At 68.8% G+C, this 109,816-nt stretch carries 105 protein-coding genes and 1 riboswitch (1 of these 106 running past the window's edge); of the genes, 41 read left to right on the top strand and 64 right to left on the bottom strand.

Going from position 1 to position 109,816, the window contains the following annotated elements:
* The first annotated feature begins 94 nt into the window (after nt 1–94).
* On the top strand, nt 95–1,444 hold the full coding sequence (locus ACFQQC_RS05840) for an alpha/beta hydrolase family protein (protein WP_376860571.1): 1,350 nt from the start codon (nt 95–97) through the stop codon (nt 1,442–1,444).
* A 187-nt stretch (nt 1,445–1,631) separates the two neighbouring features.
* Here ACFQQC_RS05840 and ACFQQC_RS05845 read toward each other — a convergent pair whose 3' ends face one another.
* Nucleotides 1,632–2,561 (bottom strand): pirin family protein, encoded by a 930-nt coding sequence (locus ACFQQC_RS05845; protein ID WP_376860573.1) that lies wholly within the window; start codon nt 2,559–2,561, stop codon nt 1,632–1,634.
* 37 nt (nt 2,562–2,598) lie between these two features.
* The gene (locus ACFQQC_RS05850; protein WP_376860575.1) at nt 2,599–3,087 is read right to left on the bottom strand and encodes an Lrp/AsnC family transcriptional regulator; all 489 of its coding nucleotides are present in this window, start codon (nt 3,085–3,087) and stop codon (nt 2,599–2,601) included.
* A gap of 147 nt (nt 3,088–3,234) precedes the next feature.
* On the opposite strand from ACFQQC_RS05850, the gene ACFQQC_RS05855 reads away from it, so the two are divergent.
* The 6 genes from ACFQQC_RS05855 to ACFQQC_RS05880 all read left to right on the top strand — a co-directional run bounded on the left by ACFQQC_RS05855 (nt 3,235) and on the right by ACFQQC_RS05880 (nt 10,506).
* Nucleotides 3,235–4,470: a 3-methyl-2-oxobutanoate dehydrogenase (2-methylpropanoyl-transferring) subunit alpha gene (locus ACFQQC_RS05855; RefSeq protein WP_376860577.1), complete on the top strand. Its 1,236-nt coding sequence runs from the start codon at nt 3,235–3,237 to the stop codon at nt 4,468–4,470.
* A gap of 128 nt (nt 4,471–4,598) precedes the next feature.
* Nucleotides 4,599–5,609, top strand: a complete 1,011-nt coding sequence (locus tag ACFQQC_RS05860) for an alpha-ketoacid dehydrogenase subunit beta (RefSeq protein WP_376860866.1) — start codon at nt 4,599–4,601, stop codon at nt 5,607–5,609.
* A gap of 1 nt (nt 5,610) precedes the next feature.
* Entirely contained in the window at nt 5,611–7,230 is a 1,620-nt protein-coding gene (locus ACFQQC_RS05865; RefSeq protein WP_376860578.1) for a 2-oxo acid dehydrogenase subunit E2, read from the top strand.
* Nucleotides 7,231–7,380: 150 nt separating this feature from the next.
* Nucleotides 7,381–8,775 (top strand): dihydrolipoyl dehydrogenase, encoded by a 1,395-nt coding sequence (gene lpdA, locus ACFQQC_RS05870; RefSeq protein WP_376860580.1) that lies wholly within the window; start codon nt 7,381–7,383, stop codon nt 8,773–8,775.
* A gap of 172 nt (nt 8,776–8,947) precedes the next feature.
* On the top strand, nt 8,948–10,018 hold the full coding sequence (locus tag ACFQQC_RS05875; RefSeq protein WP_376860582.1) for a substrate-binding domain-containing protein: 1,071 nt from the start codon (nt 8,948–8,950) through the stop codon (nt 10,016–10,018).
* Nucleotides 10,019–10,140: 122 nt separating this feature from the next.
* Nucleotides 10,141–10,506: a hypothetical protein gene (locus ACFQQC_RS05880; protein ID WP_376860584.1), complete on the top strand. Its 366-nt coding sequence runs from the start codon at nt 10,141–10,143 to the stop codon at nt 10,504–10,506.
* Here ACFQQC_RS05880 and ACFQQC_RS05885 read toward each other — a convergent pair.
* Nucleotides 10,503–11,588 carry a glycosyltransferase family 4 protein gene (locus ACFQQC_RS05885; protein ID WP_376860586.1) on the bottom strand — a complete coding sequence of 362 codons (1,086 nt, stop codon included), beginning with the start codon at nt 11,586–11,588 and terminating at the stop codon, nt 10,503–10,505. The two genes, ACFQQC_RS05880 and ACFQQC_RS05885, sit on opposite strands and share 4 nt — an antisense overlap.
* Before the next feature lie 547 nt (nt 11,589–12,135).
* Nucleotides 12,136–12,597 (bottom strand): Lrp/AsnC ligand binding domain-containing protein, encoded by a 462-nt coding sequence (locus ACFQQC_RS05890; RefSeq protein ID WP_376860588.1) that lies wholly within the window; start codon nt 12,595–12,597, stop codon nt 12,136–12,138.
* A gap of 109 nt (nt 12,598–12,706) precedes the next feature.
* Between ACFQQC_RS05890 and putA the strand changes: the two genes are divergently transcribed.
* Complete coding sequence (gene putA / locus ACFQQC_RS05895; protein ID WP_376860590.1) at nt 12,707–15,832, top strand: bifunctional proline dehydrogenase/L-glutamate gamma-semialdehyde dehydrogenase PutA; 3,126 nt, start codon at nt 12,707–12,709, stop codon at nt 15,830–15,832.
* On the opposite strand, the gene map is transcribed toward putA, so the two are convergent.
* The 7 genes from map to ACFQQC_RS05930 form a co-directional block, all read right to left on the bottom strand.
* Nucleotides 15,829–16,596, bottom strand: coding sequence for a type I methionyl aminopeptidase (gene map / locus ACFQQC_RS05900; protein ID WP_376860592.1), 768 nt, complete (start codon nt 16,594–16,596; stop codon nt 15,829–15,831). The two genes, putA and map, sit on opposite strands and share 4 nt — an antisense overlap.
* On the bottom strand, nt 16,593–16,805 hold the full coding sequence (locus ACFQQC_RS05905) for a ParD-like family protein (RefSeq protein WP_376860594.1): 213 nt from the start codon (nt 16,803–16,805) through the stop codon (nt 16,593–16,595). The genes map and ACFQQC_RS05905 overlap by 4 nt, the downstream gene beginning before the upstream one ends.
* A 69-nt stretch (nt 16,806–16,874) precedes the next feature.
* On the bottom strand, nt 16,875–17,285 hold the full coding sequence (locus tag ACFQQC_RS05910; RefSeq protein WP_376860596.1) for a hypothetical protein: 411 nt from the start codon (nt 17,283–17,285) through the stop codon (nt 16,875–16,877).
* Between the two features lie 84 nt (nt 17,286–17,369).
* Nucleotides 17,370–17,951, bottom strand: coding sequence for a fatty acid desaturase CarF family protein (locus tag ACFQQC_RS05915; RefSeq protein ID WP_376860598.1), 582 nt, complete (start codon nt 17,949–17,951; stop codon nt 17,370–17,372).
* Nucleotides 17,952–18,061: 110 nt separating this feature from the next.
* Nucleotides 18,062–18,298, bottom strand: coding sequence for a hypothetical protein (locus tag ACFQQC_RS05920; protein ID WP_376860600.1), 237 nt, complete (start codon nt 18,296–18,298; stop codon nt 18,062–18,064).
* Between the two features lie 67 nt (nt 18,299–18,365).
* On the bottom strand, nt 18,366–19,283 hold the full coding sequence (locus tag ACFQQC_RS05925; protein WP_376860602.1) for a hydroxymethylglutaryl-CoA lyase: 918 nt from the start codon (nt 19,281–19,283) through the stop codon (nt 18,366–18,368).
* Nucleotides 19,280–20,980: an ArnT family glycosyltransferase gene (locus ACFQQC_RS05930; RefSeq protein ID WP_376860604.1), complete on the bottom strand. Its 1,701-nt coding sequence runs from the start codon at nt 20,978–20,980 to the stop codon at nt 19,280–19,282. The genes ACFQQC_RS05925 and ACFQQC_RS05930 overlap by 4 nt, the downstream gene beginning before the upstream one ends.
* An 89-nt stretch (nt 20,981–21,069) precedes the next feature.
* Between ACFQQC_RS05930 and ACFQQC_RS05935 the strand changes: the two genes are divergently transcribed.
* Complete coding sequence (locus ACFQQC_RS05935) at nt 21,070–21,798, top strand: glycosyltransferase family 2 protein (protein WP_376860606.1); 729 nt, start codon at nt 21,070–21,072, stop codon at nt 21,796–21,798.
* A 104-nt stretch (nt 21,799–21,902) separates the two neighbouring features.
* Nucleotides 21,903–22,343: a hypothetical protein gene (locus ACFQQC_RS05940; RefSeq protein ID WP_376860608.1), complete on the top strand. Its 441-nt coding sequence runs from the start codon at nt 21,903–21,905 to the stop codon at nt 22,341–22,343.
* A 307-nt stretch (nt 22,344–22,650) separates the two neighbouring features.
* Here the strand turns inward: ACFQQC_RS05940 and ACFQQC_RS05945 are convergent, their stop codons facing one another.
* From ACFQQC_RS05945 to ACFQQC_RS05955, 3 genes are read right to left on the bottom strand one after another with little or no spacing between them, the layout of a single operon-like run.
* The gene (locus ACFQQC_RS05945) at nt 22,651–22,998 is read right to left on the bottom strand and encodes a hypothetical protein (protein WP_376860610.1); all 348 of its coding nucleotides are present in this window, start codon (nt 22,996–22,998) and stop codon (nt 22,651–22,653) included.
* Nucleotides 22,995–23,591, bottom strand: coding sequence for a polyhydroxyalkanoate synthesis repressor PhaR (phaR, locus tag ACFQQC_RS05950; RefSeq protein WP_376860612.1), 597 nt, complete (start codon nt 23,589–23,591; stop codon nt 22,995–22,997). Before phaR ends, ACFQQC_RS05945 begins: the two co-directional genes overlap by 4 nt.
* 56 nt (nt 23,592–23,647) lie before the next feature.
* The gene (locus tag ACFQQC_RS05955) at nt 23,648–24,367 is read right to left on the bottom strand and encodes a hemolysin III family protein (RefSeq protein ID WP_376860868.1); all 720 of its coding nucleotides are present in this window, start codon (nt 24,365–24,367) and stop codon (nt 23,648–23,650) included.
* 149 nt (nt 24,368–24,516) lie between these two features.
* Between ACFQQC_RS05955 and ACFQQC_RS05960 the strand changes: the two genes are divergently transcribed.
* Complete coding sequence (locus ACFQQC_RS05960) at nt 24,517–25,692, top strand: acetyl-CoA C-acetyltransferase (protein ID WP_376860614.1); 1,176 nt, start codon at nt 24,517–24,519, stop codon at nt 25,690–25,692.
* Nucleotides 25,693–25,778: 86 nt separating this feature from the next.
* Here the strand turns inward: ACFQQC_RS05960 and ACFQQC_RS05965 are convergent, their stop codons facing one another.
* Both ACFQQC_RS05965 and ACFQQC_RS05970 read right to left on the bottom strand, forming a co-directional pair.
* Nucleotides 25,779–25,964 carry a hypothetical protein gene (locus ACFQQC_RS05965; RefSeq protein ID WP_376860616.1) on the bottom strand — a complete coding sequence of 62 codons (186 nt, stop codon included), beginning with the start codon at nt 25,962–25,964 and terminating at the stop codon, nt 25,779–25,781.
* Nucleotides 25,965–26,144: 180 nt separating this feature from the next.
* A complete protein-coding gene (locus ACFQQC_RS05970) occupies nt 26,145–26,933 on the bottom strand; it encodes a DUF2461 domain-containing protein (RefSeq protein ID WP_376860617.1) in 789 nt (262 codons plus the stop codon).
* An 80-nt stretch (nt 26,934–27,013) separates the two neighbouring features.
* On the opposite strand from ACFQQC_RS05970, the gene ACFQQC_RS05975 reads away from it, so the two are divergent.
* Nucleotides 27,014–27,685: a DsbA family oxidoreductase gene (locus ACFQQC_RS05975; RefSeq protein WP_376860619.1), complete on the top strand. Its 672-nt coding sequence runs from the start codon at nt 27,014–27,016 to the stop codon at nt 27,683–27,685.
* A 215-nt stretch (nt 27,686–27,900) separates the two neighbouring features.
* Here the strand turns inward: ACFQQC_RS05975 and ACFQQC_RS05980 are convergent, their stop codons facing one another.
* Nucleotides 27,901–28,422, bottom strand: a complete 522-nt coding sequence (locus tag ACFQQC_RS05980) for a hypothetical protein (RefSeq protein WP_376860621.1) — start codon at nt 28,420–28,422, stop codon at nt 27,901–27,903.
* Nucleotides 28,423–28,568: 146 nt separating this feature from the next.
* Nucleotides 28,569–28,820 carry a hypothetical protein gene (locus ACFQQC_RS05985; RefSeq protein WP_376860623.1) on the bottom strand — a complete coding sequence of 84 codons (252 nt, stop codon included), beginning with the start codon at nt 28,818–28,820 and terminating at the stop codon, nt 28,569–28,571.
* 50 nt (nt 28,821–28,870) lie between these two features.
* Here ACFQQC_RS05985 and ACFQQC_RS05990 point away from each other — a divergent pair, with 50 nt between their 5' ends.
* On the top strand, nt 28,871–29,212 hold the full coding sequence (locus ACFQQC_RS05990) for an endonuclease domain-containing protein (RefSeq protein WP_376860624.1): 342 nt from the start codon (nt 28,871–28,873) through the stop codon (nt 29,210–29,212).
* Between the two features lie 178 nt (nt 29,213–29,390).
* Here ACFQQC_RS05990 and ACFQQC_RS05995 read toward each other — a convergent pair whose 3' ends face one another.
* Entirely contained in the window at nt 29,391–29,531 is a 141-nt protein-coding gene (locus ACFQQC_RS05995) for a hypothetical protein (protein ID WP_376860626.1), read from the bottom strand.
* 70 nt (nt 29,532–29,601) lie between these two features.
* Between ACFQQC_RS05995 and ACFQQC_RS06000 the strand changes: the two genes are divergently transcribed.
* On the top strand, nt 29,602–31,401 hold the full coding sequence (locus ACFQQC_RS06000; protein WP_376860628.1) for an ATP-dependent endonuclease: 1,800 nt from the start codon (nt 29,602–29,604) through the stop codon (nt 31,399–31,401).
* Here ACFQQC_RS06000 and thiC read toward each other — a convergent pair.
* Nucleotides 31,398–33,311, bottom strand: coding sequence for a phosphomethylpyrimidine synthase ThiC (thiC, locus tag ACFQQC_RS06005; RefSeq protein WP_376860630.1), 1,914 nt, complete (start codon nt 33,309–33,311; stop codon nt 31,398–31,400). The genes ACFQQC_RS06000 and thiC overlap by 4 nt on opposite strands.
* 64 nt (nt 33,312–33,375) lie before the next feature.
* Nucleotides 33,376–33,485: riboswitch (TPP riboswitch) on the bottom strand.
* A gap of 53 nt (nt 33,486–33,538) precedes the next feature.
* Here thiC and ACFQQC_RS06010 point away from each other — a divergent pair.
* Nucleotides 33,539–33,982 carry a GNAT family N-acetyltransferase gene (locus ACFQQC_RS06010; RefSeq protein ID WP_376860631.1) on the top strand — a complete coding sequence of 148 codons (444 nt, stop codon included), beginning with the start codon at nt 33,539–33,541 and terminating at the stop codon, nt 33,980–33,982.
* Here the strand turns inward: ACFQQC_RS06010 and ACFQQC_RS06015 are convergent, their stop codons facing one another.
* Nucleotides 33,983–34,594: a TetR/AcrR family transcriptional regulator gene (locus ACFQQC_RS06015; protein WP_376860633.1), complete on the bottom strand. Its 612-nt coding sequence runs from the start codon at nt 34,592–34,594 to the stop codon at nt 33,983–33,985.
* 352 nt (nt 34,595–34,946) lie between these two features.
* Between ACFQQC_RS06015 and ACFQQC_RS06020 the strand changes: the two genes are divergently transcribed.
* The gene (locus ACFQQC_RS06020; RefSeq protein WP_376860635.1) at nt 34,947–35,945 is read left to right on the top strand and encodes a D-cysteine desulfhydrase; all 999 of its coding nucleotides are present in this window, start codon (nt 34,947–34,949) and stop codon (nt 35,943–35,945) included.
* Nucleotides 35,946–36,083: 138 nt separating this feature from the next.
* Here ACFQQC_RS06020 and ACFQQC_RS06025 read toward each other — a convergent pair whose 3' ends face one another.
* Nucleotides 36,084–36,551: a type II toxin-antitoxin system PemK/MazF family toxin gene (locus ACFQQC_RS06025; protein ID WP_376860637.1), complete on the bottom strand. Its 468-nt coding sequence runs from the start codon at nt 36,549–36,551 to the stop codon at nt 36,084–36,086.
* Nucleotides 36,552–36,666: 115 nt separating this feature from the next.
* Here ACFQQC_RS06025 and ACFQQC_RS06030 point away from each other — a divergent pair, with 115 nt between their 5' ends.
* Nucleotides 36,667–37,344: an aspartate/glutamate racemase family protein gene (locus tag ACFQQC_RS06030; protein ID WP_376860639.1), complete on the top strand. Its 678-nt coding sequence runs from the start codon at nt 36,667–36,669 to the stop codon at nt 37,342–37,344.
* Here ACFQQC_RS06030 and ACFQQC_RS06035 read toward each other — a convergent pair.
* Nucleotides 37,327–38,091 carry a hypothetical protein gene (locus ACFQQC_RS06035; protein ID WP_376860641.1) on the bottom strand — a complete coding sequence of 255 codons (765 nt, stop codon included), beginning with the start codon at nt 38,089–38,091 and terminating at the stop codon, nt 37,327–37,329. The two genes, ACFQQC_RS06030 and ACFQQC_RS06035, sit on opposite strands and share 18 nt — an antisense overlap.
* A gap of 74 nt (nt 38,092–38,165) precedes the next feature.
* On the opposite strand from ACFQQC_RS06035, the gene ACFQQC_RS06040 reads away from it, so the two are divergent.
* Together ACFQQC_RS06040 and ACFQQC_RS06045 are read left to right on the top strand one after the other, a co-directional pair.
* Nucleotides 38,166–39,182, top strand: a complete 1,017-nt coding sequence (locus ACFQQC_RS06040) for a nucleoside hydrolase (RefSeq protein ID WP_376860643.1) — start codon at nt 38,166–38,168, stop codon at nt 39,180–39,182.
* A 106-nt stretch (nt 39,183–39,288) separates the two neighbouring features.
* Complete coding sequence (locus tag ACFQQC_RS06045; protein WP_376860645.1) at nt 39,289–40,134, top strand: ribokinase; 846 nt, start codon at nt 39,289–39,291, stop codon at nt 40,132–40,134.
* Here ACFQQC_RS06045 and ACFQQC_RS06050 read toward each other — a convergent pair.
* Nucleotides 40,131–40,829 carry a Crp/Fnr family transcriptional regulator gene (locus ACFQQC_RS06050; protein WP_376860646.1) on the bottom strand — a complete coding sequence of 233 codons (699 nt, stop codon included), beginning with the start codon at nt 40,827–40,829 and terminating at the stop codon, nt 40,131–40,133. The genes ACFQQC_RS06045 and ACFQQC_RS06050 overlap by 4 nt on opposite strands.
* A gap of 92 nt (nt 40,830–40,921) precedes the next feature.
* Nucleotides 40,922–41,575: a Crp/Fnr family transcriptional regulator gene (locus ACFQQC_RS06055; RefSeq protein WP_376860648.1), complete on the bottom strand. Its 654-nt coding sequence runs from the start codon at nt 41,573–41,575 to the stop codon at nt 40,922–40,924.
* Nucleotides 41,576–41,845: 270 nt separating this feature from the next.
* Here ACFQQC_RS06055 and ACFQQC_RS06060 point away from each other — a divergent pair, with 270 nt between their 5' ends.
* Nucleotides 41,846–44,689, top strand: coding sequence for a M16 family metallopeptidase (locus tag ACFQQC_RS06060; protein ID WP_376860650.1), 2,844 nt, complete (start codon nt 41,846–41,848; stop codon nt 44,687–44,689).
* A 141-nt stretch (nt 44,690–44,830) separates the two neighbouring features.
* On the opposite strand, the gene ACFQQC_RS06065 is transcribed toward ACFQQC_RS06060, so the two are convergent.
* Both ACFQQC_RS06065 and ACFQQC_RS06070 read right to left on the bottom strand, forming a co-directional pair.
* A complete protein-coding gene (locus ACFQQC_RS06065; RefSeq protein WP_376860652.1) occupies nt 44,831–45,505 on the bottom strand; it encodes a bifunctional 4-hydroxy-2-oxoglutarate aldolase/2-dehydro-3-deoxy-phosphogluconate aldolase in 675 nt (224 codons plus the stop codon).
* A gap of 85 nt (nt 45,506–45,590) precedes the next feature.
* Nucleotides 45,591–46,403 (bottom strand): alpha/beta hydrolase, encoded by an 813-nt coding sequence (locus ACFQQC_RS06070; RefSeq protein WP_376860654.1) that lies wholly within the window; start codon nt 46,401–46,403, stop codon nt 45,591–45,593.
* Nucleotides 46,404–46,449: 46 nt separating this feature from the next.
* Here ACFQQC_RS06070 and ACFQQC_RS06075 point away from each other — a divergent pair, with 46 nt between their 5' ends.
* Nucleotides 46,450–46,707, top strand: a complete 258-nt coding sequence (locus ACFQQC_RS06075; protein ID WP_141625748.1) for an Lrp/AsnC ligand binding domain-containing protein — start codon at nt 46,450–46,452, stop codon at nt 46,705–46,707.
* Nucleotides 46,704–47,624 (top strand): 2-hydroxyacid dehydrogenase, encoded by a 921-nt coding sequence (locus tag ACFQQC_RS06080; protein WP_376860656.1) that lies wholly within the window; start codon nt 46,704–46,706, stop codon nt 47,622–47,624. The genes ACFQQC_RS06075 and ACFQQC_RS06080 overlap by 4 nt, the downstream gene beginning before the upstream one ends.
* Here ACFQQC_RS06080 and ACFQQC_RS06085 read toward each other — a convergent pair.
* A complete protein-coding gene (locus tag ACFQQC_RS06085; RefSeq protein WP_376860658.1) occupies nt 47,621–48,148 on the bottom strand; it encodes a GNAT family acetyltransferase in 528 nt (175 codons plus the stop codon). The two genes, ACFQQC_RS06080 and ACFQQC_RS06085, sit on opposite strands and share 4 nt — an antisense overlap.
* A gap of 118 nt (nt 48,149–48,266) precedes the next feature.
* Between ACFQQC_RS06085 and ACFQQC_RS06090 the strand changes: the two genes are divergently transcribed.
* The 5 genes from ACFQQC_RS06090 to ACFQQC_RS06110 all read left to right on the top strand — a co-directional run bounded on the left by ACFQQC_RS06090 (nt 48,267) and on the right by ACFQQC_RS06110 (nt 52,933).
* Nucleotides 48,267–49,451: an acyl-CoA dehydrogenase family protein gene (locus ACFQQC_RS06090; protein ID WP_376860660.1), complete on the top strand. Its 1,185-nt coding sequence runs from the start codon at nt 48,267–48,269 to the stop codon at nt 49,449–49,451.
* 5 nt (nt 49,452–49,456) lie between these two features.
* On the top strand, nt 49,457–50,578 hold the full coding sequence (locus tag ACFQQC_RS06095) for an acyl-CoA dehydrogenase family protein (protein WP_376860662.1): 1,122 nt from the start codon (nt 49,457–49,459) through the stop codon (nt 50,576–50,578).
* A gap of 246 nt (nt 50,579–50,824) precedes the next feature.
* Nucleotides 50,825–51,187, top strand: a complete 363-nt coding sequence (locus tag ACFQQC_RS06100; protein ID WP_376860664.1) for a TonB family protein — start codon at nt 50,825–50,827, stop codon at nt 51,185–51,187.
* Nucleotides 51,188–51,245: 58 nt separating this feature from the next.
* A complete protein-coding gene (gene hmgA, locus ACFQQC_RS06105) occupies nt 51,246–52,544 on the top strand; it encodes a homogentisate 1,2-dioxygenase (RefSeq protein WP_376860666.1) in 1,299 nt (432 codons plus the stop codon).
* Entirely contained in the window at nt 52,541–52,933 is a 393-nt protein-coding gene (locus ACFQQC_RS06110; protein WP_376860668.1) for a hypothetical protein, read from the top strand. The genes hmgA and ACFQQC_RS06110 overlap by 4 nt, the downstream gene beginning before the upstream one ends.
* 79 nt (nt 52,934–53,012) lie before the next feature.
* On the opposite strand, the gene ACFQQC_RS06115 is transcribed toward ACFQQC_RS06110, so the two are convergent.
* The 6 genes from ACFQQC_RS06115 to ACFQQC_RS06140 form a co-directional block, all read right to left on the bottom strand.
* On the bottom strand, nt 53,013–53,306 hold the full coding sequence (locus ACFQQC_RS06115; protein ID WP_376860670.1) for a hypothetical protein: 294 nt from the start codon (nt 53,304–53,306) through the stop codon (nt 53,013–53,015).
* 98 nt (nt 53,307–53,404) lie between these two features.
* Nucleotides 53,405–54,379: a glucokinase gene (gene glk, locus ACFQQC_RS06120; protein ID WP_376860672.1), complete on the bottom strand. Its 975-nt coding sequence runs from the start codon at nt 54,377–54,379 to the stop codon at nt 53,405–53,407.
* Nucleotides 54,380–54,430: 51 nt separating this feature from the next.
* Nucleotides 54,431–56,323 carry a phosphogluconate dehydratase gene (gene edd, locus ACFQQC_RS06125; RefSeq protein WP_376860674.1) on the bottom strand — a complete coding sequence of 631 codons (1,893 nt, stop codon included), beginning with the start codon at nt 56,321–56,323 and terminating at the stop codon, nt 54,431–54,433.
* Entirely contained in the window at nt 56,323–57,060 is a 738-nt protein-coding gene (gene pgl, locus ACFQQC_RS06130) for a 6-phosphogluconolactonase (RefSeq protein WP_376860676.1), read from the bottom strand. The genes edd and pgl overlap by 1 nt, the downstream gene beginning before the upstream one ends.
* Nucleotides 57,053–58,513 (bottom strand): glucose-6-phosphate dehydrogenase, encoded by a 1,461-nt coding sequence (gene zwf, locus ACFQQC_RS06135; RefSeq protein ID WP_376860678.1) that lies wholly within the window; start codon nt 58,511–58,513, stop codon nt 57,053–57,055. Before zwf ends, pgl begins: the two co-directional genes overlap by 8 nt.
* 176 nt (nt 58,514–58,689) lie before the next feature.
* A complete protein-coding gene (locus tag ACFQQC_RS06140; RefSeq protein ID WP_376860680.1) occupies nt 58,690–59,574 on the bottom strand; it encodes a peptidase in 885 nt (294 codons plus the stop codon).
* 117 nt (nt 59,575–59,691) lie between these two features.
* Between ACFQQC_RS06140 and ACFQQC_RS06145 the strand changes: the two genes are divergently transcribed.
* Nucleotides 59,692–60,900, top strand: coding sequence for an NAD(P)/FAD-dependent oxidoreductase (locus ACFQQC_RS06145; protein WP_376860682.1), 1,209 nt, complete (start codon nt 59,692–59,694; stop codon nt 60,898–60,900).
* A 5-nt stretch (nt 60,901–60,905) separates the two neighbouring features.
* On the opposite strand, the gene ACFQQC_RS06150 is transcribed toward ACFQQC_RS06145, so the two are convergent.
* A complete protein-coding gene (locus ACFQQC_RS06150) occupies nt 60,906–62,420 on the bottom strand; it encodes a putative bifunctional diguanylate cyclase/phosphodiesterase (protein ID WP_376860684.1) in 1,515 nt (504 codons plus the stop codon).
* A gap of 289 nt (nt 62,421–62,709) precedes the next feature.
* Between ACFQQC_RS06150 and ACFQQC_RS06155 the strand changes: the two genes are divergently transcribed.
* Nucleotides 62,710–65,013, top strand: a complete 2,304-nt coding sequence (locus ACFQQC_RS06155; protein WP_376860686.1) for a TonB-dependent receptor — start codon at nt 62,710–62,712, stop codon at nt 65,011–65,013.
* A gap of 114 nt (nt 65,014–65,127) precedes the next feature.
* Nucleotides 65,128–65,805 carry a Fe2+-dependent dioxygenase gene (locus tag ACFQQC_RS06160; protein ID WP_376860688.1) on the top strand — a complete coding sequence of 226 codons (678 nt, stop codon included), beginning with the start codon at nt 65,128–65,130 and terminating at the stop codon, nt 65,803–65,805.
* Nucleotides 65,806–66,018: 213 nt separating this feature from the next.
* Here the strand turns inward: ACFQQC_RS06160 and ACFQQC_RS06165 are convergent, their stop codons facing one another.
* From ACFQQC_RS06165 to murC, 8 genes are all read right to left on the bottom strand, one after another.
* A complete protein-coding gene (locus ACFQQC_RS06165; protein WP_376860690.1) occupies nt 66,019–67,380 on the bottom strand; it encodes a sulfite reductase subunit alpha in 1,362 nt (453 codons plus the stop codon).
* Complete coding sequence (locus tag ACFQQC_RS06170) at nt 67,377–68,393, bottom strand: FAD:protein FMN transferase (RefSeq protein ID WP_376860692.1); 1,017 nt, start codon at nt 68,391–68,393, stop codon at nt 67,377–67,379. Before ACFQQC_RS06170 ends, ACFQQC_RS06165 begins: the two co-directional genes overlap by 4 nt.
* 86 nt (nt 68,394–68,479) lie before the next feature.
* A complete protein-coding gene (locus ACFQQC_RS06175) occupies nt 68,480–69,280 on the bottom strand; it encodes a DUF4198 domain-containing protein (protein ID WP_376860694.1) in 801 nt (266 codons plus the stop codon).
* A gap of 12 nt (nt 69,281–69,292) precedes the next feature.
* The gene (locus tag ACFQQC_RS06180) at nt 69,293–69,799 is read right to left on the bottom strand and encodes a DUF2271 domain-containing protein (RefSeq protein ID WP_376860695.1); all 507 of its coding nucleotides are present in this window, start codon (nt 69,797–69,799) and stop codon (nt 69,293–69,295) included.
* A gap of 18 nt (nt 69,800–69,817) precedes the next feature.
* Entirely contained in the window at nt 69,818–70,471 is a 654-nt protein-coding gene (locus ACFQQC_RS06185; protein WP_376860697.1) for a PepSY-associated TM helix domain-containing protein, read from the bottom strand.
* A 57-nt stretch (nt 70,472–70,528) separates the two neighbouring features.
* Nucleotides 70,529–72,550 carry a TonB-dependent receptor gene (locus ACFQQC_RS06190; RefSeq protein ID WP_376860699.1) on the bottom strand — a complete coding sequence of 674 codons (2,022 nt, stop codon included), beginning with the start codon at nt 72,548–72,550 and terminating at the stop codon, nt 70,529–70,531.
* Between the two features lie 41 nt (nt 72,551–72,591).
* A complete protein-coding gene (locus ACFQQC_RS06195) occupies nt 72,592–74,199 on the bottom strand; it encodes an ATP-binding protein (RefSeq protein ID WP_376860701.1) in 1,608 nt (535 codons plus the stop codon).
* A 108-nt stretch (nt 74,200–74,307) separates the two neighbouring features.
* Nucleotides 74,308–75,696, bottom strand: a complete 1,389-nt coding sequence (gene murC, locus ACFQQC_RS06200) for a UDP-N-acetylmuramate--L-alanine ligase (RefSeq protein WP_376860703.1) — start codon at nt 75,694–75,696, stop codon at nt 74,308–74,310.
* Between the two features lie 65 nt (nt 75,697–75,761).
* Between murC and ACFQQC_RS06205 the strand changes: the two genes are divergently transcribed.
* Together ACFQQC_RS06205 and ACFQQC_RS06210 are read left to right on the top strand one after the other, a co-directional pair.
* Nucleotides 75,762–76,613, top strand: coding sequence for an LD-carboxypeptidase (locus ACFQQC_RS06205; protein ID WP_376860705.1), 852 nt, complete (start codon nt 75,762–75,764; stop codon nt 76,611–76,613).
* A 252-nt stretch (nt 76,614–76,865) separates the two neighbouring features.
* Nucleotides 76,866–77,819: an aspartyl protease family protein gene (locus ACFQQC_RS06210; RefSeq protein WP_376860870.1), complete on the top strand. Its 954-nt coding sequence runs from the start codon at nt 76,866–76,868 to the stop codon at nt 77,817–77,819.
* Between the two features lie 5 nt (nt 77,820–77,824).
* On the opposite strand, the gene ACFQQC_RS06215 is transcribed toward ACFQQC_RS06210, so the two are convergent.
* The 4 genes from ACFQQC_RS06215 to ACFQQC_RS06230 all read right to left on the bottom strand — a co-directional run bounded on the left by ACFQQC_RS06215 (nt 77,825) and on the right by ACFQQC_RS06230 (nt 81,610).
* On the bottom strand, nt 77,825–79,084 hold the full coding sequence (locus ACFQQC_RS06215; RefSeq protein ID WP_376860707.1) for a glutamate-5-semialdehyde dehydrogenase: 1,260 nt from the start codon (nt 79,082–79,084) through the stop codon (nt 77,825–77,827).
* Nucleotides 79,081–80,214 (bottom strand): glutamate 5-kinase, encoded by a 1,134-nt coding sequence (proB, locus tag ACFQQC_RS06220; protein WP_376860709.1) that lies wholly within the window; start codon nt 80,212–80,214, stop codon nt 79,081–79,083. The genes ACFQQC_RS06215 and proB overlap by 4 nt, the downstream gene beginning before the upstream one ends.
* A 62-nt stretch (nt 80,215–80,276) precedes the next feature.
* On the bottom strand, nt 80,277–81,128 hold the full coding sequence (locus ACFQQC_RS06225; RefSeq protein WP_376860711.1) for a neutral zinc metallopeptidase: 852 nt from the start codon (nt 81,126–81,128) through the stop codon (nt 80,277–80,279).
* A gap of 77 nt (nt 81,129–81,205) precedes the next feature.
* Nucleotides 81,206–81,610: a hypothetical protein gene (locus ACFQQC_RS06230; RefSeq protein ID WP_376860713.1), complete on the bottom strand. Its 405-nt coding sequence runs from the start codon at nt 81,608–81,610 to the stop codon at nt 81,206–81,208.
* Nucleotides 81,611–81,712: 102 nt separating this feature from the next.
* On the opposite strand from ACFQQC_RS06230, the gene ACFQQC_RS06235 reads away from it, so the two are divergent.
* The gene (locus tag ACFQQC_RS06235; protein WP_376860715.1) at nt 81,713–81,913 is read left to right on the top strand and encodes a hypothetical protein; all 201 of its coding nucleotides are present in this window, start codon (nt 81,713–81,715) and stop codon (nt 81,911–81,913) included.
* Here the strand turns inward: ACFQQC_RS06235 and ACFQQC_RS06240 are convergent.
* The gene (locus ACFQQC_RS06240; RefSeq protein ID WP_376860716.1) at nt 81,874–82,524 is read right to left on the bottom strand and encodes a class I SAM-dependent methyltransferase; all 651 of its coding nucleotides are present in this window, start codon (nt 82,522–82,524) and stop codon (nt 81,874–81,876) included. The genes ACFQQC_RS06235 and ACFQQC_RS06240 overlap by 40 nt on opposite strands.
* Nucleotides 82,525–82,557: 33 nt before the next feature.
* Nucleotides 82,558–83,076, bottom strand: coding sequence for a hypothetical protein (locus ACFQQC_RS06245; RefSeq protein WP_376860718.1), 519 nt, complete (start codon nt 83,074–83,076; stop codon nt 82,558–82,560).
* Between the two features lie 118 nt (nt 83,077–83,194).
* Between ACFQQC_RS06245 and ACFQQC_RS06250 the strand changes: the two genes are divergently transcribed.
* Nucleotides 83,195–83,368 (top strand): DUF1328 domain-containing protein, encoded by a 174-nt coding sequence (locus ACFQQC_RS06250; RefSeq protein WP_376860720.1) that lies wholly within the window; start codon nt 83,195–83,197, stop codon nt 83,366–83,368.
* On the opposite strand, the gene ACFQQC_RS06255 is transcribed toward ACFQQC_RS06250, so the two are convergent.
* Nucleotides 83,361–84,320 carry a fatty acid desaturase family protein gene (locus tag ACFQQC_RS06255; RefSeq protein ID WP_376860722.1) on the bottom strand — a complete coding sequence of 320 codons (960 nt, stop codon included), beginning with the start codon at nt 84,318–84,320 and terminating at the stop codon, nt 83,361–83,363. The two genes, ACFQQC_RS06250 and ACFQQC_RS06255, sit on opposite strands and share 8 nt — an antisense overlap.
* A gap of 133 nt (nt 84,321–84,453) precedes the next feature.
* Here ACFQQC_RS06255 and ACFQQC_RS06260 point away from each other — a divergent pair, with 133 nt between their 5' ends.
* The 3 genes from ACFQQC_RS06260 to ACFQQC_RS06270 are packed head-to-tail and all read left to right on the top strand — an operon-like array spanning nt 84,454 to nt 86,034.
* The gene (locus ACFQQC_RS06260; protein WP_376860724.1) at nt 84,454–84,861 is read left to right on the top strand and encodes a hypothetical protein; all 408 of its coding nucleotides are present in this window, start codon (nt 84,454–84,456) and stop codon (nt 84,859–84,861) included.
* Nucleotides 84,861–85,058: a helix-turn-helix transcriptional regulator gene (locus ACFQQC_RS06265; RefSeq protein WP_376860726.1), complete on the top strand. Its 198-nt coding sequence runs from the start codon at nt 84,861–84,863 to the stop codon at nt 85,056–85,058. Before ACFQQC_RS06260 ends, ACFQQC_RS06265 begins: the two co-directional genes overlap by 1 nt.
* A gap of 37 nt (nt 85,059–85,095) precedes the next feature.
* A complete protein-coding gene (locus tag ACFQQC_RS06270) occupies nt 85,096–86,034 on the top strand; it encodes an alpha/beta fold hydrolase (protein WP_376860727.1) in 939 nt (312 codons plus the stop codon).
* 21 nt (nt 86,035–86,055) lie between these two features.
* Here ACFQQC_RS06270 and ACFQQC_RS06275 read toward each other — a convergent pair whose 3' ends face one another.
* The 3 genes from ACFQQC_RS06275 to ACFQQC_RS06285 all read right to left on the bottom strand — a co-directional run bounded on the left by ACFQQC_RS06275 (nt 86,056) and on the right by ACFQQC_RS06285 (nt 89,417).
* A complete protein-coding gene (locus ACFQQC_RS06275) occupies nt 86,056–86,898 on the bottom strand; it encodes a PdaC/SigV domain-containing protein (protein ID WP_376860729.1) in 843 nt (280 codons plus the stop codon).
* 11 nt (nt 86,899–86,909) lie between these two features.
* Nucleotides 86,910–87,917: a UbiA family prenyltransferase gene (locus ACFQQC_RS06280; protein ID WP_376860731.1), complete on the bottom strand. Its 1,008-nt coding sequence runs from the start codon at nt 87,915–87,917 to the stop codon at nt 86,910–86,912.
* Nucleotides 87,918–88,100: 183 nt separating this feature from the next.
* Complete coding sequence (locus tag ACFQQC_RS06285) at nt 88,101–89,417, bottom strand: ammonium transporter (RefSeq protein WP_376860733.1); 1,317 nt, start codon at nt 89,415–89,417, stop codon at nt 88,101–88,103.
* A 325-nt stretch (nt 89,418–89,742) separates the two neighbouring features.
* Between ACFQQC_RS06285 and ACFQQC_RS06290 the strand changes: the two genes are divergently transcribed.
* Nucleotides 89,743–92,541, top strand: a complete 2,799-nt coding sequence (locus ACFQQC_RS06290; protein ID WP_376860735.1) for a M16 family metallopeptidase — start codon at nt 89,743–89,745, stop codon at nt 92,539–92,541.
* A gap of 76 nt (nt 92,542–92,617) precedes the next feature.
* Here ACFQQC_RS06290 and ACFQQC_RS06295 read toward each other — a convergent pair whose 3' ends face one another.
* Nucleotides 92,618–93,637: an NAD-dependent epimerase gene (locus ACFQQC_RS06295; RefSeq protein WP_376860737.1), complete on the bottom strand. Its 1,020-nt coding sequence runs from the start codon at nt 93,635–93,637 to the stop codon at nt 92,618–92,620.
* 20 nt (nt 93,638–93,657) lie between these two features.
* The gene (locus ACFQQC_RS06300) at nt 93,658–95,325 is read right to left on the bottom strand and encodes an alpha-amylase family glycosyl hydrolase (RefSeq protein WP_376860739.1); all 1,668 of its coding nucleotides are present in this window, start codon (nt 95,323–95,325) and stop codon (nt 93,658–93,660) included.
* Nucleotides 95,326–95,473: 148 nt separating this feature from the next.
* Here ACFQQC_RS06300 and ACFQQC_RS06305 point away from each other — a divergent pair, with 148 nt between their 5' ends.
* Nucleotides 95,474–97,009 carry a glucose/galactose MFS transporter gene (locus tag ACFQQC_RS06305; protein ID WP_376860741.1) on the top strand — a complete coding sequence of 512 codons (1,536 nt, stop codon included), beginning with the start codon at nt 95,474–95,476 and terminating at the stop codon, nt 97,007–97,009.
* 271 nt (nt 97,010–97,280) lie between these two features.
* Here the strand turns inward: ACFQQC_RS06305 and ACFQQC_RS06310 are convergent, their stop codons facing one another.
* The 5 genes from ACFQQC_RS06310 to ACFQQC_RS06330 all read right to left on the bottom strand — a co-directional run bounded on the left by ACFQQC_RS06310 (nt 97,281) and on the right by ACFQQC_RS06330 (nt 102,918).
* Complete coding sequence (locus ACFQQC_RS06310; RefSeq protein ID WP_376860743.1) at nt 97,281–98,633, bottom strand: O-antigen ligase family protein; 1,353 nt, start codon at nt 98,631–98,633, stop codon at nt 97,281–97,283.
* Nucleotides 98,634–98,673: 40 nt separating this feature from the next.
* Nucleotides 98,674–98,898 (bottom strand): hypothetical protein, encoded by a 225-nt coding sequence (locus tag ACFQQC_RS06315; RefSeq protein WP_376860745.1) that lies wholly within the window; start codon nt 98,896–98,898, stop codon nt 98,674–98,676.
* 145 nt (nt 98,899–99,043) lie between these two features.
* On the bottom strand, nt 99,044–100,297 hold the full coding sequence (locus ACFQQC_RS06320; RefSeq protein ID WP_376860747.1) for a hypothetical protein: 1,254 nt from the start codon (nt 100,295–100,297) through the stop codon (nt 99,044–99,046).
* On the bottom strand, nt 100,294–102,570 hold the full coding sequence (locus ACFQQC_RS06325; protein WP_376860749.1) for a GumC family protein: 2,277 nt from the start codon (nt 102,568–102,570) through the stop codon (nt 100,294–100,296). The genes ACFQQC_RS06320 and ACFQQC_RS06325 overlap by 4 nt, the downstream gene beginning before the upstream one ends.
* A gap of 156 nt (nt 102,571–102,726) precedes the next feature.
* The gene (locus ACFQQC_RS06330; RefSeq protein ID WP_376860751.1) at nt 102,727–102,918 is read right to left on the bottom strand and encodes a hypothetical protein; all 192 of its coding nucleotides are present in this window, start codon (nt 102,916–102,918) and stop codon (nt 102,727–102,729) included.
* A gap of 35 nt (nt 102,919–102,953) precedes the next feature.
* Here ACFQQC_RS06330 and ACFQQC_RS06335 point away from each other — a divergent pair, with 35 nt between their 5' ends.
* Nucleotides 102,954–103,361, top strand: coding sequence for a hypothetical protein (locus tag ACFQQC_RS06335; RefSeq protein ID WP_376860753.1), 408 nt, complete (start codon nt 102,954–102,956; stop codon nt 103,359–103,361).
* Here ACFQQC_RS06335 and ACFQQC_RS06340 read toward each other — a convergent pair.
* From ACFQQC_RS06340 to ACFQQC_RS06355, 4 genes are all read right to left on the bottom strand, one after another.
* On the bottom strand, nt 103,351–104,358 hold the full coding sequence (locus tag ACFQQC_RS06340; protein ID WP_376860755.1) for a PDZ domain-containing protein: 1,008 nt from the start codon (nt 104,356–104,358) through the stop codon (nt 103,351–103,353). The genes ACFQQC_RS06335 and ACFQQC_RS06340 overlap by 11 nt on opposite strands.
* A 6-nt stretch (nt 104,359–104,364) precedes the next feature.
* Nucleotides 104,365–105,060 (bottom strand): polysaccharide biosynthesis/export family protein, encoded by a 696-nt coding sequence (locus ACFQQC_RS06345; RefSeq protein ID WP_376860757.1) that lies wholly within the window; start codon nt 105,058–105,060, stop codon nt 104,365–104,367.
* Between the two features lie 18 nt (nt 105,061–105,078).
* Entirely contained in the window at nt 105,079–105,873 is a 795-nt protein-coding gene (locus ACFQQC_RS06350; RefSeq protein ID WP_376860759.1) for a tyrosine-protein phosphatase, read from the bottom strand.
* Nucleotides 105,874–105,977: 104 nt separating this feature from the next.
* Nucleotides 105,978–108,176, bottom strand: a complete 2,199-nt coding sequence (locus tag ACFQQC_RS06355) for an AGE family epimerase/isomerase (RefSeq protein ID WP_376860761.1) — start codon at nt 108,174–108,176, stop codon at nt 105,978–105,980.
* Nucleotides 108,177–108,631: 455 nt separating this feature from the next.
* Between ACFQQC_RS06355 and ACFQQC_RS06360 the strand changes: the two genes are divergently transcribed.
* A protein-coding gene (locus ACFQQC_RS06360) for a polysaccharide biosynthesis protein (protein ID WP_376860763.1) crosses the window boundary here: on the top strand, nt 108,632–109,816 show its 5' portion. The gene runs 711 nt beyond the window's last position; the window shows 1,185 of its 1,896 coding nt (coding positions 1–1,185); its start codon is at nt 108,632–108,634; its stop codon lies beyond the right edge, outside the window.

A 109,816-nucleotide genomic window follows, 5' to 3' on the forward strand; every position in this document is an offset into this window, starting at 1 on the left:
CGGGCATTCAAGTCCTGCGCGGTTGCGGATTGCGGCGCTGTACCGCCTTGGCTGTGGAGGTCTCGCCGCCTAGGTTGAAATTACGGAGGGCCCCATGACCATTCTTTCGCCGATCCTCGCTGTCGCCGTGGCCGTCGCGCCTGCTCAGGCTGCGCCTGACATCAGCGGCGCCTGGGAAGGGCGCATCACGGTCGGAGGCCAGTCGATCCGCATCGTCTTCAACGTCGCCGCCGACGGGACGACCACGATGGACAGTCCCGATCAGGGCGCGCGGGGCATCGCCGCCACCTCGGCGGTCGAGGGACGCACGGTGCGCTTCATCGTGCCGGTCATCGGCGGTCGCTTCGAGGGGCAGCTGTCCGAGGATCGCCGCAGCCTGACCGGCGCCCTGGCGCAGGGGGGCATGACCGCGCCGCTGGTGATGGAACGGGGCGAGATCGCCGCCGGTCCCGTCCGGCCCCAGACGCCTCAACCGCCCTTCGCCTATCGCAGCGAGGAGGTGGCGTTCGACAACCCCGCCGCGCCGGGCGTCCGTCTGGCCGGGACCCTGACCCTGCCACAGGGCGAGGGGCCGTTCCCGGTCGCGGTGCTGATCACCGGCTCGGGGCCGCAGGACCGCGACGAGACCATTCTGGACCACAAGCCCTTCGCGGTCTGGGCCGACGCCCTGACGAAGCGGGGCGTGGCGGTCCTGCGCTATGATGACCGGGGCGTGGCCGGATCGACGGGCAGCTTCGCCGCCGCGACCAGCGCCGACTTCGCCACCGACGTTCGCGCCGCCGTGGACTACCTCGCCTCCCGACCGGACATCGACCGGAGCCGCATCGGCCTGATCGGCCACAGCGAGGGCGGCATCGTCGCCCCTCTGGCGGCGCAGGAGGGTGCGCCCGTCGCCTGGATCGTGACGCTGGCCGGCCCGACCGTGCCGGGCGGCGCCGTCGTCGAGGAACAGGTCCGCCTGATGGGGCTGGCCTCGGGCCTCCCGGCCGAACAGGTCGCCGCCGGGGGTGTCGTCCAGGCCGCCCTGATGCGCGCCGTCGCCGACAATGCGGAAGATCCCGCCGCCGTCGCCCGCGAGGTCGAGGCCATTCTGGTCGGGGTGGGCCAGCCGCAGCGGCAGGCCGCCGCCGCCGGGGCGCAGATGAGCACGGCCTGGTATCGCTGGCTGGTCGTGCACAATCCGGCGGATTCGCTGCGCGCCGTGCGCGTGCCGATGCTGGCGGTTTACGGGAGCAAGGATCTGCAGGTGTCGCCGGACCAGAACGTCCCGCCCCTGCGGACCTTCAGGCCGGAGGCGGAGATCGTCATCCTGCCCGGGCTGAACCACCTGCTCCAGCCGGCGCAGACGGGCTCCGTGCAGGAGTACGCCGCCATCGAGACCACCCTGGCGCCCGAGGCGATCTCGACCGTGGTCGACTGGGTGGCGGCGAAGAACGGGCTCTGAGCCCTGCCGTCGTCATCCTCCGGCAAGCCGCGGAGCGGCGCGACCGGGGGACCCAGCGGCGCCGCGACGGCGGCGAAAAGCTAAAGAACGACGTTTGAGCGCCAGTGCTCCCGGCAGCTTCGCGCTCACGCGCGCCGCTGGGTCCCCCGGTCTCGCTGCGCTCGCCGGAGGATGACGAAAGCGAAATCTACACCGGGTGCGTCGGTTCCGGCTTCGGGGCCGGCTCCGGTGTGGCGGGAACGTCGGGCAGGGGGATGAACTCCAGATCGTCCTCGGCCGGCAGGGCCATGCGTCCGGCCTTCCAGTCGGCCTTGGCCTGATCGATCCGTTCCTGCGACGAGGAGACGAAATTCCACCAGATAACCCGGGGGCCGACCGGCTCGCCGCCCAGCACCATGACCGACGAGGGGCGAATGGCCTTGATGGTCGGCTCGGCCGTCGGCTCCAGCACGATCATCTGGCCTTCATGGAAGGTCCGGTCGCCGACCTCGATCTCGCCCTTCACCACATAGAGGGCGCGCTCCGAGTAACCGCCGGGGCCCTTGCCCGCGGGCGGGGCGGTGCGGACGCCCTCAGCCAGTTCCCAGTGAACGTAAAACAGCGGCGACGACACAGGAGCCGAGGCCCTGGCGCCATAGGCCTCGCCGGCCACCAGGCGGGCGAACAGGCCGCCGTTCTCATAGGCGGGCTGACCGTCCTCGCCGAAGTGATGGAAGGCCGGCGCGGTCTCTTCGAGCTCGGTCGGCAGGGCGACCCAGGCCTGCATGCCGTGCATGGCCCCGCCCTGGCTCTTCTTCAGCGGATCGGTGCGCTCGGAGTGGACGATGCCGCTGCCGGCGGTCATCCAGTTCACCTCGCCCGGGCGGATGGCCTGGGTCGCCCCGGTGTTGTCCCGGTGCATGATCTCGCCCTCGAACAGATAGGTCAGGGTCGACAGGCCGATGTGCGGGTGCGGCCGCACATTGATGGCCTCGGCCCCCGGCGCGAACTCGGCCGGGCCCATCTGGTCCAGGAAGATGAAGGGGCCCACCATCCGGCGCGAATGGAAGGGCAGCACGCGGCCGACCTCGAACCCGCCCAGGTCCTTGCGGCGCGCGTCGATCACCAGTTCGATCATGTCAGTGTCCCCCGGCCAGCCTTCGGGCCGGCCGCCACTATCCGACGTGCGGGGTCACGATGCCAAGGGGGAGGGCGGTCACATTCTTCACACCCCGGGTGACGATGTGGCTTTCGCAGTCCGAGACGATGTTCAGGCTGAGCAGCTTTTCACGCAGGAATTTGTCGAAGGCGTGCATGTCCGACGTGATGATCCGCAGCACATAGTCCTCGCGGCCGGTGATGGTGGCGCACTGCACCACCTCGGGCCAGTGGGCGACGGCGGCCTCGAAGGTGTCCAGGTTCTCGCTCGACGGCAGGCTCAGCTTGACGATGGCGTAGACCTCGAAGTCCAGGCCCAGCTTGTCGGCGTCTAGCAGGGTCACCCGCTTGCGGATGAAGCCCGTATCCTCCAGCCTCTTGATCCGGCGCCAGCACGGCGAGGCGCTCAGGCCCACGCGGTCGGCGACCTCGGCAACCGACAGGCCGGCATCCTGTTGGAGGATGTCAAGAATTCGGGCGTCGACGGGATCCAGCTCTTCGGCCAATGCGTTTCTCCACTTATTATTATGGCGCAATAAAATACCCGCGATCAGCACAAGGCAAGGTCAAAATCGAGCGAGCCTTGGCGCCGGGGTCGTGCTAGATCGCTGACTGAGGAAAACGCGCTCGGATCAACCGGACGGCAGGACGGAATGAAGAAGCCCAATACGCCCCAATTGTCTCTGCGCGTGCCCGAGCCTTCGGGCCGTCCGGGCGACGCCCCCGACTTCAGCCACCTGCGCTTTGACGCGGCGGGGGCGGTGGATCGCCCGGATGTGGCCTCCACGCCCTACGAAATGCGCGACCACGCCTTCCAGCTGGTTCGCGTGCTGGACGATGACGGCAAGGCCGTCGGGCCGTGGAATCCGAATCTGGACCCGGAGACCCTGCGTCAGGGCCTGAAGGCCATGATCCTGACCCGCGCCTTCGACGACCGGATGCACCGCGCCCACCGTCAGGGGAAGACCAGCTTCTATATGAAGTGCACGGGCGAGGAGGCCATCGCGGTCGCGCAGGGGATGATCCTGCGTCGCGAGGACATGGGCTTCCCGACCTACCGCCAGCAGGGCCTGCTGATCTCGCGCGGCTATCCGCTGGTCGAGATGATGAACCAGATCTACTCGAACGCCGCCGACCCGATCAAAGGCCGCCAGCTGCCGATCATGTACTCGTCCAAGGAGTACGGCTTCTTCACCATCTCGGGGAACCTCGGGACGCAGGTGCCGCAGGCCGTCGGCTGGGCCATGGCCAGCGCCTACAAGGGTGACGACAAGATCGCCATCAGCTGGATCGGCGACGGGGCCACGGCGGAAGGCGACTTCCACAACGCCCTGACCTTCGCCGCAGTCTACCGCGCGCCGGTGATCCTGAACGTCGTCAACAACCAGTGGGCCATCTCGTCCTTCATGGGCATCGCGGGCGGTCTGGAGACCACCTTCGCGTCCAAGGCCATCGGCTACGGCCTTCCGGCCCTGCGCGTGGACGGCAACGACTTCCTCGCCGTCTGGGCCGCCACCAAGTGGGCCGAGGAGCGGGCGCGCACCAATCAGGGCGCGACGGTCATCGAGCTGTTCACCTACCGCGGCGCCCCGCACTCGACCTCGGACGACCCCAGCCGCTACCGCCCGGGCGACGAGCATGAGAAATGGCCGCTCGGTGATCCGGTGGACCGCCTGAAGCAGCACCTGATCGCGCTGGGCGAATGGTCGGACGCGCAGCAGGAAGAGGCCGAGAAGGACGCGGTCGAACAGGTCCGCGCCGCCGGTAAGGAATCCGAAGCCATCGGCACGCTCGGCCAGTCGCGCCCCAGCGTGAAGACCATGTTCGAGGAGGTCTTCGCCACCGAGGACTGGCGCCTTGTGGAACAACGTCGCGAGGTGGGAGTCTGAGCATGACCGAGCAAACCACCTTCACCGAGGCTGACCGCACCGACGGCGTCGAGCCGGACATGGTCGATCAGAAGAACGCGCCGAAGTCGGTCGCCCCGACCTCCGGCGTGCAGCCCCAAGTCTTGGCGATGAACATGATCCAGGCCCTGAACTCGGCCCTGGACGTCAAGATGGCCGAGGACGGCAACGTCCTGTCGTTCGGCGAGGACGCCGGCTATTTCGGCGGCGTCTTCCGCGTCACCGACCACCTGCAGCAGAAGCATGGCCTGACCCGCAGCTTCGACGCCCCGATCAGCGAATGCGGCATCGTCGCCGCCGCCATCGGCATGGGCGCCTACGGCCTGCGCCCGGTCGTGGAGATCCAGTTCGCCGACTACATCTACCCGGCCTACGACCAAATCGTCTCCGAGGCGGCCAAGCTGCGCTACCGCTCGGGCGGGCAGTTCACCTCGCCGATCACCGTCCGCAGCCCCTATGGCGGCGGCATCTTCGGCGGCCAGACACACAGCCAGTCGCCGGAAAGCCTGTTCACCCACATCGCCGGCCTGAAGGTCGTGGTGCCGTCCAACCCCTATGACGCCAAGGGCCTGCTGACGGCCTGCATCGAGGACGACGACCCCACCATCTTCTTCGAGCCCAAGCGCCTCTACAACGGCCCGTTCGACGGCTGGCACGAGAAGCCGGTGTCGCCCTGGAAGACGCAGGAATTCGCCCAGGTCCCGACCGGCAAATACGTCGAGCCGATCGGCAAGGCGCGTGTCATGCGCGAGGGCAATGACGTCACCATCCTGGCCTGGGGCACCATGGTCTGGGTGTCGCTGGCGGGCGCCGAGCATGCGGGCGTGGACGCCGAGGTCATCGACCTGCGCACCCTCGTGCCGCTGGACATTGAGACCATCGAGGCCTCGGTGAAAAAGACCGGCCGCTGCGTGATCGTGCACGAGGCGCCCAAGACCTCGGGTTACGGCGCCGAGCTTTCGGCGCTGGTGCAGGAGCGTTGCTTCTATCATCTGGAAGCCCCCATCGCCCGCGTCTGTGGCTGGGACACGCCCTATCCGCACGCCTTCGAGTGGGAATACTTCCCCGGCCCGCAACGCGTGGCCGACGCCCTGAAAGCCACCATGAGCGGGGGACGCTGAGATGGGTCGTTTCGTCTTCAAACTGCCCGACGTGGGCGAAGGCACCGCCGAGGCTGAACTGGTCGGCTGGCACGTAAAGGTCGGCGACGTGGTCGCCGAGGACCAGATCGTCGCCGACGTCATGACCGACAAGGCCACCGTCGAAATCACCGCCCCGGTCTCGGGCAAGGTCATCGCCATCCACGGCGAGCCCGGTCAGATGGTCCCGGTTCGTGGGCCGCTGGTGGAGTTCGAGGTCGAGGGCGCGGGCAATGCATCCGACGAACCGGCTCCGGCGCCCAAGGCCGAAGCCGCTCCGGCTCCTGTCGAGGCTCCCAAGGCCGCCGCTCCGGCTCCGGCCGCGCAGCCCGTCTCCGGCACCAACTACGTCTTCAAGCTGCCCGATGTGGGCGAAGGCACGGCCGAGGCCGAACTGGTCGGCTGGCACGTGAAGGTCGGCGACACGGTGTCGGAGGACCAGATCCTCGCTGACATCATGACCGACAAGGCCACGGTGGAGATCACCGCCCCGGTGTCCGGCGTGGTCGTCGCCCTGCACGGCGAAGCCGGTCAGCAGGTGCCCGTCGGGGGGCCGCTGGTCAGCTTCCAGGTCGAGGGCAAGGGCAATGTCGCCGCTGCTCCGGCCGCCGCACCGGCTCCGAAAGCCGAGGCCGCTCCGGCGCCGGTCGCCAAGGCTGCGCCGAAGCCCGTCCCCGCGCCGGTCGCCGCCGACAGCAAGCCGCGCACCCTGTCGGACCGCAACCAGCGCCCGCTGGCCTCGCCCGCCGTGCGCAACCGCGCCCGCGATCTGGGTGTCGAGCTGCAGTTCGTGCCGGGCTCCGGCCCCGCGGGCCGCATCGAACACGCCGACCTCGACGCCTTCGTCGCCGGTGGTTCGAAGTCGTCCGTCTCCGGATCGTCGGCCTCGACCTACGCCAAGGCCGAAGGGACGACCGAGGTCCGCATCATCGGCCTGCGCCGCAAGATCGCTGAGAAGATGGCCGAGAGCGTCCGTCGCATTCCGCACATCACCTATGTCGAGGAGATCGATGTCACGGCGCTGGAGGAGCTGCGCGCTCACCTGAACGCCGAGGCCAAGAAGACCGGCAAGGGCAAGCTGAACGTCCTGCCCTTCATCGCCCGCGCCATCGTGGTGGCCCTGCGCGACCAGCCGCAGATCAACGCCACCTATGACGACGAGGCCGGCGTCCTGACCCAGCACGCCGCCGTGCACCTGGGCATCGCCGCCCAGACGCCGAACGGCCTGATGGTGCCGGTGGTCCGCCACGCCGAGGCCCGCGATCCCTACGACACGGCGGCGGAAATCGCCCGCGTCTCGGGTGCGGCCAAGGACGGTTCGGCCAAGCGCGAGGAGCTGTCGGGCTCGACCATCACCATCACCTCGCTGGGCACGCTGGGCGGGGTGGTTCACACCCCGATCATCAACCACCCGGAAGTCGCCATCGTCGGTCCGAACAAGATCATCGAACGCGTCGTGGTGAAGGACGGCCAGATGGTCGTCCGCAAGATGATGAACCTGTCCTCGTCCTTCGATCACCGCATCGTCGACGGCCACGACGCGGCCGTCTTCGTCCAACGCATCAAGGGGCTTCTGGAGCATCCCGCGACGTTGTGGATGTGATCCCCCTTTCGCTCATCCCGGCGAAAGCCGGGACCCAGTGCTTTGGGGGATGGAGCGGGTGGAGATTTTATGAGGCGAAAGGCCTGAGGCTTCGGCGTCAGGCTGGACGGAACTGGGTCCCGGCTTTCGCCGGGATGAGCGGGTAGAGAGATGCAGCAGATCAAAACCAAAGTCCTCATCATCGGCGCCGGCACCGGCGGCTATGTCGCGGGCATCCGTTGCGGCCAGCTGGGCCTGGACACCGTGCTGGTGGACGGCGGCGACGGGCTGGGCGGGACCTGTCTGAACGTCGGATGCATTCCGTCCAAGGCCATCATCCACGCGGCCAACAAGTTCGAGACGGTGGCCAAGGCCGCTGACGGCGGCACCCTGGGCATCACGGCGACCGCTCCGGCCGTTGATCTGTCCAGGACGGTCGAGTGGAAGGACGGCATCGTCCGCAAGCTGAACAACGGCGTCGCGGCCCTGCTGAAGAAGGCCAAGGTCAAGGTCATCAAGGGCTGGGCGACCTTCGCCGACGCCAAGACCTGCACGGTCAAGACGGATGATGGCGACATCACCATCACCGCCGAGCACGTCATCCTGGCCACCGGCTCCGAGCCCGTCGAACTGCCCTTCCTGCCGTTCGGCGGCGACGTGATCTCGTCCACCGAAGCCCTGTCCCTGCCGGACGTGCCGAAGAAGCTGGTCGTTGTCGGCGGCGGCTATATCGGGCTGGAGCTGGGCATCGCCTTCCGCAAGCTGGGCGCGGAAGTCGCCATCGTCGAAATGGCCGACCGCCTGCTGCCGCTCTACGACAAGGCCCTGACCGAGCCGGTCGCCAAATGGCTGCAGAAGCACGGCGTCGAGCTGCACCTCGGCGCCAAGGCCGGTTCCTTCGAGAACGGGGCGCTGAACGTCACCGGCGCCGATGGTCAGGCTCTGAAGATCAAGGCCGACAAGGTGCTGGTCACCGTCGGCCGCCGCCCGCGCACCAAGGGCTGGGGGCTGGAGAACATGGGCGTGGCCATGGCCGGACCGTTCGTGAAGATCGACGACCGCTGCGCCACCTCGATGAAGAACGTCTGGGCCATCGGCGACCTGACCGGTGAACCCATGCTGGCCCACAAGGGCAGCGCGCAGGGCGAGGTGGTCGCCGAGATCATCGCCGGCCAAGACAAGCGCTTTGATCCTGTCACCATCGCCGCCGTCTGCTTCACCGAGCCGGAAATCGTCTCGGCGGGCCTCGGGCCGCAGGACGTGGCGGGCCGTGACGATGTCATTCAGGCGGTCTTCCCCCTGATGGCCATCGGCCGCGCCCTGGCCATCGAGGCGGGCGAGGACGGCGGCTTCGTGCGGGTTCTGGCGTCGAAGACCGATCACCGCCTGCTGGGCGTGCAGGCCGTCGGCCAGCACGTCTCGGAACTGTCCAACAGCTTCGCTCAGATGCTGGAAATGGGCGCGGTGCTGGAAGACGTGGCCGGAACCATCCACGTCCACCCGACGCTGGGCGAGGCCTTCCACGAGGCGTCCCTGCGCGCGCTGGGGCATGCGATCCATATCTGAGGGAGGTTCTAGGCTCCCGGGATCAGGTTTTAGGGGGCTTCCCGCGTCGAAAGTCCCGCTCCCTGGAACCTGATCCCTGGAGCCTGGCCCCTCTTCCTTCGCCCAACCGTCACAATCCTCTGGTCTAAGCGGCGCTGACTGGCTGTTCCGATCCAATGTCCGGAGACTGACGATGACCCGCACCCTGCTCGCCGCCGCCTCGGCGGTGGCTCTTCTGGCCCTCGGCGCCTGTGGCGACAATGCCGGCGCGCCCGGCTCGCAAGCGGCCCGCTCGGGCATCTGGGCGGCCGGTTCGTCGACCGTCTTCCCCTTCGCCACCCGCGTCGCCGAAAACTTCCAGCGCACCACCGGCGGCAGCGCCCCGCGCGTCGAGGCCCTGGGCACCGGCGGCGGCATCCAGGCCTTCTGCCAAGGCATAGGCCCCTCGACCCCGGACATCGCCAACGCCTCGCGTCCGATGAAGAAGTCCGAGTTCGAGCTGTGCCAGAAGAACGGCGTCACCGACATCGTCGAGATCAAGATCGGCTATGACGGCATCGTCGTCGCCACCGCCCGTACCGGCAGCAGCTTCAACCTGCGCCTCCAGGACCTGTATCTGGGTCTGGGCAAGGAAGTTCCGGGCGCGAACGGCGCCTTCGTCGCCAACCCGGCCACCACCTGGAACCAGGTGAACCCGGCCCTGCCGAACCAGCGCATCCAGGTCTATGGCCCGCCGCCCACCTCGGGCACCCGTGACGCCTTCCTGGAGCTGGGCATGGCGCCCGGCGCCAAGCTGATCCCGGCCCTCGCCGCCCTCGACGAAGCCGACGGCGACCGCTTCGAGACCATCGCCCACACCGTGCGCGAGGATCAGATGTGGATCGACTCGGGCGAGAACGACAACGCCATCGTCCAGACCCTGACCCGCACCCCGGGGTCGCTCGGCGTGTTCGGCTTCTCCTTCCTCGAGCAGAACATGGACACGGTGAAGGCCGAGACCATCGACGGCATCGCCCCCTCGGTCGAGACCATCGCCGACGGCACCTATCCGCTGGCCCGCAGCCTCTACATCTACGTCAAGAAGCAGCACGTGGGCGTGACCCCGGGCCTGGAGCAGTTCGTCATGGAGTTCATGTCGGAGGCCTCGGCCGGTCGCGGCGGCTATCTGCAGGACCGCGGTCTGGTGCCGCTGCCGGAAACCGAACTGGCCGGCCAACGCGCCATCGCCCAGGCCCTGACGGTGATGACGGCTCCGGCCAACTGATCCTTCTGTCCGTCTGAAACCAGAAAGGCCCCGGAGCGATCCGGGGCCTTTTTCTTTTCAGTCCCAAGGGTTTGGTATGGCGCCCGGGCGGTTTATCGGCATGATCGGCGACGGAGGAACCCATGTTCGCTGAACTTGCATTCGCCGTCGCCCTGATCCAGCAGTCGCCGCCCCAGTCCTATTCGGCCGGGCCGCACACCTGGACAGCGGTGCACACGGCCGGCCAGCTGCCCTGGAAGACGCCGCCGGGCATTCAGTACCCGGACCAGGCGCGGGACCGGGACATTTACCGGGGTGACGTGACGATCGGGTGCGAAGTCCGGCTTGATACAGGTCGGCTTGAGAACTGCCGCGTCCTGGCAGAGACCCCGGAAGGCGTGGGGTTTGGCCGCCGCGCGGTGGTCGGCCTGGGTCAGAGCTATCTCGACACGACGCGGTGGTCCGAGCCGCTCGTCGCTGTCCGTGTCGGTTTTGTCGGAAACTTCTAGGCCGCCGCCTTGCGCCGCAGCCGCGCGATCCGGCGCAGGCGGCGCCAGAAGCGGCCGCGGTCCGGCTCCGGATAGGGCTGCAGGTTCTCGATGAACTGCTCGGCCGAGGCGCGCCAGCTGAACTTCTCGGCATAGGCGCGCACGGTGGCCCGGTCGCACTTCAGCGCTTCCAGACAGGCGGTCCGCAGGTCCTTGTCGATGGCCCCGGCGTTCGAGCCGGGGATGATGTCGATCGGGCCGTGGGCCGGATAGGCGGCGACCGGGGTGCCGGTGGCCATGGCCTCCAGGATCACCAGCCCGAAGGTGTCGGTCCAGCTGGGGAAGACGAAGACGTCGGCGTCGCGGAAGCAGCGCGCCAGCTCCTCGCCGAAGCGGGCGCCGAGGAATTTCGCTTCCGGATATTTGGCCTGCAGCTCCTCGCGGGCCGGACCGTCGCCGACCACGATCTTGGTGCCCGGCAGATCCTGTTCGAGGAAGGCCTCGATGTTCTTCTCCACCGCCACGCGGCCGACGTTCAGGAAGAAGGGGCGCGGCCAGTCGGCGCCGCCCATCTCGTCATAGATGCGTTCGAGGTTCGGGTTGAACTGTTCGGTGTCCACGCCCCGCGTCCACGGCGAGACGTTGCGGAAGCCGTGCGCGGTCAGCTCGTCGCGCAGGGTCGGGGTGGCGACCATCAGCCGTCCCGACGGCTTGTGGAACCACTTCATATAGGCGTAGCCGACCTGCACCGGGATCGGGAACCGGGCCGAGACATACTCGGGGAATTTGGTGTGGTAGCTGGTCGTGAACGGCAGCTTCCATTCCACGCAGATGCGGCGCGTCGCGATGCCGATGGGCCCTTCGGTGGCGATGTGCACCGCCTCCGGCTCGAAGGCGCGCAGGCGTTCGCGGATCTCTTCCTCGGCCCCCAGCGCCAGCCGGATTTCCGGATAGGTGGGGCAGGGGATGGTCTTGAACTGGCTCGGCTCGATCACCTCCACCTCATGGCCCATCGCGCGGCATTCCGCGGTGATACGGCTCAGGGTGCGGACGACGCCGTTGACCTGGGGCTCCCAGGCGTCGGTGGCCAGAACGATTCTCATAAGGGCCGGAAGGCTCCGCCGTTGATCGGATGAATGGTCTAGCGCTTCGCGATGACGTTGGCGAGACGGAGGTTAGATTGCGACTGCGACACTACTCGTCAGCGCACATCACCCTGAGCGCGGTGCATATCCGTTCAGCGCCGCCGACGCCGCAGACACTGCCTTGGGCATATCGGTTCACACTGAGGCGACCGTAGTAGTTGCCTGATCTATCGACGAGAGCGGGAGCGTTCTGGCCGTACTGGTTACAGGCAGAGGTGACAGCGTACCGGCTCGCGTGTTGGCCGTAGCGGTTCCATGTCCCGTACCGGTTCTGCCAACCATGTCGGGAGTGCTGGTTCCACACCGAGTTTCCATCGTACTCGCTGCAAGTCAGGCACCCAAGAAATTCGTCTTGGTTGTTTCCGCCCATGATCAGAATTTCTTGGTTCTGCGCGCCCGAAACTCCTCCGGTGAGAAGTGTCACGGCCGTAGCTATGGCGAGTGTTCTCATGTTGATTTCCCCCTGAGCGGGAGACTAGGCGGTGTGAAAACTTAGGCAAGGTGCCTACAGCGGCAACGCCGTCGTCGCCTTCACCTCTTCGAGAACGGCATAGGTTCGGGTCTCGCGGACGCCCGGCATCTTCACCAGCACATCGCCCAGGAAGGCGCGGTAGGCGTCCATGTCGCCGACGCGGGCCTTGATCAGATAGTCGAAGCCGCCGGCCACCATATGGCACTCCAGCACCTCGGGCTGGCGGCGCACGGCCTCGGCGAAGGCCTCGAACATGTCGCCGGTGGTGCGGTCCAGCAGGACCTCGACGAAAATCATCAGCCCCCGTCCCACCTTGGCCGGGTCGATCATCGCCGCGTAGCCGGTGATCACCTTCTTCTCGCGCAGACGGCGGACCCGCTCGAAACAGGCGGCGGGCGACAGATTGCACCGCCGGGCCAGTTCCGCGTTGGAGATACGGCCGTCCTCCTGCAGCGCCCGGAGCAGGCGGCGGTCCACGGCGTCCAGATTTTCCATCGGTTCAGAACCTGTGTGGCCGAACGTTCTTCGGCTGTGCGGCCTATCATACGATGCACATTCGGAGTTGTCCGCCATATATGGCCGATCACACAGGATATCCGCGCCCATGAGCACCGCCGTCTTCACCCCTTCGAGCGTCGCCGGCTGGGATACGCTGGATCACGGCAAATTCGCCGATGAGACCGCAACCGTCCGCGGCCTGCTGGACCGCACCCCGCTGGACGCCGCCGAGCGCGCCGCCGTCCTGGCCTCGGCCACCGACCTGGTCGAGCGCGCCCGCCGCAGCGTGAAGAAGCAGGGCGTGGTCGAAAGCTTCCTGCAGGAGTTCAGTCTCGGCACCCGCGAGGGTCTGGCCCTGATGTGCCTGGCCGAAGCCCTGCTGCGCACGCCGGACGAGGAAACCCGCGACCGCCTGATCGCCGAGAAGATCGGCTCGGCCGACTGGGCCAGCCACCTCGGCCAATCCGACAGCCTGTTCGTCAACGCCTCGACCTGGGGCCTGATGCTGACCGGCAAGCTGGTCGATGTCGATGAGGAGGCCAAGACCGACCTGCCGGGCTTCCTGAAGCGCATCGTCGGCCGTCTGGGCGAGCCGGTGATCCGCGAGGCCGTGGCCGCCGCCGTCCGCATCATGGGCGAACAGTTCGTGGTTGGCCGCACCATCGAGGCGGCGCTGAAGCGCTCGAACAAGGAAGGCTGGCTCTGCTCGTTCGACATGCTGGGCGAGGGCGCCCGCACCGCCCACGACGCCGAGCGCTATGAGAAGATCTACGCCGACGCCATCGAGGCCGTGGGCAAGACCGCGAAAGGGCAGGGGCCGGAAGTCGGCCACGGCGTCTCGGTCAAGCTCTCCGCCCTGTCGCCCCGCTATGAGGCGGTGCATGAGGACCGCGTCTGGTCGGAGCTGTATCCGCGCGTGAAGCGCCTGGCCCTGATCGCGGCCAAGTACGACATCAACTTCACCATGGACGCGGAGGAGGCCGACCGCCTCGCCCTGTCGCTGAAGCTGCTGGACCGCCTCGCCAACGAAGCCGACTTGGGCGAGTGGAAGGGCCTCGGCCTGGCTGTTCAGGCCTATCAGAAGCGCTGCCCGGAGGTGATCCGCCGCGTGGCCGAGCTGGCGAAGACCTCGGGCCGTCGCCTGATGGTCCGTCTGGTCAAGGGCGCCTACTGGGACACCGAGATCAAGCGCGCCCAGCAGTTCGGCCGCACCGACTATCCGGTCTTCACCACCAAGGCCGCGACCGATCTGAACTATCTGGTCTGCGCCCGCCTGATGATCGAGGCCGCGCCGCACATCTACAGCCAGTTCGCGACCCACAACGCCCACTCGCTGGCCGCCGTCTACAAGATGGCGTCGGAGCGCGGGGTGAAGATCGAGTTCCAGCGCCTGCACGGCATGGGCGAGGCCCTGTACGACGCCGCCCGCGACGCCTTCGGCCCCGTCACCGTGCGCGCCTACGCCCCGGTCGGCGGGCATGAGGACCTGCTGCCCTATCTGGTGCGCCGCCTGCTGGAGAACGGCGCCAACTCAAGCTTCGTCCACGCTCTGCTGGACGAGCGCGTCCCCGCCGCGGCCGTCGCCGCCGACCCCATCTCGACCGTCGAAGCCCACCCCGACCGTCACGCCAAGATCCCCGTTCCGAAGGATATGTACATGGACCGCCAGAACTCGCTCGGCCGCGACTACTCCCAGCTCGCCGACCGCGAGCGGCACGCCCTGGCCCTTGAAAAGGTGGACAGCGAGAAGCTGACCTCCGGCCCGATCATCGGCGGCAAGCTGAAGGCCGGGACGAACGCGCAGGACGTCACCAATCCCTTCGACACGACGCAGGTGCTGGGCCACGTCTCGGAAGCGACGGCGGAAGACATCGACGCCGCCGTCGACGCCGCCGCCCGCGCCCAGATCGTCTGGGACCGCAAGGGCGGCGCGGGCCGCGCCCCGGTGCTGCGCGCCATGGCCGACGCGCTGGAAGCCGACATGGACCGTCTGGTCGCCCTGCTGTCGCGGGAAGCCGGCAAGACCCTGAACGACGGCGTCGCCGAGGTGCGCGAAGCCGCCGACTTCTGCCGCTACTACGCCATGCTGGCCGAGCGTGACTTCGGCGGGGCGCAGGAGCTGAAGGGCCCGGTGGGCGAGATCAACTCGCTGGTCCTGCATGGCCGGGGCATCTTCGCCTGCATCAGCCCGTGGAACTTCCCGCTGGCCATCTTCACCGGCCAGATCGCCGCCGCCCTGGCCGCCGGCAACGCCGTGCTGGCCAAGCCCGCCGAACAGACCCCGCTGATCGCCGCCGAGGCCGTGCGCCTGTATTACAAGGCCGGTCTGGACGCGAACCTGCTGGCGCTGGTCCCCGGTCGCGGCGAGACCGTCGGCTCGGCTCTGGTCTCGCACCCGGGCATCGACGGCGTCGCCTTCACCGGCGGCACGGACACGGCGACCGCGATCAACAAGGCGCTGGCGGCGCGTCCGGGCGCCATCATCCCCTTCATCGCCGAGACCGGCGGCCTGAACGGCATGTTCGTGGACACCACGGCGCTGAAGGAACAGGTCATCGACGACGTCATCCTGTCGGCCTTCGGCTCGTCGGGTCAGCGCTGCTCGGCCCTGCGCCTGCTCTACGTCCCGAACGAGGCGGCGGACGCCCTGATCGAAGGCCTGAAGGGCGCGTTGGCGGCCCAGGTCGTGGGTGACCCGACCGACCCGTCCACCGATATCGGCCCGGTCATCGACGCCGACGCCAAGGCCATGCTGGAGGCCCACCTGACCCGCCTCGGCGGTGATGCGAAGATCATCGCCCGGGCCGAACTGCCGGCGGGCGCCGAGAAGGGCCACCTGTTCGCCCCGACCATCGCCGAGATCCCGACCGCCGACTATCTGGAGCGCGAGGTCTTCGGCCCGATCCTGCACATCTGCCGCTATGAACCGTCGAAGCTGAAGGAGACGGCGGCGAAGCTGGCGCAGCGCGGCTACGGCCTGACGCTGGGCGTGCACAGCCGCATCGAGGCCTTCGCCGAGGAGGTCACGCGTCTGGTCCCGGCCGGCAATGTCTACATCAACCGCTCGATCATCGGCGCGGTGGTCGGCGTGCAGCCGTTCGGCGGCGAGGGCCTGTCGGGCACCGGCCCCAAGGCCGGCGGCCCCTACAGCCTGATCCGCTACGCCTCGGAAAAGGCCATCAGCAACAACATCTCCGCCCAGGGCGGCGACCCGGCGCTGCTGAACCTCTAGGCCGCCGCCTTTTCGTCGGCCCGGAGCGTCAGCACGCGCACGCCGTCCTTCGTGACCGCGACCGTGTGCTCGAACTGGGCCGACAGTTTTCCGTCGATGGTGGTCACCGTCCAGCCGTCGTCGCCGGTCTCGACGCCCGCGCGGCCCTGATTGATCATCGGCTCGATGGTGAAGGTCATGCCTTCGCGCAGGGTCAGGCCCTTGCCCGGCTTGCCGAAATGCAGGACCTGCGGGTCCTCGTGCATCTCGCGCCCGATGCCGTGGCCGCAGTAGTCGCGCACGACCGAGTATCCGGCCTTCTTCGCGTGGGTCTCGATGGCGTGGCCGATGTCGCCCAGGGTCGCGCCCGGCTTCACCGCCCGGATGCCCTTCCACATCGCCTCATAGGTGGTCCGCACCAGCCGCCGCGCCGCCGCCGGCACCTCGCCGATCATATAGGTCTTGGACGAGTCGGCGATGAAGCCGTTCTTCTCCAGGGTGATGTCCAGATTGACGATGTCGCCGTCCTTCAGGATCTCCTCCGTTGACGGCACCCCGTGGCAGACCACGGCGTTGATCGAGCAATTCAGCACAAAGCCGTAGCCGTACTGGCCCTTGGACGCCGGTCGCGACTTCAGGTCGTTGACGATGAAAGCCTCGACCTTGTCGTTGACCTCCATGGTGCTCATCCCCGCCAGCGACAGGGTGTCGATGTAGGCGAAGACCGAGGCCAGCAGACGCCCGGACTCGGCCATCAGCTCGATCTCCTGCGGCGTCTTGGTCATGCCGCGACTCCTGCCGTCGGCGCGGCGTCCACGCCTGCCGCCTTCAGCTCGCGCGCGGCCAGCTCCTGAAAGGTCAGGCCGGGGTTCAGCTCGCCCAGCATGCCGATCCGCATCCAGAAGGCGGCCTGGCCGTTGATCGACCGGCGCGAGGCCTTGCTGGCCCGACGCAGCTGCTCGTGCAGCTCGTCCTCGATGTTGACGATGCCCATGGGGCGAACTCCGCATATACGTTTCGTATATGCGCCATATAGGGTCGCTCGGACCGGTTCAAGGCGCCGTCAGCGCCGGATCAGGCTGGCGTCGCCGATCCGCATGCTGCCGAAGGGCAGGCCGGGAAGGTTCATTCTCGTCTCGCCGGTGAAGCCCCCACTTCCCCGCCTGTTCAGCGTATGGACCATGCGTGCGTCATCGATCCGCACGGTAATGACCAGCCGGCCCCGGTTCAGCCGACAGTCCGCCGCCTCGCCATCGACCACGCAGGCGATAGCTGACCCACCGCGCGCCGAGACGACCACGGGCATCTCCATCCGCCCGCCGTCCATCTTGACGGTGACGCCTTCCGACGGGGTCATGCGCAATGTCCAGTTTCCCAGCACCTCCTGCCGCTGCAGCGCCTGCGCCGATGCGGCGCTCGCCGCCAAAGACGCCGCGAGCGCCGCCGCCAGACCGATGATCCGATATCCCGTCATGCCCGCTCCTGCCGCCTTCGGTTGAAGCTAGGGCGCGCGGTCGGGTTGTGGCCAGTTAACTCGCGGACAGGTGGCGGGCAGGGCTCAGGACGGTGTCGGCGTGATGTAGGTGGGGTTCGGGCGCACATAGGATTGGGGCCTGAGCCCGAACCACGAAAGGAATGTTTCGCCTCGTCGCCATAGCTCCATCCGATCAACCACAGGGTTCACCCAATTGGTGATCAGGCAATAGCAGGCAGTCGGCGAAGGACCGTGGTGGCGACCGTGGTGCCGTGGGGACTGAAACAAGCCAATCCTCTGGAGAAAGCGGATGAGAGCCGCGAACCGTTTCGGTCGTCGATGCGACCATGCATGGATCTGGTTTGCCCCCGCGCCGAAGATGAAGGCCGTGACGGTGAGTGTGTTCAGCCAACCGAGGACAGCGAAAGCCAGGAAAAGGCTACCGACGAGGATGACGAAGCCTGCGTTGTTTCGGACAGGCGATAGCTGGAACATCGCATGCGGCTGTTCGTGGTGCTGATGGATGAGACCCACGAAATGACGTCCGATCAGCGGTGCGTCGCCGGGTATGTAACGGTCGATCACCCAATGGATCAGGCCTGAGGCGAAGTCGGCGAGCAGGACGCCCGCGAGGATCGAAGCTGCGGTCTGAAGAGTATCGGACATGTGGCCTCCGGTTGAGCCACGCTGCGCCTTCTCCCGACGCGTCGGCAATGCGACATCACGCGTCGCTACCGTATGTCGCACGCTGTTCGGTGGAGCGCTTGCGAAACAGCCTAGCTGCGAGGCGCGAAGCTCTTCTCTTCCGCCAGCGGGGCGATGAACAACCGGTCGCAGCGGTCATCCTCGTCCGTCAGCGGAATAACCTCATAGCCTGCGGCCGACGCCTCGACCTCTTCGGCGAGGGCGCGAAACGCCGCCTCATGGCCTTCGCGGCCGTACAGCAGGAAGCCGTCCTTGGCGTCGATCACGCCATACGATGGACCGCCTTCGAGGAGGGTGTCGATGTCCATGGTCATCAAACCGGAAAGCGGGAACCCCCATCCGGTTTCAAATGGCCAAGGTGATTAACCCTCCGGATCAGGTCCGGGGCCAGCCACCCGCGCGGCTGAGGGCGCTGGGGGCGGGGCGGCCGATCTTCTCGCCGATCCAGCGGGCGCTTTCGATCAGCCGGTCGAGGTCATAGCCGGTTTCGAACCCGGCTCGCTCCAGCATGTAGACCAGATCCTCGGTGGCGATGTTTCCGGTGGCGCCCGGCGCGAAGGGGCAGCCGCCGATGCCGCCGACGGAGGCGTCGAGGATGTCGACGCCCGCCTCGACGCCCGCATAGGCGTTGGCCAGACCGGTGTTGCGGGTGTCGTGGAAATGCAGGCGCAGGGCGGCGTCAGGCGCGGCCTTTCGGGCGGCCTCGACCTTGCGCGTCACGGCCCATGGATCGCCGACGCCGATGGTGTCGGCCAGGGCGATCTCCTGAACGCCCAGCGCGGCGATGCGGCCCACCAGATCGGCGACCTGATCGACCCCGACCTCGCCGTCGAAGGGACAGCCCCAGACGCAGGACAGGGTGGCTGACAGGGACGGCGCGGCGCCGGAGGCCGCACCCGAGTTGGCGCGCCCGGCGATGATCCCGGCCAGCATCTCGACCTGCTGGTCCACGGTCAGCCCCTGGTTCTTCAGGCCGAAGCCGTCGGTGGCGGACATGGCGACATTCACCTCGTCCACCGCCGTGCCCAGCGCCCGGTCATAGCCCTTGCCGTTCAGGACCAGCCCGATGCGGCTGCGGCCTTCTGCATGAGGCAGGGCGGCCATGACCTCTTCGGCCCCGGCCATCTGGGGCACGTATTTGGGATGGACGAAGCTGACCGCCTCGATCCGGCGCGCCCCGGCGGCTTCCAGGCGTCGCACGAAGTCGGCGCGGACGGTGGGCTCCAGCACCGCCGCCTCGTTCTGCAGGCCGTCGCGGGGACCGACCTCGACGATGGTGATCCGGCGGCTCATCGGGCGGCGCTCCGGGGCGCGGCCGGCGCGGCCTCGTCGTCGCGCGGGGCGTAGATGAACAGGTCCACATCATCGCCCTGGGAGTAGTTGTGGCCACGCACCTCGGCGACCGTCCGACCGGTCACGCCGAGGCGGGCGACGGCGGCGTGGAAGGCCTCGGCCTCACGCTCTTCGACGATGGCAGGACGGCCCTCGGCTAAGGCGCGGGCGGCGCCGTCGGCGTCGGTCAGCTCGGTGTCGCGCCCCGTCAGGAAGACGAAGCTGGGCTCATGATAGCCGGCGATGGCGACCGGTCCGGGGCGGCCCTGACGCGGATGCAGGTCATTGGCGACCAGCGCCCGGTCCAGCTGCGGCGAGACCGACAGCGGGCGCAGTTGGCGCAGGGTGCCGGCCAGGGCGCCGTGGGCGACGACGCCCAGGCACAGGCTGACCAGAACCGCGGTGACCGCCGCCCGGTGCATCAGCAGGAAGGCCCCGATCAGGCCGGCCAGAACGGCGAAGACGATGGTGATCGTGGCCCAGGTCTGGGCGGTCGACCGGCCGAACTCGGTCAGGCCGTAGACGACCAGCGCCGCCAGCAGTACGCCGACGAAGACCGCCAGACCGGCGCCGGCCCAGCGCGAGATCTTGCCGATGGGCCGGGTCAGGGCCGCCGCCGCCAGCAGGGACAGGGCGCCGAAGACCGGCAGGTTGTAGTGGATCAGCTTGGTCGGGGTCAGTTCGAAGATCAGCCAGGCCGGGACCAGCCAGCAGACGAGGAAGCGGATCGCCGGCTCGGCCCGACGGCTCCAGCCGGTCGAGACGGCGGCCGGCAGCATCAGGGTGGCCGGGAAGAAGGTGATCAGGGCGGCGATCAGATAGTAGCCGGGAGGGGCGCCATGACTTTCATGGCCGCCCGCGATCTTGGGCGCCAGGTCGCCCGCGATGGCCTCGCGCCAGAAGCCGCCGTCGGTGGCGATGGTGATGGCGATGGCCCAGGGCCCGACCAGCAGGGCCACCAGCGGCAGGCCCCAGCCCCAGCCGAGACGCTTCAGCCAGCGGAAGTCGCGGTCCCACAGGGAGACCAACAGCATGGCCGGGGCGATGACGATCAGGCCGATCGGCCCCTTGATCAGGATGGACAGGCCCAGCCCGAACCAGAACATCAGCTTGTGCGGCCTCTGTGGCGTCTCTCCGGCCTTGGACGCCAGATAAATGCGGGCCAGCCCGGCCATGGCCAGGGTGACGGCGCCACACAGCATGGCGTCGGTCTTGGCGATCCCGGCTTCGGTGGACAGCAGGAAGGACGCGCCCATGATGGCACCGGCCAGGAAGCCCGCCCGCGCGCCGAACATGGCCTGTCCGACCCAGGCGACAGCGGCGGCGGCCATCATGGCGCCGAGGATGGAGGGGATGCGGTAGGGCTGGATGTCCCGGTTCTCGACCTCGGAGGTCGCGGCTACCGCGGCCGCCTGCATCCAGTAGATGCCGACCGGCTTCTTCCAGCGCGGATCGTCCTGGAAGCGGATGTCGACATAGTCGCCCGTCTCCAGCATCTGCGACGTCGCCTGGGCGTAGCGGCTCTCGTCGCGGTCCAGCGGCGGCAGCAGGGCCAGCGTGGGCAGGCCCGCGAACAGGGCGATCAGCGCCGCCAGCAGCGGACCTCGCCAGCCGAGGATGTATTTGTCGAGATCGGGGCGCGTGATCGGAAGCGTCATGCGAGCGTCTTATCACGCCGGTTCCGCCGCCGTCATGCGTGTGCGGAGCATGTCTCCCGCGCGGCGGCAAAACCGGCTAGAGAGCGGTCATGACCGAAGCCGTTCCCGACATCTCCGTCGTCGTTCCCGTCCATAACGAGGAGGGCGCCGCCGCCCCTCTGGCCCGCGAGATCGCCGCCGCCTTTGCCGGGCGCGCGTTCGAGATGGTGTTCGTCAACGACGCCTCGAAGGACCGGACGCTGGACGAGCTGCGGGCCCTGCAGGCCGAACTGCCCATGCTGCGGGTGCTGAGCCATGGCTCGAACGCCGGCCAGAGCCGCGCGGTGCGGACCGGGGTGCTGGCGGCCCGGGCGCCGATCGTGGTGACCCTGGACGGCGACGGCCAGAACCCGCCTGCCGATGCTCCCAAGCTGGCCGATCTGCTGGCGTCCTCGCCGCCGAACGTGGCGCTGGTCGGGGGCGTGCGGGCCAAGCGGCAGGACTCGGAAGCCAAGCGCTGGGCCTCGCGCTGGGCCAACCGCATCCGCAAGACGCTGCTGTCGGATGATGCGGACGATACCGGCTGCGGGCTGAAGGCCTTCCGTCGGGACGTCTTCCTGCGCCTCCCGTACTTCGACCACATCCACCGCTATCTGCCGGCCCTGATGATCCGCGAGGGGTATGAGAACCGCTATCTGGACGTGGATCACCGCCACCGCGAGACCGGTCAGTCGAAATACACGAACTGGGGCCGGCTGATGGCCTCGTTCTCGGACCTGCTGGGCGTGATGTGGCTGAAGTCGCGCTCGCGCAAACCGGGCGCGATCAGCGAGTTCTGAGGCCGGTTCGCCTGCCGGGGGAGCGGGCGTAGCCGTATGGAGCGATCCGGGGTATCTATCGTTAACAAGCGCGGCCGTGAGCGGTCGTGGATGGAGCCTCGCCCATGCTGGTCGCCCTGCCGCTGCTGCTGATCCCGGTGGTCCTGTACAACATCGTGGTGTTGTCCAACGTCGTCTCGGGCGGGGACGTGAATCTGGCTGCCGGCGGCGCCGACGCCATCCTGCGCGACCCGATCTTCTCGATCCCGATGGCCTCGGGCACCAGCTGGAACGTGGGCGTGGGCGACCTGATCCTGCTGCTGTCGCTGATCCTGCTGTTCTTCGAGCTGCTGAAGTCGACCTCCAGCCAGAAGGTCGCCATCGTCAATCACGCCCTGTCGATGATCCTGTTCGTCGTGGTGCTGGTCGAGTTCCTGCTGATCAAGGGCTTCGCGACCTCGACCTTCTTCCTGATCGTGACCATGGTCATGCTCGACGTGCTGGCCGGCTTCATCGTGACCATCATCTCGGCCCGGAAGGATCTCGACTTCGGCGGCGGGGCCTGACGGCTTTCCTTTGTGGCGCTAACGCTCGCGACGCGGTCGCTCGCTGCTTGAGCGCGGATCGTGACGGAGCGCTCGGCGGGCGCCCCTCCACCACGCTACGCGCGGTCCCCCTCCACCCTGGGGGAGGAATGGCGTGCCCGGCCTCAAGCAGCCCGGCTCCGCGAGCCGGGCGTTAGGCCCCTTAAGAGAACACCACGAAGATCAGGGCGACGACGGTAACGTCGAAGGTGCGGGTCAGGATGTTGAGCATGGCAGGGTCCGAAACGGGGCGATCTGACCCGTGTTCAGCAAGGACCGTGCCGGAGCCCTAGATGTCGGTGTCTTCCGTGCGACCGGGCTTGGGGCGGCGGTCAACCGTGCCGGAATACTCCGTGCCGAGGTAGGCGCTGCGGGCCGCGTCGAGGACCGGCTGGCCGCCCTTGAGGCCGCGCCGCTGGCCGGTCTGGCCCATCATCTGGGCGGCGAAGATGGCCGCCGATCCGTCCGAGGGCGGGGTCGGGGCAGGTCTTGCCGGGGGCTCGGCGTCTTCTGCCGGAAGCTCGAGCGGGACAAGGGCGCGCGAGGCGGAGGCCGCCCGGCGCTCGGCCATGCGGCGATCCGCGGCCCGGCGATCCCGCCCCTCGACGGGGCCTATGCCGCGGACCTCGTCGGTCATCCCTTGGACAGCTTGTCCAGCTGGGCGCGCATCTCGTCCATCTGGCGACGCATCTCGTCCAGAGGGTCGGGGCCCGCGTCGGCGGGCGGCGCCTCGGTCGGGGCGGGGGCGGCCTGGCGGGTGACGCCGGCGCCGAAGCCGGGCCACATCTTCATCGCCTCGGCGAACATGGCCATGTTCCGCTTCACCGCCTCGTCCATCAGGCCGGCGCCGGGCGCGCCGCCGAAGGCCTTGGAGAACTGGCCGCGGATCTGCTCCTGCTGGCGGGTGAAGTTGTCCAGCGACATCTCCAGATAGGAGGGCAGGACGCCCTGCATCTGGCCGCCGTAGTAGCCGATCAGCTGACGCAGGAACTGGACGGGCAGCAGGGCCTCGCCGCGACTCTCTTCCTCGAAGATGATCTGGGTCAGGATCTGACGGGTCAGATCCTCATTGGTCTTGGCGTCATAGACGACGAATTCGGTCCCCTCGCGGACCATCCGCGCCAGGTCTTCCAGTGTGACGTAGGCCGAAGTCGCCGTGTTGTAGAGCCGCCGGTTGGCGTACTTCTTGATGACGACGTTTTCTCCCGCACCGGACTTCTTGTCAGCCACGCGCTGTCCCCGTTCCTGTTGCAACGCCACAGTGTCCGCGTTGCGCGTGCGAAAGTCTAGCCAGCCCCGACGGTTGCGGGTGCGAGGACGACGCCGACCAGCACGGCGGCCCAGTGGACGGTGGCGCCGGTGACCACGAAGCCGTGCCAGATGGCCCGGCGGAACTTCACCTTCGGGCTGATGAAGACGAAGACGCCGGCGGTATAGATCAGGCCGCCGATGACCAGCAGGGTCAGGGCCGCCGGGTGGACCGTCTCGACCATGGGCTTCAGGGCGATGACCGCCAGCCAGCCGAAGGCGACGTAGACGCAGCTCCAGAAGACATCGGACAGGCGCGGCAACAGCACCTTGGCGAAGGCGCCGGACAGGCCGACCGCCCAGACCAGAAGGGTGAAGCCGATGGCCCAGGCCCCCTCGAACCGCTGGGTGGTGAAGGGGGTGTAGCTGCCCGCGATCATCAGGAAGATGGCGGCCTCATCCAGCCGACGCAGCACCGGCCGGGCGGCGCAGGGGCGGATCTGGTTGTAGATGGTCGAGGCGGTCAGCATGGCGACGAGGCAGAGGGCATAGATCGCGATGGCGACCGCGGCGCCGACGCCCACGTAGATGGCCGCCAGAACGGCCAGCAGGCCGCCGCCGACGACGGCGAGGGTCAGGCCGACGACGTGGACAACCAGATCGGCGGTCTTTTCGGCGGGCGACAGATAGTGCTCGATCATGTCGAGCTCGTCCGGGGTGCAGACGTGGCGGAGGAGGCGTTTCAGGCTCATCAGCATGGCTCCTTGAAGGAACGGACGCATGACTTCGTTCCCGTGGAATATGGCCGCAGCAGGGTGACGATCCGGTGAACGGCGCGTTCGGGGCTGACGAACGTGCTGCAATGCGGCACAAGCGCCACAAAGTTATTCCCCGTGGAGTGAATTACATGACTGAGGTTGTCATCGTTTCGGCCGCCCGCACGCCCGTCGGCAGCTTCCTGGGCGCCCTGTCCAGCCTGTCGGCGGCCCAGCTGGGCTCGGTCGCCATCAAGGCCGCGCTGGAGCGCGCCGGCATCGCCCCCACCGACGTGGACGAGGTGGTGCTGGGCCACGTCCTGCAGGCGGCGAACGGGCAGGGCCCGGGCCGTCAGGCCTCGATGGGCGCGGGCCTGCCCAAGGAGACCCCGGCCTGGACCCTGAACCAGATCTGCGGCTCGGGCCTGCGCGCGGTGGCCGTGGGCGCCCAGCAGATCGCCACGGGCGATGCGAAGATCGTGGTCGCCGGCGGTCAGGAGAGCATGAGCCAGGCGGTGCACGCCCAGCAGCTTCGTGGCGGCCAGAAGATGGGCGACGTGACCCTGGTCGACACCATGATCAAGGATGGCCTGTGGGACGCCTTCAACGGCTATCACATGGGCCAGACCGCCGAGAACATCGCCACGAAGTTCGACATCGCCCGCGAGGCGCAGGACCAGTTTGCGCTGGCGAGCCAGCACAAGGCGGAAGCGGCGCAGGCGGCGGGCCGGTTCGATGACGAGATCACGCCGGTGGTGATCGCCTCGAAGAAGGGCGAGACCGTCGTCGACAAGGACGAATACATCCGCCACGGCGCGACCATCGAGGCGATGGAGAAGCTGCGTCCGGCCTTCACCAAGGACGGCAGCGTGACCGCGGCCAACGCCTCGGGCCTGAACGACGGCGCGGCGGCGCTGGTGCTGATGAGCGCGGACGAGGCGAAGGCGCGCGGGCTGATCCCGCTGGCGCGCATCAAGTCGTCGGCCACGGCGGGCGTCGATCCGGCGGTGATGGGCACCGGCCCGATCCCGGCGTCGAAAAAGGCGCTGGAGAAGGCCGGCTGGACCGTCGCCGACCTGGACCTGATCGAATCCAACGAAGCCTTCGCCGCCCAGAGCCTGTGCGTGGTGAAGGAACTGGGCCTCGACCCGGAGAAGGTGAACGTCAACGGCGGCGCCATCGCCATCGGTCACCCGATCGGCGCATCCGGCGCGCGCATCCTGACCACCCTGCTGTTCGAGATGCAGCGTCGCGACGCCAAGAAGGGTCTGGCGACCCTGTGCATCGGCGGCGGCATGGGCGTGGCCATGTGCGTCGAGCGCGACTGAGGCTGGAGTGTCAAAGACCGGGTCCCGAAAGGGGCCCGGTCATTAGAGCACGCCCGTGCGTCAAAAACGGTCGTGCGGGGCCGGGCTCAGTCCCGCGAGAAGACGTGCAGGGCCTCGCCGCCGCGGTGCAGCTCGACCTGGCTGTAGTCGCGGGTCAGCAGAAGGCGGACGCGGGCCAGTTCGCGGGCCTCGGCCTCGTCCATGGCGTCCAGGGGCTCGACCTTGGGATCGACGCCCGAGCTGTGGTGCAGGCGCAAAGTATAGGTGGACATGGCTGTCTCCCGAAGTCTGGAGCGGGAGTGTTCGAACGACCCCATTTTTCAGGCGGGGCGGACCAATATCTCTCAGCCGCGACGCGCTCGAAGTGAAGCCGGGCTCGCGGTACGCTTAAGATAGTCCGGATCGCGGAAAATTGCGAGGTAATTCTGATATGTCCGCAACCGGACTGACTGTCAGGGGGCGATCCGATCCAGCGCTGACCAGCCGAAATCCAGCAAGGGTCTGACGGATAAGGCGAAGTCGGCGAGCGCAGCCGGTAGGGCGGGGGAGGCGACCTCGGCGCCGGTCAGCGACCGGGAGACCAGCCAACGGGTGCGTTTCAGCGCGGGCTCCAGATCGGTCCCGGCCTGATCCTCGAACCCCTTGGGCATGCGCTTGACCGGGGCGCCGGGGTCGAGCGTCAGCCCGGCCTTCGACAGGGCGGCCTCGACGGCGGCCCAGCGGGCGGGCTGGTCGACGATCAGGCGGCGCACGGCGTCGATGTGCGGCCGCTCGTCCAGATAGAAGCCGCAGGCGACGAAGGGACCGTGGCCGAAGGGGCCGTCGTCGGCCTTCGCCGCCGCCTCGGACGGATGGGTGGACGGGTCCAGGGGGTCGATGCTGTCGGGATCGAAGCCGGGCCGCGAGCCGCCCTCGGGCTCGATGTGGATGTACATCATGCCCGGGCTCATCTTCTGGCCATCACGGGTCAGGGTGCAGGAGACGTGGGTCTTGTAGGGCCGCTTGTCCTTCGAGAACCGGGGGTCGCGGTGGATGCGGAAGACGCTGCGCTTCGGATCGCCCGACAGGGGCAGGTCGCGGGCGGCGCAGGCGGTGGATGTGTCGGCGATCAGGGCGGCCAGGGCGGGCTTCAGCCCATCGTCATAGGCGGCGCGATGGGCGGCGAACCAGTCGCGGTCGTTGTTCGCAGCCAGTCCGGTGAGGAAGGCCAGGTCGGCGGGGGCGAAGCCGGAAAAGGTCATGGCGTCAGCAATATCCGGGACGGCGTTGCGGGTGAAGCGGCGCTTCCCATATGCGCCTGAAGCAGTTGCGGATGGCGAAGATGAGCAAGCCCCTGAAGATCGATTTCGTGTCGGACGTCGTCTGTCCGTGGTGCGTGGTGGGCCTGGGCGGCCTGGAGACCGCGCTGGACAGGCTGAAGGGCGAGGGCATCGAGGCGGAAGTCGCCTTCAGGCCGTTCGAGCTGAACCCGCAGATGGCACCCGAGGGCGAGAACATCGTCGAGCATATCGGCCGGAAGTACGGATCGACGCCGGAGCAGTCGGCCCAGAATCGGGCGATGATCACCGAGCGGGCCAACTCGGTGGGCTTTGACATGCGGATGACGGCGGACAGCCGGATCTGGAACACCTTTGACGCCCACCGCCTGCTGCACTGGGCCGGGGAGACGGCGCCGGACAAACAGGGGGCGCTGAAGAAGGCCCTGTTCCGCATCCACTTCACCGAGGGCCGCAACCTGACCGACGCGGGCGAGCTGACCGCGGCCGCCGAGGCCGTGGGCCTGAACCGCGCCGAGGCCGCCGAGGTGCTTGCGTCGGGCCGGTACGTGCAGGCGGTGCGCTCGGAAGAGGCCCTGTGGCAGTCGCGCGGCATCAGCTCGGTCCCCGCCGTGGTGGTCGAGGGCAAATACCTGATCTCGGGCGGCCAGCCGCCGGAGGTGTTCGAACAGGCCCTGCGGAACATTGCGAAGGAAGAGGGTGCGGCTTCGGCATAGCCCCTCCATCGCTATCGTCATCCCGGGGGCGCGAAGCGAACCCCGGGACCCAGCGGCGCGCGGGAGCGCGAAGCTGTCGGGAGCGCCGGTGTGTCCGCGTCCTTGTCCGGTGTTTCGCCGCCGTCGCGGCGCCGCTGGGTCCCGGATCGCGCGCCCGCTTCGCGAACGCTTGTCCGGGATGACGACAGCAGTTGAGGTGGAGGCGGGCGGCGCGCTCACGCCGTCCTCGCCCCAGATTCCCGCGCCGGAAAAACACCGTCCAATTCGTCCAGATTGACCAGATCGACCAGTTCGCGGGCGGCGGCGGAGGCCTCGGGGACGTCGCGGCGGAGGAGGTAGAGCTCGCGGTTCAGCTCCTCATCCTCAGCCTCCATCGCCATGCGGACGCGCCGCCAGCGCAGGGCCTCGGCGGCGTCGCCCTTCAGCACCGCCCTCATCATCCGCCGGATCGCTACCCAGGCCAGTTCGGTCAGCGCGATCTGGTCCAGATCGCCGTCGACCTCGGCGGCCAGCGCCGCGCCCTCGTCGTCAGGCTCCAGCGCCGGGGGCGGGGTCCAGGGCTGATCGGCCTTTCGCCAGCCCTGCTCGGTCGCGCGCCGCCGGATGTTGCTGACCCCGACGCCGTGGCGCCGGCTGCACTCCGACGCGGAATATCCGGCCAGATAGTCCTCGCGCACCTGATCCCAGACATGGGGCGGGGCGCGTCGATAGCGGGGATGGAAGGGTTCGTCGTTCATGGGAGCCTCCGGGTCTGGAGGCATTATGGAACGGCGGTACGTCGTTTTTGGACGTATGGGGGGAGGGAGGTTTCAGGCGTTAGGTTTCAGGTTCTGGGGGCAGGGCTCCGGCGGGGGGCAGACGCTGCATCCCTGAAACCTGGAACCTAGAACCTGGAACCTCTCTCGATCTTCCCGATCCTCAACACCCCCACGCTCAGCTCATCGACGTGCAGCCGGCGCACGCGCGCCTTGCCGATCCTGAGCGCCCCGATGGCCAGGGCGCCGATGGCGACGGCCCCGATCGCCAGCATCCCGGCCCCCAACGCCCCGACCGTCGCGGCCCCGACGGCGGAGGCGCCCGTGGCGCTGGCCTTGCGGGCGACGGCGGGGCGGAGGGGGAGGGGGTGATGGGGCATGGGGTCAGATTAGGTTTTCCGGCGGTGGGAGAACAGTGCAATCTGGGGTCATGTCCCGCGCCCGCGATCTGCGTCAGTCCGCCGGCCTCGCCGAGCAGCGGGTCTGGTCGCGCCTGCGCGGCGGCGGCGTGGAGGGCTTCAAGGTCCGCCGGCGGCATGACATCGGCCGCTGGACCGTCGACTTCGCCTGCGTGCCGCTGCGGCTGGTCATCGAGATCGACGGCGGCGTGCATGAACGCGACGACGTCGTCCTGCGCGACCATCTGCGCCAGACCGATATCGAGGCGCTGGGCTGGACCGTGGTCCGGTTCACCAATGAGATCGCCCTGGGCGAGCCCTGGCGCATCGACGACGCCATCCGCGATCAGGCGAAGGTTCTGGGGCTGTTGTGATCCCTCTCCCGGCGGGAGAGGGTTTGAGGCTCGCAGAGCGAAGCGATGCGCCAGCCGAAAGGGTGAGGGGCATCTGTTGAAGTCGGCGCAAGCCGCTCCCGTGCGACGGCTCACGCCGAATGATGCGCCAGCCCCTCACCCTTTCGCGCAATCCTGATCGGCTGCGCCTCTCAGGCGCTCAAGCCCTCTCCCGCCGGGAGAGGGAGGCCGCGTCCGGATTGACGAACTGGAACGCCTCTGCGCGTTCGCGCAGGAAGTTGATGATGAAGGTAGTCTTCCCGGCACCGTTAGGCCCGGCGAGGAGGACGAAGGTGGGCATGTCGGAAATCAACCCAACGTGGAGAATCGCTTATAGCTGAGCCAATTCGCGAGCAGACCACGGTTCATCGATGCTTCGTTACACACGTGTGGAATTCCACCGATTCAAGGCTTTCGACAGTTTCAGTCTGAGCCTCAAGCAATTCAACATCGTTGTTGGCCCGAACAACGCAGGCAAATCAACAATTTTGGCGGCTTTCAGAATCCTTGCTGCAGGACTTCGCAAGGCAAATAGCAGAAAGCCGTCGTTTGTACGATTTAAAGGGGCCACGGTCAGGGGCTACGACGTCGATCTCGCCTCAATATCCGTTGCCGAAGAAAATCTGTTCTTCAACTATGACGACGAAGAATCGGCATGGGTAAGGTTCACGCTTTCGAATAAAAGTACTCTGACTCTTTATTTCCCTGAGAGGGAGGTTTGCTATCTAATCCCCGAGGGAGCCGAGAGGGTTATCGAGCATCCTTCGGCATTCAAGAAATATTTCGACTGTCCAATCGGGTTTGTGCCTATACTCGGTCCTGTGGATCATCATGAGCCGCTTTTCGAGCGCGAAGCGGCCCGTCTAGCTTTGTTTAACTATCGAGCTGCACGAAATTTTAGAAACATCTGGTATCACTATCCTGAAAAGTTTCAAGAATTTCGGGATCTTCTGCGGCAGACTTGGCCCGGAATGGATGTTGAGTTCCCCGAAATCGATACGTCTCACAGACGTGCCTTGCTCCACATGTATTGCCCCGAAAAGCGAATTCCGCGCGAGATATTTTGGGCCGGATTCGGGTTCCAAGTTTGGTGTCAGATGCTCACGCATATCATCCAAGGAAAGGATTCTTCTATCTTCTTGATAGACGAGCCGGACATATACTTGCACTCGGAGTTGCAGCGGCAATTATTGACCATTCTGCGATCTATGGGGCCTGATATTCTGGTTGCTACCCATTCAACGGAGATCGTCACGGAAGCGGAGGCAAACGAGCTTGTTTTGGTTTCTAAGGCCAACTCGTCGGCCAAGCGTTTACGAGATCCGACGCAAATCGCTGGAGTGCTAAAGGCGTTGGGATCCAGCGTTAATCCGGTCCTGACGCAACTTGCTAAGACCAGACGAGCAGTATTTGTGGAAGGAAAGGATTTTCAGATTATTGGGAGATTTGCGCTCCGTCTTTCTGAGCCTGGTGTAGGTAACAGGCGAGATTTTGCGGTGATCCCAACTGAAGGATTTAACCCCGAGCGCGTGAAGAATCTAATCTCTGGAATCGAAGCGACGCTAGGGCTCCCGATCCGATCAGCCATCATTTTGGATGGCGATTTCAGGTGTGCGGAGGAGCGAGCATCGCTGCAGGCAGCTGGAAGCTCCTTCTCTGCGTACTCCGTCATTCATCAGCGAAACGAAATCGAAAATTTCCTACTGGTACCCGCTGCTATCGATCGCGCACTTCAACGACGATTAGAGGATCGAGAGCGACGAACGGGCTCGGCGGTCAGTTTCCAGCCGCTCGCCTCCGCCTGTCTTGCCAGATTTGCTGAAAGTTGCCGCATCGAAGTTCAGTCCCGAATGATAGCGGAACGCAAGCAGTTCGAGAAAGGCAACAATCCCAAGCTGTCAGAAGCGTCGGTAAATGCTGCCGCACTCCAAGATTTCGAGTCCCGGTGGGAGGATGAAGAATCTCGTCTCAGGGTGATTCCAGGAAAAGAAGCGCTGGCTGCTTTGAACCAAGAAGCACAGGCGACTTATGCCGTCAGCATCACTCCTCTCGCCATTATCGACGCGATGGCGATTGATGACGTTCCTGAAGAGATGAAATCCTTGGTGGCAATGTTGAAGGCGCTTTCAAGCGATGAACCGCCAGAGATCGAAGCAGCCCGACACCACTAAGGTGTCGGGACATAAAGGCTTCCGCTTCCGCTCCGAAACCGATCACTCATCTCCGCCATGCCGGCCTCGGCCGCCTCCAGCGAATCCCCCGCATCGTTCTGCCCGCGCGCCGCGTCCCGGATGTCCTGGCTGATCTTCATCGAGCAGAATTTCGGGCCGCACATGGAGCAGAAGTGGGCGGTCTTGTGGGCCTCCTTGGGCAGGGTCTCGTCGTGGTATTTGCGGGCCGTTTCGGGGTCGAGGCCGAGGTTGAACTGGTCCTCCCAGCGGAACTCGAAACGGGCGCGGCTGAGGGCGTCGTCGTGGAGGCGGGCGGCCGGGTGGCCCTTGGCCAGGTCGGCGGCGTGGGCGGCGATCTTGTAGGTGATGACGCCGTCCTTGACGTCCTGACGGTCGGGCAGGCCCAGGTGCTCCTTGGGCGTGACGTAGCAGAGCATGGCCGTGCCGAACCAGCCGATCATGGCCGCGCCGATGGCGCTGGTGATGTGGTCGTAGCCGGGGGCGATGTCGGTGGTCAGCGGCCCGAGGGTGTAGAAGGGCGCCTCGTGGCAGTGCTTCAGCTGCTCATCCATATTGGCCTTGATCTTGTGCATCGGCACGTGGCCGGGGCCTTCGATCATGACCTGACAGCCCTTGGCCCAGGCGATCTTGGTCAGTTCGCCCAGGGTGCGGAGTTCGGCGAACTGGGCCTCGTCATTGGCGTCGGCGATGGAGCCGGGACGCAGGCCGTCGCCGAGGCTGAACGACACGTCGTAGGCCCGCATGATGTCGCAGATGTCCTCGAAATGCTCGTAGAGGAAGGACTCCTTGTGGTGGGCCAGGCACCACTTGGCCATGATCGAGCCGCCGCGGCTGACGATGCCGGTGACGCGTTTGGCGGTCAGGGGCACGAAGGGCAGGCGGACGCCCGCGTGGATGGTGAAATAGTCGACGCCCTGTTCGGCCTGTTCGATCAGGGTGTCGCGGAACACCTCCCAGGTCAGGTCCTCGGCGATGCCGTTCACCTTCTCCAGCGCCTGATAGATGGGCACGGTGCCGATGGGGACCGAGCTGTTGCGGATGATCCAGTCGCGGATGTTGTGGATGTTGCGGCCGGTCGACAGGTCCATGACATTGTCGGCGCCCCAGCGGGTGGCCCAGACCAGTTTGTCCACCTCGTCGTCCACCGAGGACAGCACCGCCGAGTTGCCGATGTTGGCGTTGATCTTCACCAGGAAGTTGCGGCCGATGATCATCGGCTCGACCTCGGGGTGGTTGATGTTGTGCGGGATGATGGCGCGGCCCCGCGCGATCTCCTGACGGACGAACTCGGGCGTGACGAAGTCGGGGATGGCGGCGCCGAAGTCCTCGCCGTCGCGGATGCAGGGGGCGGTCTGCTCACGGCGCAGGTTCTCGCGGATGGCGACGTATTCCATCTCGGGCGTGATGATGCCCGCTTTCGCGTATTCGTACTGGGTGACCGGACGGCCCTCGACGCCCTTGAACACCTGATGGTTCGAGACGTCGAAGCGCGGGGCCAGGTGTTTGCCGCTGGCGTGGCCGTTGTCCTCGGGCTTGACCTCGCGGGGGTGCTCGACGCGGGCGATGTCGCCGCGGTCCAGCTGCCAGCTGGACTTCACCTTGGGCAGGCCGCGCTTGATGTCGATGGTCACCGACGGATCGGTGTAGGGGCCGGAGGAATCGTACATCGTCACCGGCGGCTCATTGGCCGAGGGGTGGACGGCGACCTCGCGGAAGGGGACGCGGATTTCCGGGTAGAGCTCGCCGGCCACATAGACCTTCACGCCGCCGGCGCGGGGGCCGGTGGGGATGCGGCCGGTTTCCTTCTCGACGGCCTTGCGGGCTTCCGCCAGCGGCAGCTCGACGTTGGGTTCTTCCGGCAGGGCGGGGGGGATAACCTGGATGTTCATTGGCGGCCTCAAAACGTTTGAGGTCCGCCGACGTCGGGCGTGCGGGTTCTGTGGCGTGAGGCCGTGACCCGAAGCGTACTCATCCCTTCGCCGGCATGACCCGGATCAGGTTCGACGGGTCAGAGGAGAAACCTCTATCTCAGCCGCTCGATTGCGACCCCCCGGAGAACGGGCGGAAACTGGACCGGTCGGCTTGGCGGGTCAAGCGGGACGGGTCAGGGTGGGGCATGGATATCGCCCGCCCTTATGAGACCGCCGACCGCGAGGCCTGTCTGGCCCTGTTCGACAGCAATGTTCCGCGTTTCTTCGACGGGACGGAGCGGGAGGGCTATGCGGCGTTCCTGGACGAGCTGCGCTGGCCTTATCAGGTGATCGAGAGAGACGGGCGCGTCGTCGCCTGCGGCGGGCATGCGGTGGAGCCGGACGGGCGCACCGTCTCGCTGTGCTGGGGCATGGTCGAGCAGGGGCTGCACGGTCAGGGGCTGGGGCGGGCGCTGACCGAGGCGCGGCTGGCGGCGGCGCGGGCCGAGCCGAGGGTGACGGCGGTGCGGCTGGACACGGGCCAGCACACAACCGGCTTCTATGAGCGGTTCGGCTTCGTGATCGAGCGGGTGGTGAAGGACGGCTATGCGCCCGGCAGCGACAGCCACGAGATGCGGCTGACGCTCTAGCTATTCCGGGAAGGCGACCAGCAGGCGGTCCAGCGCCGCCTCGATGCGGGTCCAGCCGGCGTCGTCCAGGGCCACGCCGCCGACGCCCGGGCGGGCGCCCGCCGACAGGGCCAGATGCTGGACGGCGGCGAGCAGGACGGCGTTGAGCGCGGCGGGATCACCCTCGGGCGGGACGCGCAGGCGGGGGCGGCGCTCGCGCATCCAGCCGTGCAGCACGGCGGCGCGTTCGTCCTCGATGCGGTTCAGCAGGGGCGAGCTTTCGACCAGAGCCCAGGCCATGAGGCGCAGGGTCAGGGGACTGGCGCGCAGGGCGGCGACCCAGGCCGAGAGGCTGAGGCGGGCGAAGGCGCGCAAGGACTCGGTCTCGGTAGCGGGCGTGGCGTTCAGACTGGCGACCAGACCGGCGTGGGCGCGGGCGGCGATGCGGCTGACGACGCCGTCGGCGCCCTCGAAATAGCGATAGACCAGCTTGCGGTCGCAGCCGGCCTCGGCGGCGAGGGTCTGGACATTCAGGCCCGGAAAACCGTCGCGCAGCAGGATGCGCTCACCCGCCTCGACGATGGCGGCTTCGGTGGCGCTGCGGTCGCGCAGTCTGATCGGCGATTCGGCCATGGGGGCAGTCTCGGGCCGGTCGCCTGAGTCGGGCAAGGGGCGTCACCCCCCCGTCACGCCGCGAAGTCGCGGCGCGCCACCTCTCCAGCGAAGCTGGGGAGGGGGACCACCCGAAGGGTGGTGGAGGGGTAAAAGGGAGTGCCAGACAAGGTGCGGCCCCGGTCTGCGTCGGGGGGCGTGGCAGGGACCGGGGCCGCTTTATCGGACTCTGTCGAGCGCGCATCGCCGCAAGGTCCGATGCGATAACAGCGGATGTTGAGTTCGGTTCCGGACACAGCGGCTTTTTTCTTCGGGAGGTGCGCGGTGTCATGAGGTGGGGTTAGATCAGGCGCAAATCAGGGAGCCCTCGACTATGCATCTCGCCCGCTTTCCCCGCATCCGGCTGGCCCATCTGCCGACGCCGCTGGAGCCCGCGCCCCGGCTGAGCGAGGCGTTGGGGGTGGAAATCTGGATCAAGCGCGACGACTGCACCGGGCTGGCCGGCGGGGGCAACAAGACCCGCAAGCTGGAGTTCCTGCTGGGCGAGGCGTTCGAGCAGGACGCCGATACGCTGGTGACCCAGGGCGCGGTGCAGTCGAACCATGTGCGACAGACGGCCGCCGCGGCCGCAGCCCACGGGCTGAAATGCGAGATCATTCTGGAGGAGCGCACCGGCTCGACCGCCACCGACTATGTCGACAACGGCAATGTGCTGCTGGACCGGCTGTTCGGGGCGGGCATCCGGCGCGTGCCGGGCGGGACCGACATGGCCGCCGAGCTGGAGAAGACGGCGTCGGAGGTGAAGGCGCGGGGCGGTCGGCCCTATGTGATCCCGGGCGGCGGCTCGAACGCCGTGGGGGCGCTGGGCTATGTCGACTGCGCGCGCGAGATCGTGGTCGGGGCCGATGAGCTGGACATGCGGATCGACCGGATCGTGACGGCCACGGGCAGCGCCGGGACCCACGCCGGTCTGGTGGCCGGGCTGGCGGTGATGGGGGCGGACATTCCGGTGTTGGGCATCGGGGTGCGGGCGCCCAAGGCGAAGCAGGAGGAGAATGTCCTGAAGCTGGCCCGCGAGACGGCGGCCCTGCTGGGACGGCCCGATGCGGTGACGCCGGAGATGGTCGTGGCTGACTGCGACTATGTGGGCGAGGGCTATGGTCTGGTGGATGCGGCGGTGATCGAGGCCCTGACGCTGGCGGCGCGGACCGACGGGATCGTGCTGGACCCGGTCTATACCGGCAAGGCGATGAAGGGGCTGATCGCCCTGGCCAAGGCAGGCCGGTTCGAGGGGGAAACGGTGGTCTTCCTGCACACCGGCGGGGCGCAGGGGCTGTTTGGATATGAGAGCGAGATCGGGGGGAGCCTCTGACCCCGGAAACAGAACGGGCCGATCCGTCGCCGGACCGGCCCACTGTTTAGCCCCCGAGGGGGCGGGGACCGCACGCGGTCCAACGGCCTAAACCGTGACGTGTATATACGCCGCTCACGCTCGGCTTTCAAGCAGCGGTCAGGTGGTGGGGGCCGGCGGCAGGCCCAGTGCGAGGAAGGTGTTCAGCGCGTTCCTGACCCGGCGGCTGATCTCATGCAGGTCGTCGGGATGCAGTTTCTCCGGCGGCTTCCGGTTGCCACCGCCGTCACGCAGAGGTTTGAGCCGTTCCGACGCGACTGAGTAGACGTGATTGCAGACGGCCCAGGAGTCCTTGGCCGATCCGGGATTGGGATTGTGCGCCAGCTGGTAGCCGTGTGGGTTGGCGGACTGATCCGACTTGGTCAGGGGCGTGACGACGTGAATGTCGCCCGCGATTTTGCCGCCCCGAAGGATAACGACCAGATGCTGGTCGTCGAACTCCGGCGGCCAGTTCATCGGACTGAAATCGCACCAGTAGACTTCACCCACGCGGGTATCCCGTGTCAGTTGGGATTTCGGCTTTTCGGCGGGTCTGGGGGGCGGTCGATCAGCCGCGGCCTTCTTCATGGCGGGTGTCGCCGAGAGAACTTTCCGGGGCGGGGTAGCCATAAGGTCAAGCTGCGCTCCGCGTTGGAAGAGTTCAAGCGGAAAGCGCGCATAAGTTGTTTGTGAGGACGTCCTGATGAAAACCCTCGGCATTCTCGGTGGCATGGGGCCGGTCGCGACGACGGCCTTCATGGCGCGGGTGCAGGCGCTGACGCCGGCGAAGCGGGATGAGGATCACATCCGCATGCTGGTGGACCTGAACCCGCATGTGCCGAATCGGCATACGGCGCCCGAGGCGGCCGGGCGGATGCTGGGCGAGATGGCTGTGCGGCTGCGTGAGGCGGGCGCCGAGGTGTTGGCCATGCCGTGCAATACGGCCCACGCCCATGCGGACGCGATCCGGGCGGCGGGGCCGCCGTTCATCGACATGATCGCCGCTACGGTGGAGGCCGCCGCGAGGACCGGCGCGACGCGGATCGGGGTGCTGGCCACGCCGGGCGGCGAGACGCTGTACGCCGAGGCGCTGGCGACGACGGGGCTTCAGATCGTGCGGCTGGAAGGCGCGGACCGTGAGGCCTTCATGACGGCGGTGTTCGCGGTGAAGGCAGGCGACGACGGCGCGGGGCCGCGCGGCGAGATGCGACGGCTGGCGGCGGTCCTGGTCGAGGCCGGCGCGGATGCGGTGATCGCCGGGTGCACCGAGGTGCCGCTGCTGCTGAGGGCGGAGGAGCTGAGCGCGCCGCTGGTGGACTCGGCGGAGGTGCTGGCGGCGGCGTGTGTGGCGGCTTGCCGGGGCTCAGGGTCGGAGGGTTGAGTTGGTCGCCGTGACCAGAGCGTCGATGATGCTGCTGAACAGCTGATCGCTGACGCGGTCGTACTCGGCCCGGACGTCGCCCTGGAACCAGACGTCGTTCCACGATCCCATGCCGCCAAAGACCCAGCTTGCCGCAGCGCAGCCGAAGAGCTGGGCATGTTCGAGGTCCATAAGCCCCTCCGGGATGATGTCAGGGTGGTAGAAGTCGGCAAGCGGCTCCGGCGCGTCGAGAAGTCGGGTGGACTTCGCCAGATAATCGTCGAAACCCATCTGCTGAGCGGAAGCGAAGGCGATGGCCTTGTCCAGGGCGCGGACAAGTCGCGCCTTGCCGTCATGGGCCGTCGCGGGGGGCTGGCGCGGGGCGGGCGGCGGCGCGGTCTCATGGTAAGTGACCGTCCAGATGCGACGGTCCTCGGCGTTGGAGTCCCCGACCTGCCAGTCACTCCACCACGCCGACTGCGTGCCTGTCGGCACGATCAGAAGCGGTCCGCCGCCGGCGAAGCCGACGGACTCCCGATCGCCAAGGCCCGAATTGTTGCGGGAAGCCACCCGCAGGACGGCGCCGGACCCGGTCGAGGCCAGCCACTGCTCGGGGTCCGCATAGGCCGTGGTTCCGCGCCGAACGAAGCGAACATGTTTGCAGAAGAGGAAGACCGAGGCGTCCGGCCAGCGGGCCGCCGCGAGACCCTGATGCCGGGCATTCGCCGCGAGCGTCAGCCCGATACTCTGGGCGATGTGGCCCTGCATACTGTCCCCCCCCAATGACGTGTCGTCCGGATTAGCATCCGGTTGTGACGCTTCGCCACCCGAGGCGCGCCGCGATGACCGGACGGATCACGGGGCAGTTGGCGCTTGCTCCCGCCCGCGACCCGGCCCACACCGGGCGGGTGACGAGACAAGCCTTGATTATCGACTGCGACCCCGGCGTGGATGACGCCGTGGCGCTGATGCTGGCCTTTGGGGCCGATGAGTTTGAGCTGCTGGCCGTGACGACGGTCGGCGGCAATGTGCCGGTTGAGAAGACGGCGCGGAATGCGCGGATGCTGCGGCAGGTCGCTGGGCTGCAGAAGCCCGGACACGACGAGGCGCCGGTGTTCATGGGGGCGGCGCAGCCGCTGGTGCGGACGCTGGGCACGGCGACGGATTTCCATGGGCCGGAGGGGACGGGCGATCTGGAGCCGTTCGAGCCTGATCTGCCGTGCGCGGACGGTCATGCGGCGGACGCCATCGTCGATCTGGTGATGAGCCGACCGGCGAAGTCGGTGGCCATGGCCGTGCTGGGCCCGATGACCAATCTGGCGCTGGCGCTGCGCAAGGAACCGGCGCTGGCCGAACGGCTGGGACCGGTGGCGGTCATGGGCGGGGCGCGCGCCGAGGGCGGCAACATCACCGCTTCGGCCGAGTTCAACATCTGGGCCGATCCGGAAGCGGCGGCGGAGGTGCTGGCGACCGGCGCCGAAGTGGTGCTGTTCGGGCTGGACGCGACCCATCAGGTGCGGGCGACCGAGGACCGGATCGCGGCCGTCGAGGCGCTGGGCACGCCGATGGCGAAGACGGCGGGCGCCATGCTGCGTTTCTCGCAGCGGGTGGAGCGGACCATCGTGGGCTGGGACGCCTCGCCCCTGCATGATCCCTGTCCGGTGGCCTGGCTGCTGAAGCCGGAACTGTTCGAACTGAAGCCCTGTCTGGTGAAGGTGGAGACCGAAAGCGACCTGACCCGCGGCCATACGGCGGTGGAGTTTCGCCAAGCCGTGGCGGGCGAGCCGCTGAAGCATCGCTGGGCGGTGACGGCGGACGCGGACGGGGTGTTTGCGTTGATTGCCCGGAGCTGCGGATGAGCCCCCTCCACCGCTTCGCGGTCCCCCTCCCCAAAGAAGGGGAGGAGACGCTTGCCCCCTCCACCACTTCGTGGTCCCCCTCCCCCAAGAGGGGGAGGAGAATCCCATGAGGATCACGGTCGTCGGGTCGATCAATCTGGATTTCGTCGCCTCGGCGCCGAAGCTGCCGCGCGCCGGGGAGACGGTGACGGGGGCGACGCTGGCGCGGCATCCGGGCGGCAAGGGCGCGAACATGGCGCTGGCGGCGCAGCGGCTGGGGGCGGATGTCTGCATGGTCGGGCGCGTGGGCCGCGACGCCATGGCCGAGGAGGCGCTGGCCCTGCTGCTGGCCGATGACGTGGACACGGGCGGGGTGATCGCCGATGCGGACGCGCCGACGGGCGTGGCCCTGATCGCGGTCGATCCGGATGGGGAGAACCAGATCGTGGTGGCCGCCGGGGCCAACCATCAGGTGACGCCCGAGCAGCTTCCGGCCCGGATCGAGGGCCCGCTGCTGCTGCAGCTGGAGCTGCCGGTCGAGACGGTCGAGGCGGCGGTGGGCCGGGCGACGGACTTCGTCTGCGTGAACCTGGCCCCGGCCCAGCCGGTGTCGGACCAGCTGCTGCGGCGGGCCGATCTGATCGTGGTCAACGAGACCGAGGCGGCCTTCTACGGCGACCTGCTGCACCACGGCGGCGGGCGGGTAGTGGTGACCCGGGGCGCCAAGGGGGCGACCATGTACCAGCGCGGGGTCGAGATGGCCTGGGCCACGCCGCCCAAGGTGCGGGCGGTGGATGCGACGGGCGCGGGCGACTGTTTCGTCGGCGCGATCTGCGTGGCCCTGCTGGAAGGGATGGAGCCGGCCGAGGCCCTGACCTTCGCCTGCGCGGCGGGGGCCATCGCGGCGACCCGGCCGGGGGCGCAGCCGTCCTTCCCGACGCGGGATGAGGTCGAGGAAATCCTGGAGGGCTAGGCCGCCTCGACGGCCTCGGCGCGCAGGACGGCGACCTTGCGGTAGCATTCGCAGGCGGAGGCTTCGAGCGCGGCGCGGTTCAGGACGTGGACGGTGCCGCGCGAATAGCGGACGGCGCCGTGGGCCTGCAGGGTCTGGGCGGCCTCGTTCACCGTGGTGCGCTGGGAGCCCAGCATCGAGGCCATGTATTCCTGCGTCAGCTTGATGGTGTCGCTGTCGGCGCGGTCGTGGCAGCGCAGCAGCCATTTGGCCAGACGACGCTCGGCCGGGTGCAGGGCGTGGCAAGCGGCGGTCTGCTCCAGCTCGCGCTGGATGCCCGCGTGATAGAGGGCCAGCATCTGGCGCAGGGCCGGGCGCTCATGGGCCAGGGCGCGGATGCGACCGGCGTCGATGCGGTATGCCTCACCGGTCAGCTGGATGGTCTGGCGCGAGGCCGAGGCCATGGGAATGACGGTGGCCTCGATCCCCGCCACGCCTTCGCGCCCGACCATGAAGGCCTCGACCGAGCGGCCGTCGGCCATCTCGTTGACGGTGGAGATGATGCCCGAGACGGGGAAGTGGACCACGTCGATCATCTGGCCGGGGGTGATCAGGTCCTGACCCAGCTCGAAGCGGATGCGGGTCGCCAGGCTGAGCAGGATCTCGCGATCCGGCACGGGCAGGCTATCGAGCAGAAGATTGGTGTGTTCGGCCATCGGCGTCCGCTTGTCGACAGGGCGGGTGAAGCCCCGGCTTCCACCATGGTCGGCAAACGGTCACTCCGGCGGACGGGTTCCCGGCGCGCGTCTCAGAGACGCAGGCGGAAGACGTCGGCGGCGCGGTAGCATTCGCATGCCGCACGCTCGAGGGCGGCGCGGTCGGTGACGGTGATGCGGCCGCGCGAATAGGTGATGGCGCGCGACTTCTGCAGGCTCTGGGCCGCCTCGTTCACCGTGGTGCGCTGGGAGCCCAGCATGGAGGCCATGTATTCCTGCGTCAGGTTGAAGGCGGCGCCGTCGACCCGGTCGTGGCAACGCAGCAGCCATTTGGCCAGCCGCTGCTCGGCGCGGTGCAGGGCGTTGCAGGCGGCGGACTGTTCCAGCTCGGACTGCAGGGCGGCCAGATAGGCGCTGATGACGGCGCGGATGGCGGGCCGGTCGTTGACCAGCTGGCGCAGGCGGCCGGCCTCGATGCGGCGGGCGGCGCCGTTCATCTGGGCGACGTTGCGCGTGAAGGCGACCTGGGGCACGGCGGCGGCCAGACCGCCCGCGACGCCCTCGCAGCCGACCATGACGGTCTCGACGGTGCGGCCGTCCTGCAGCACCGCCACGGCGGAGACCACGCCGTGTTCGATGAAGTAGATCTGGTCGATCGGATCGCCCGGCTCGTGGAAAATCTGGCCCTGGGCGAAGTCGATGGAAACGGTGTGCGCGAGCAGGGCCTCGCGGTCCCCGTCGTCCAATGCTGCGATAAGTCGGTTGCCCGCCGAAATCCCGTTCATATCCGGCGGATAAGATGATCCGAGGTCCGGTGTCTGTCGGAAGTCGACTTAAGCGTGACTTTGGATTCAATCCCGCCGCGTCGGGCTCGGGAAGGGTCCGGCAGCGGACATTCGGGGCGACGGAAAATCCGCTTCGGGGCGTGGCAGGCTTTATTACAAACTTGCAATCCGACGCCGGCGGGCCCGCTGCTAGGGTGCCGGCCGTTCAGTTTCCAGTCCTTGGGGGACCCCATGATGATCCGCACCGCCGCCCTGCTGGGCGCCTCGCTGCTGGCCCTGACCGCGCCGGCCCTTCCGGCGATGGCGCAGGACGCCGCGACCATCAGCGTGCCGCCGCTGCAGTATGCGCACCGGACGCTGGGCAACGGGCTGAACGTCTATTCGATGCCGGACGCCAGCGCCGGAACGGTGACCGTCACCGTCTGGTACGATGTCGGCGGCAAGGACGATCCGGAGGGTCGCAGCGGCTTCGCCCACCTGTTCGAACACATCCTGAGCCGCAAGACGGTGAACCTGCCCTACGGCCAGATCTCGACGCTGGTGGAGAACTCGGGCGGGTCGCGCAACGCCTCCACCGGGCAGGACTTCACCAACTACTATGAGACGGTGCCGCCCCAGTATCTGGAGATGATGCTGTGGACCCACGCCGAGCGGATGGCGCGGCCTGTGGTCGATCAGGCGGTGTTCGACGCCGAGCGGTCGATCGTGAAGGAGGAACTGCGCCAGCGGGTCTATGCGCCGCCGTACGGCCGGCTGCAGCGCTTCGTGATCGGCGACAACAGCTTTGACGAAAGCATCTATCGCCGCAGCGTGATCGGCTCGATCGAGGAGCTGGACTCGGCGACCATCGACGACGCCCGCGCCTTCCACGAGGCCTATTACCGCCCGGCCACCGCGACCATCATCGTGTCGGGCAATTTCGATCCGGCCCAGCTGGATCGCTGGGTGGACCAGTATTTCGCCAACATCCCGAACCCGGACCGTCCGCTGCCGGTGTTCGAGCGTCTGACGGCGACGCCGCGCACCCAGCCGCGGCTGGTGGAAGCCTATGCGCCGAACGTGCCGCTGCCCGCCATCGCGGCCATCTATCCGGGCGTGGCGGCGAACCATCCGGACGCGGCGGCGCTGGACGTGCTGTCCGGCATCATGTCGCGGGGCGAGAGCTCGCGCCTGTATCAGGCGCTGGTCTATCGCAGCCAGCTGGCCTCGGGCGCCTATCTGAGCTCGGGCGCCAATGAGGAGGCCGGGACGGTCACGGTCAATGTGACGCTGGCGCAGGGCAAGGCCATCGCCGACGCCGAGGCGGCGCTGAACGCCGAGCTGGACCGCATCCGCAACGAGCCGGTGACGGCGGCGGAACTGGCCGAGGCCAAGATGGAGATCGTGGCCTCGGAGCTGCGCCAGCGCGAGACCGCCTCCGGCCGGGCCTTCATCCTGGGACAGGCGCTGGTGTCGGAGAATGACCCGCGCGCGCCGGACGCCCATCTGGCGGCGGTGCAGGCGGTGACGGCGGCGGACGTGCAGCGCGTGGCCCGCACCTATCTGAACGAACAGGCGCGGGTCTCCATCCGCTATCAGGACGAGAGCCAGCGCCCGGCGGGCGTGGCCGAGGACAGCTGGAAGAACCCGGCCCCGATGCCGACCTTCGTCAGCGTGCCGCCGGCCATCCTGCCCGCCAACGAACTGTTGCCGGAGGGCCAGCGGATGGCGCCGCCGGCGCCCGGAGCGGCCCGCGCCGCCGTGGCGCCGACGGTGGTCGAGCGGGCCTTGCCGAACGGCCTGCGGGTGATCGTGGCCAAGTCCACCGACCTGCCGATCATGAACGCGCAGCTGATCATCGGCGGCGGCGCGGCGGCGGACCCGGCGGGTCGCGCGGGGCTGGCCTCGATGACGGCCGATCTGGCCTCGGCGGGCGCCGGCGGGCGCACCGCGCCGGAGATCGCGCGCACGATGGAGGCGCTGGGCGCCAGCATCGGCGGCGGGGCGGACGCGGATGTGACCGGCCTGTCCCTGTCGTCGCCGATCGCCTCGGCCGAGGCGGCGGGCGCGGTCTTCGCCGATGTGGTCCGCAACCCGACCTTCGCGCCCGAAGAGGTCGAGCGCACCCGGACGCGCCGGGCCAACGCCCTGCGGGTCAATCTGCGCCAGCCGGGACCGGTGGCGGCGATGGTGCTGAACCGTCTGGCCTTCGGCGACGCCGCCTACGGCACGCCCGCCTCGGGCACGCCGACGACGATCGGCGCTATCACCCGCGACGAGATCACGGGCTTCCATCAGCGCTGGTGGCGCCCGGACAATGCGACCCTGATCATCACCGGCGGCATGCAGCCGGAAGAGGCCTTCGCCTATGCCGAGCGCACCCTCGGCGACTGGGCCAAGCCGGCCGCCGCCCTGCCGACGGTGGGCCAGCGCGCCGGGGCCGTGCCCGCGCCGCGCGTGGTGGTGGTCGATCTGCCGGGCGCCGGTCAGGCGGCGGTGTCGGCGGCGGTGCGCGGTCCGCGCCGGGCCGACGACGGATACTATCCGCTGCTGGTGGTCAACAGCATCATGGGGCAGGGCCAGAACGGCCACCTGTTCCAGGAAATCCGCGCCAAGCGGGGCCTGAGCTACGGCGCCTATTCGACGCTGGGCGCGTGGCTGGACGGGGGCGTGCTGAGCGCCACCACCCAGACCAAGAACGAGAGCGCCGCCGAGGTGGTGGGACTGGTGCTGCACGAGTTCGACCGCCTGCGTACCGAGGCGGTGACGGAGCAGGCGGTGACCGACCGCGAGGCCTTCATCAACGGCGGCTTCTCACGCAATCTGGAGACCACGGGCGGGCTCGGCTCGACCCTGGCCAGCGCGGTGACCTACGGCCTGCCGCTGAGCGAGATCGAGACCTATGCCGGCAAGGTGGACGCCACGACGCCGGAAGCGGTGATGGCTGCGGCCCAGGGCGTCAGCTCGGAACAGGCCTATGTCGTCGTGGTCGGCGAAGCGTCGCAGTTCATCGACGCCCTGCGCGCGGCCCATCCGGACGTGGTGGTCATTCCGGTGGCGGAGTTGGATCTGGACAGCGCGACGCTGGGGCTGTGAGGGGACGACCCCTCCGTCTCGTCGGCTATGCCGCCGAGCCACCTCCCCACTGCGTGGAGAGGTGAACCGTTGCCGTCACCTCTCCACCGAAGGTGGGGAGGGGGACCGTGCGAGCCGTCAGGCGAAGCAGGGTGGAGGGGTTTACTTCGACGCCCGAAACGCCGCGATCGCATCCACCGTCTGACGCACTTGCGCCTCGATGCCGGCCCAGTCGCCGGACTTCACGGCGGCGTCGGTGATCAGTTTGGAGCCCATGCCCGCGGCGACGATGCCCGAGCCGAACCATTTGGCGATGGAGGCTTCGTCCGGGTCGACGCCGCCGGTCGGCATGATCTTGGTCCAGGGCATGGGGCCCAGCACCGCCTTGACGAAGTCGGCGCCGCCGACGCTGGCGCCCGGGAACAGTTTGACGATCTCGCAGCCCAGCTCCTGCGCCTGACCGATCTCGGTGACCGAGCCGCAGCCGGGGAAGTAGGCGGTCATGCGACGGTTGCAGACCTTGGCGACATCTTCGACGAGGCAGGGGCTGACGATGAAGCGGGCGCCCCGGTTCAGGAACATCGCGGCGGTGCCGGCATCGACCACCGAGCCGATGCCGAGAATGATGTCCGGGTCGGTCTTCTGCAGCTCGCGCGCGATGTCGCCGAACAGGTCGATGGCGAAGTCGCCCCGGTTGGTGAACTCGATGGCCTTGGCCCCGCCGCGCGAACAGGCGCGGATCACGTTCAGGCAGACCTCCGGATCCGCATGATAGAAGACGGGGGCGACGCCCTGCGCCTCGAGGGCGTTGAGAACGGTCAGGCGGTCGTGGCGCATTTCAATCTCCGCTCCGGCTGTCACCGGTGTCGGTGATCTGTTTATCCCGGCGAACGCGGGAAGCGAAAGGACCGGGGCGCGGAACTTATTGTTTCGCCAGTTCCACCACCCGCTTCACCATCGCGCTGTCCGGATCGAGCAGCGGGCCGAGGACGGTGAAGTGGTTCAGGCCCGGCAAGGCTTCGTAGCGGGTCTCGACGCCGTTGTTGGCCCAGTGGTCGGCCATCATTTTCGACTGGCGCAGGAACTCCGGGCTTTCGTCGCCGCCGACGAGGCAGTCGAGGATGGTGCCGCCGGGCGTCGAGCCGTTGGGGACGGGCCAGAAGATGGGGGAGAGGGCGGCGGCGGTGTTGGCGTCGAGGTCCAGCGCCGTGTTGATCGAGGTCTCCAGCAGGGGGCGCAGGTCGAAGACGCCGCTGATGGCGACGGCGGCGGAGGCGCGGGCCTCGGACAGCATACAGGCCGACATATGGCCGCCCGCCGAATGGCCGAAGACGACCGGGCGCTTGCCGCCGTTGCGGGCGCGGATCAGGTCCACCGCCTCGCGCACCTGTTTGAGGATGGTCCCGAGCCGGACGGTCGGAGCCAGATCATAGGAGGGGACGGCCAGGCTGACGCCGTGATGAAGCAGGGTGGGAGCGAGCCCGCTGAACCAGTCCTTGTCCAGCGCCTGCCAATAGCCGCCGTGCAGGAAGACGACGATGGGCGCGTCCGGCCCGGCCGAGAACAGGTCCATCACCTCGCGCGGGCCGGGGCCGTAGGCGATGAGCTCGGGCGGATGGGCGGCGCGGGCGGCCTCGGCGGCGGCCTTCCACTGACCCATGGCCTGCATGTGGTCGGGCACGCGGGCGCGGTTGTTGTACTCCGCTTCCAGATCGATCTCGGCCTTACCCGTCACGTCATCATCCGCTAGACAGCCTCCGAACGCCGGAGGAACCGCCGCCATGATGACCGCCATCTTCGTCTTCATCAAATGCGAGCTGGGCCACGCCAATGACGTGGCGGCCGACATCGTGGACAATGTCGAATATGTCTCGGAGGTCTATTCGACCTCGGGCCAGTACGACCTGCTGGCCAAATTCTCGCTGCCGAAGGACCTCGATATCGGGACCTTCGTGACGAAGTCGGTGCAGACCCGCCCGAATATCCGTGACAGCTTCACCGTCATCACCTTCTCGCCCTTCCTGCCGACCGCCCGATGAGCGGCGACGCCGTCCTGGCCATGCCGGGACTGCCCGCGCTGATGACGCAGGCGCTGGCGGCGTCGGGGCTGGCGGTGCGGGGGCTGAATGAGGGCGCGCTGGAAGAGATCGGGGCGCTGGTGGTGTCGGGCGGGGTGAAGCTGGACCCGGCCTTCGTGGACAGCCTGCCGAAGCTGAAACTGATCGCGGTGCACGGCGTCGGTTATGATGGCGTGGACGTGGCCCATGCGAAGGCGCGGGGCGTGGCGGTGAGCAATACGCCGGACGTGCTGACCGAGGATGTGGCCGATCTGGGGCTCGCGCTGGTGCTGGCGACCCTGAGGGGCGTGCCGGACGCCGAGCGGTTCCTGCGCGCGGGAGAGTGGGCGAAGGGCGGGCGGTCGCCGCTGACCCGGCGGGTGACGGGGCTGCGCTACGGCGTGCTGGGGCTGGGCCGGATCGGACGGGCCATCGCGGCGCGGCTGGCGCCGTTCGCGGGCGAGGTCGCCTATCACAGCCGCCGCCCGGTTCCGGGCGTGGACTATCGGTATGCGCCGGATGCGCGGACGCTGGCCGCGAGCGTGGACGTGCTGGTGGTGGCGACGCCGGGCGGGCCGGAGACGCGCGGGCTGGTCAATGCGGAGGTGCTGGAGGCGCTGGGGCCGGACGGGGTGCTGATCAACATCGCGCGGGGCGAGGTGGTGGATCAGCCGGCCCTGATCGCGGCGCTGGACGCCGGGCGGCTGTATGCGGCGGGGCTGGATGTGTTCGACGGCGAGCCCGTGGTTCCGCAGGCCCTGCTGGATCACCCGCGCTGCGTGCTGACCCCGCATGTGGGCTCGGCGACGGTGGAGGCGCGGACGCAGATGGCCGATCTGGTGGTGGCCAATCTGAAGGCCGGGCTGGCGGGCGAGCCTCTGCTGACGCCGGTGGGCTAGGCGGGCTTGCGGGCGCGGGCCTTGGGGCGGGGCGCAGGCTTGCCTTCCTCCTTCGCCTCCTCGGCCTCGTCATCGTCGCCGACCTTCTGCTCGACCGTGGCGGACAGGCGCTGGAAGACGCCCAAGCCGACGAGGACCAGGACCGACACCCCGATCAGGGCGACCGGGTAGAGCATCTGCTCAACGTTCTCGCGGGCGGTCTTGAAGACCAGCACCAGCCCTTCGAGGAAGAGGGCGATCAGGATGGTGGAGAGGAATTTGGTCAGGCTGCGCCGGGCCTCGGCGGCGCTGCGCCGTTCGGAGCCGCGGCGGACCTCGTCCTCGTAGAGGTATTTGGCCACGTCGAAGACGGCGATGGCGACGATGACATAGCCGAGGATGTCGAGGATGGCGTCAGCCGCGCTCTGCTCCGGATCGATAATGGCGCCGATGGCCTCGCGCAGGCCGACGCCGACGAGGGCGATGGCGAGGACGAACAGCAGCAGGCTGGCGGCGGCGAAGATGGCGCGGGTGATCAGGCTCATCCGCCCCTAACGCGATCACATCATCGAGCGTTGCCGTCGGGTCACCATGGCCAAGCGAGACTTATCGTTGCTAACCTTCCCCCAAGAGCTCCGGCAAACGGACATCAAGGGTTGGAAAATGGCTGATCTGGAAGCGTTCCGCGACGAGGTGCGCGCGTGGCTGGACGAGAACTGCCCGCCGGAAGTGCGCGGGCCGCTGGACAATGAGGAAGACCGGGTCTGGGGCGGGCGCAACGCCACCTACAAGACCCCGGCGCACAAGCTCTGGATGGAGCGGATGGGCGCGCGCGGCTGGACCGCGCCGGAATGGCCGAAGGAATACGGCGGCGGGGGCTTGAGCCGCGAGGAGGCCAAGGTCCTGCATTCGGAACTGCGCCGCATCGACGCCCAGATGGCGCTGTCGAGCTTCGGCATCTGGATGCTGGGGCCGGCCCTGCTGCAGTTCGGCACCGAGGAACAGAAGAAGCGTTTCCTGCCCGAGATCGTGCGCGGCGAGATCCGCTGGTGCCAGGGCTATTCCGAGCCGGGCGCGGGGTCCGATCTGGCCAACGTGCAGACGAAAGCCGAGGACAAGGGCGACCACTGGATCGTCAACGGCCAGAAGATCTGGACGTCGTACGCCGACAAGGCCGACTGGATCTTCTGTCTGGTGCGGACCGACCCGGAGGCGCCCAAGCATCTGGGTATTTCCTTCGTGCTGTTCGACATGGCGACCAAGGGCGTCACGACCAAGCCGATCACCCTGATCAGCGGCAAGAGCCCGTTCTGCGAGACCTTCTTCGATGACGTGCGGGTCGAGAAGGAGAACCTCGTCGGGACGCTGAACCGTGGCTGGGACGTGGCCAAGGCGCTGCTGGCCCACGAGCGGACCATGATCGGCGCCATCGGCGACGCGGGCGGCGGACGGCCGCTGGGGCAGGTGGCGACGGACTCGATCGGCAGCGATGAGGAAGGCCGTCTGGACGACCTGATGCTGCGCGCCAAGGTGGCCGAGCTGGAAGTCGACGCGGCCGCCTTCCGTCTGGCGATGGAGCGGGCGGGCGATCAGATGAAGGCCCGTCAGGCCCATCCGGCCATCGCCTCGATGCTGAAATACTACGGCTCGGAGCTGAACAAGCGTCGCCACGAACTGCTGATGGCGGCGGGCGGGGCCGAGGCGCTGGAGTGGGAGGGCGAGCGGTCGCGCGAGGGCACGACGGCCCGTGACTGGCTGCGGACCAAGGCCAACTCCATCGAAGGCGGCACCAGCGAGGTGCAGCTGAACATCATCGCCAAACACCTGCTGCAGCTGCCGGGAGCCTGACGCCCATGCCTCTGATCCTGACTGAAGAGCAGACGATGTTGAAGGAGGCCGCCGACGGCTTCCTGAGCGAGAACGCGCCCATCGCCCATCTGCGCAAGCTGCGCGACAGCCGTGACGCCGACGGGGTGTCGCGCGAGCTGTGGAAGGCGTTCGGCGAGATGGGTTTCGCCGGCGTGATCATCCCGGAAGAGCATGGCGGATCGGCGCTGGGCGCCGTGGAAGCCGGCGTCGTCGCCGAGGCGCTGGGCCGGACCCTGACGCCGTCGCCCTTCATGGGGTCGGGCGTGCTGTCGGCCAAGGTGCTGGTGGACGGCGGCTCGGCGGAGCAGCAGGCCGCCTGGTTGCCGAAGATCGCGGCGGGCGAGGCCATCCTGTCGCTGGCCGTCGATGAGGGCGCCAAGCATGCGCCGTCGAAGATCGCCACCGTCGCCGAGCGCGCGGGCAACGGCTTCAAACTGAACGGCGCCAAGGGCTTTGTGCTGGACGGCCACGTCGCCGACGCCCTGATCGTGGCGGCCCTGACCGAAAACGGCCTGACCCTGTTCCTCGTCGATCCGAATACCAGGGGCGTGGAGATCGAGCGGACGGTGATGGTCGACGCCCACAATGCGGCGCGGGTGACCCTGACGGATGTTGAGGTCGATGCGGACGCGGTGATCGGATCGGTGGATGAGGGTGAGGCCCTGCTGGAAGGCGCGCTGAATCTCGGCCGGGCCTGCGCGGCGGCGTCGCTGAACGGGGCAGGGGATCAGGCCTTCCAGACGACGATGGAATACCTGCGGACGCGCAAGCAGTTCGGCAAGCTGATCGGCGAGTTCCAGGCGCTGCAGCACCGGGCGGCCCATCTGTACAGCGAGATCGAGATCGCCCGCGCGGCGGTGATCGGCGCGCTGCAGGCGCTGGACGCCGGCAAGGAGAAGGCCCCGCTGGCGGTGTCGGTCGCCAAGGCCAAGGCCGGGCGCGTCGCCGAACTGGCGGTGCAGGAGGCGGTGCAGATGCACGGTGGCGTCGGCATGACCGACGAGTTCGACGTCGGCCTGTTCATGAAGCGGGTGCGGGTGCTGAACGAACTGCTGGGCGACGCGGGCTTCCATCAGGAGCGGATGGCGCAGAGCCAGGGGTTCTGAGCGGGTCTTCCTTCTCCCGATGGGAGAAGGTGGCGGGGCAGAGCCCCGTCGGATGAGGGTCGGCTATGTCCGTCGGCGTAAGCCGCCGCTCAGGACAGTGACGCGGCTCATCGCCGAATGCCGAGAGGCGACCCTCACCCTTTGGCTGCTTCGCGCCGCCCTTCGGGTCGCGCAAGAACGGCGGCTACGCCGTCGTGCGCTCAAGCCCTCTCCCATCGGGAGAGGGAGCGGACTAGGTTATCGCCTATGATGATTGCTGCACTCGTCGCTATTGCCCTTCAGGACCCGCAGGTCGTGGATGGAGTGATTGTCCGGCCGAACTGGGTGGAGACGCCCACAGCGGACCAGTTGCTGCCCGAAGGCGTCCACTATGGCACGCCGACCGACTACTATCCGCGCGGATCAATGACTTTGCGTTGCGTGGTGAAGGCGGACGGACGGCTGGACGATTGCCGGGTCACCGAGGTTTCGACGACCTATCCGGAGCTGGGCCCGACAGCCCTTGAGGCCGCCAAACACTTCCGCCATGCACCGAGACTGGCGAATGGTCGGCTGGCGGCAGGTATGCCTGTTCTCCTCAAACTGCGATGGGAGCTTCCGGCCGAGTGAGCGGGGCTGGCCCGCCCCCCGGCGGCCCTGCTAAACCTCCCGCAAGGGAGAACGCCACATGACGACGCGAGCCAACGCGCCTCAATATCTCAGCGGATTTGGAAATCACTTCGCCACGGAGGCTGTGCCCGGGGCGCTGCCGGAGGGGCGGAATTCGCCGCAGCGGGCGCCGATGGGGCTGTATGCGGAGCAGCTGTCGGGGACGGCCTTCACCGCCCCGCGCACCGAGAATCGCCGCAGCTGGCTGTATCGCCTGCGGCCCTCGGCGCAGCACCCGGCCTACAAGCCCTTCCCGCAGAAGCTGGTGCGGTCGGGCCCCTTCCATGAGGCGCCGCCGAGTCCCAACCGGATGCGTTGGGACCCGCTGCCGATCCCGAGCGAGCCGACCGACTGGGTCGAAGGGCTGGTGACCTATGGCGGGACCGGAGACGCGGAGGCGCTGTCGGGCGTCGGCATCCACCTGTATGCCGCCAACCGGTCGATGACCGACCGGGTCTTCTACTGCGCCGACGGCGAGTTGCTGATCGTGCTCCAGCAGGGCGAGCAGGCCTTCGTCACCGAGATGGGCCGTATCGACGCCCGGCCCGGCGAGATCGTGGTCATTCCGCGCGGCGTGCGCTTCCGGGTCGAGGTCTCCGGCCCGGTGCGCGGCTATGTGTGCGAGAACTACGGCGCGGCCTTCCGCCTGCCGGATCTGGGCCCCATCGGCTCGAACGGTCTGGCCAATCCGCGCGACTTCCAGACCCCGGCGGCGGCGTTCGAGGACGTGGATCGTCCGACCGAATGCATCCAGAAATTCGGCGGGCGTCTGTACGTCACCACCTTCGATCACAGCCCGCTGGACGTGGTCGGCTGGCACGGCAACTACGCGCCGTACAAATACGATACGGCGAAGTTCAACACGATCGGGACGGTCAGCTTCGACCACCCGGACCCGTCGATCTTCACGGTGCTGACCAGCCCGTCGGACACGCCCGGCACCGCCAACTGCGACTTCGTCATCTTCCCGCCGCGCTGGATGGTGGCCGAGGACACCTTCCGCCCGCCGTGGTTCCACCGGAACGTCATGAGCGAGTTCATGGGGCTGGTGACCGGCGAGTATGACGCCAAGGAGGGCGGCTTCGCCCCCGGCGGAGCGTCCCTGCACAACTGCATGAGCGGGCACGGGCCGGATCAGGCCTCCTATGACAAGGCGGTCGCCGCAGACCTGAAGCCGGTGAAGATCGAGAACACCCTGGCCTTCATGTTCGAGACCCGCATGCCCATCCGCACCACGGAATGGGCGCAAACCTCCCCGACGATGCAGCTGGACTACGACGACGTCTGGACCGGCTTTGAAAAAGGACAAGTGAAATGAAGCGCGTGATGATCGCGATGGCCGCGGCCCTGTTCGCCGCCGCCTGCCAGCCGATGCCGGCAGCCGACAACGCCGCCGCCGCGCCGACCTCGCTGCAGACCGCGGCCGCCGGATCGACCGATGCGGCCCTGTGCGAGCGCGCCGGTGGCAAGATGCAGGCGCAGGGACGGATGCAGTCGGTGCGCTGCGTCATCACCTATTCGGACGCCGGCCAGCGCTGCACGACGGGCTCGGACTGTCAGGGCGACTGCCGTGTCGAGGAGGGTCCGTCGACCGCCCCGCAGGAAGGCGCCGCCGTGGTCGGAACCTGCCAGCGCGATAGCCGTCCGTTCGGCTGCTACACCCGCGTCGAGAACGGCAAGGCCGAAGCGACCCTCTGCGTCGACTGATCGCCTGATCGGTAGACAAGCAAAAGGCCCCGTCGCGAGAGCGGCGGGGCCTTCTTCATTCGTCCGGGGACGAAAGCGCTTACTGGGCCGGGGCCGGGGCCGGGGTGGCCGGCGGCGCGGTCATTTCGCCCGACGGGGTGGTGCTGGGCGTGTTGTTGGTTGTCATGCCGCCGTCCGCGTTGCCGGCCTGTTGCTCGATGCGGTCGGCCTCGGTGTTGAGGGCCTTCTCCTCGGCTTCGTTCGACGTGGCGCCGGCCTGGGCTTCCAGGGCGTCGGCCTGGGTTTCGGCGGCCTTGTCAGCCGAGCTTTCACCACAGGCGGCGAGGCCGGCGAAGGCGAAGGCGGCGGTGGCGGCGATGATCATCTTACGCATTGGAACAGTCCCTTTTGTTCTCTTCCTGGGACCGAACCAACCTGCGGGATTCGAAAAGGTTCACGCCGACGTGAGACCGGCGTGAACTCCGGCGGCGTCTATTCGCCGGCGAAGGCCACGCGCGCAGCGCCCAGCAGGGCGGCGTGCTTGTGCAGGATCACATGGGTCGGGATGGCGGCCATATAGTCCTTGAAGCGGCCCTTGCGCTCGAACCGTTCGCGGAAGGGGCTGGCCTTGAGGAAGGGCAGGATGCGCGGCGCGATGCCGCCGGCGATATAGACGCCGCCGCGCGAGCCGGTGGTCAGGGCGATGTCCCCGGCCACGGCGCCGAGGATGGCGCAGAAGCGGGCAAGCGTCGCGCCGCAGTGGCTGTTCGGGTTCTCCAGCGCCTCGGCGGTGATCTGGGCCGGGTCGTCGATATGGGTCTCGCGGCCGTCGATCTCGGCAAGGGCGCGGTGCATGTTCAGCAGGCCCGGGCCGCAGATCAGGCGCTCGATCGAGACGCGGTCATAGCGGCGGCGAAGGATACGCAGGATCTCGTCCTCGACCGGATCGCCGGGGGCGAAGCAGGCGTGGCCGCCCTCGGACGGCATGGCCAGTTCGTTGCCGCGCGAGTCGCGCACCAGAGCCGAAACGCCGAAGCCGGTGCCCGGCCCGAGCACGGCGATGGCGGCGTGGGGGTCGCCCTCCTCGGGGCCGCCCAGCGAGGCGAGTTCGGCCTGCGGGACCACCGGGGCGCCCCAGGCCAGGGCCTCGAAATCGTTGATCAGGCGCACGGGCCTGAGGCCCAGGGTTCCCAGCTCGGTTTCCGACACGCGCCAGGGCGAGTTGGTCAGGTCGATCTCGCCGTCGGTGACCGGCCCGGCCACGGCGATGACGCCGCCGGTCGGCTTGACCTCGCAGCCGTCGATGAAGGCCTTCACGCCTTCGAGGAAGGTCGGATAGCGCTCGGCCGGGAAGCTTTCGTGGTGCTCGAGCACCGGCTTGCCGTTGACCATGTGGGCGATGGCGAAGCGGGCGTTGGTGCCGCCGACATCACCGACGAGCAGGGTGCGGTCCCAGTTGATGGTCATGAGCGCTGTCCTTGAATCCCTTGGCCGCGCGGCGGCTTGTTCTTGCTTGCGTCAGGCGTCGACGGCGCGGTCGACGATGTTCGGATCGGGCGGGGTGTCTTCGTTGACCGGCGCGCCGGGGGGGACGGCGAAGCAGACGGAGGCGCCTTCCTCGGCGGTCGAGACGACGTGGCGGAAGGCCCCGAACAGCTCGCGGCCATAGCCCCATGCGGAACCGGTGGCGTGGGCCTCGGTGCGGTGGGCGGCGGGGCGGCCGGTCAGGTCGGCGACACCGACGGTGGCCAGCACCCCGGCCTCGGCGTCCAGACGGATGATGTCCCCGTCCCGCACATGGGCCAGAGGGCCGCCCGCGAGGGCTTCGGGCGACACGTGGATGGCGGCAGGCGTCTTGCCCGAGGCGCCGGACATGCGGCCGTCGGTGACGAAGGCGACCTTGAAGCCCTTGTCCTGAAGCACGCTGAGGGCAGGCGACAGGCTGTGCAGTTCCGGCATGCCGTTGGCCTTGGGGCCCTGGAAGCGCAGGACCACGACGACGTCGCGGTTCAGCTTGCCGTCCTTGAAGGCCTGCAGGGCCTCTTCCTGCGACTCGAAGACGGCGGCGGGCGCCTCGACGATGCGGTTCTCGGGCTTGACCGCCGAGACCTTGATGACGGCGCGACCGAGGTCGCCCTTCACGAGGCGCAGGCCGCCGTCCTTCTGGAACGGATCGGAGGCGGGGCGGAGGATGTCGGTGTCCAGGCTCTGGCTGACGCCGTCGCGCCAGACCAGCTCGCCGTCGATCATGGACGGTTCCTGGAAGTAGGCGTCCAGACCCTTGCCCATGACGGTTTCGACGTCGGCGTGGATGTTGCCGTGCTCGGCCAGTTCGCGGGTGACGAAGGCGACGCCGCCGGCGGCCTGGAAGGCGTTCACGTCCGCCGAGCCGTTCGGATAGACGCGGGCCAGCAGCGGGGTCGCCGACGACAGCTGGTCCATGTCGGTCCAGTCGATGATGACTCCCGCGGCGCGGGCCATGGCGACGAGGTGGATGGCGTGGTTGGTCGAGCCGCCGGTGGCCAGCAGGGCCACGATCATGTTGACGATCGACTTCTCGGAGATGACGTCGGCCATGCGGCCCGAGCCGTCGTGGGCCAGAGCGACCGAGCGTTTGGCGGCGGCGGCGGTCAGGGCGTCGCGCAGGCCGGTCTCCGGGTGGACGAAGGCGGTCGAGGGCAGGTGCAGACCGGCCATCTCCATCATCATCTGGTTGGAGTTGGCGGTGCCGTAGAAGGTGCAGGTGCCGGGCGAGTGGTAGCTGCCGACCTCGCTCTCGAGCAGGGTCTGACGGTCCACCTGATTTTGCGCATAGAGGGCGCGGACGCGGGCCTTTTCGGCGTTGGGGATGCCCGAGGGCATGGGGCCCGCGGGGGCGAAGATCACCGGCAGGTGGCCGAAGGCCAGGGCGCCGATGAACAGGCCCGGGACGATCTTGTCGCAGACGCCCAGCATCATGGCCGCGTCGAAGGCGTCGTGGGTCAGGGCGACGCCGGTGGACATGGCGATGACGTCGCGGCTGAACAGCGACAGCTCCATGCCGGGGCGGCCTTGCGTGACGCCGTCGCACATGGCGGGCGTGCCGCCGGCGACCTGGGCCGTGGCGCCGACCTCGCGCGTGGCGGCGCGGATGATCTCGGGGAAGCGCTCGAACGGCTGGTGGGCCGAGAGCATGTCGTTGAAGGCGGTGACGACGCCGACGTTCGGCTGCTTGCCGCCCATGGCGGTCAGCTTGTCGGCGAGGGTCTGGCCCGCAAAGGCGTGGGCCCAGTTGGCGCAGCTGAGCTTGGCGCGGCCGGCGCCCGAGTCCCGGGCGGCGTCCATGCGGCGCAGATAGTCGGTGCGGGTGGTCTGCGAGCGCGCGACGATGCGGGCGGTGACCTCGGCGACGACGGGGTTGAGTTTCGCCATCAGGCCTTCTCCGTCCAGAGGACGTCCAGCGGGACGTTCGCGGCGATCAGGGCGGCGATGGGCTGGATCGCGGGATTGCCCGCGGCCTCGCGCTCGAACACGGCGCGCTTCTGCTTGCCGGTCAGGGCCAGAACCACGCGGCGGGCCTGCATCAGATACGGCAGGTTGATCGACAGGCGCTCAAGGCTGGGGGCCAGACCGTCGCGACCATGGGGCACGCCCAGAACGGTCGGCTTGAGAGTGGGGGTGAGCAGGGTCTTCAGCGTCGGGCTTTCAGGGAACATGGAACAGATATGGCCATCCTCCCCCATGCCGAGAAGGACGGCGTCGAGGCGGCGGGTCTCAAGCTCGATGTTGAGGTTCCGGGCGGCGACGGCGGCAGCGCGATCAACGGTGACTTCCGGGCTGTACAGCGGCAGGAATTCCGCGTGCGCGGCGTTGCCGGTCATCAGGGTGCGCTTGATGAGGGCGGCGTTCGAGTCCGGCGAGGTCTCGGGCACATAGCGCTCATCGACGAGGGTGACGAAGGTGTGCTGCCAGTCCTCGACCGAACACATCGGCGCCAGAAGGCGATAGATCGGCGAGGGCGTGGAGCCGCCGGCGCCGGCGAAGACCGCCCAGCCGTTCTGGGCCGGGTCCTTGCGACCTTCGGACAGGGCTTCCCACAGGCGGACGGCGGAGGCCGAGGCCCAGTCATCGGCGTCCCTGAAGGTTTCGATCACGGGCGTCTCAGGCATCGCTGACGTTCCATTCGCGGCCGGTGCGGGCCATCAGCATGTCGGAGGCGTCAGGGCCCCAGACGCCGGCGACGTATTCCTGCGGCTTCACATCGCCGTCGGCCCAGGCCTCGGAGACCTCGTCGACCCATTTCCAGGCGGCCTCAGCCTCGTCGCGACGGACGAACAGGGTGCTGTCGCCGTGCAGGGCGTCGAGCAGCAGGCGTTCATAGGCGATGCGGCGGCGCGGCGGGGTGTCGCCCTTGCCGCCGACGCCCCACGAGAGGCTCATCTTGATCGGCTGAAGCTGCATGCGCTGGTCGAGGCCGGGGCGCTTGTTCATCACCGTCAGGGAGATGTCTTCCTCGGGCTGCAGCTCGATGATCATGCGGTTGGCCTGCACGTCGCCGCGGTCGTCGCGATCAAAGATGGAGTGCGGCAGCGGCTTGAACTGGATGACGATCTCGGTGCGCTTCTCGGGCAGGCGTTTGCCGGTCCGCATGAAGAAGGGCACGCCCGCCCAGCGCCAGTTGTCGATGTCGGCGCGGATGGCGACGAAGGTCTCGGTGTCCGAGTCCAGGCCGCGCTCCTCGTCATAGCCCTTGACCGGTTTGCCCTCGACGGTCCCGGCCACGTACTGGCCGCGCACGGTGACGCGCTCGGCCTCCTCATGGGTGATGGGGCGAAGCGAGCGGAGAACCTTGACCTTCTCATTGCGGACCGAGTCCGGGTCGAGGTCGGACGGCGGCTCCATGGCGACCAGACAGAGCAGTTGGAGCATGTGGTTCTGCAGCATGTCTCGCAGGGCGCCGTACTCGTCGTAGTAGGGCCAGCGATCGCCGACGCCGACCGTCTCGCCGATGGTGATCTGGACGTGGTCGATGGAGAGGTTGTTCCAGAGCGGCTCGAACACGGTGTTGCCGAAGCGCAGGGCGATCAGGTTCTGGACCGTCTCCTTGCCGAGGTAGTGGTCGATGCGGAAGACCTGATCCTCGCGGAACGCATGCCCCACGGCGTCGTCGATCTCGCGGAAGCTCTTCAGGTCGCGACCGACCGGCTTCTCCAGCACAACGCGGCAGTTCCGCTCGGCCAGACCGGCGGCCTTCATCGCGGTGACGATGCGGGCGTAGAGCGAGGGGGAGACCGCCAGGAAGGAGGTGATCTCGCCGTCGCCGCATTTTTCCTTGAGCGGCTTCAGGCTGTCGGCGCTGGTGGCGTCCACCGGCAGATAGTCGAGCCGGGCCTCCATCCGGGCCCAGGTCTGGTCGGACCAGGCGTCGTCCGCCTTCGCCTTGCCCTCGACCGCGGCGCGGACCTTGCCGACGTATTCGTCGCGGCTTTCATCCGAGCGGGCGGCGCCGATGATCTTCAGACCATCCGCCAGCAGACCCTCGTGATCGAGGAAATAGAGCGAAGGCAACAGCATCCGCATGGCGAGGTCGCCGCCGCCGCCGAACAGCACCAAGGCCGCCATCCGTGCTCCTTCACGCAATGAACCCTTCGGGATGAAGGGTCTTTGGCCGCTTCCGTCGGCATAGCCAACTGTCCGCATGGCGCTGAAACACCATGTGACGGTCAAGCTGGACATGCAAAGCGGGCGTCAGGGTCAATCCCCGACGCCCGCCAGCGGTTCCGGATCGGAAGGAGGCCTTACGGCACTTCGGTGATCAGCAGGGCGGCCGAGGTGTTGCCGCCGCTGTAGGTGCCCACCCAGATATCGTAGACGCCCGATGCGGGCTTGGCGAAATAGACCTGGGCGTTGGTGCCGCCGCCCGAGTCATCGTCGCAGTACCATTCGCCGTCCGGGCCATTGACCACCAGGGTGGTGTCGGCGCTGGACTCGGTGCGGATGGCCAGCGGCAGGGAGCCGGCGGAATAGGTGATCTGGTAGTCCGGCGCGGTGGCGATGGAGCCGCGGCATTCCGACGACACGACCGAGGCCTGCAGGCCGCCGCCGGCGGTCAGGTTGCGCCGGTGCGGATCGGGCGTGAAGCCGGCGCTGAGGTTGACCTCGCCGAAGGTGGCGCGGGCGCTGGTGTCGGGATAGCCGCCGCTGGAGCCGCCGCCGCCCTGGCCGGTGCTGTGGACCTCGGAGATGGCGAGTGACGCCGCGGAGGTGCCGCCGCCGTAGGTGCCGACCCAGATGTCATAGGTGCCGGAGCGGGGATTGTTGAAGGTGACCAGCGGATTGTTGCCGTTGGTGTCGTCATCGCAATACCAGCGACCGTCCGGGGCGTTGACCACCAGGGTGGTGTCCGAGGACGAGGTCGAGGTGATGTAGAGCGGCAGCGAGCCGGCGGTGTAGGTCACTTCATAGTCGGGCGCGCGGGCGATGGAGCCACGGCAGGGCGAGCCCAGGTTGGAGGCGTCGATCGAGCCGCCGGCGGTCAGGGACACGACGTGCGGGTCTGGCGCGAAGCCAGAGCTGAGCCGGACCGAGCCGTAGGTCGCCTGGGCGGAGGTGTCCTGCGCCTGGGCGACAGGTGCGACCATCAGCACGGCGGCTGTGGCGGCGATGAGAGACCTGACCAGCATATTTCACTCCCCGGAAAAAATGGTCCAACGACGTTTGCATGAGGACGTCGACCCGACAAGACGGTGACGCTTGCCGAATCCTTGGCGTTTTCGTCGGGATCGCACTACTTGCGAAACATGACGAAGGTTCTGATCATCGGTGCGGGCCATGCGGGCGGGACGGCGGCGGCGCTGCTGCGCCAGTACGGCCATGAAGGCCCTGTCGTGCTCGCGGGCGAGGAAGCCGCGCCGCCCTACCAGCGGCCGCCGCTGTCGAAGGCCTGGCTGAAGGGCGAGGCCGATCTGGAGGCGCTGCTGCTGCGCCCCGAGAGCTTCTACGTCGAACAGGGCATTGAGCTGCGCACGGGCGTGACGGCGACGGCGATCGACCGGGCGGCGAAGGTCGTGACCTTCGCGGACGGGACGACCGAGACCTATGACGTGCTGATCCTGGCGACGGGATCGACGGCGCGGCGGCTGGCGATCCCGGGCGCGGACCGGCCGGACCTGCTGGAGCTGCGGACGCTGGCGGACGCCGAAAGGCTGAAGGCGGCGCTGGGGCCGGGCAGGCGGCTGGCGGTGGTCGGCGGCGGCTATGTGGGACTGGAGGCGGCGGCGTCGGCCCGGGCGCTGGGCGCCGAAGCGATCGTCATCGAGCGGATGGACCGGGTTCTGGCGCGCGTGGCGTCGGAGACCCTGTCGGTCTTCTTCACCGACTATCACCGCAAGCATGGCGTGGAGATCCTGACCTCGGCCGAGGTCACCGGGTTCGAGGATGCCGGGGTGCGGCTGGCGGATGGTCAGTTGATCCCGGCGGATGCGGTTCTGGTCGGTGTCGGGGCGCTGGCCTGCGAGGGGCTGGCGTGCGCGGCCGGGCTGGAGTGCCTGAACGGAGTGGTGGTCGATATGGAGGCGCGGACCTCGGACCCGTCGATCTTCGCCATCGGCGACGTGACCCACCGGCCCGTGCCGGTCCACGGCGGGGCGATGCACCGGCTGGAGAGCGTGCCCAATGCGCTGGAGCAGGCCAAGCAGGCGGCCTCGGCCATTGTCGGACGCGCGGCGCCGGCGGCGGAAGTCCCGTGGTTCTGGTCGGACCAGTATGATCTCAAGCTGCAGATCGCCGGCCTGCCGGGCGAGGCGGATCGTCAGGTGGTGCGCGGTGATGTGGCCGGGGGCGCCTTCGCCGTCTTCCATCTGGCGGGCGACCGCATCGTCTGCGTCGAGGCGGTGAATGCGCCGGCCGAGTTCATGGCCGGGCGGATGATGATCGGCAAGCAGACGCCGGTGGACGCCGGACGACTGGCGGATGTGTCGGTGACGATGAAGGCGGTGGCGGCGGGCTGAGCCCGTCAGGCGGCGGCGGTCTCGCCGGGGCGGGCGGGCGTCTCGGCCTCGTCCCGCGCCAGACGTTCGAGCAGCAGGGGCAGGGGCTTGGGCTTTCCGATCAGGAAGCCCTGGGCCATGTCGCAACCCATGCCGCGCAGCAGGGCCAGGGCGGTGGGCGTTTCGACGCCCTCGGCGGTGACGCGTAGGCCCAGGCCGTGGGCCAGGTCGATGGTCGACTTCACCAGCAGGGCGTCGCGCGCGGAGTTGTCCAGCCCGACCACGAACTCCTTGTCGATCTTCAGTTCGTCGGCGGGAATGCGCTTCAGATAGGTCAGGGACGACAGGCCCGAGCCGTAGTCGTCCAGCGAAACGCGGATGCCGGCGGCGGACAGGCGGTCGATCACCGCCAGCGCCCGCTCCGGGTCATGCATGACGGCGGTTTCGGTGATCTCGAAGCAGAGGTCGGCGTCGGCGCCGGCGATCTGTTCCAGGGCGAAGTCGGCGAAGCCGTCGTCGCACAGCAGGCGGCCCGACACATTGATCGAGACCATGACGTTGTAGCCGGCGGCGGCCATGACGGCCTGGTCCGTGATGGCCTGACGGACGACCCATTCGGTCAGCGGGCGGATATGGCCGGTCTCCTCCGCCATGGCGACGAAGATGTCCGGCGCGACCACGCCGCGACGCGGATGGGTCCAGCGGGCGAGAGCCTCGACCCCGGTGATCCCCTCGGCGCGGAAATCGTATTTGGGCTGGTAGGCGAGTGAGAACTCGCCGTTGTCGAGGGCGGCCATCAGCTCCGAGATCAGGGACAGATTGCCCTGCGGGTCGCCATAGTCGGCGGGGTCGAAGGCGGCGGCGGGACGGCGCAGCTGGCGGGCGCGGGCGATGGCGATGGCGGCGCGATCAACCGGCGAGGTCAGCTTGGCCCCGGCCTCGCCGCGACGGGCGACACCGGCGGTCAGGGCGATGTCCACGGGGGCGCCGGACACCTCGAACGGCAGATGGGCGGCGTCGCACAGGCGGGCGGCGATACGCACCGCCTCGTCCTCGTCCCGCGCGACGACGACCAGTCCCAGCACGGCGGCGCTGACCCGCGAGATGGAGGCGCCGGAGAGCTGTTCCATGCGGCGGCCGACGGCCGTGACCAGCAGGGCCATGGCGTCATAGCCGATGGCGTTGCGGACCACCTCGAACCGGTCGATGCCGATCAGGATGACCCAGAGCCCCTCCTGCGAGGCGGCGAGACGTTCCAGCGCCAGTCGGTTCGGCAGGCCTGTTTCCTGATCGTGCAGGGCGATGTGGGTGAGCCGGTCTTCCCGATCCCGCAGGTTGCGGATCATCAGATGGAAGCGGAAGGCCAGAACGATCAGGGCGACGGAGGTAAAGGCCAGGCCGACGGCGATGGCCGCTTCATGCGGTCTGACGGCGCTGATCAGGGGGGCGACCACGGGGAGCAGCGCCAGCGCCACCGCGCCCGTGAAGAGGCCGGTCAGGGCGAGCCAGCCGGCCGTTGTGAAGGGGGTGTGAGTCTTCATCCCGACGGCGTCGCCGGGCCCTGTCCTGTCGGAACGAGGGTTGATGAAGCGAAGTTTCACGCCCTGAACCTGCCCAAAACAGGTGAAGCCAAGGTAAAGTCTGGATCTGCAAGCCTTAACGGCGGGAGCCGCCGGCGGCGGCGCGATTGTCGCGGGACAAGACGTCGCGTTGACCTTTTCCGAAAGCGTTTCGGGAATTCCTGCGAATGTGTCTCAAATTCGATTGCGGTGCGGAAAAAAGGTGATATTGCGAGCCGCTCGCAGACTTCCCTGCGACCGGATGCCACACATGACCCACCGCGCCGACGCGCTCCGTTCGCTCCTTTTCGCCTCCAGCGCCGCCGGCATGTTGCTGGGCGCCGCGCCCGCTCTGGCCGGCGATCCGGCCGTTGCGGCCGATCCGCAGCAGCAGGATCGGGAAGCCACCACCCTGAGCACGGTGACGGTCCGGGGCGAGCGTGTGCGCCGCGAACCGCAGTCGCCGGAGTTCGTCGCGCCGCTGGTCGATACGCCGCGCGCGGTGACCATCATCCCGCAGCAGATCATCGAACAGACCGCCGCCACCTCGCTGCAGGACATCCTGCGCACCTCGCCGGGCATCACCTTCGGCGCGGGTGAAGGCGGCCAGCCGCTGTCGGACCGTCCGTTCATCCGTGGTCAGTCCTCGGGCAACAACATCTTCGTCGACGGCATCCGCGACACGGGCGGCCAGCAGCGCGAGGTCTTCAACCTGGAACAGGTCGAGGTCATCAAGGGCGCGGACTCGGTCTACTCGGGTCGTGGCTCGGGCGGCGGTTCGATCAACCTCGGCTCCAAGACGCCGCGTCTGCAGACCTTCACCCATTTCGGCCTGGGCGCCGGCACCGACAGCTATCTGCGCGCCACGGTCGACCAGAACTGGCAGCTGTCCGACACCTCGGCCCTGCGCCTGAACGTGATGGGCAGCGAGGGCGATGTTCCGGGCCGTGACCTGGTGGATTACGACAAGTGGGGCCTGGCCCTGTCGTATGCGATCGGGCTGGGGCAGGCGACGACCCTGACCGCCAGCTACTACCACCTCGATTCCAACCAGATGCCCGACTACGGCATCCCGCTGTTCACCAAGATCGGCACGCGCACGACCGACAGCGGCATTCTGGATGTGCCCTACAGCAGCTTCTATGGCGTCGCGGGTCGCGACTTCCTGAACAACACGGTCGACAGCTTCACCGTCAACGTGGAGCACCGGATCAGCGAGACCCTGCGTCTGCGCAACGTGACGCGCTATTCCGAGACGCTGAACGACTACATCGTGACCAATCCCGGTGACGGCGGCGCGGCGCAGTTCGTGGCCGGCGAATGGTGGATGAAGCGCGGGACCAAGTCGCGCTGGAATCCGGTCGACACCCTGGCCAATGTCACTGACCTGAGCGGTTCATTCACGACCGGCTCGATCCAGCACAATTTCGACGTCGGCCTGGAGCTGACCCGCGAGAAGAACCGCAACGCGGGCTATTCGACCTTCACCACCGCGGGCTCGGCCTGCCCGACCGGCTATGTGATGTCGGCCGGCAACCTGTCCAGCCTGGGCGCCGGGGACTGCACCCGCGTCTATTCGCCGAACAGCGGCGACGCCTGGGTGGGGGTGGTCAATCGCGGCGCGGTCAGCGAGAGCACGACCGAGACGGTCGGCGTCTACGCCTTCGACAGCATCAACTTGACGGAGCGCCTGATCCTGAACCTGGGCCTGCGCTGGGATCAGTATTCGGTGTCGGGCGTGAACCGCTCGGCCACGGCGGTCGCGGGCGTCTACGGGGCGGTGACCGAGACCCTGCCGCCTGACGCGGACTGGGACTTCGTCAACTACCAGATCGGGCTGGTCTACAAGCCGACCCCGAACAGCAGCGTCTATGCGTCCTACTCGACCTCCTCGACGCCACCGACCATCGCGGCCGGCGACCAGAACACCGCATCGACCGCCGCCCAGGCGATCCTCGATCCGGAAGAGTCGACCAGCTACGAGATCGGCGCCAAGGCCAGCCTGTTCCGCGACCAACTGCAGCTGAGCGCCGCTGTCTTCCGTCTGGAGCGCCAGAACGCCGTGACCCAGACCACGCCGGTGGTGGTGCAGGACGGCGAAGTCCTCGTGCAGGGCCTTGAGCTGGGCGTGTCGGGCAACATCACGCCGCAGTGGCAGGTGTTCGGCGGCTACACCTACATGGACTCCGAACTGGTGAAGGGCGCCCTGACCTCGGGCGGCCTGCCGAACCCGCTGAACGGCCAGCAACTGGCCAATACGCCGGAGCATTCGTTCAGCCTGTTCACCACCTATCGCGTCATGCCGAAACTGAGCCTCGGCGGCGGCCTCTACTATGTCTCCGACAGCTTCGGCGGGAACCAGGGCGGCGCCGGCGGCGGGACGAACCGCATCTATGCGCCGGAATACACCCGCGTGGACCTGTTCGCCTCGTATGAGATCAACGACACGGCCTCGCTGCAGCTGAACGTCCAAAACGCGGGCGATGAGGAATACATCATCCGCACCAACGGCGTGCACCACGCCGATGTGGCGCCGGCCCGTCAGGCGATGCTGACGCTGAACCTGCGTTACTGAGGCCCTTCGGCCCGAAGGCCTTGTAGCGTGGAGCCCGGGGGTTCAGGTGTCTTCCCTGATGACCTGCCCCCGGGTTTTTCCGCGTCCTGAGACGGGCGCGATGAGGAGACGCCGATGCTGCTGCACATTCCCGGTGTGTTCACCAAGGCCGAGGTTGAGGCGCTGCGCCAGACGCTGGACGCCGGACCATGGGCGGATGGCAATGTCACCTCGGGCCACCAGTCGGCGACGGCCAAGGTGAACCGGCAACTGCCCGAGGACTGCGCCCAGGCGCGCGAGGTCGGCGGGATCATCCAGCAGGCGCTGAACGCCAATCCGATGTTCGTATCGGCGGCCCTGCCGCACACGGTCTTTCCACCCCTGTTCAACCGCTATGAGGGCGGGGAGCATTTCGGGGTGCATGTCGACAATGCGATCCGCCAGCGCGGGAATATCCGCATCCGCAGCGACCTGTCCTGCACCCTCTTCCTGTCCGAGCCCGAAGACTACGACGGCGGCGAACTGATCATCGAGGAGATGTACGGGCCGCAGTCGGTGAAGCTGCCGGCGGGGGATCTGGTGCTGTATCCGTCCAAGAGCCTGCACCGGGTGACGCCGGTGACGCGGGGCGCGCGGGTGGCCAGCTTCTTCTGGCTGCAGAGCCTGATCCGCGACGACGCCGACCGCGAGACCCTGTTCCGGATGGATGTCGCCATCCAGCGGATCAACGCCGAGAAGGGACCGAAGGACCAAGCCGTGCTGGAGCTGACGGCGGTCTATCACAACCTGCTGCGGCGGTGGGCGGAGGTGTGAGGGTTTGGGCTCCGTCGGGCGGGGAGCTCGAACTGGTCGGGTCGGAACGTGGGAAGTGATTAGTGGTTAGTGATTAGTGGTTAGTGATTAGTGGTTCGCGGCGGAACGGCTCGCGCGAGACGTCGCCCGACCAGCGAAGCGGCCACCCACTAATCACTAACCACTAATCACTGGCTGGGCTCACTGCCCGCAGTTCGAGCCCTGATCAGAGCGTCAGTACACGTCCCGGCGGTAGCGTCCGGCCTCGGTCAGGCCCAGCAGGGCTTCCGCGCCGATCACGGCTTCCAGCGCCTCGTGCACGCCCTTCGACATGCCTTCGAGGCTGCCGCAGACCATGATCGTCGCGCCGCGGGACAGCCAGTCCTTCAGCAGCTCCGCCTGCTCGGTCACAACCGCCTGCACATAGCGGCCGTCGCCGGCGTCGCGGGAGAAGACGCGGTCGAGGCGGGTCAGGAGGCCGGAGGCCAGCAGGGCCTCCAACTCGTCATTCAGCAGGGCGTCGTGGGCGCGGGTGCGCTCGCCGAACATCAGCCAGGCGCCGCCGTGGGCCTGATCCTCGCGGGCCTTCAGATGGGCGCGCAGGCCGGCCAGACCGGTGCCGTTGCCGATCAGGATCAGGGGCGCGGCGGCGTCCGGGCCGTGGAAGCTGCGGTTGGTGCGGATGCGCATCCCGACCTCGGCGCCCGGCTCCAGATCGCCGGTCAGCCAGCCGGAGGCGAGGCCGGGCGTTCCGTCCGGGCGGGTCATGCGGCGGATGATGAACTCGGCCCGGCCGGTCGTGGGGAGGGAGGCGACGGAGTATTCGCGGCTGCCCTGGGCGGGGTCGGGCAGGCCGACCTCGGCGATGTCGCCCGCGGCCCAGTGGGGCGTGTGATCGACGGGCTCGAAGGCCAGAAGATGGGCCTCACCGCCGGGGCTGCCGGGATTGAGCAGGCGGCGCTCGGCCAGACGCCAGCGGTCATAGGCGGGCGGGGTCCAGTCGGCCTGCACGGTCGAGCCGGTGATCAGGCCCAGCTGGTGCTGCCAGTGGCGGATCGCGCCGGTGTCGCCGTTGTCGACCTCGACATGATCGAACAGGGCTTCGGCGCCCGAGCGTTGCAGCCAGCTGTCCAGCGCACGGCCGAAGCCGCAGAACTCGGCATAGGTGCGGTCGCCCAGCGCCAGCAGGCCGTAGGAGACGCCCGCCAGATCGGCGGGAGCCTTCATCACGGTGCGGACGAACCACGACATGCTGTCGGGCGGATCGCCCTCGCCGGTGGTCGAGGCGATGATCAGCACGCGACCCGCCGTCTTCAGTTCGGCGGGCTCCAGATCGCCCAGCAGGACGACCCGGGCGGGCGTGCCGGCGTCGGACAGGCTCTTCGCCGTCATCCACGCCAGCTCCTCGGCCAGGCCGGTCTGGCTGGCGAAGGCGACGAGCACGGCGTCGGCGCCCGCCGGACCGGACAGGGCGGCGGCCTTGCGGGCGGCGGCGCGTTTCGCCAGCGCACGGCTGATGACGACGGCGACGATGCTGAGCAGCCACAGGCCGACCGCAACGGCGGCCCAGATCAGGCGCGAGGGATCGGAGGTCACGCGCCCTCTTCCAGCATGGCGGTGAAGGCCGGGGTGACGGACTCGGTCAGGACGCCATCAGGGCTGCGCACGACGAAGGCGGCGGCGATCTCCAGGGCGTTGGCGAAGGCGGGGCCTTCCTCGGGCCCCATGACGGTCAGGGCGGTGGCCATGGCGTCGGCGGCGAAGGCGGTGTCCGCCAGCACGGTGACGGCGGCGACCCCGTTGTCGATGGGACGCCCCGTGCGGCCGTCGAGGGTGTGGCTGAAGGTTCGGCCGGAGACCCTGTAGCTGCGGATCCAGTCGCCGGAGGTGGCCACGGCGAGGTCGAACAGGGCCGCGACCGTGCGCGGGGCCGGGGCCCCCGGGGGCTGCTGCAGCTCGACCCACCAGGGATGGCCGTCCGGCTTGACGCCGCGACCGCGCAGCTCGCCGCCGATCTCGACCAGATGATGGGCGACGCCGAGGGCGAGCAGGGCGTCGGACACGCAGTCGACGGCGTGACCCTTGGCGAGGCCGGACAGGTCCAACTGCAGCCCGCCGGGCTGCTGGACGGCGCGGCGGTCGCGATTGAGGCGCAGGCGACCCCAGCCGGAGACGGCCCGGGCGGCCTCGATTTCTTCCTCGGTCGGCAGGGAGACGCCGGTTCCCACGCTGTCGGTCGGACGGGGACCGGGCGGGCCGAAGCCCCACAGATTGACCAGGGCGCCGAGGGTCGGATCGACGGCGCCGTCGGTGTCGTCAGCGATGTCCATCGCCCGGTTGAGCAGATCCCAGAAGGGCTCGGACACGGCCCAGAAGCCCTCGGGCGCAGCGTTGAAGCGGGCCAGTTCCGACCGGCTGTCCCAATGGCTGAACAGGGCGATGATCTGCTCCAGCGCCGCCTCGACGGCGGACTGGATGGCGGCCCGGTCGAGGCCCGGCGGCGGGACGGCGCGAACCGACCAGTCCGTGCCCATGGTCTGGCCCGCGAAGTCCCAGATCAGCTCCGAGGGCGGGCGGGTCGGCGCGCGTCCGTGAACCGGGATGAGCACCCGGTTGTCGACACGCGGCAGAGCATCGCCGCCCACGGTGACCGTGGGCGGCGCGCTGTGGCGATCGAGAGGGCCGCCGGCTTTGGTCAGGGCAGGACTTCCAGGGCGCCGTTGTACTGGGCGTTGGCGGCCATCTGGTCGCCCTGGGCCGCGGTGCGGACCGAGGTGTTGATCCAGTACATGCCGGCTTCGGTCCAGGTGACGGTGAAGGATCCGTCGGCGCCGGTGGTGACGGTCATTTCCTCGGGGTCGTCGCGGTAGCGCGCGCCGCCGCGGGCGATGGTCACCTGCTGATTGGCCAGCGGCTGGCCGTCACGGATGAATTTGAAGGTCGCGGCCTCGCCGGCGGCCAGTTCATTCGGGTGGCTCACCGGGACCAGCTCAATGCCTTCATTGGTCGGGGCCAGGGCGGTGGTCGAGGTGGCGCCGAGGGTGACGAAGGTCTCGATGCGGCTGTTGGTGCGGGTGGCGACGACATCGGTGGCGTCGGCCGGGATGTTCGCGGCCATGTCAGCCTCGGTCCCGCGCCAGCGCTTCTGCTCGCCGCCCTGCTTGTAGCTGACGATCAGGCCGCCCATGACGTTGGCGACGCGATAGGTGCCCTGCTGGGTCAGGTGCAGGTCGAAGGTCGAACGATAGCGGGCGCGGCTCATGTTTTCGGCTTGGGCGGTCGAGCCGTCCGGCGCGGTGATGGTCAGGCCGGCCAGGTTCATGGCGGCGTGGTCGGGGATGAAGACCCCGTTCGACATGCCGGCGTCAAAGCCGACCCAGGCGTCCGCGCCCGAGAGCGAGGTCGAGGTGGGGGCCAGCCAGGCGCGGTGGGCGTTGGCCGAAAGCGGCAGGGCCAGGGCGGCGAGCGCTGCGATGAGCGCGATGGACTTCTTCATGGCAGGCTTCCTTTAGCGGGTGACGGCGACGGTGACGGCGCCGAGTTCACGGGTTCCGGCGGCGCGGCCGGTGTTGGGCGCGCCCCAGCGGAAGGGCACGCGGACGGCTTCGCGACCGCCCAGCTCACGGGCGGCCTCCACGACGATGACGTAGTCGCCGGCGGGCAGGTTCTGCAGGCGGGCGCCCGGGATGCGGACGTTGTGCGTGCCCGGCGCCTTGGTGGCGCTGGAGACGCCGTCGGCGGGCAGGGTCAGCGACTGGCCGCCGCGACGCCACCAGGTGCGCATGTCCTTCAGCCAGTCCTTGCCCTCGCGGACATTGGAGACTTCGTACCAGACGGCGAGGGTGCGCACGGCGGTGTTGTCCGGGCGCTCGATCCACACCGCGACATAAGGGCGGTGGTAGGCGGCGACGCTGAGGCTCGGGATCTGGACGGTGATGTTCAGATCGGCGGCGAGGGCCGGGGTCGCGACGGCGGCGGCGGCCGCGGCGGTCAGGGCGATGGGCAGCTTGCGCATGGGGGTTCCGGAAGAACGCTAGTGGATGAACAGAAGGGCGATGATGACGGGGATCAGCAGACCCAGCCCGAGCAGGGGCCAGGTCGAGGGGCGTTGCTTCGCGTGCATCCAGGTCAGGGCGAAGCCGGTGACGGCGAAGATGATGCAGGCGACGGCGAAGACGTCGATGAACCAGAACCAGACGACCCCGGCGTTACGACCCTTGTGGAGGTCGTTGAGGTAGGCGACCCAGCCCCGGGTGGTGCGCTCGCGCGAGGCCTCGCCGGTGGCGCGGTCGATGGTCAGCCATCCGTCGCCACCCGGCTCGGCCAGGGCGACGTAGATCTCGTCCATGGTGGTCTCGGTCGGGCGGCCGTCGATCTTGACCTTGAAGGCGTCCTGCGCCCAGCGGGCGACGGCGTCGGGGACCGGATCGGTGGTCTCTTCCGGGAAGGCGGACAGGCGCTCGAGCAGGGGCGTGGGCAGGGTGGCGCTGGTGCTCACCGTGACGGGCTCGGCCGGAATGGAGGCGGCGTGGTTCAGGGTAATGCCGGTGACGGCGAACAGCATCAGCCCGATCAGGCTGACGGCCGCCGAGATCCAGTGCCACTGATGCAATTGCTTCAGCCAGAACGACCGGGTGGCGTTCAGGGCCTTCTTGGGCTTCGGAGCTGTCGCAGCAGTGTCGGTCACGCCCCGGCTAATGCCGAGTGTGCGAACCATTTGCAAGTGGAGCGGTGTTCGGACGGATCAGCGGCTGAGACGAATCCCGACGGACAGGGTGCGCGGGGGGGCGTAGCCGGCGACGCCGGTCCCGGTTTCGGAGACCTCGATCTCTTCGTCAAACAGGTTGGCGGCGCTGACCCAAACGGTGGTGGCGTCATTGACCAGCCAGTCGGCGCGCAGGTCCAGAGTGCCGCCTGATTCCAGCACTCGGCTGTTCAGATCGTCCTCGAAGCGGTCGCTCTCCCAGCGCAGGTCTGCGGCGAGGAGCAGGCGATCCGTGGCCTGCCAGTCGGCGCCGGCGACGGCGCTGAAGCGGGGCGCCTGGGCGGGACGCAGGCCGGTCAGTTGGGGCGCGGCGGTTCCGCCATCCACCTCGGCGTCGGTCAGGGACACGGCGGCGCGCAGGGTCAGGGCGTCGGTGACGGTGAAGCGGCCGTCCAGTTCGATCCCGACGGCCTCGATGGTCCCCGCGTTCTGGCGCTGACGCAGAACGCCGCCCGCCGGGACGAAGCCGGCGCGGGGGAAGGTGGCCGGGCCTTCGCCGATGGTGACGTTGACGATGGCGTCGTCCAGTTGCGTCCAGAAGGCGGTGGCGGTCAGGCTGGCGCGGTCGCCGGTCCAGCTCCATCCGGCCTCGACGCCGGTGACGGTCTCGGGCTCCAGCGCGGCGTTGGCTTCGGTCAGGTCGTTGCCGACCCGGAAGGGGCGATGCAGCTCGTTCAGGGTGGCGGGACGGAAGCCGGTGTAGGCGGCGGCCCGCAGGGCCTGCCCATTACCGATATCGCGACGGACGCCGAGGCGGGCGCTGACCACCTCGCCGGAGCGGTCGGGGTCGGTCTCGTCCAGGGTGACGGCCAGGGTCTGGCGGTCGCGCTCGAAGCGGCTGCCGCCGGTATTCTCCCAGCGGTCGGCGCGCAGGCCGCCGGCGACCAGCCAGGGGCCGGTGGTCCAGGAGCCCTCGGCATAGGCGCCGATGACCGAGGTTTCGCCGCCGGCGATGCGGTCGCGGGTGAACTGGCCGCCCATGTAGCGGAACATCTCGCGAGTCTCGCCGTCGGCGAAGCGGGCGTCGGCGCCCAGCTCCCATTCGACGCGACCGATGCCGCTGACGAGGACGCGGCGCAGGGCGGCGTTGACGCCCCAGCCGACGGCGGGGGTCTCGAACTGGTTGTTGGCGGGGGTGGTCGTGGCGCGGTCGGCGGCGACGGCGACCGAGGTGTTGGCCAGATCGCTCTCGCGCCGCCAGACCTGTAGCCGCCATCCGGCATGGTCGGCGGTCGGCTGGACGGCGGCGGTGGCGGACAGGGCGTTGCCGCTGGCGGTCGAGCGGGCGCCGGCGAGGCCCGAGCCGCGATCCTCCTCGAAGGCCGAGGCGCGCAGGGACACGGTGGCAGGGCCGACGGGCAGGTCGGCGCGGACGGAGGCGGCCTGCACCTCCAGATCGAGCGGGGTGTCGGCGGCCCCGGCGGCCGCGCCGCGCACCGGGACATAGCCGTCGCTGGTCTCGTACAGGCCCGAGGCGACGAGGCGCGCGGGGCCGAGGTCGGTGGCGCCGGAGGCGGCGAGACGGGCGCCGCCGCGCTCGGCGAGGGAGGCGTCGACGGTCCAGCCCGTGTCGCGCTCGCGCAGCTGGATCACCCCGGTCAGGGCGCCCGCGCCATAGGGACCGGCGCCCGCGCCACGCACGATGTCGAAGCCGGACAAGCTTTCAGTCGGGAGCTGGGACCAGATCACCCACCCGCCGAACGGATCGTTGACCGGAACCCCGTCCAGCGTGACCAGCGTCCGGCCGGCGCCGGAGGGGGCGATGGCGCGCAGGCTGATCCCCTGCGTGGTCGGATTGGCCGCGAGGCTGGAGGTACGGCGGAACAGGGAGACGGCGGGCACGCCGGCCAGCGCCTCGTCCAGCCGCTGTTCGGCGCGCAGGTCGCGGTCGTCCAGCCGGATCACGGCGAAGGCGGCCTCGCCCGCGGCGGGCGGCAGGCGGGCGCCGGTGACGATGACTTCGGGGAGGTCGGTCGGGGGCGGTGGGGGGATTTGCATCATCAGGCGTTGCAATACGCCAGACCGGTTCGGGTTGCGCCCCTTTATGCAGCCTGTGCCGCTTCGTCGCCGGGCGTGGCGGCAAGGACGCGGCGGATGGCGTCGAGCAGGACGTCCGGCTGGATGGGCTTCTGGGCCACGCCGTCCATGCCGGCGGCCAGATAGTCGGCTTCATCGCGCGGGTCGGCATTGGCGGTCAGGGCCAGAATGGGCAGGGCGGCGACCGGGCCGGGCAGGCCGCGGATGGCGCGGGTGGCCTGAATGCCGTCCATGACCGGCATCTTCACATCCATGAGCACCAGATCGAAGCGGCTGGTCTGGACGCGATCGACCGCCTCCTGTCCGTTCTCGGCGGTCTCATGGGTGCAGCCGAACAGCTCCAGCACCTTGCCGGCGACGAAGCGGTTGGTGGCGTTATCGTCCACGACGAGCACATGGAGGGTCTCGTGCGGGGTCGGTTCGGCGGGCGCGTCCTCGGCGGTGGCGGTGTCGGCGGCCAGCGGCAGGCGCAGATCGAAGGCGAACCGGGCGCCGCCGAAGGGCGAGCGCTCGACGCCGATGTGGCCGTTCATCCGCTCGACGATCTGGCGGCAGATGGCCAGGCCCAGACCGGCGCCGGCCCCCTCGCGGCCGGCCCGACCGGTGTTGAACGGATCGAAGATGGTGGCCGCCGTCTCCTCCGCGATACCGGGGCCGCTGTCGTCCACGGTGACAGTCAGTCGGGCGTCGCCGCCCTCGACCTGCGCCGACAGGGTGACGACGATCTCGCCCGCCGGGGTGAATTTGATGGCGTTGCCGATCAGGTTGTTGAGCAGCTGTTTCAGCCGCACCTCGTCGGTGTCGACATGGGCGGCCTCGCCCAGATCGCAGGCGACAGTCAGGGACAGGGTCTTCTCGGCGGCGCGGGGCTCCCACAGGGCGGCGAGATCGCGGGCGACGGTCTCCAGCGAGACGACGCCGGTCTCGAAGGTCATCAGCCCGGCCTCGGCGCGGGACATGTCCAGTGCATCCGTCAGCAGGCGCAGCAGGCTCTGACCGGAATCCAGGATGGTGCGGACATAGGGGCGCAGGGCGTCCTGCGTCAGCTCGCGCTCCATCAGGGCGGCGACGCCCAGCACCCCGTTCAGGGGCGTGCGGATCTCGTGGCTCATGACGGCGAGGAACTCGGACTTGGCCCGGCTGGAGGTGCGGGCCTCCTGCTCGGCGCGGGCCAGATCGCGGGCGAGGACGCTCATGGCCTCGGCGCGCTTGCGGTGGATGGCGCTGCCGGCCTGCAGCAGGTGCACGCCGGCGCCGACCCCGGCGTAGCGGCCTTTGGAGACGACCACGAAGCCGTTCAGCAGGGCGCCGAGATTGCCGGCGTCGAGGCTTTCGAACAGGGTCTCGGCGCTGGCGTCGGCGTCGAGCACGCGCGGCGACGGATCCATGAAGCTGGAGGCCGGGCGACGGGCGTAGAGGGCGCGGCCGAACTCGGCGGCCATACGCAGGGTGAAGGCGTTGCGCTCGACCAGGCCGACCGGGCGGCCGTCCGCATCGACCACGGCGATGGCCAGGGTGTCGGGCTCGCGCTCGAACCGCTCGAAAACATGGGCGCCGGGCGTGTCCGGGCCGATCGGCTCGGCGCCGCTGGCGAAGTCACCGATTCTGGCCATTCACTCTCACTCCCGGATGGGAGCGGAATAGGGGGAACCCCTTAAGGCCAGCTTTGCCGTGCGTGAATGTTTCGCGATATTGTCTTGAATATCAGTCCGTAAGCGGACCTAAAGTCGCGACAGAAGGTCAGCGGCGAAGGTCGACAGGGTGTCGTCGCGGGCGCCCATGACGATGATGCGGTCGCCGGGCTGCGCCAGCTCAACGATACGGTCGCCGCAGGCGTCGCGGGTCGGCAGGGCCTCGGCCTGACGCCCGGCGGCGCGGACGCCCGAGGCGATGTCCTCGCTGCCGACGGACCGGTCGGTGGTGCCGCCGTAATAGACCGGCTCGGGCATCAACAGGACGTCGTCGGCGCGCATCAGGCCGACAAAGGTTTCGATGAACTCGGACTTCATCAGCTTCAGCGGACCGAAGCCGTGCGGCTGGAACAGGATCAGCAGGCGGCCGTCGAAGGCGTGGAGCGTCTTCAGGGTGGCGGCGATCTTGTCCGGGTTGTGGGCGAAGTCGTCGATGACGGTGACGCCGTTCGCGGTCCCGACCACCTCCATGCGGCGACGGATGCCGGAGAAGGTCTCCAGCGCGGCGGTCGCCTCGGCGAGAGGCACGCCCAGTGCTCGAACGGCGCCGAGGGCGGCCAGCGCATTGGCGACATTGTGGGCGCCGGGGACGTTCAGGGTGACGGCGTGCTTCGCACCCCCCTGTTCGGTCAGGGTGAAGCGCATGCCGGTGGGCTGCGGCTCCAGATCGTGGGCGTTCAGTGTCGCGGCTTCCTCGCCCAGCGCAAAGGTGACGACCTTGTCGGCGGGCAGGGTCTGGACCAGGGCCGCGGTCTCGGGGTTGTCGAGATTCAGGACGGCGGTGGTCGCGCGGTCGGTGAAGCCGCCGAACAGTTCGCGCAACTCCTCCATCGACTTGTGGTCCAGCGAGATGTTGGAGACGACGGCGACGGTCGGATTGTAACGGGCGATGGAGCCGTCGCTCTCGTCCACCTCGGACACGAACAGATCCGGTCCGCCGATCAGGGCGCTGGCGAACGGGTGGTCGGCGTCGGCGAAATTCTTCATCACCGCGCCGTTCATCACGGTGGGTTCGCGACCGGCCTTGTGCAGGATCCAGGCGATCATGCCGGTGATGGTCGATTTGCCGGACGTGCCCGCCACGCCGATGGAGGCGGGAGCGGCGTTGAAGATCTCGCTGAGCAGCTGGGGCCGGGTCTTGATGGTCGCGCCGATCGCCTTTGCCGCGCCGATGTCAGGCACGGTGTCCTCGACCGCGCCCGTCGCGACCACGATCTGGTCGGCGCGGGTGACGCCGGATCCGTCCTGCGGATGCAGGGCGACGCCATGGGCCTCGAGCCAGGCGAATTTCTCGGGCGTGCGGCCCTGATCCCGCGACCGGTCCGAGCCCTCGATGCGGTGACCGCGCGCCTGCACGATCATCGCCAGTGGCAGCATCCCCGAGCCGCCGATCCCGCAGAAGAAATAGTCGTTCGCCATGAAAGGCTGAGTAGAGGGGCTTTGGTCCGGCCTCAACTCGCTTTCGCGCGGAGGAGCGGCATTCTATGGAAGGATATGACCTCGGGGACGACACAGTGAAGATCGGCATCGTCAACGCCAGCTCGCGTTTCTCGAAGGAACGGGGCGAGGCCATCGAGGCGTGGTTCGCCGCGAATGTTCCGGACGGGTCGATCCAGATCGTCTTCCACCCGGCGGTGTTCCAGAAGCACGGCCATTTCGGCGGGGATGACGCGACGCGGGCCAACGCCTTCGTCGAGTTCGCCAATGATCCGCGGCTGGACGCCGTCTGGTTCGCGCGGGGCGGTTACGGCTCGTGCCGGATCGCCGAGGCGGTGCTGCCGCGCCTGACGGACGTGGCGCGGGGCAAGCGGTATCTGGGCTATTCGGACGCCGGGAGCCTGCTGGCCGGGCTCTACAAGGCGGGGTTCCCGCATGTGGCGCACGGGCCGATGGCGTCGGACGCGACGCGCCATGACGAGACGGCCTGGCGGGCGCTGAACTGGCTGAAGAGCGGGGCCTCGTCGTCGTGGGAGCCGTCGCTGCACACGGACCCGCGCCCGGCCGTGGCGTTCAATCTTAGCATCCTCGACGCCCTGGTCGGCACCTATCTGGAGCCGGACCTGACCGATCACGTGCTGATGCTGGAGGACGTGTCCGAGCCCCTGTACCGGATCGACCGGATGATGTTCCACCTGACCGCCCAGCCCTCGATCCGCAAGGTGGCGGGAATCCGGCTGGGGCGGGTGTCGGAGATCGTCCAGAACGACCCGGACTTCGGCCTGACCGCCGAGGAGATCACCCGCTACTGGTGCCAGCGCTCGGGGATTCCGTATCTGGGGACCGCCGACATCGGGCACGACGCGGCGAACAGGGTGGTGCCGTTCGGCCACCGTTAGGACACAATTTCTTCGCGAGACGCGCGAAGAGAGTGGACAGCACCCGCATCAGTGCGCCATTTACATTCGTGTAACCCTGTGGTCTCGGATCCGGGGTTGGCGGGGGTTCGGGGATACCGGCCTCGCAGGCGGGCCGGTCGGCGTCGGGGGGCGCCGGCCGGTTCGTCGTTTCAAGGCTCCTGCACATCCTGTTCTGCACGCGCGACGTCTCGCCGCTGGCGCGTCGCGAGCGCACGCGCCATCTTGGCCCGGATGAACCGCCGCAACCTCCTGATCCGCGCAGCCGGGCTTGTCGCCGTCGCGGGCGGCGCGTGGTGGGCGCGGGACCATCTGTTCTGGCCCAAACCGGAGTTGGTCTTCGGGCCGGAAGGGGCGACGCCGTGGATGCCCTATGGCCGCCGGGCGCCGACGCCGACGGTCGCTGTCCGGGTCGAGGGGCGCGACGTGCTGGCCCTGATCGACAGCGGCGCCCAATATTCGGTGATCGACCGCGCCTTCTTCGAGACCCTGCCGAGCGAAGGGCGGAACTCGTTCGACATGCCCCTGCTGGCCTATGGCGTCGGCGGGGGCACGCAGGTGGGGCGCGGGACGTCGGTGGATGTGGACCTGCCCGGCCTGTCGATCCGCAAGCTGCGGGCGGCGATCCTCGATCTCGGTCCGCTGGCCGCCGAAGACGGGCTGCAGACGCCGCTGATCCTTGGCCAGGATGTCCTGGGCGAGGCGGTTCTGGCGCTGGAGCCCGCCCGTCGCCACTCGCGGCTGGTCAGCCGTGAAGCCTTTGTCCTGCCGCCCGACCTGATGCCTGCCGAGGTGCGCAAGCAGGGCACGGCGCTGCAGGCCGACCTGACGGTGGAGGGGGCGACGGTGCGGGCCATCATCGACACCGGCGCCTCGTCCCTGCTGGGGCTGAGCCGCGAGGCGGCGACGACGGCGGGCCTGCTGGACGGCCGCCCGGAGCGGTCGGGCGTCAGTCTGGTGCTGGGGGGATCGCTGCGGTCCGCCATCATCGAGGCGCGTACGGTGACCTTCGCCGACCATCTGTACGAAGAGGTGGAGATCGGCGTCTTCGACCAGCCGCCCCTGCCGAACTTCCCGGGTGGTCTTGTGGGGATGGAGGCCTTCCGTAACCGGCGCGTGGCGATGGATCTGGGGCAGGGTACGATGCACCTGTCCCGGCCGCTGGACCTGACGATCGGCGCGGACTGACGGTTCTAGGGGCGAACCTGGCCCGTCCCGCGCACCACATACTTGTAGCTGGTCAGTTGCTCGGCCCCGACTGGCCCGCGCGCATGCAGGCGGGAGGTCGAGATGCCGATCTCCCCGCCGAAGCCGAACTCGCCCCCGTCCGCGAACTGGGTCGAGGCGTTCCACATGACAATGGCGCTGTCGACGGCGTTGAGGAAGGCGGTGGCCGCCGTCTCGTCATTGGTGATGATCGCTTCGGTGTGGCCCGAGCCGTGGCGGCGGATGTGGTCGACCGCATGGGGCAGGTCCTCGACCACGCCCACGGTCAGGATCGGGGCCAGATATTCAGTGGTCCAGTCGGCCTCGGACGCCTCGGTGATCGCGGGGACGAGGGCGCGGCTTTCCTCATCGCCGCGCAGGGTGCAGCCGGCGGCCTCCAGCGCGGCCGCGAGCCGGGGCAGCAGGGCAGGCGCGCAGGCGCGGTCGATCAGCAGGGTCTCGGTGGCGCCGCAGACGGACACGCGGCGCATCTTGGCGTTGACCACCACGGCCTCGGCCATGTCGGGGTCGGCGGCAGAGTGGACGTAGGTGTGGCAGAGCCCCTCAAGGTGGCCCAGCACGGGCACCCGCGCCTCGGCCTGCACCCGGGCGACCAGGCTCTTGCCGCCGCGCGGGACCAGCAGATCCACGGTTCCCTCCAGCCCGGTTAGCAGCGCCCCGACGGCGGCCCGGTCGGGCGTGTCGACCAGTTGGATGGCGTCGGCGGACAGGCCCGCGGCTTCGAGGCCCTCGACCATGGCGGCGTGGATGGCCAGCGAGGAGGACAGGCAGTCCGAGCCGCAGCGCAGCAGGGCGACATTGCCGGAGCGCAGGCACAGGGCCGCTGCATCGGCGGTCACATTGGGCCGGCTCTCATAGATGATGGCCAGCACGCCGATGGGGGTGGAGACGCGGGCGATGTCGAGGCCGCTGGGCCGGGTCCAGCGCGCGGTCTCGCGACCCAAGGGATCGGGCAGGGCGGCGACCTCGTCCACGGCGTAGGCGATGGCGCCGAAGCGGGCGGGGCTGAGCGCCAGCCGGTCGATCAGGGCTTCCGAAAGACCGTTCTGGCGGGCGCGGTCGATGTCCTCTGCATTGGCGGCCAAGATGCGGTCGGCGTGGGCGCGCAGGGCGACGGCGGCGGCCTCCAGGGCGTGGGTGCGGGTCTCGGGCGGGGCGAGGCGGATCATGTCGGCGGCGGCGCGGGCGCGGCGGCCGCGCTCCAGCATCTCTCCCATGATGGTCATGCGGATCCCTCCAGCACCAGATCGTCGCGATGGATGGCCACCTGCGGCCCCTTGTAGCCGACCAGCCCCTCGATCTCGCCGGTCTGGCGGCCGCGGATCAGGGCCATCTCCTCGGCGGAGAAGGCGGCCAGGCCCACGGCGGCGCGGGCGCCGTCGGGCGTGACGACCAGCACGCTGTCGCCCCGGTCGAACCGGCCCTCGACCCGCTGGACGCCGGAGGGGAGCAGGCTCTTGCCCGCGCGCAGGGCGGCGACGGCGCCGTCGTCGACGATCAGTCGTCCCGCCGGATCGACACTGCCCGCGATCCACGCCTTCCACGCCGCCATGGGGCCGGCGGGGGCGGAGATCAGGGTGGCCCGGGCGCCGTCGGCCACGGCGGCCAGCGGCTTGTCGGTCAGGCCGGAGGCGATGATGGTGGCGCAGCCCGCCGAGCGGGCGATGCGGGCGGCCTCCAGCTTGGTGCGCATGCCGCCCGTGCCGACCGACGCCGAGGCGTTGGCCTCCCCCGCCATGGCCATGACGTCGGGCGTCAGGGCCTCGACCAGCGGCAGGTGGGCGGCGGTCGGGTTCGCGCGGGGATCGGCGTCATAGAGGCCGTCGATGTCGCTGAGCAGGACCAGCAGGTCAGCGCGGGCCAGCTGGGCCGTGCGGGCGGCGAGGCGGTCGTTGTCGCCGTAGCGGATTTCCTCGGTGGCCACGGTGTCATTCTCGTTGACCACGGGCACGGCCTTGAGGCGCAGCAGGGCGTCCAGCGTCGAGCGGGCGTTCAGCCAGCGGCGGCGGCGCTCGGTGTCGTCCCGGGTCAGCAGGACCTGGGCGGGGTTCAGGCCGTGGGGCGACAGCGCCGTCTCCCACGCCTGCATCAGCAGGGACTGGCCCGCGGCGGCGGCGGCCTGTTTCTCGTCCAGCCGGGCGGACTTCGGGATGCCAAGACGGCCCCGCCCCAGCGCCACGGCGCCGGAGGAGACGACGATCACCTCGACGCCCCGTGCGCGCAGGTCGGCGATCTCCTGACCGAGCGCGGCCAGACGCGGGCCGTTCGGTCGCCCGCCGTCGATGAGCAGGGCGGAGCCGACCTTGAGGACAAGGCGGCGGGAGGCGGCGAGGGCGGAGGCGGCGGAGGAGGACACGGCGGAAGCTTGCCGCGCCGGGCCCCGGGCGCCAACCCGTTCCAGAGAGACTGGCCCCGTCCCTAGAGGGATTGGAAGGTGTCGCACGACTGCGGGTCGCCGCTCTCATAGCCGCGCCGCAGCCAGGTCATGCGGTCGGCGGAGGAGCCGTGGGTGAAGCTGTCCGGCGAGACGCGCCCGCCGCCCCGACGCTGGAGGGTGTCGTCGCCGATGGCCGAGGCGGTCTTCAGACCTTCCTCCAGATCGCCCGCGCTGAGGGCGACCTGTCCGTTGGAGACCGCGGCGGCGTTGGCGGCCCAGACGCCCGCATAGCAGTCGGCCTGAAGTTCCAGCGCGACGGAGTAGCGGTTGGCCTCGGCCTGTCCGGCGGCGCGTTGCTGGGCTTCGCGGACCTGTTGCGAGGCGCCGGTCAGGGTCTGGATGTGATGGCCGTATTCGTGGGCGATGACATAGGCGCGGGCAAAGTCGGCGCCGGAGGCTCCGAGTTGCGTCTCCATCTCCTGCCAGAAGCCGAGGTCCAGATACACGCGCTGGTCGGCCGGGCAGTAGAAGGGGCCCATGGCGGACTGGCCGTAGCCGCAGCCGGTCGAGGTGCCCTGTTCGTAGAGGACGACGGTGGGCGGGCGGTAGCCCTGCAGCTTCGAACGCCAGACGTCATCGATATTGGCGCCGATGACGTCGACGAAGAGGCCGGCCTGATCCTCGGGCGTGCCGGCCTTGCCCTCCTGCTGCGCGGCGCCGACGCCGCCGAGCTGGCTGGTGATCTGCTGGGTGGTCGAGGGATCGATGCCGAAGACGAAATAGCCGATGGCGGCCAGTACGAGCGCGCCGATTCCGCCGCCGGCGATGCCGACGCCGCCCATGCCGCGCCGATCCTCGATATTGCCGCCCCGGCGGCCGCCTTCCCAACGCATGACCCGTCCTCCCCAAGCTCAGGTTCGAGCGAAGCGGTAACGCGGCGCGGGCGCAAGGGATGCGCGTGAAGGGCGGATCAGTTCGGGCGGCGGTCCAGCCAGGCGTCGATCTCGCCGACGCGATCGGCGGTGGTCTCGCGACGCCGGGTGGCGGCCTCGCGGGCGGCGCGCTGTTCCTCGACGGAGCGGACGGGCGGAAGCGGCGCTGTGGACGGCGCTGTCGTGCGCTGCTGGTCGAGCTCCAGTCGGGTCTGGCGGCCCTCGAGTTGAAGCTGGCGGGTGGCCGCCTCGCGTCGATCGTTCTGCTGGCGCAGGCGGTCCATCTCGTACCGGTGCTGGTCCGCCTGATAGCGATGCTGGTCCCATGTCGAGGGACCGGGCGGCAGGGGGCGCGGTGCGGACTGGGCCATGGATTGGGCATGGACGGCCCCGGCCAGCATCAGCGGCGCGGCGAGGGCGGCGAGAAGGAGGGCGCGGGTCATGGAGCGAAGATGGTCGCGAACAGTCCTGTCACCAAGCGTGACCGGAACCGGATGGGCCGGTTTCCTGTTTCGGGACAGGAGCGTCGCCACAAGGAGCCTGCCGTGACCCAATCGATGAAAGACCCCGGCTTCAGCCGTGATCCCGAGCTTGAGAAGATGCGCGGGACCGGACGACCGGCGGCCTCGGAGATGTCGGGCGAGGATCACTCCGATGACCCGGCGCCGGATCGCCATATCCATTTCTCGCCGGATCCGGAGGCCGATCAGGCCATGGCCCAGACGGCCGACCGCTTGACCTCCTGATCCTCCAGCTCGCGGGTGGTCGGCACGCGATACTCGGCGAGGAAGTCGAGGCCCGTCTTCGGGAAATAGGTGCGGCCGGGATCGCCGATCAGGACGCGCGTCCCGTTGGCGCGGGCCTGACCCAGCCAGGCCAGGACCTGTTCGGTCATCGGCTTTTCGTAGCAGACGTCGCCGGCGCAGATGACATCGACCGCGGGCGGCGGGGCGTCCAGCAGGTTGCGGTCGGTGAAGGCCATGGCCACGCCGTTGGCCCTGGCGTTCAGGGCCACGGCCGCGCCGCAGAAGGGATCGATGTCCGCGCCCATCACGGAGACCGCGCCCGCCTTCATCGCCGCGATACCCACCAGCCCCGAGCCGGTGGCGAAATCGAGGACGGTCCGGCCCGCCACCTCCGACGGATTGTCCAGCAGCCAGCGCGCCACCGCCTGCCCGCCCGCCCAGGCGAAGGCCCAGAAGGGCGGCGGCAGGCCCATCTCGCCCAGCTCCTCCTCGGTCAGGCGCCAGATCGGCGTGATCTCATCCGCCAGCCACAGCGAGATTTCCGGCGCATGCGGGACCGCCTGCAGCCGGGTGTTGTCGAGGATGAAGGCGGTCGGGTCGGTGATGGGCATGGGGCGTGCTGGTAGCCTTTCGCCGCGCCGCCGTCAGCCGCAGGTCGTGCGGGTCAGGGCGTAGTTGGCGAAGCTGTTCTCGGTCCCCGAGGCGCTGACCGCCACAATGGTCCATGACAGGCGGTCGCCGTCGCGGGTCCAGCGGTTGACGAACCGGGCGTCCGGATAGGGATAGGTGATGTCGAACCCGTCAGCGCGGACCGTGCCGGTCCCGGTGGCGGTGTAGTCGCCGCCGAAGCTGTCACCCCAGAAGCCGGTCAGGGTCTCGCCGGTCTCGCCGGGCGCCCGTCCGCCAAAGACCAGATGCGCCGCGTAGCGGTCGGCCGGGTCCGCCGTGGCGTGGCTGTCGCTCTCGACCACGAAAAGGGCGCCGTGGGCGACGGGGGTGGCGGTCAGCGTCAGGACGACCGGCTTGCCCATCACGTCGCCCGAACCGCTCCAGCAGCCGTTCAGGGCAGTGACCTGTGCCGGAACCGGCGTCGCGCCCGGCTCCTGTGCGAGGGCGGGCGTGGCTGGCAGGGCCAGCAGGGCGGCGGCGAGCGAACGGATCATGGCGGGCTCCGGGGAGGGGAGTCTTGGTATGGCAAAGCTGGTGCGGCGCCGCCAGAGCGCGCTCCGGACGGGAACCGCGCAACAGCCTTGCCGTTGTCCCGGAAGTAAGGAGAACGACATGCTCAAATGGGCTCTGATTTTCGCCGTGATCGCCCTGATCGCGGGTGTTCTGGGGTTTGGTGGCATCGCCGGCGCGGCGGCCGGCATCGCCAAGATCCTGTTCTTCCTGGCGTTGGCGATCTTCGCGGTCTTCGTCGTGCTGGGCGTGACCATCGCGAAGAAGATCACCTGACCGGGGGCACGCCCGCGCTGGCCGTCTTCAGCACCTCCACATAGCCGTCCGCCACCTCCATCCGCTCGCCCTGCGGCTTGTCGTGCACCGCCTTGTGCAGCGACGGCAGTTTCCAGCAGGGGACGTGCATGAACAGGTGGTGCTCGGCGTGGAAATTGACCCAGTAGGGGGCGATGAAAGCGCGCTCCCACCAGCGGGCGCGGGTGGTGCGGGCGGCGCGGAAGGGATCGCTGGCCGAGCCCTCGACGCAGGCGTGTTCGGCGATGTTGCGCAGACGGGTGACCATCGGGAACCAGGTCGCCATCGGAAGCAGCCACAGGGCGAAGTAGGCCCACCATGCCCCGATCAGCGTCAGGCCCGCCAGCAGGCCGAGATTGACCAGAACGAAAGGCGCGATCGAGCGACCGGTGACGATGGCCTCATAGTCATGGTCATCCGTGGCCCGCGCCGCCCTGGCGCCGCGCTTCGCCGCCAGCGGCAGCAGCAACCGCTGCTTGAAGAAGGTCTGGCCGGTCAGGTCGCGGAGGATCTTGCGGCGCAGGGAGGCGGGCGAGACCGGGAAGGGGGCGGAGAGGACCAGATCCGGGTCTTCCGCCTGCTGGGCGAAGCGGTGGTGCGACAGATGATAGGGGCGGTAGGCGTTCAGCGAGGCGCCGACCGGCACGGCGCAGAGCCAGTGGCCGAGGAAATCGTTCAGCTTGCCGTTGGTCGACAGGCCGCCATGCGCCGCCTCATGCATCAGGATGGCGAGGCCCAGCTGGCGCGTGCCGATGATCATGACGCAGATCGGGATCAGGATCGGCCAGATGGTCCCGGCCGCCACGGCCAGGGCGATAACGCCCCAGCAGTGCAGCACCAGCAGGGGGCCGACCAAGCCGCGGCGCGACTGGAAGGGCACCCATTCCTCGGGCGTGAACAGGTCGGCGGGCCGGATGCGGGGCGCGGCGGGCATGGGCGCAGGATACGCCGCCGTCGGGCGTTCGCAAAGAAAACGCAGAAAGTCGGGCTTTCCTGACATCATGTCAGGTTGACATTACATTTTGTCGATGTCAGGTTGACCTAACATTCAGTCAGGAGGAGCTGACATGCTTTCGATCTGGAAAAACGGGACCCCGGCGCACAAGCGGTATGTGATCCGCACCTGGCTGTTCATGGTTCCCTATGTGGCCATCTGCACCTCGATGATGGTGACGGACGCCTTCGATGAGGTCATCGGCAAGCCCGCTGGCTGGATCCTCGCGGCGGCGATCTCGGCCCCGGTGGTCGGCCAGCTCTGGGCGACGCTCAGTCTGATGAAGGATAGTGACGAGTTCGTCCGCGCCCTGACGGCCAAACAGTTCATTGTCGCCTCGGGTCTGGCCATGGCGCTGGCGGTCTTCTGGGGCTTCGCCGAAACCTTTGCCGCAGCGCCGCACCTGCCGGCCTGGCTGATCTACCCGGCCTTCTGGATGCTGTATGGCATGGTCGCGCCCTTCATCCGGACCTCGTACTGATGAAGAACCGTCTCAAGCTGCTGCGCGTCGAGCGCGGATGGACCCAGGAACAGCTCGGCCAGGCGCTGGGCGTGTCCCGGCAGGCCGTCAACGCGCTCGAGACCGAGAAACACGACCCCTCCCTCGATCTGGCCTACCGCATCGCGGTGCTGTTCGAACGGCCGGTCGAGGACGTCTTCGAGAACCCCCACGCCTGACATCTCGTCAGGACCGCATCACCAAAAGGAGCCTGCCATGTTTTCACGCGCCCTTCCGGCGTGCCGGCGCCCGCGCGCCTGGTTCGCAGTCGTCATCGGCGTCTTCGTCGCCTGTTTTGTCGCCAATGATCAGGCCCGGGCGGCGCCCGCTGCGGCCGTCCAGAGCACCCCCTTCGTCTCCGACCGTTTGTCGGTCGAGGTGGCGGGACAGGGACCGGACGTCATCCTGATCCCCGGCTTCGGCTCCTCCCGCGAGGTCTGGCGCGCCGAGGCCGAGCGGCTTAAGGCCACGCACCGGGTGCATCTGGTCCAGCTGGCGGGCTTCGCCGGCGAGCCCTGGACGCATGGCGATGGTCCTTTCATCCAGCCGGTGATCGATGACCTGGCCCGCTACATCCGCGAGCAGGGGCTGGATCGTCCGGCGGTGGCCGGTCACTCGATGGGCGGATTGAGCGCCCTGATGCTGGCCCAGCAACAGCCGTCGCTGGTCAGCAAGGTGATGACCGTCGACAGCCTGCCCTTCTTCAGCGCCCTGTTCGGTCCGCAGGCGACGGTGGAGACCGCGCGTCCGTTCGCCGAGCGGGCGGCGGCAGGGATCCTGAACACGCCGGACGACGCCTTCCGCAACGGTCAGACGGCTTCGGCCGCCGGGCTGGCCCGTGATCCGGTCATCCGTGGGAAGATGGTCGAATGGACGCTGGCGGGCGATCGCCGGGCCATGGCCGCCGCCATCCGCGAGGTGATGACCACGGACCTGCGCCCCGGCCTGGCGGGTATGACCGTTCCGGTCTGGGCGCCCTATGCCTCGGACGCCGACGGCGGCGCCCCGGCCGCCATGTCTGATGCGATGTGGACGCGCGAATACGCGACCCTGCCGGGCGTTCGCCTAATCCGGGTGGACGGCAGCCGCCACTTCATCATGCAGGACCAGCCCGCCCGGTTCGCCGAGCTGATGGACCAGTTCCTGGCGGACTGATGATCCCGGCCCCGGCGGTCCCTAGCGGGCCGTCGGGGTCACGTCGCCGGCCTTGACCAGCTGGCCGCCGAACTCGTCGGCATAGGCAGTGGTCAGAAGCGAGCGGAAGGCCGAGACCGGGATGGCGATCTCATAGGCGCCCTCGGCATAGGGGCCGACGGCGTAGGGACCGATCAGGAAGGTCAGGCCCGCCGCCTTGCCCGGCTCGGTCCCCGGCGTCAGCACGAACTCGGTGGCCGAGGCGCGGGGGCAGTTCCAGTCGCCGCCGCTGCCCAAAGTCAGGGATTTGCTGTCCGGCACGCGGGCGCGCTTGGCGGCGTTGATGGCCGAGCAAAGGGCCTGATCCAGCGCCGTCAGATTGGCGCCGCGCTGGAACAGGTCGTTGAAGCCGATCTGCCGCTTCAGCGCCTTGTCCCACAGAATGCCGGTGGTCAGGGTGTTGGGGTGGGCGCCGCCCGAGAAATCGAAGTCGGCGCGCTTGAGGCTGAGAAGCTTGCCCGTCTCCAGGGCGGCGGTCAGGTTGACCTGCTTTTCATAGGTCCAGTTGGGCGCGCCTTCCTCGCTGGTTTCCTGCCGTTCATTGGCGGCGCCGTCGGCGAACTGTTGCAGCTTGCGAACCTCCTCGGAGAAGAGGCGGGCGTGCAGGTCAGGCTGGCCCTTGATGGCGTCCGGCAGTTTCAGGCTGACGTTGGCCGCTCCGCTTTTCGACTCATAGATCATGGGCGCGGCGGCGTTCGCCGGGGTGACGACGGCGCCGCCCGGGGCGGTCGAGGCGTCTGCCTTCGTTTCCTTGTCGCGATTGCAGGCCGCGAGGGCCGTGGTGGCGAGCAGGGCGGTGATCAGGAGCATGCGGGGGGAGGACATGCGGGTCTCCTTCAAAGCGGAAGCTGAACCGAACCGAGGATGATGGCGAGAAGCAGGATGAACCCCGCCTCGCGGTTGGATTTGAACAGGGCGAGGGCCAGGGCGCCGTCGTCGGCGCGGATCGACCGGGTCTGCCACAGCAGGTGGACGGCGTAGCCGACGAGCAGCAGGTAGAAGAGCGGTCCCAGCCCGGCCAGCAGGCCCGCCAGACCCGCGAAGGCGATGGCCAGCAGGTAGAAGATTCCGACGCCGGTGCGGACGTTGCCGCCGAGGCGACGGGCCGAGGACTTCACCCCGACCATGGCGTCATCCTCGATATCCTGCAGGGCGTAGACGGTGTCGTAGCCAAGGGTCCAGAAGACGCCGCCCGCGTAGAGGGCGAAGGCGGCGAGAGTAAGGTTGCCGGGGTCACCCCAATCCCCATGGAAACCGGTCGCGCCGGTCCAATGGGCGAGCATGCCGTACCAGACAAAGGCGCTGGTCGCAGCCGCGAAGCCCATCAGGGCGCCCCAGTTGAAGGTGAGGCCCAGCCAGGCTTGGGGCCACCAGGTGATCCGCTTCATGAAGGGGTAGGCGGCAACGAGGACTAGCGAGCCGATGCCCAGCATGACGGAGGTCCAGTTCATCGTCAGCAGGATCAGCAGGCTGACCAGCGAACAGCCGACGGTGAAGGCCAGCGCCTTCTTCACGCTGATCCGGCCCGAGGCGACGGGGCGGGCGGCGGTGCGGGCGACCTTCACGTCGATGTCCCGGTCGACGATGTCATTGAAGGCGCAACCGGCGGCGCGCATCAGGCAGGCCCCGATGGCGAAGCCGGCGACGAGCCAGATGTCATAGAGGCTGGAACTGCGGCCCTCGGAGGCCAACGCCAGCGCGATCCCCTGCCAGCCGGGAATGAGCAGCAGCCAGATGCCGATGGGGCGGTCGAACCGGCCCAGCTTCAGCCACGGCTTGAGCCCTTCGGGCGCATGGCGGTCGACCCAGTTGGAGCCGGCGTCGGGAAGCGGGGCGGACGTCATGGCCGAGGTTGTAGCGGGGAAGGCGGTCGGGGGGGAAGGCGCAAACCGGACCCCTCCGTCTCGTCGGCTTCGCCGCCGAGCCACCTCCCCACTGCGTGGAGAGGTGAACGCGGACACTCACCTCTCCAGCGAAGCTGGGGAGGGGGGCCATGCGAAGCCCTTGGGCGACGCATGGTGGAGGGGTTACTGGTGAATGGTCTCGCCGTGCTGGGTGTAGTCGAGGCCCTCGATCTCGTCTTCCTTGGTGACGCGCAGGCCGGTGGTGAATTTGCAGATCATCAGGATCACCCAGGTGCCGATGCCCGACCAGGCGACGACGGCCAGCAGACCGACGATCTGCTTGACCACATCGGCGCCCTCGCTGACCGGATTGATGGCCGCCGAGGCGAAGACGCCGGTCAGGATCGCGCCGACCATGCCGCCGATGCCGTGGATGCCGAAGGCGTCCAGACTGTCGTCGTACTTCAGCAGCTTCTTCAGCCAGACCGCGCCCACGAAACAAGCCGGGCCCGAGAGGATGCCGATGAAGAAGGCGCCCTTGGGATCGACGAAGCCCGCCGCCGGGGTGATGCCGACCAGGCCGGCGACGATGCCGGACAGCAGGCCCAACAGGGTCGGGCGCTTGTGAGCGAACCACTCCACCGCGGTCCAGCCGATGGCGGCGGCGGCGGCGGCGAGGATGGTGTTCAGGGCCGCGACGCCGGCGATGGCGTCAGCCGCCCAGGCCGAACCGGCGTTGAAGCCGAGCCAGCCGACGAACAGCAGGCCGGTGCCGATGGCGGTGAAGGCGAGGTTGTGCGGGGCCATGTTGTCCCGACCGAAGCCATGACGCTGGCCCAGGACAATGGCGGCGACCAGACCGGCGACGCCCGAGTTGACGTGCACCACGGCGCCGCCCGCGAAGTCGAGCACGCCCCAGCTGCCCAGCCAGCCGCCGCCCCAGACCTGATGGCAGATCGGCGCGTAGACGATCAGGTGCCACAGGAAGAAGAACAGGATCGAGGCCGAGAATTTGATCCGCTCGGCGAAGGCGCCGGCGATCAGGGCCGGGGTGATGATGGCGAAGGTCAGCTGGTAGGCGATCCACAGGAACTCCGGCAGGCCCGGGGCCGCCGCGAAGGCCGTGGTCGGGGTGACGCCGTTCAGGAACAGCGCCTCCAGACCGCCGATGTAGGGATTGGTCGCCTCGCCCGAGACGCCGAAGGACAGGCTGTAGCCGACCACGAACCAGAGGACGGTGACGATGGCCAGCGCCGCGGTCGAATGGGCGATGGTGGCGATGACGTTCTTGCGCCGGACCATGCCGCCGTAGAACAGGGCCAGACCCGGCAGGGTCATCAGCAGGACCAGCGCGGTCGAGGTCAGGATCCAGGCCGAGGAGGCCTCGTTCAGCTCCAGCGTCGCCTGATGGGCCAGCAGCGGGGCGGCCGGCGCGGCGAGCGCGGGACTGGCCGTCACCAGACAACAGAGGGCGGCGAGGGCGAGCGATTTACGGATCATGGGCGCGGCGTCCGAAGGGCAGAAATGTCAGAAATCCGGCCCGAACCCGCGTTCGACGCCGCGGATAGGGATAGGAGCCTATTGCAGCGCCACAGGCAATTCATTTCGTGTGCGGTGCAAAACTTCTCCTGTTCCTGCGTGTCCGGGGGTTTGCTTGGCGATCCGTGCAAGCCTGAACCTTTGGGGCTCGCAGCTGCGAAGTGGCGCGCTGAGGATTACGAAAACGCAACGTTAAAGCGCTTGCGGGCCGTTCGCAGACGGATACCACTGTCGCGCCCGTGCGGCCTTAAGGCGCCGGGCTGTCTCACTTTCAGGGGGTGCCTGCATGCGATCGATCCGTCCCATCCTGCTGGGAGGCGCCGCCGCGGCTGTCCTTCTGGCGTCCGGCGCCGTCCAGGCCCAGGTTCCCGTCGCCGTCGCGACCGCGCCCGCCGCGCAGGAGCGTCTGGCGCCACTGCCGGACGTGGACATCCCCTACACCCGGTTCGTCCTGCCCAACGGCCTGACCCTGATCGTCCACGAGGACCACAAGGCGCCGATCGTGGCGGTGAACATCTGGTATCACGTCGGCTCCAAGAACGAGCCGACCGGCCGTTCGGGCTTCGCCCACCTGTTCGAGCACCTGATGTTCAACGGGTCCGAGAACTTCAACGACGACTTCTTCAAGGGCACCGAGCGTCTGGGCGCCACTGACCAGAACGGCACCACCAGCCAGGACCGCACCAACTATTTCCAGAACGTGCCGACCTCGGCGCTGGACAGCATCCTGTGGCTGGAGAGCGACCGGATGGGCCATCTGCTGGGCGCCGTCGATCAGGCCCGCCTCGATGAGCAGCGCGGCGTCGTCCAGAACGAAAAGCGCCAAGGCGAGAACCAGCCCTATGGCCGCGTCTGGGAAGCGATCACCAACGCCACCTATCCGGCGGATCACCCCTATGGCCACAGCGTGATCGGCTCGATGGAAGACCTCGACGCCGCCAGCCTCGAGGACGTGCAGACCTGGTTCCGCACCTGGTACGGCCCGGCCAACGCCACCATCGTCCTGGCCGGCGACATCACCCCGGAAGAGGCGCGCGCCAAGGTCGAGCAGTATTTCGGCGACATCCCGCCCGGACCGCCCGTCACCCATCCGCAGCAGATGATCGCCCGCATGACCGGCGCCCAGCGCGAGGTGATGCAGGACCGGGTCGGCCAGCCGCGCCTGTACAAGGTGTGGAACGTGCCGCCCGCGGGCGAGGCCGACACCGACTATCTGGGCCTGCTGGGCGACATCCTGTCGTCGGGCCGCAACTCGCGCCTCTACAAGCGTCTGGTCTTCGATGACCAGATCGCGACGGGCGTGTCGGCCGGCGTCTCGGAAGGCGAGATCGGCAGCCAGTTCATGGTCACCGTGACGGCCAAGCCGGGGCAGGATCTCGCGGCGATCGAAGCGATCGTCGACGAGGAAATGGCCCGCCTGCTGCGCGACGGCCCGACCGCCGAGGAAATGGAGCGCGCCCGCACCTCGAACGGCGCCGGCTATGTCCGGGGTCTGGAGCGGATCGGCGGCTTCGGCGGCAAGTCCGACCGCCTGGCCGAGAGCCAGGTCTTCCACGGCGACCCCGGCGCCTGGCGCGTCAGCTACCAGCGCATCCTGGCGGCGACCCCGGCCAATCTGACGGCCGCCGGTCGCGGCTGGCTGCAGGACGGCAGCTACAGCCTGGAGGTCGTGCCGTTCCCGGACTACGCCGCCTCGGGTGAAGGCGTGGACCGCAGCCAGATGCCGACGCCGCAGCCGGCGCCGCTGGCGGACTTCCCCACCATCGAGCATGCGACCCTGTCGAACGGGCTGAAGGTGATGTTCGTGCCGCGCACCGCGGTGCCGACCGTCAGCCTGAACCTGATCTTCGACGCCGGCTCGGCGGTCGATCCGACAGGCCAGCAGGGCGCCGCTGTGCTGACCTCGACCGTGCTGACCAACGGCACCGAGAGCCTCGACGCGCTGGAGATCAGCGACCGCCTGCAGATCCTGGGCGCCACCCTGGGCGCCGGGTCGGGCGTCAACTCGACGACGGTCAGCATGACGGCCATCGAGTCGCGCATCGAGCCGTCGCTGGCCCTGTTCGCTGACGTGGTCCAGAACCCGGCCTTCCGCGCCGAGGACTTCCAGCGCGGTCAGGCCCAGCAAATCTCGGGCATCCAGCAGTCGAACCGCAGCCCGGGCGCCATCGCCAACCGGGTGCTGTCGGCCCAGCTGTACGGCGCAGAGAATCCGAACGGCCGTCCGCCCGCGGGTACGGAAGCATCGGTCGGGGGCCTGACCCCGCAGGCGCTGCACGCCTATCACGACGCCTGGTTCCGTCCGGACAACGCCACCCTGGTGGTCGTCGGCGACACGACCCTGGCCGAGCTGCAGCCGCAGCTTGAGCGGGCCTTCGCCCGCTGGCGGACCCCGTCGTCGGCCCTGCCGGCGCGTCCGCAGGCCCCGGCCCTGCCGGCTACGCCGGCGACGCCCCGGATCCTGATCGTGGATCGCGCCGGACCGCAGTCGATGATCTTCGGCGGCCGCATCGCCCCGGCCTTCGACGCCCAGACGCAAGCCGCCATCGAGACGATGAACTCGGCCCTCGGCGGCGCCTTCACCAGCCGGATCAACATGAACCTGCGCGAGGACAAGCACTGGTCCTACGGCGCCTCGGGCGGGGTTCGCACCGCGCGCGGCGACCGGGCCTATGTGGTCAGCGCCGGCGTCCAGTCCGACAAGACGGCCGAAAGCCTGGTCGAGCTGCGCCGCGAACTGACCGAGGTGGTCGGCTCGCGCCCGCTGACCGAGACGGAGCTGGCCGCGGCCCGCGCCAATCTGGTTCAGGGTCTGGCCGGCGAATGGGAGACCAACGCCGCCCTCGTCAGCGACATGGCCCGGATGGTCACCTACGGCCTGCCGGAGAACTTCTATGACAGCTACGCCGCCGGGGTGAACGCCACCACGCCGGCCGCCGCCACGGAAGCCGCCCGCTCCATCGTCGGCGCGGGCCCCACCACCTGGGTCATCGTTGGCGACCGCGCCCAGATCGAGCCCAAGATCCGCGCGCTCGGCTTCGGCGACGTGCAGGTGGTCGATGTGAACGGCCAGCCCGTTCAGTAAGCCGCTTCACAGGCGAACATGAAGAAGGCGGGACCCGCGAGGGCCCCGCCTTTTTTCCTGGGCCGTCGATGGCTGATCAGACCTGATAGAAGTCGCGATACCAGTCGACGAAGCGGCGCACGCCGACGTCGATGGTGGTGGACTGGCGATAGCCGAGCGCGGCCTCGGTCTCGCTGACGTCGGCCTCGGTGCGGGCGACGTCGCCGTCCTGCACCGGCATCATGTTCAGCTCGGCCTTGCGGCCCAGCGCCTCCTCCAGCACCTCGATGTAGCGCATCAGCTGTTCGCGACGTCCTGCGCCGAGGTTGAGGATCCGCCAGGGGGCGACGCCGCTGGTGGACGGGTTGGGCGCCTGGGCGTTCCAGTCGGGATCGATGGTCGCGGGATTATCCAGCGCGGCGACCACGCCGGTGACGATGTCATCCACATAGGTGAAGTCCCGCTCCATTTTGCCGTGGCCATAGACGTCGATCGGACGGCCCTCGAGGATGGCCTTGGTGAATTTGAACAGCGCCATGTCCGGGCGGCCCCACGGTCCGTAGACGGTGAAGAAACGCAGCCCCGTCGAGGGGAAGCCGAACAGGTGGGAATAGGAGTGGGCCATCGCCTCATTGGCGATCTTGGTGGCCGCATAGACGGTCAGCGGATGGGCCACACCCTGCTTGACCGAGAAGGGCAGGGCGCCGTTGGCGCCGAAGGCCGAGCTGGTCGAGGCGAAGACGAGGTTTTCCGCCTTCACCGCGCGCGCGCCCTCGAGGAGGGTCAGGAAGCCGACGACGTTGGAGTCGATGTAGCTCTCGGGCTGTTCAAGGCTGTAGCGGACGCCCGCCTGCGCTCCGAGATGGATGATCCGGCGCGGCGCGTGGCGCGAGAAGAGGGCGGCCATGCCCTCGCGGTCGGCCAGGTCGAGGGTGTTGTGGATGTAGTTGGGATGGGCCTGCAGCCGCTCGAGCCGGGCCTGTTTGAGCGCCGGGTCGTAGTAGCTGTTCAGATTGTCGACCCCGATCACGGTCTCGCCGCGCGCCAGCAGGCGCTGGGCGGTGTGGAAGCCGATGAAGCCGGCGGAGCCGGTGACGAGGACAGGTCCGGAGGTCATGGCTCCTGCGTTACTCCGGGTTACGCGCCCGCGCCAGAGACCGGGGCGAGCACCCGGCCAGACAGGGGCGTGAGCGGACCTTCGTCGCCGTTCACCGCCTCGATCACCTGCCAGCCCGCGGGCGGGGACCAGTCGATGGCTGAGTGGCCCAGGTTGAAGGCGCAGAGCAGGCGCTGGTCGGTCTCAGTGCGCTCGAAGACCAGCAGGCCGTCGGGGGCGTCGAGGATCCGCATGGCGCCGATGGCCAAGGCCGGGTGCGCCTTGCGGAAGGCGATCAGGTGGCGGGTCAGGGCCAGCTGGGAGGCGGGATCGGCTTCCTGCCGGTCCACGGCCAGAGGCAGGTGGCGCGGGTCGATGGGCAGCCAGGGCTCTGCGGTGGAGAAGCCGGCGTGGGGCGCGTCCGCCGACCACGGCATCGGCGTGCGGGCGCCGTCGCGGCCCAGGGTCTTCGGCCAGTTGGCGATGGCCTCGGGATCGACCAACCGCTCGAAGGGCACATCTCCCTGCGGCAGGCCCAGCTCCTCGCCGTAGTAGAGGAAGACGTTGCCACGCAGGCAGACCAGCAGCAGGGCCATCAGGCGGGCCATGGCGGCCGGGTCGCGGCCCTCGGCCCAGCGGGAGACGGCGCGGGGGGCGTCGTGGTTCGAGAAGGGCCAGGACGGCCAGCCCTGACCGGGACGACCGGTCCAGACGGCGGCGGTCTGTCTGACCAGAGCCGGCGTCAGGGCAGGAGCATACAGATAGGTGAAGCCGTAGGCGCTGCTCAGCGTGTCATCGCCGGCGGTGTAGGCCTGCATCTCCTGATCGGCCCGGTCGCCCGGCACCTCGGCGACGGTGAAGCGGCCGCCGTAACTGTCGGTCACGGCCCGCAGGCGTTTGAGGAAGTCGATGATGCCCGGCCAGGACTGGTTGTGGATCTTGTCCTGGAAATCGAAGGGCCGGGTGCGCGGACCGCCCGGCGGCAGGGGCGGATTGTCCGTCAGCGCCGGGTTGGCCATGGCGAAATTGATGGCGTCGAGGCGGAAGCCGTCCACCCCGCGATCCAGCCAGAAGCGGGCGACCTCCAGCAAGGCGTCCTGCACCGCGGGGCTGTGCAGGTTCAACTGCGGCTGCTCGGGCAGGAAGTTGTGCATGTAGTACTGGCCGCGCCGGGCGTCCCAGGTCCAGGCCGGGCCGCCGAAGACCGACTGCCAGTTGGATGGCGGCGTGCCGTCGGCTTTGGCGTCGGCCCAGACGAACCAGTCGGCCCTGGGATTGTCGCGGCTCTGGCGGCTCTCGGCGAACCAGGCATGCTGGTCCGAGGTATGGGCGAAGACCAGATCGGTGATGACCTTCAGTCCCAGATCATGGGCGCGGGCGATCAGGGCGTCGAAATCGGCGAGGGTTCCGAAGACCGGATCGACGGCGCAGTAGTCGGAGACGTCATAGCCGAAGTCCTTCATCGGCGAGCGGTAGAAGGGGCTGAGCCAGACCGCGTCGACGGCCAGAGAGGCGATGTGATCCAGCCGGGCGGTGATCCCCGGCAGGTCGCCGATCCCGTCGCCGTTGGTGTCGGCGAAGCTGCGCGGATAGACCTGATAGAGGACGGCGCCGCGCCACCAGTCCGGGGTCTCGCGAAGCGGATCGGTCACGGCAGGCTCCCCCGGGAGTTCGAGCGGTCGCTCGGGCCGGATGATCCGGCCCGCCATCATCCCCGTCCTTTCGCCCCGGACAAGGGGTCGGAAGGGCCCACTTTTGGTTACGGGATTCCTCAAATCGCTGGACGCGGGGCCTTGCGGATGAAACCAAGGCCTCCACGAAGCCGCGCAAGATGGAACGCCGGCCACGGGGAGTGAGATGACAGACCAACCGCAAACCTCGGCCCAGCCGTCCGCCAAGGGTATGGGCGCGGCCTTCGCCTATGTGACGACCCTGTTCTTCGCCTGGGGTTTCGCCACTTCGCTGATCGATCCGCTGATCGCGGCGGTGAAGGGCGTGTTCGAGCTCAGCTTCACCGAGGCCCTGCTGACCCAGTTCGCCTGGTTCACCGCCTACGGCATCATCTCCCTTCCCGCCGCCGCCGTGCTGGCCAGGCTGGGCTATGCCAAGTCGATCGTCGGCGCGCTGGCCGTCATGGTGCTGGGCGCCCTGATCGTGCCGCTGTCGACCATCTTCGATTTCTATCCGGGCGTGCTGGTGGCCCTGTTCGTCATCGCCGCGGGCGTGACCCTGTTGCAGGTGGCCGCAAACCCGCTGGCCGCCTCGCTGGGAACGCCGAAGGGATCGCACTTCCGCCTCGTCTTCTCGCAGGCCTTCAACTCGCTGGGCACGGTGATCGGGCCGCTGCTGGGCGCCACCGTCATGCTGTCGGGGGGCATCTTCGCCGTCGGCGGCGTCAGCGTCCTGGCCTCGCCGACCGCCCTGCTGCTGATCCTGCTGGGCGTGGGCATGGGACTGGTCGCCGGCCTGCTGGTCGGCGCCCTGCGCCGTGACATCAAGGGCTGGCTGGCCGTCGGCGCCGCAGTCGGTCTGGTGATCGGCTGGGTCGTCTTCCTGCACAACTATATCGGAAGCATGGGCGCCTATGCCGCCGCCGTCGGTCCGGACACGGCCGCCGCCGCCGCGACGCCCGCCGTTCTGGATCCCGAGGCCCGGGCGGCGACCCTCGCCAATATCGACGCCGTCTTCATCGGCCTGGCTGTGTTCTTCGGTCTGCTCGGAGCCTTCATCTGGAGCGTTCGCAAGCGTCTGACCGCCGCCAGCGCCAGCGCCTCGGCCGACCTGCCTGGTTCGCCGCTGAAGGCCCTGAGCTCGGGCTGGGCCCTGTTCGGCGCCCTGGCCATCTTCGTCTATGTCGGGTCGGAAGTGACGATCGGCAGCCTGATGACCAACTTCCTGCATTCGGACGGCGCCCTGGGCCTGCCGATACATGACGCGGGCCGTCTGGTCGCCCTGTACTGGGCCGGCGCCCTGATGGGCCGGTTTGCGGGCAGCGCTCTGCTGACGCGCATTCCGGCGGGCTGGCTGCTGGCGGTCTGCACCGCCGCCGCCGCCATCCTGTGCGCAATCGTGACCCAGACCGGTGGCGTGAACGCCGCGTTCGCCGCCCTGCTGATCGGCCTGTTCAACTCGATCATGTTCCCGGCCATCTTCACCCTGACGCTGGAGCGATCGTCGGCCCCGTCGTCGGCCACCTCGGGCCTCCTGTGCATGGCCATCATCGGCGGCGCCATCCTGCCGCTGCTGGGCGGCTGGATGGCCGATTCGGCGGGCCTGAACCTGGCCTTCATCATCCCGCTGGCCGGCTATGTGATCCTGACGGTCTTCGCTGTCGTCGCCGCGAAGGCCAAGGTGCGGAACGCTACGGCCGCGGCAACGCCGGGCGGTCACTGACCGCCTGAGACGGCACGGTCGACAACAAGGGCCGCCGGGGGAGACCCCGGCGGCCCTTTCTGCATGCGGGAGTAGCGTGGGCGGCAGGCGGCAGGCGGCAGGGAAGGGGGGGCTGCGGTGGCCGCTGAACCTGCGTCCGGATGCTCCGCCGGGACTCATCAACGGGGGAGGGTCGCCAGTGTCGGGAGGGGGCTTGCACCGGTTCGGGCGACCGTCGGACTAACCCTGCTGCCTGCTGCCTGCTGCCTGCTGCCTGCTGCCTGCTGCCTGCTCAGGCCCGATCGCGCTCGGTGGGGTGTCCGGCCTTCTCGAGGATGGCGGCGCACAGGGCGAACAGGACGGCCAGGGCGGCCGTGCGCAGAGGGTAGTCGACGCCGGAGTGGGCCAGCATGGCCAGCAGGGCGATGCTGGCGGCGCGTTGCAGGTCGCGCTCCCGCGATGGCCCGGCCGTCCAGGCCGTGATCGTCCGACGGCCATACCAGACCAGGAAGGCGATGATCAGCGCCACGCCCGGCCAGCCGGCTTCCAGCCAGGTCTCCAGATACTCGTTGTGGGCGTGGTTGAAGAAGGTGGGGTCGAGTTGCTCCAGCGGTTCGACGGACCGGAACACGGCGTCGAAGCTGCCGATGCCTGAGCCGAGCGGGAGCCAGGCGTCGGCGGCGTCGGCCACGATCGGCCAGCCCTCGAACCGGCCCTCCGGCGCGGACTGGGCGTCGAAGCGGGCGAGAATCGGCGGCAGGGCCAGCAGGGCGACGGCGGCGATGGCCGCGGCGACACCGCCCGTCAGAGCCAGAAGGCCCGGGCCCGGACGTCCGCGACCCGCCGCGACCCAGGCCGCGAGCAGGCTGGTGATGGCGATGGGCCCGAACAGGATGACGCCGGCGCGCGACCGGATGGCGGCCAGACCGACCACGACCAGGCCGAGGAACAGGGCGCCGAACCAGAGCGGCAGCCGCTCATCCGTGCGGCGGCGCAGGACTGCGGCCCCGAACACGGCGGCGAAGGGCACGCAGGCCAGCAGATAGGTGGCCAGGTGATTCCGGTTGGCGAAGAAGCCGTTGACCGAGCCGGCGTTGGTGGTGGCCCAGAGGTAGAGCTGCCGTCCGCCGCTGGCCAGCTGGGCGGCGCCCAGGGCCACGGAGATCACGGCGATGATCAGATAGAAGGCGAGCATCCGCGCTGTCTGCGCCTGGGTGCTGCCGAGGACCGCCAGGAACATGGCCGCCGGGGGAATCAGGGCCAGGGCGGATTGCCAGGTCAGATCCGGGGTGACGGTGATCGGGGCCCAGCCCGGCTGAAGGCCCGCCAGATCAAGCGCCACGACCATTTCCTCGCGCCCCGGCAGGGCGGTCCAGAGGAAGGGTGGCAGCGGAATCAGCTGGATGAGGGGAATCGCGGCCAGGAGGCCAAGCAGGCCGAGGGCGAACCGGCTCTTGCGCCACTCGCCCGAGCGGATCAGCCGGTTGGCGGCCAGAACGAGCAGGGGCAGGGCGGCCAGTTCGACCAGCGCCAGCCTCAGCGCGTGTTCACGGCTGGCTCCGCCGAAAACAAGCGAAAGGGCCAGCAGGATGGCCGCGGCGATTGCCACAGCGTCCCACTGGCCCTTCAAAGCCTTGACCGACACGCGTTACGACTGCAGGAGGCGCAGCGCGGGCCGGGTCGTCTTAGTCGCTTTCAGAATCGTCGTCCGAAGCGACGACAACGGTCGCGACGATGACGGCGGTGCCGATGAGCAGCACCGGCAGCGGAATGCCGGCGAACTCCGACGAAGCGTCGGCACGAGCGCCGACGCGGTCACCCACGCGAGCGGTGGCCGAAGTGTTGGCGGCGGCGGCTTGGCCAGCCACGAGCAGCAGGCCGGCCGTTACAGCGGCGATGGTCTTACGCATGCTAAATCCCCTTCTAAACAGGTATCTGGTACGGGCTGGCCCGCGACGTATCGAGAATGGGTATAGGCGGCGAAGGTTTCGAAAGCAATACGATTTCAAGACCGGGTGATGTAAATCGGACACCTCTAGGCCGCTTTTTCGCCAATCAAGCGAGAGGGTTAACGGCGATCTTGTCGAGCCAGAGGGCGGTTCGGTCGGGTCGGTCGCCGGGGCGGGTTTCCAGCCGGAGCCACTGCGCCTGACAGCCTTCCGGGACCGTGAAGGTCGTCGAGAACGCGGTCCAGACATTGGCTCCCGGCGCAGCTGCCGGGGTCGCCAGGATCTGCGCATCGCCCGGTGAACAGGTCAGGGTCAGCGCCAGACGCGCCGCCGGATCGCCTTCTTCCACCCGTGATTCCCCACTCAGCCGGTAGCGGCCGGGACGCAGGAACATCAGCTGTTCCGCCACCCGCGACGAGGCATAGCCGTCGTAGTCGACCCGCAGGGCGGGATCGGCGGGACGGACGTCATCGGGCACGATCTCGACGATCACGCCGGCATCCTGCGCCAGACGCCACTGGAACGGCTCGGGCGCGCTGGCGTCGCCGAATCCGCCGTTGGTCACGAGCGTCGAGGCGGAGGGCCGGTTGAGGCGGCGTCTCACCACCTCGAGGGCCTGCAACTGACCCTTGTCGAGGAGGTGGATATAGAGCTGATACAGCTCGTCATTGGTCAGGGGCGCGCGGCCCGCCTGCAGGAGAATCGCCAGGTTGACGGCGGTCTGCAGCCCGCGGGCGTCGATGTGCAGGCTTTCGAGATAGGCCTGCCGCCAGGGCGGGCTGGACGACAACAGCACGGCGATCTCGGGCAGGGCGCGCTGGCCGTCGAGGGTGGCGGCGGTCGTGAACAGGTTGAAGATGGTCGGGCGGATGTCGTCGCGGCGGCGCACGAGCGTATCGGCGTGGGCGAAGGCCGAGGCGTAGTCGCCACGCTTCAGCCGGTGCTCGACCAGCCAGGCATGAGACGGATCGTCGCGGAGGCTCCAGTTGCCGGCCAGCGTCAGGATTTCGTCGGCCGAATCCTCGCGGCCGGCCCGCGCTTCGGTCAGGCCCACGACCCGCAGGGCGCGAACGTCGAACGGAGAGCGCGCCAGGGCGTCACGGGACAGGGAGGCGGCGTTACCATAGCGGTCGGCGTCGCGATTCTTCTCTCCGGCGGCGAACTCGCTCTCCGCCGCGCGTCGCAGGACGAGGGGGGAGCCGGGGGCCAGTCGAATGGCGACCTCGGCCGGCGCGCGCTGAAGCAGGGGCTGGATCGCCACCTGCCAGCCCAGGACCACGCCGGCGGCGACCAGAACCCAGGAGGCGACATCGGCGATCCGGTCGCCGCTTACGCCGCCCCGGACCGCCCGGCCGCTCAAGCGGTCTTGCCCTTCTTGCCCGACTTCTCGGTGCTTTCAGCGCCGTAGTTGTAGTCGTACGCGTAGTCGTAGCCGCCGTAGTTGGCAGTCTTGGCGTTGAACTTGGTCAGCACGGCGCCGAGCAGACGGGCGTGGCCCATCTTCAGGCGACGCAGGGCGCCACGGGCCTGGCCACGACGGGTGCCGCGCGATTCCAGCACGAACAGCACGCCGTCCACGGACGCCGCCAGCAGGGGTGAATCGGCGAAGCCGAGCACCGGGGGACCATCGACGACCACGTGATCGAAGGAGGCGCCGGCGTCGTTCAGGAAGTGACGCAGGCGATCCCCGCCCCACAGCTCGGCAGGGTTGGGCGGCAGCGGGCCACAGGGGATGAAGAACAGATTGTCCTGGCGGGTGCGCTGGACGGCCGAGGCCAGATCGGTGGAGCCGGACAGCAGGTTGCTCATGCCGCGTTCGTTGTCGACGCCGACCACGCGGTGCATCGACGGATTGCGCAGGTCGCCGTCGACCAGCAGCACCCGCTTGCCGACCCGCGCCAGATTGAGCGCGACGGCATAGGCGGTCGTGGACTTGCCCTCGGCGGGACGGGCCGAGGACACCAGCAGGGTGCGCGGGGCGCCGTCCGGCGTGGAGAACTGCAAGGCTGTTCGCAGGGAGTAATAGGCTTCGGAGAAGCCGGACCGGATGTCGGCCAGGGCGGCGGAGGTCGTCTGGCCCTTGTCGAGCAGCGGCACGACACCGAGCACGGGCACGCCCAGCTTCTTCTCGACGTCGTCCGGCGTGGCGACGCTCTCGTCCAGCGCCTCGATCACGAAGGCGGCGACCACGCCCAGGCCCAGGCCGAAGATCGCGGCCAGCACCAGGTTGATGATCATGTTCGGCTTCGACGGCGCGGCCGGCGGGGTGGCGTTGTCGACGATCGAGATGTTGTTGGCGGTCACATTGCCGGTGACGCCGACTTCCTTGTAGCGCTGCAGCAGGCCCTCATAGAGGGTGCGGGTCGTGTCCAGCTCGCGCTGCAGGATGTTGTACTGGATCGAGCGGTCACGCAGGTCGAGCACGTCGCCCTTGAGCGCATCCACCTGGCCCTGCAGCGAACGCTCCTGGTTGGCTGCGACGACGTACTGGCTCTGGATCGAGGCGCGGATGTTGGTGGCCAGCGCCTGAACCTGGCCGTCGATTTCGGTGATCTGGCCGCGCAGGCGGACCATCTCGGGATAGTCGGCCTGATAGATGCTGGATTTCTGCTGGTACTCGGCCTCGAGCTGGGCGCGTTGTTCGCCAAGGCGCTGGATCGAGGGGTTCTGCAGGACTTCCGGCAGGGTCATGACCTGGGCGTTGCGGGCCGAGCGCCAGCGCTCCTCGGCGGCGACGCGGGCGGCGCGGGCTTCGGCCAGGGAGGAGTTCAGGGCGACGAGGTTGTTCGAGGCCAGGGACTGCGAGCTGCCGGGGCTGTCGCTTCCGCCTTCGCTGGGTTCGCCGACGTTGATGATCTGCTGGTTGGCGGCATAGGCGACCAGTTGGCGCTCGGCCTCTTCCAGCCGGCTCTTGGTCTGGGCGATGCGGTCTTCCAGGAACTCACGCGCATAGGCGGACGACTGGAATTTGCGGTCCAGATTGGCCTGGATGAAGTTCTCGGCGAAGCCGTTGGCGACGCGCGCCGCGACGACCGGATCCGGGTTATTGAAGCCCACGGCCACCAGACGCGAACCGCGCACGGGCGAAACACTCAGATTGCCCTGCACATAGTCCAGGGCGGCGTTGCGGCGGCGCTCGGCCTGGACAGCGGCCGAGCCGGGGCCGGTCGGCGGTTCGACGCCCAGCGCCTGCAGGGACCGGTCGGAGCTGGCCAGACCCAGGCTTTCGACCACGCGCTCGGCCAGCGAGCGGCTGCGCAGCAGGCCGTACTGGGTCTGGAAGAACTCCTCCCCCTGGGCCATGCTTTCGCGCGGGCTGACGTCCTCGGCGGAGTTGAAAACGCGCGCGGCCTCACGGTCGATCTGCAGGGTCGCCTGCGCTGTGTAGATCGGCGTCATCAGCAAGGTCAGGGCCGCGCCGATAGCCAGCGCGCCGAGGAAGCAGCCGATGATCAGGATGCGGTGCTTGAGGGCCATGCGCCAGTAGGCGGCCAGATCAAACACCGGGGCTTCTTCGTTGTTGTCGCTCCAGGCGCCCGAGCGGGTCTGGTCGAAGACGGCTTCACCGTAACCGCCGGACACGCGACCGTCGCGCGCCTTGCGCTCGTCAGCGAAGTTGTTGTCGCCCAGCATAATGCCATCCGTCAGTCATGGCGGGCTGGCCGCCGGTCGAGAACTCAAGGGGCTGATACCGCAAAGCCCTACACCACGCACACGAATTCGAGCGCGCGCGACGTCGGGCGTCATGTCGCGGGGCCGGCCCCTTCGGGTCAAGCACTGTGTTTGATTTCAGGAGGATGGATGCGGCTGTTCGTCGTCAAAGGGCGAGGACGCGGTCGGTCCGGGTTCGCGGCGCGGGGGAAAACCGACCTCGCGGTAGAGCCCTGCGCCAAAGCCCGGCGCATGGCCGTGCGAGGAGGCGGCGAGGGATGTCGGGAGCGCGAGCGGCCGGTGCTGGGAGCGGATGATGCGTATCGCCATGAAATTACCCTCCGACCGGGCGATCAGCGCCGTCCATGACTTCACGGACAGACGACGAGCGGCCTGACGCCCGAATGCCGAACAAGCGGCTGATCGGGATGTTCCGTGTCGGGACGATCCTTTTCTCGGTGCTGATCGCCTGGCTGGCGTTCAGGCCGTCTGAGGGCGTTGAAGCGGGCCTGCCTTGGGACAAGGCCAACCACGCCGCCGCCTTCCTGGTCTGGACGATTCTGGTCGGGGTCAGCTGGCCCCGCGCTGGTCTGGTGCGGCTTGCCGCGCTGATGCTGGGGCTGGGGATCGGCATCGAGCTGATCCAGGGCTTGCCGTCCGTGGGACGGGACGCCGATGTCTGGGACGTCGTCGCCGACATGACGGGTTTCGCCGTCGGCTGGACCGTGCTGGCGCTGCTCGACCTGAGGCGGCGGCTGGGCCTTACGGGATAAGCGGTCGCCCGTCGGCCTTGCGGGCGGCGATCTCGGCCAGCACGGGCTGGAGCGTACGACGGCGGGCGGGCGCCGATTCATAGACCCCGCCGGCGTTCACCTGGGCGAAGCGGGCGCCGGGCGCGGCCTGCTCGTAGCGGGTCAGGAACTCGACCCCGCGCCAGGGATCGAAGCCCGCGCGGGCCAGCAGATACAGGCCCAGATGATCCGCGTCCGCCTCCGCGCGCAGCGACAGGCCGCGCCGCAGGGTGATGGCGGCGTTGGCGGCGCCGCGAGCCCCGGTGACGTCGGGCCGGGTCCGGTGCTCCAGCACGGCGTGGGAAAGTTCGTGCGCCAGGACGAAGGCGAGCTGGTCGTCGTCGGCGGCGATCTCGACCATGCCGTCGCTGATGAAGATGTGGCGACCGTCCGCGTGGCTCCGCAATGTACCGGTCACCTCGACCTGGGTCGGATAGGCGCAGGCGGCCACCGGCAGGACCTCCACCTCTCTCTCAACGCCGGCCCGGCGCACCCGAAGGCGGAGGGGGCCTTCCGCGGCGGCGGCGTCGAGGACAGCGGCGTTGGCCTGCAGTCCGTCATAGGAGTCCCGCGCCCCGGCGCCCCGTGAAAGAGGCTGGCCGTTGACCGCGAGGATCAGGTCGCCGGGGGAGAGGCCGGCTCGCGCCGCCGGACTGCCGGGCGGGGCCGCGAGGATGCCGGGGAGATCCCCATCAAGGCCGTGACGCGCCTCGGCCTGGGGGCGCAGGTCGCCGCCGTACTGGCTGGCGGACTGGAGCGTCCAGCCCGCGCGAAGGCGGGTGACGGGACAGAGGTCCGCGTTGGCCGTGGCCAGCGTCCACGCCACCCCGGCCACGCGGGTATCGAGCGCGTTCAGGGCCTCAAGCCGGGCGGCGGGCGCGGCGACGGCGCCGGACGATCCGGCGGACGGATGTCCGCAGGCGGCGAGGCCCAGCCCGGCCGCGAAGACGATGGCGAGCAGGGCGGTCCGGCTCGCCATCAGTCGTCAGAACGGACGGAAGATCGACAGCGCCGGCAGGGCGCCCACGATCTCGCGCATCGCCGAGTTCAGGCGCGAGGCGTCAACGACGATGATGTCGTCACCGTGCACGATCGGATCGTCGGCGCGGCCCTGACGGATGGCCTGCAGGTCGAACAGGGCGACGGAACGCTGGCCGTCGACGGTGCGGAAGACCGCGACCTTGGTCAGGTCGGCGACGCGGCTCGGGCCCTCGGCCATGGCCACGGCCTGCAGCAGCGAGGTGGTGCCGCGCATCTCGTAGACGCCCGGCTTGGTGACGGCGCCGTCGACGGTGATCTTCTGGCTGGCGGCCTGGACGACGGTCACGGTCACCTGCGGATTGCGCAGGTACTGGGCGCTGAGGCGCTCGGCGATATCGGCCGAAAGCTCGCTCGAGGTGCGGCCCGATGCGCGGACGGCGCCGATCAGCGGCAGTTGCAGGTTGCCCGAGGTGTCGACCACCAGCTCATCGAACGACAGGTCCGGCACCTGGAAGACGCGAATCGCCAGCTTGTCGCTGACGCCGATGCGATACTCCTGCGGGACGGCGCTGGCCGTCCGGGCCGTGTTCAGATCCACCGGCTGGGCGGCGGTCATCTGGGTGACGTCCATGCGGGGGCCGCCGCAGGCCGCGAGCAGCAGGGCCGTGGCGGTCAGGACCAGCGAGAGGGCGCGCATCATGCGACAGTCACCTTGATTTCAGGCGGCCTTGAACAGCCGTTTGAGGAAGCCCGACCTTGCGGCGGGGCGGGGGGCGCCCACCGCGGGCGGGACCGAAGCAGGCGTAGCGTTTTCCAGTACCGCGAGGGGTCGGGTCAACACCATGTCTTTCGCAGCCTGTTCGCCAAGTCGCCCGGCGACGGCTTCGACCGCCTCCGACAGAACCGGGGAGCGGCTGCGCAGATTGTGCGCGTCGGTGGCGAGGATATGGACGATGCCTTCGTCCAGCATGCGTTCGGCCCAGTATTGCGTGCGCTTGCCGAAGCGTCCGGTGACCGAGCCCGCGGTGATCTGCATCCACGCGCCGGCCTCGGCCATCTGCACCATCAGATCGTACTGTTCCTCGATCCAGCGCAGACGTTCCGGATGGGTGATCAGCGGATGGAAACCGGCGGCCATGCAGTCGAACACGGCGTCGGCCATACGCGGGGGGGCGGTGTTGTGCGGCGGCTCGAACAGGAAGTAGCGGGTGTCGGCCAGGGTCAGCTTCGAGCCGTCGCGCAGGCCGGAGGCCAGACCCGGCACCAGATGCACATCGGCGCCGGTGACCAGACGCAGGGGGATGCCGCTCTTGTCCAGTTCGGCCTGCAGGGCGACCACGGCGGCGCGCACGCCCTCGGAGGTGTTCTCGTAATAGCCGGGCATCATGTGCGGGGTGCAGGCGGTCACGGTGATGCCGTCGGCGACGGCCATCCGGGCCATGGCCAGCGCGGTCTCCAGATCCGGGGCGCCGTCGTCGATGCCCGGCAGGATATGGCAGTGAAGATCGATCACGTGGGTCTCGCGTTGCGGCGGCGTCCCCTGAAAGACGATCGCAGCTGAACAGGGAATGAAGGCGCCCGCCCCCGCGGTCGGGCCTCTAACGGCGAAGTCGGGATTTAGTTCAATCCCTTCGGCGCTTCAGTAATGATTCCCGCCTCCGCCGCGGCGCGGACCTGATCGAAGGCCCCGATGATGTGGTACAGCGAACTCGCCGGAGCGGGCTCGTCGGCGAAGGCGCCGGACGCCTCCAGCTTGTCCCTCCATGCGCCGTTCGGTCGCAGGTAGAGGGCCAGCGCCGCCGCCGCCTTGCGGGCTTCGGCCAGCCGTTGCTCGCGCTCCGATCCCTCGGCCAGCTCCGCCATCGCCAGCGCCGCGCGAAGCCATTCGGTCTGGGGCCACAGGCGCGCGCGGGCGCTGCGCACCGACAGGCTGTCGTCCAGCTCATCCACCGCGACGCCCCGGCGCGGATCGACACCGCGCAGGCCATGCAGGTACAGGCGCTTCGCGGCCGCCGTGGCGCGGTCATCGCCGCGATCCAGGGCATGGCGGGACAGCAGCCAGGCCCACTCGAACTGATGCCCCGGCTCGACCAGACGGCCGTCCTCCCCCGGCGCGGGGCGCCAGTCGGCGTCGAAGAATTCGCGCAGGAAGCCGCCGTCAGGATCGATGAAACGGGTCAGGGCCAGTTCGGCCAGCGAATCCGCGACGGTCGCCCAGCGCGGATCGACCCCGCGCGCCGCCCAGGCCTGTGCGGCCTCGAACAGGTGCATGTTGGCGTTGGCCTGATACGGGTGGTCTCCGGCCTCGCGCCAGCCGCCATGCGGCAGTTTCTCCGCCAGAAGGCGATCCAGCATGATCCCGGCTTGCGCCTCGCAGCGGGCGGTCTCGACGCCGGCGGCGTGGGCCGCCGACAGGGCCAGCAGGGTGAAGGCCTGCTCGTACAGGACGATGCCGTCGTCCAGCACCGAGCCGTCCGGGTTCAGGGCGTTGCGAACCGCGCCGTCGGGACGCAGGTAGCCGGCCAGGAAGCTGTCCAGCCCCCGCTCGACCCGCTCGCGCCAGGGACCGGTCCAGCCGCCGGCGCCGGCGCGGGCGAAGACGTAGATCTGGCGGGTCTGGACGCGGGCGCGGCGTCGGGTCTCGACCGGCCGACCTTCCAGCGTCAGGCTTTCGACAAAGGCGCCGTCGGCGTGGGCGCCCAGCGTCGCCCACAGGGGCAGGGCGGCGGTCCGCAGCCAGTCGCCAAACCGCTGATAGGGCGCCCGATCCGCGGTGTCGGGCACGTCGGCGTGGCGCGGGGCCTCGGCCTTGACCCGGTCGACCACCGTCTTGACGTCCTGCGCCCGCGACAGATCGCAGACCAGCACGGCGTCGTTCTCGGCGATGACGGCGATGTTGGACACGCCCAGGGTCGCCACCACCATGCCGTCAGCGGCGCGGACCAGGGTGTTGTCGCTGTCCACGCCGATGTGCAGGCCGGTATGGCCCGCGCCGGTGGCCAGCACGGAGTCCCAAGCGCCGACGTCCGACCATTCGAACGCCACAGGCAGGACGGAGGTGCGGTCACTCTTCTCCATCACCGCATAGTCGATGGAGATACGCGGGGCCTCGCGGAAGGCGTCGGTCAGGCGGACCAGCGGGCCGGAGACGTCGTCGGGCAAGGCGGCCCGGGCGGCCTCGGCGATACCGGGCGCGTGACGGGTCAGTTCGTCCAGAAGGGCGGTGGCGGAGACGATGAAGTTGCCGCTGTTCCACAGGAAGCCGTCGGCCAGGTAGCGGGCGGCGGTGGCGGCGTCCGGCTTCTCGACGAAGCGTTTGACCGGCGACAGGCCTTGGCCGTCCGGGCTGATGTAGCCATAGGCGGACGACGGCCAGGTGGGCGTGACGCCGAGCGTGACGATCCGCCCGCGCGCGGCTTCGTCGGCGGCGGTGCGGACCGCCGCGCGGAAGGCGTCGGCGTCGGGGATGTGATGGTCCGAGGCGATGATGGCGGCGACGCCCTCAGGGTCGCGGCGCTCGATGAAGGCGGCGGCCGCCGCCATGGCCGGGCCGGAGTCGCGCGCCTCGGGCTCCAGCAGGATGGTGGCTTCGATGCCGATGGCGGCCAGTTCGGAGGCGATGGCGTCCGCATGCCCGAGGCCCGCCACAACCACGACATCGCCTTCGCCGGCGAGGGGCGAAACCCGCAGCACCGTCTCCTGGAAGAGGGAACGGGCGCCGGTCAGGGGCAGGAACTGCTTCGGCCGTCCGGGACGTGACGCGGGCCACAGGCGTGAGCCCGCGCCGCCGCACATGATCACCGGATAGATCGTCATCTTTCCCCCGCGCCTGTCGCGACTGCCCGTCTTCTAGAGCCTGAAAGGTTTCTCGTCTCGGAACAGTTTTGTATCGGTCGGCCCGGTCCGGAAGCCGGGCCGGGCCGTCGGCAAGAAATCAAGCTTTCCGGGAAGGTTCAGCGCCAGATCAAATACTGTCGTTATTCGATGTCCCCCAGCGGCTGTGGGTCAAGCGTGACAGCCGGGGCTCAAAGGTCTAGAACGCCGGAACTTTTATCGACCGCGCCCATTTGAGCGCGTCGGGGCGGGCGTCTGCGGAAGAAGTCGCAAAACGAACGCGAGCATGAACGGTCGAAGTGGAGGGCGACGGGTATTCGTCACCGTACTGTGATCGCCGCGGACTATTACTTTCGCGCGGGGATTCTTCCGGTCGACGCCTGTCAGGTGGGACGGTTTTGGGTAACGCAAACGTACTGTTGATCCGCGGACTGAAGGTGACCGCGCGCGCCGTGGTTCGCGGGGTCGCGATGATCGGCGGCTATCTGGTCGCGTCCGGCAATGGCCTGAACCCCGAGGCGATCCTCAATGCGATCGAGTCCGCCTGGCTGTTCGCCCTGATCTTCGCCGGGCTTGGCTTCGCGCTGGATCTGTTCTTCCGGACCGACCGGGCGCTGTGGCGATATGTCTCCATCGTGGACATCGGTCCGATGGTGCGGACATCCCTGCTGACGGCCGCCATCTTCCTGGCGTTCAGCTTCTTCCTCGACCGGGGCGCGTCGCTGCCGCGCTCGACCCTGTTCATCGCGCCGGTGCTCGATATCGGCCTGACCCTGGGGCTGGTGCTGCTGCGCCGGATCCTCCACGACAAGGAAGCGCTGCAGGCCATCGCGCCGTTCCTCGGCGCCCGCGACGAGCGCAAGCCGCTGATCGTGGTCGGCGCCATGGACCGGGTCGAGACCTTCCTGCGCGAACTGGCCCGCAGCGGCGAGGCCTATCGCCCGGCGGGCATCGTGACAGACAACAAGGGTGCGGTGACGCGTGAGCTGCGCGGCGTGCCGGTGTTGACCGACGCCGGCGCCGCCTTCGAGATCCTCGAGGATCTGACCGACCATGACATCGAGGCGGCGCTGGTCTTCCTCGACGATATCCTGACGCCGGTCGATTTCGGCGTGGACCGGCTGGGGCAGTTGCGCACCCGGGGCGTCCATCTGCTGCGCATGCCCAGCCTGGTCGAGATGGCCGGGACGGCGGATGAGCCGGTCATGCGCAAATTCGAGCTGGAGGAGCTGCTGGCCCGCCCGCCGGTGCGCCTGGCCGACGGTCCGCTGCGCAGCCTCATCGCCGGCAAGCGGGTGCTGGTCACCGGCGCAGGCGGCTCGATCGGCTCGGAAATCTGCCGTCAGGTCGCCAGCCTGGGCTGCGGCCATCTGGTGCTGCTCGACAACTCGGAATTCGGGCTGTTCAAGATCGATCAGGAGATCGCCACGCGCTGGCCGACCCTGTCGCGCCGCGAGTATCTCTACGACGTGCGCAACAAGGCCCTGCTGAACGAGGTCTTCGCCCGCGACCGCCCCGACATCGTCTTCCACGCCGCCGCACTGAAGCATGTGCCGCTGATGGAGAAGCACCCGTGCGAGAGCGTGCTGACCAATGTGGTCGGCACCTGGAATGTCGCCGAG

Source organism: Brevundimonas sp. GCM10030266 (assembly GCF_042666595.1).
In the GTDB taxonomy this organism is placed as follows: domain Bacteria; phylum Pseudomonadota; class Alphaproteobacteria; order Caulobacterales; family Caulobacteraceae; genus Brevundimonas.

What these genes read in the sequence shown, in the direction of transcription:
- ACFQQC_RS06000 (WP_376860628.1), top strand. Translation starts at nt 29,602, where the DNA reads ATGCTTCGTTACACACGTGTGGAATTCCACCGATTCAAGGCTTTCGAC.
- ACFQQC_RS06010 (WP_376860631.1), top strand. Translation starts at nt 33,539, where the DNA reads ATGGATATCGCCCGCCCTTATGAGACCGCCGACCGCGAGGCCTGTCTG.
- ACFQQC_RS05985 (WP_376860623.1), bottom strand. Translation starts at nt 28,820, where the DNA reads ATGCCCCATCACCCCCTCCCCCTCCGCCCCGCCGTCGCCCGCAAGGCC.
- ACFQQC_RS06305 (WP_376860741.1), top strand. Translation starts at nt 95,474, where the DNA reads ATGACAGACCAACCGCAAACCTCGGCCCAGCCGTCCGCCAAGGGTATG.
- ACFQQC_RS06145 (WP_376860682.1), top strand. Translation starts at nt 59,692, where the DNA reads ATGACGAAGGTTCTGATCATCGGTGCGGGCCATGCGGGCGGGACGGCG.
- ACFQQC_RS06295 (WP_376860737.1), bottom strand. Translation starts at nt 93,637, where the DNA reads ATGACCTCCGGACCTGTCCTCGTCACCGGCTCCGCCGGCTTCATCGGC.
- ACFQQC_RS06040 (WP_376860643.1), top strand. Translation starts at nt 38,166, where the DNA reads ATGACCGGACGGATCACGGGGCAGTTGGCGCTTGCTCCCGCCCGCGAC.
- ACFQQC_RS06190 (WP_376860699.1), bottom strand. Translation starts at nt 72,550, where the DNA reads ATGATGCAAATCCCCCCACCGCCCCCGACCGACCTCCCCGAAGTCATC.
- ACFQQC_RS06110 (WP_376860668.1), top strand. Translation starts at nt 52,541, where the DNA reads ATGAAGCGCGTGATGATCGCGATGGCCGCGGCCCTGTTCGCCGCCGCC.
- ACFQQC_RS06175 (WP_376860694.1), bottom strand. Translation starts at nt 69,280, where the DNA reads ATGAAGAAGTCCATCGCGCTCATCGCAGCGCTCGCCGCCCTGGCCCTG.
- zwf (WP_376860678.1), bottom strand. Translation starts at nt 58,513, where the DNA reads ATGGCGGCCTTGGTGCTGTTCGGCGGCGGCGGCGACCTCGCCATGCGG.
- ACFQQC_RS06060 (WP_376860650.1), top strand. Translation starts at nt 41,846, where the DNA reads ATGATGATCCGCACCGCCGCCCTGCTGGGCGCCTCGCTGCTGGCCCTG.
- ACFQQC_RS06020 (WP_376860635.1), top strand. Translation starts at nt 34,947, where the DNA reads ATGCATCTCGCCCGCTTTCCCCGCATCCGGCTGGCCCATCTGCCGACG.
- ACFQQC_RS06315 (WP_376860745.1), bottom strand. Translation starts at nt 98,898, where the DNA reads ATGCGTAAGACCATCGCCGCTGTAACGGCCGGCCTGCTGCTCGTGGCT.
- ACFQQC_RS06245 (WP_376860718.1), bottom strand. Translation starts at nt 83,076, where the DNA reads ATGATCCGTTCGCTCGCCGCCGCCCTGCTGGCCCTGCCAGCCACGCCC.
- ACFQQC_RS05880 (WP_376860584.1), top strand. Translation starts at nt 10,141, where the DNA reads ATGTTCGCTGAACTTGCATTCGCCGTCGCCCTGATCCAGCAGTCGCCG.
- edd (WP_376860674.1), bottom strand. Translation starts at nt 56,323, where the DNA reads ATGGCGAAACTCAACCCCGTCGTCGCCGAGGTCACCGCCCGCATCGTC.
- ACFQQC_RS06030 (WP_376860639.1), top strand. Translation starts at nt 36,667, where the DNA reads ATGAAAACCCTCGGCATTCTCGGTGGCATGGGGCCGGTCGCGACGACG.
- ACFQQC_RS06345 (WP_376860757.1), bottom strand. Translation starts at nt 105,060, where the DNA reads ATGATGCGCGCCCTCTCGCTGGTCCTGACCGCCACGGCCCTGCTGCTC.
- ACFQQC_RS05875 (WP_376860582.1), top strand. Translation starts at nt 8,948, where the DNA reads ATGACCCGCACCCTGCTCGCCGCCGCCTCGGCGGTGGCTCTTCTGGCC.
- ACFQQC_RS06230 (WP_376860713.1), bottom strand. Translation starts at nt 81,610, where the DNA reads ATGACCCGCGCCCTCCTTCTCGCCGCCCTCGCCGCGCCGCTGATGCTG.
- ACFQQC_RS06335 (WP_376860753.1), top strand. Translation starts at nt 102,954, where the DNA reads ATGACTTCACGGACAGACGACGAGCGGCCTGACGCCCGAATGCCGAAC.
- ACFQQC_RS06075 (WP_141625748.1), top strand. Translation starts at nt 46,450, where the DNA reads ATGATGACCGCCATCTTCGTCTTCATCAAATGCGAGCTGGGCCACGCC.
- ACFQQC_RS05955 (WP_376860868.1), bottom strand. Translation starts at nt 24,367, where the DNA reads ATGCTGATGAGCCTGAAACGCCTCCTCCGCCACGTCTGCACCCCGGAC.
- ACFQQC_RS05930 (WP_376860604.1), bottom strand. Translation starts at nt 20,980, where the DNA reads ATGACGCTTCCGATCACGCGCCCCGATCTCGACAAATACATCCTCGGC.
- ACFQQC_RS05905 (WP_376860594.1), bottom strand. Translation starts at nt 16,805, where the DNA reads ATGGGCATCGTCAACATCGAGGACGAGCTGCACGAGCAGCTGCGTCGG.
- ACFQQC_RS05965 (WP_376860616.1), bottom strand. Translation starts at nt 25,964, where the DNA reads ATGTCCACCTATACTTTGCGCCTGCACCACAGCTCGGGCGTCGATCCC.
- ACFQQC_RS06160 (WP_376860688.1), top strand. Translation starts at nt 65,128, where the DNA reads ATGCTGCTGCACATTCCCGGTGTGTTCACCAAGGCCGAGGTTGAGGCG.
- ACFQQC_RS06330 (WP_376860751.1), bottom strand. Translation starts at nt 102,918, where the DNA reads ATGGCGATACGCATCATCCGCTCCCAGCACCGGCCGCTCGCGCTCCCG.
- ACFQQC_RS05865 (WP_376860578.1), top strand. Translation starts at nt 5,611, where the DNA reads ATGGGTCGTTTCGTCTTCAAACTGCCCGACGTGGGCGAAGGCACCGCC.
- ACFQQC_RS06255 (WP_376860722.1), bottom strand. Translation starts at nt 84,320, where the DNA reads ATGCCCGCCGCGCCCCGCATCCGGCCCGCCGACCTGTTCACGCCCGAG.
- ACFQQC_RS06355 (WP_376860761.1), bottom strand. Translation starts at nt 108,176, where the DNA reads ATGACGATCTATCCGGTGATCATGTGCGGCGGCGCGGGCTCACGCCTG.
- ACFQQC_RS06285 (WP_376860733.1), bottom strand. Translation starts at nt 89,417, where the DNA reads ATGATCCGTAAATCGCTCGCCCTCGCCGCCCTCTGTTGTCTGGTGACG.
- ACFQQC_RS06065 (WP_376860652.1), bottom strand. Translation starts at nt 45,505, where the DNA reads ATGCGCCACGACCGCCTGACCGTTCTCAACGCCCTCGAGGCGCAGGGC.
- glk (WP_376860672.1), bottom strand. Translation starts at nt 54,379, where the DNA reads ATGACCATCAACTGGGACCGCACCCTGCTCGTCGGTGATGTCGGCGGC.
- ACFQQC_RS06150 (WP_376860684.1), bottom strand. Translation starts at nt 62,420, where the DNA reads ATGAAGACTCACACCCCCTTCACAACGGCCGGCTGGCTCGCCCTGACC.
- ACFQQC_RS05960 (WP_376860614.1), top strand. Translation starts at nt 24,517, where the DNA reads ATGACTGAGGTTGTCATCGTTTCGGCCGCCCGCACGCCCGTCGGCAGC.
- ACFQQC_RS05990 (WP_376860624.1), top strand. Translation starts at nt 28,871, where the DNA reads ATGTCCCGCGCCCGCGATCTGCGTCAGTCCGCCGGCCTCGCCGAGCAG.
- ACFQQC_RS05970 (WP_376860617.1), bottom strand. Translation starts at nt 26,933, where the DNA reads ATGACCTTTTCCGGCTTCGCCCCCGCCGACCTGGCCTTCCTCACCGGA.
- ACFQQC_RS05980 (WP_376860621.1), bottom strand. Translation starts at nt 28,422, where the DNA reads ATGAACGACGAACCCTTCCATCCCCGCTATCGACGCGCCCCGCCCCAT.
- ACFQQC_RS06300 (WP_376860739.1), bottom strand. Translation starts at nt 95,325, where the DNA reads ATGGCGGGCCGGATCATCCGGCCCGAGCGACCGCTCGAACTCCCGGGG.
- pgl (WP_376860676.1), bottom strand. Translation starts at nt 57,060, where the DNA reads ATGCCTGAGACGCCCGTGATCGAAACCTTCAGGGACGCCGATGACTGG.
- ACFQQC_RS06155 (WP_376860686.1), top strand. Translation starts at nt 62,710, where the DNA reads ATGACCCACCGCGCCGACGCGCTCCGTTCGCTCCTTTTCGCCTCCAGC.
- ACFQQC_RS06290 (WP_376860735.1), top strand. Translation starts at nt 89,743, where the DNA reads ATGCGATCGATCCGTCCCATCCTGCTGGGAGGCGCCGCCGCGGCTGTC.
- ACFQQC_RS05915 (WP_376860598.1), bottom strand. Translation starts at nt 17,951, where the DNA reads ATGTCCGATACTCTTCAGACCGCAGCTTCGATCCTCGCGGGCGTCCTG.
- ACFQQC_RS06280 (WP_376860731.1), bottom strand. Translation starts at nt 87,917, where the DNA reads ATGACGTCCGCCCCGCTTCCCGACGCCGGCTCCAACTGGGTCGACCGC.
- ACFQQC_RS06180 (WP_376860695.1), bottom strand. Translation starts at nt 69,799, where the DNA reads ATGCGCAAGCTGCCCATCGCCCTGACCGCCGCGGCCGCCGCCGCCGTC.
- ACFQQC_RS05910 (WP_376860596.1), bottom strand. Translation starts at nt 17,285, where the DNA reads ATGACGGGATATCGGATCATCGGTCTGGCGGCGGCGCTCGCGGCGTCT.
- ACFQQC_RS06085 (WP_376860658.1), bottom strand. Translation starts at nt 48,148, where the DNA reads ATGAGCCTGATCACCCGCGCCATCTTCGCCGCCGCCAGCCTGCTGCTG.
- ACFQQC_RS05995 (WP_376860626.1), bottom strand. Translation starts at nt 29,531, where the DNA reads ATGCCCACCTTCGTCCTCCTCGCCGGGCCTAACGGTGCCGGGAAGACT.
- thiC (WP_376860630.1), bottom strand. Translation starts at nt 33,311, where the DNA reads ATGAACATCCAGGTTATCCCCCCCGCCCTGCCGGAAGAACCCAACGTC.
- ACFQQC_RS06340 (WP_376860755.1), bottom strand. Translation starts at nt 104,358, where the DNA reads ATGGCGAGCCGGACCGCCCTGCTCGCCATCGTCTTCGCGGCCGGGCTG.
- ACFQQC_RS05860 (WP_376860866.1), top strand. Translation starts at nt 4,599, where the DNA reads ATGAACATGATCCAGGCCCTGAACTCGGCCCTGGACGTCAAGATGGCC.
- ACFQQC_RS06035 (WP_376860641.1), bottom strand. Translation starts at nt 38,091, where the DNA reads ATGCAGGGCCACATCGCCCAGAGTATCGGGCTGACGCTCGCGGCGAAT.
- ACFQQC_RS05840 (WP_376860571.1), top strand. Translation starts at nt 95, where the DNA reads ATGACCATTCTTTCGCCGATCCTCGCTGTCGCCGTGGCCGTCGCGCCT.
- ACFQQC_RS06270 (WP_376860727.1), top strand. Translation starts at nt 85,096, where the DNA reads ATGTTTTCACGCGCCCTTCCGGCGTGCCGGCGCCCGCGCGCCTGGTTC.
- ACFQQC_RS06140 (WP_376860680.1), bottom strand. Translation starts at nt 59,574, where the DNA reads ATGCTGGTCAGGTCTCTCATCGCCGCCACAGCCGCCGTGCTGATGGTC.
- ACFQQC_RS05945 (WP_376860610.1), bottom strand. Translation starts at nt 22,998, where the DNA reads ATGACCGACGAGGTCCGCGGCATAGGCCCCGTCGAGGGGCGGGATCGC.
- ACFQQC_RS05975 (WP_376860619.1), top strand. Translation starts at nt 27,014, where the DNA reads ATGAGCAAGCCCCTGAAGATCGATTTCGTGTCGGACGTCGTCTGTCCG.
- ACFQQC_RS06240 (WP_376860716.1), bottom strand. Translation starts at nt 82,524, where the DNA reads ATGCCCATCACCGACCCGACCGCCTTCATCCTCGACAACACCCGGCTG.
- ACFQQC_RS06205 (WP_376860705.1), top strand. Translation starts at nt 75,762, where the DNA reads ATGGAAGGATATGACCTCGGGGACGACACAGTGAAGATCGGCATCGTC.
- ACFQQC_RS05845 (WP_376860573.1), bottom strand. Translation starts at nt 2,561, where the DNA reads ATGATCGAACTGGTGATCGACGCGCGCCGCAAGGACCTGGGCGGGTTC.
- ACFQQC_RS05885 (WP_376860586.1), bottom strand. Translation starts at nt 11,588, where the DNA reads ATGAGAATCGTTCTGGCCACCGACGCCTGGGAGCCCCAGGTCAACGGC.
- ACFQQC_RS06025 (WP_376860637.1), bottom strand. Translation starts at nt 36,551, where the DNA reads ATGAAGAAGGCCGCGGCTGATCGACCGCCCCCCAGACCCGCCGAAAAG.
- ACFQQC_RS06195 (WP_376860701.1), bottom strand. Translation starts at nt 74,199, where the DNA reads ATGGCCAGAATCGGTGACTTCGCCAGCGGCGCCGAGCCGATCGGCCCG.
- ACFQQC_RS06210 (WP_376860870.1), top strand. Translation starts at nt 76,866, where the DNA reads ATGAACCGCCGCAACCTCCTGATCCGCGCAGCCGGGCTTGTCGCCGTC.
- ACFQQC_RS05925 (WP_376860602.1), bottom strand. Translation starts at nt 19,283, where the DNA reads ATGAGCCGCCGGATCACCATCGTCGAGGTCGGTCCCCGCGACGGCCTG.
- putA (WP_376860590.1), top strand. Translation starts at nt 12,707, where the DNA reads ATGAGCACCGCCGTCTTCACCCCTTCGAGCGTCGCCGGCTGGGATACG.
- ACFQQC_RS06080 (WP_376860656.1), top strand. Translation starts at nt 46,704, where the DNA reads ATGAGCGGCGACGCCGTCCTGGCCATGCCGGGACTGCCCGCGCTGATG.
- lpdA (WP_376860580.1), top strand. Translation starts at nt 7,381, where the DNA reads ATGCAGCAGATCAAAACCAAAGTCCTCATCATCGGCGCCGGCACCGGC.
- ACFQQC_RS05890 (WP_376860588.1), bottom strand. Translation starts at nt 12,597, where the DNA reads ATGGAAAATCTGGACGCCGTGGACCGCCGCCTGCTCCGGGCGCTGCAG.
- ACFQQC_RS06325 (WP_376860749.1), bottom strand. Translation starts at nt 102,570, where the DNA reads ATGCTGGGCGACAACAACTTCGCTGACGAGCGCAAGGCGCGCGACGGT.
- ACFQQC_RS06115 (WP_376860670.1), bottom strand. Translation starts at nt 53,306, where the DNA reads ATGCGTAAGATGATCATCGCCGCCACCGCCGCCTTCGCCTTCGCCGGC.
- ACFQQC_RS06275 (WP_376860729.1), bottom strand. Translation starts at nt 86,898, where the DNA reads ATGTCCTCCCCCCGCATGCTCCTGATCACCGCCCTGCTCGCCACCACG.
- ACFQQC_RS06045 (WP_376860645.1), top strand. Translation starts at nt 39,289, where the DNA reads ATGAGGATCACGGTCGTCGGGTCGATCAATCTGGATTTCGTCGCCTCG.
- ACFQQC_RS05855 (WP_376860577.1), top strand. Translation starts at nt 3,235, where the DNA reads ATGAAGAAGCCCAATACGCCCCAATTGTCTCTGCGCGTGCCCGAGCCT.
- ACFQQC_RS05920 (WP_376860600.1), bottom strand. Translation starts at nt 18,298, where the DNA reads ATGGACATCGACACCCTCCTCGAAGGCGGTCCATCGTATGGCGTGATC.
- ACFQQC_RS06015 (WP_376860633.1), bottom strand. Translation starts at nt 34,594, where the DNA reads ATGGCCGAATCGCCGATCAGACTGCGCGACCGCAGCGCCACCGAAGCC.
- ACFQQC_RS05940 (WP_376860608.1), top strand. Translation starts at nt 21,903, where the DNA reads ATGCTGGTCGCCCTGCCGCTGCTGCTGATCCCGGTGGTCCTGTACAAC.
- ACFQQC_RS05935 (WP_376860606.1), top strand. Translation starts at nt 21,070, where the DNA reads ATGACCGAAGCCGTTCCCGACATCTCCGTCGTCGTTCCCGTCCATAAC.
- ACFQQC_RS06225 (WP_376860711.1), bottom strand. Translation starts at nt 81,128, where the DNA reads ATGCGTTGGGAAGGCGGCCGCCGGGGCGGCAATATCGAGGATCGGCGC.
- hmgA (WP_376860666.1), top strand. Translation starts at nt 51,246, where the DNA reads ATGACGACGCGAGCCAACGCGCCTCAATATCTCAGCGGATTTGGAAAT.
- murC (WP_376860703.1), bottom strand. Translation starts at nt 75,696, where the DNA reads ATGGCGAACGACTATTTCTTCTGCGGGATCGGCGGCTCGGGGATGCTG.
- ACFQQC_RS06050 (WP_376860646.1), bottom strand. Translation starts at nt 40,829, where the DNA reads ATGGCCGAACACACCAATCTTCTGCTCGATAGCCTGCCCGTGCCGGAT.
- map (WP_376860592.1), bottom strand. Translation starts at nt 16,596, where the DNA reads ATGACCAAGACGCCGCAGGAGATCGAGCTGATGGCCGAGTCCGGGCGT.
- ACFQQC_RS06215 (WP_376860707.1), bottom strand. Translation starts at nt 79,084, where the DNA reads ATGACCATCATGGGAGAGATGCTGGAGCGCGGCCGCCGCGCCCGCGCC.
- ACFQQC_RS06260 (WP_376860724.1), top strand. Translation starts at nt 84,454, where the DNA reads ATGCTTTCGATCTGGAAAAACGGGACCCCGGCGCACAAGCGGTATGTG.
- ACFQQC_RS06090 (WP_376860660.1), top strand. Translation starts at nt 48,267, where the DNA reads ATGGCTGATCTGGAAGCGTTCCGCGACGAGGTGCGCGCGTGGCTGGAC.
- ACFQQC_RS06095 (WP_376860662.1), top strand. Translation starts at nt 49,457, where the DNA reads ATGCCTCTGATCCTGACTGAAGAGCAGACGATGTTGAAGGAGGCCGCC.
- ACFQQC_RS06100 (WP_376860664.1), top strand. Translation starts at nt 50,825, where the DNA reads ATGATGATTGCTGCACTCGTCGCTATTGCCCTTCAGGACCCGCAGGTC.
- ACFQQC_RS06250 (WP_376860720.1), top strand. Translation starts at nt 83,195, where the DNA reads ATGCTCAAATGGGCTCTGATTTTCGCCGTGATCGCCCTGATCGCGGGT.
- ACFQQC_RS06265 (WP_376860726.1), top strand. Translation starts at nt 84,861, where the DNA reads ATGAAGAACCGTCTCAAGCTGCTGCGCGTCGAGCGCGGATGGACCCAG.